Below are 112539 nucleotides of genomic sequence, written 5' to 3'. Positions count from 1 at the left end.
CGCGCCCTGGAGAATACGCATCAGTAGCAGCAATAACGGGGCGATAATGCCCATCGAGTCATAGGTAGGCAAAAGGCCAATCGCCAGCGTCGGCACGGCCATCAGCAGGATGCTGAGGGTAAACATCTTCTTGCGCCCAACCAGATCGCCAAAGTGCGCCATAACAATGCCGCCCAGCGGACGCGCCAGATACCCGGCAGCGAAAATGCCGAAGGTTTGCACCTGACGCAGCCATTCAGGAATATCCGCCGGGAAAAACAGCGCCCCCACGACGGCGGCGAAGAAGACAAAGATGATGAAGTCGTAAAACTCCAGCGCGCCGCCCAGAGCAGCGAGCGTGAGGGTTTTGTAGTCCTGTCGATTCAGAGGTCGGGTGTTATGTGACATAGCGAACCATTGTGCATGTGTTGTGGATTATTTTTTACAGCAATCGTAAAGAAAAAATTACTATATCGTAAATCCATTTACACGCTACTGCGGCTGGCGCTAATGTCACATTTAAAGCATTTTCAGGAGATTGTTTCGCGGCGAGCGCTTTTAGGGCGAAATGCTGCTACCACATTGCCGTCAGTTTCCACGTACGGACCGTCAAGCAGTTGTATACAATACGGTACACTTGCAAAGATACCGTGGACGATAACGCTCCCGTCTTCGGCTTTTACTCCTTCCAGCGTTTCTTTTATCGACTTCGGCTGCCCCGGCAGGTTCAGGATCAGCGCCTGTTTGCGGATCACCCCGACCTGACGGGAAAGAATGGCCGTCGGGACAAAGTGTAGACTGATCTGGCGCATCTGTTCACCGAAGCCCGGCATTTCACGATCGGCGATAGCCAGCGTCGCGTCCGGCGTTACATCGCGGCGCGCGGGGCCGGTTCCGCCCGTCGTCAGCACAAGGTGGCAGCTCATCTCATCCACCAGCTCACACAGGGTCTGCTCGATGATCGGCTGCTCGTCCGGGATCAGGCGAGTCTGGATCTCAAACGGGGTAGTGAGCGCGCTGCCCAGCCACGCTTCCAGAGCAGGGATGCCTTTATCCTGATAAACACCGCTGGAGGCGCGGTCAGAAATCGACACTAAGCCGATGCGTAAGGTATTCATATCCATTCCATTCAAAAAGTACTGATTAAAGGGAATGATACACGCAGAGAGAAAATTCAGACAGAGGCGGGGGAAAGAGGCGTGACCGGGAACCCGGTCACGCAGAATGATTACAGCAGGTCGCCGATCATTTTTTCCAGTTTTTCCTGGTCGATAGCAAACTTACGGATACCGTCCGCCAGTTTATCTACGGCCATTGGATCCTGGTTGTGCTGCCACAGGAACTCGGACTCGGTGATGCGCTCTGGGCGCGCTTTCACTTCACCGGTGTAGGACAGTTTACGCTCGATAGCTCCTTCGCTTTCTGCCAGCTCTTTCAGCAGCGCAGGGGCGATGGTCAGGCGGTCACAGCCAGCCAGCTCAATGATTTCACCGACGTTACGGAAGCTTGCGCCCATAACAACGGTCTCATAGCCGTGCTGTTTGTAGTATTCGTAGATTTCCGTCACGGAAATCACGCCTGGATCTTCAGACGCCGCATACTCTTTCTTGTCGGTGTTGGCTTTGTACCAGTCCAGAATACGGCCCACAAACGGAGAAATCAGGTATACGCCAGCTTCGGCACATGCACGCGCCTGTGCGAAGGAGAACAGCAGAGTCAGGTTACAGTTGATCCCTTCTTTTTCCAGCTGTTCAGCGGCGCGAATGCCCTGCCAGGTAGAGGCCAGTTTGATCAGGATACGGTCGTTGCTGATGCCCGCATCGTTGTACAGTTTGATCAGGCGTTTTGCTTTGGCAATAGACGCTTCGGTGTCGTAGGACAGGCGAGCATCAACTTCAGTAGAGATACGGCCAGGAACGAGCTTCAGGATTTCCAGACCGATGTTTACTGCCAGTTTGTCAGTCGCATCTACAACCTGCTGCGCGCGGTCATTGCTCTGTGCTTTTGCCCAGGTCACCGCCTCGTCGATCAGTTTGCGATACTCAGGGATCTGCGCGGCGTTAAGGATCAGAGAAGGGTTGGTTGTAGCATCCTGCGGCTGGTACAGCTTCATTGCCGCAATATCTCCGGTGTCAGCGACGACAGTGGTGAACTGACGAAGGGAGGTCAATTTATCCGTCATGATAGTGTTTCTCTTTTAACGTTCCCTGGATAATTCACACTACCGACAGCCTGCCAGCAGCGGAAAAATGACAGGTTTACTTGTTAGGGGGATGTAACCGGTCTGCCCTGATGATAACACGAGTGAGAGGCAGCGCAACCGCAGACAGTGCGCTTAGGCAGAGTATGATAAACTCAGAATATTAACAGGCTGCTAAGTAACAGCATGCACAATCAGTGGTAGCGCTTACATATTCACGTTGGCATCAACAAGAGGGACGTTAGTGCCTGATTTCTTTTTCTTTATTAACGAAGTTCTCTGGGGTTCAATCATGATATACCTGCTTTCAGGAGCAGGTATCTGGTTTACGTGGCGCAGCGGACTGATTCAGTTTCGCTATATTCGCAAATTTGGCAGAAGTCTGAAAAACAGCGTCACGCCACAGCCGGGCGGCCTGACCTCATTTCAGGCGCTCTGTACCAGCCTGGCCGCGCGCGTCGGCAGCGGTAACCTGGCCGGTGTCGCGCTGGCAATCGGCGCGGGCGGTCCGGGCGCGGTATTCTGGATGTGGGTGACGGCGATTATCGGTATGGCCACCTCCTTTGCTGAATGCTCGCTTGCGCAGCTCTACAAAGAAAAAGACGGCAACGGTCAGTTTCGCGGCGGCCCCGCCTGGTATATGGCTCGCGGACTGGGAATGCGCTGGATGGGCGTCCTGTTCTCTATTTTTTTACTGATGGCCTATGGTCTTATTTTCAATACCGTTCAGGCAAATTCCGTCGCCCACGCGCTGCGCTTCGCCTTTAATTGTCCGGAGTGGCTGACGGGCGGCGCGCTTGCCCTTCTCACCCTGCTGACCATTGTGACCGGGCTCAGAGGGGTTGCCCGCCTGATGCAGTGGCTGGTTCCGCTGATGGCGCTGCTGTGGGTGTCAACCAGCCTGTTGGTATGCGCGATACATATCGACGAAGTGCCGAACGTCATCGTCACTATTTTCCAAAGCGCGTTCGGCTGGCGCGAAGCGGCTTCCGGCGCGCTGGGTTACACCCTTAGCCAGGCTCTCACTGCGGGTTTTCAGCGAGGCATGTTCTCCAACGAGGCGGGAATGGGCTCCACGCCGAATGCCGCCGCAGCGGCCGCATCCTGGCCCCCGCATCCCGCCGCGCAGGGCATTGTACAGATGATTGGCGTCTTCACAGACACCATTGTTATCTGCTCCGCCAGTGCGATGATAATGTTGCTGTCCGGCGCCGTTGAACATCCATCCGGCAGTACAGCAGGCATTCACTGGGTACAACAGGCGCTGGTCTCCCTCGTCGGCGGTTGGGGCGCAGGCCTTGTCGCCCTTGTCGTGGGACTTTTTGCCTTCAGTTCTATTGTGGTGAACTATATCTATGCCGAGAACAACCTTATTTTCCTGAAAGTTGACTCGCGTCTGGCCCGCAACATCCTTCGCGCGGGTGTGCTGGCGATGGTATTTGTCGGTTGCCTGCTCAGCATGCCGATGATCTGGCAACTGGCGGATGTCATTATGGCGCTGATGGCCATCACCAATTTGACGGCAATTTTGCTTCTTTCACCGGTTGTGGCGCTGATCGCGCGCGATTATCTGCGTCAGCGCAAGCTCGGCGTACAGCCCGTCTTTGACGCCTCACGCTATCCCGAAATCGAGTCACAAATTGCTCCTGGCACCTGGGATGATTTGCCGCGGCAATAACAGCTATCGATCAATTCAGGGCGATTTTTTGTTAAAGTCGCTCTAAATTTCCTGCAAGGACTGGATATGCTGATTCTGATTTCACCTGCCAAAACGCTCGACTACCAGAGCCCGCTCGCCACTGAGCGTTATACCCAGCCGGAATTGCTGGACTACTCGCAACAGCTGATCCACGAGGCGCGTAAGCTTTCGGCTCCGCAAATCGCTTCGCTGATGAGCATCAGTGATAAACTCGCCGACCTGAACGCCACCCGTTTTCACGAGTGGCAGCCTGACTTCACGCCCGCTAACGCCCGCCAGGCGCTGTTGGCCTTCAAAGGTGACGTCTACACTGGCCTGCAAGCAGAAACGTTTAGCGAAGCCGATTTCGATTTTGCCCAGCAGCATCTGCGCATGTTATCCGGCCTGTACGGGGTGCTGCGCCCGCTGGATCTGATGCAGCCATATCGTCTGGAGATGGGTATCCGCCTGGAAAACGCCAAAGGCAAAGATTTGTACCAGTTCTGGGGCGATGTCATTACCGATAAGCTTAACGCGGCGCTGCAAGCCCAGGGGGACAACGTGGTGATCAACCTGGCCTCCGATGAGTACTTCAAATCGGTGAAGCCGAAAAAGCTGAATGCGGACATTATCAAGCCGGTGTTCCTCGACGAGAAAAACGGCAAATTTAAAGTGATCAGCTTCTACGCCAAAAAAGCGCGCGGTCTGATGAGCCGCTTCATCATTCAAAACCGCCTGACGAAGCCAGAGCAGCTCACTGGCTTTAACAGTGAAGGGTATTTCTTCGACGAGGCATCGTCAGGAAAAAACGAGCTGGTGTTTAAGCGTCACGAGCAATAAAAGACAACCCCGCCAGCTGGCGGGGTTTGTGTTAATGGTGCTTCCGGTCCGGCCCCGGGCGATGATCGTCATGACGGTGATGATCGTGACGATCGCGATGTTCATCGTGCGGACGCCAGTGGTTATCGCGCCAGTCATAGTGCGCTTTCCACCAGTCATGGTCGCGCCAGCGGCCGCCATCCCAGTAGTGTCCGTTATTATCCCGATCGCCAATTTGCAGTTTTACCGCAGGGACGAGGGTGATCTCAGCTGCCTGCACCGCCATGGGAGCGACCAGCATCAGTGAAAGTGCGATAAGTGCAGGTTTCAGTGTAGACATAGGTGACTCCTTATTCTTCTTGCCCAACGTGGGCCGATGTAAGGAGAGTACGTGATGGGAACGGTGGATGTTATTCTCTGCAATCCTAAACCCTAAGTGACCGCATTTATTGGGAATTTCTGCTTTTTTTCTGCTGTTTTTCTCCTTATTTTCTCCATAAAAAAGCCGGATGGCGGCTTCGCCTTACCCGGCCTACTTTCTGAAATGTTCCAGGCCCGGTAAGGCGTAGCCGCCACCGGGCAATAAACTCACGCTCGGGTCATCATCAGCTTACGCAGTGCGGCAAAGTCTGCGGGCAGCTCATGGGACAGCAACGGCAGGTCGGCGCGCTCGGCCAGCTCTTTTGGCAGCGGCAGCGTTTCACCCAGGATCGCTTCCACGCTCTCTTTGAACTTGGCCGGATGGGCGGTACCGAGGAACAGGCCATACTCACCCGGTTGAAGCTGATCGCGCAGGGCACGATAGGCAATCGCCGCGTGCGGCTCAGAGGTATAGCCCACCGCTTTCAGCTCGCGCATGGTGGCTTTCGTGGTTTCGTCCGTCACCGCTGCGTAGCCCAGGTCGCCCAGACGCCAGACCTTACGGCGGAACAGCTCTTCCACACGCGGCCAGTTGTTAGGCTGTGACACATCCATCGCATTGGAGAGCGTGGCCTGCGTCGCGTTCGGCGCCCATTTTCCGTCCTTCAGGAAACGCGGCACGGTGTCGTTGGCGTTGGTAGCGGCGATAAAGCGCTTCACCGGCAGGCCGAGTGATTTCGCCAGCAGGCCCGCCGTCAGATCGCCGAAGTTCCCGCTTGGCACGGAAACTACCAGCTGATTGCGCGCGTCCTGCGGCAGCTGGGCCACCGCTTCGAAGTAGTAGCAGATCTGCGCCAGCAGACGGCTGATGTTGATGGAGTTGGCAGAGTTCAGCCCCAGCGCCGCCTTCAGCTCTTCGTCATCAAAGGCCTGCTTCACCAGCGCCTGGCAGGCATCGAAATCGCCGTCGATCGCCACGGTTTCAATGTTGCCCCCAAGAGTGCAGAACAGTTTTTCCTGAAGCGGGCTGATTTTGCCTTTCGGATAGAGGATCACCACGCGGACGTTTTTCAGGCCGTAGAACGCATGAGCCACCGCCGCACCGGTATCACCTGAGGTCGCGGTCAGGATGGTCACCGGTTTGTCGCCGCTGATGTGGGTCAGCATCTGCGCCATAAAGCGACCGCCGAAATCTTTGAACGCCAGCGTCGGGCCGTGGAACAGCTCCAGACAGCCAACGTCAGGCTCCACCTGCTTCACCGGGGCCGGGAAAGCAAACGCCGCGCGCACGCGCTCTTCGAGCAGCTCCTGCGGGATTTCGTCGCCAATAAACGCAGACAGAATTTTGGTGCTGCGGGTGACAAAGTCCTGCTTAAGCAGTTCATCGATTTCAGTCAGTTGAAATTCCGGCAGGTCGTGGGGGAAAAATAGCCCCTGATTTTTGCCCAAACCCTGCGTTACCGCCTGCGAAAAGCTGACCTGCTCGTTATGATCTTTAAGGTTGTAGAGTTTCATTCGTTATCCCAGTACTCGTGCGCCAGCCGTGTCCAGACGGCAAATATGAACAAAGCCTTCCTGATTTTGCAGGTAGTGTTTAGAGAGCCAGTCCGCCACACGCTGCGCGGTGTCTGGCTTGTCGCATAAGGCGAACAGCGTCGGGCCGGAGCCGGAGATACCGCACGCCTGTGCGCCGATATCCATGGATGCCTGTCGCGCTTCGTTAAAGCCCGGCAGCAGCTTCGTGCGATACGGCTCGGCAATAACGTCTTTCATCAGTTTCGCCGCCAGCTGCGGCTGTCGGGTATAGCAGGCATGAATAAAGCCCGCCAGATGACGCCCGTGGGCGATACAGTCCTGACGACGATACTGCGCCGGCAGGATCGCACGCGCTTCGGCGGTAGAAACCTTAATGCCCGGATAGGCAAGCACCCACAGCCACTCATCAAACCCTGGCACCTGCTGGCTGATGATGCCATTTTCTTCAATCATCAGCTGCATGCCGCCAAGGAAGCACGGCGCCACGTTATCATAATGAATGCTGCCGGAGATGCGCCCTTCCAGCTCGCCCATCAGCGCCAGCAAGCGGCTGTTGTTCAGCGGCTTGCCGCAGTGCTCATTCATCGCCACCAGCGCGGCGACCACCGAGCAGGCGCTGGAGCCGAGTCCCGAACCAATCGGCATGCTCTTTTCCAGCGTCATGGCGACCGGCACGTTTTTACCGATCTCCTGACAGAAGCGTTCCCAGCACTGATAAACGATATTCTCACGCGGTTCAGGGGGCAGCTTGCTGGCAAAACGGCCGACGTTATTCAGGCTGAAGCGCTCTGCCGCCTCAATCGTTACCGTATCGCCCAGCAGCGAACCATCCACCGGCGTAACCGCCGCGCCCAGCACGTCAAATCCGACGCTCATATTGGCGCTGGAAGCCGGGGCATATACTTTAATCATCTTAAACTCCTAACTTCCATGACAGGGTACGCAGCAGATCGGCAAACACGCCCGCCGCCGTCACATCATTCCCTGCGCCATAGCCGCGAAGTACCAGCGGCAGTGGCTGATAATAATGGCTGTAGAACGCCAGGGCGTTCTCGCCGTTTTTCACCTTGTACAGCGGATCGTTGCCATCCACTTCGGCAATCTTCACGCGGCAGACGCCGTCTTCTTCAATATTGCCAACATAGCGCAATACCTTACCTTCATCACGGGCTTTCGCAACGCGGGCGGCAAAGGCGTCGTCAAGCTGCGGCAACCTGGCCATAAAAGCGCTGACGTCGCCGCTGTCATCAAATTCTGCTGGCAGCACCGGCTCAATCACGATATCCGAAAGCTCCAGCTCGCGGCCGGTTTCGCGCACCAGGATCAGCAGCTTACGCGCCACATCCATACCGGAGAGGTCGTCGCGCGGATCCGGCTCGGTGTAGCCCAGCTCGCGCGCGGCGCGGGTGGCTTCCGACAGGCTCATCCCTTCGTCCAGCTTGCCGAAGATAAACGACAGGGAGCCGGAGAGGATGCCGGAGAAACGCTGTAGTTCGTCGCCCGCGTTCAGCAGGTTTTGCAGGTTCTCGATGACCGGCAGGCCTGCGCCCACGTTGGTGTCATACAGAAACTTGCGGCGCGACTTGCTCGCCGCCAGACGCAGCTGGTGATAGTAATCCATCGACGAGGTGTTGGCCTTTTTGTTCGGCGTCACCACATGGAAACCTTCGCGCAGGAAATCCGCGTACTGATCGGCCACAGCCTGGCTGGAGGTACAGTCGACGATCACCGGGTTAAGCAGGTGATACTCTTTCACCAGACGGATCAGACGACCCAGGTTGAACGGCTCTTTCGCCTCTTCCAGTTCCGCCTGCCAGTTTTCCAGGTTCAGACCGTGGACGTTAGTCAGCAACGCTTTCGAGTTCGCAATTCCGCAGACGCGCAGATCGATATGTTTCTTCTTAAGCCACTCCTGCTGGCGCTTTACCTGCTCCAGCAGCGCGCCGCCGACGCCGCCGACGCCCACCAGGAACAGCTCAATCACCTGGTCGGTGTTGAACAGCATCTGATGCACCACGCGCACGCCGGTAGTGGCGTCATCGTTATCCACGACAACGGAAATTGAACGCTCTGATGAGCCCTGGGCAATCGCCACGATATTGATATTGGCCCGCGCCAGGGCGGCAAAGAATTTGGCGGAGATTCCGCGCAGGGTGCGCATGCCGTCGCCTACCACGGAGATCACGGCCAGACGCTCCTGAATCGAGAGCGGCTCCAGCAGCTCTTCTTTCAGCTCCAGGTAGAACTCTTCTTCCAGCGCGCGACGGGCGCGCAGGCAATCGCCCTGCGGGACGCAGAAGCTGATGCTGTATTCGGAAGAAGACTGCGTGATCAGCACCACGGAGATCCCGTTACGGGACATGGCCGCAAATACGCGTGCCGCCATGCCAACCATACCTTTCATACCCGGGCCAGAGACGCTGAACATCGCCATGTTATTAAGGTTCGAAATGCCTTTTACCGGCAGGTCATCTTCATCAGCGCTGGCGCCAATCAGCGTACCCGGCGCCTGCGGATTACCGGTATTTTTAATCAGGCAAGGGATCTGGAACTGGGCAATCGGGGAGATGGTACGTGGGTGAAGCACTTTGGCGCCGAAGTAGGAAAGCTCCATCGCTTCCTGGTACGACATCGACTTCAACAGCCTGGCGTCCGGCACCTGGCGCGGGTCACAGGTATATACACCATCAACGTCAGTCCAGATCTCACAACAGTCTGCACGTAAACAGGCCGCCAGCACGGCAGCGGAGTAGTCAGAGCCGTTACGCCCCAGCACCACCAGTTCGCCCTTCTCGTTACCGGCGGTGAAGCCTGCCATCAGGATCATGTGGTCAGACGGGATTTTGCTCGCCGCAATGCGGCGTGTCGACTCGGCAATGTCGACGGTGGATTCAAGGTAGTGCCCCACAGCCAGCAGTTTTTCAACCGGATCGATGACCGTCACGTGGTGACCGCGCGCTTCCAGCACGCCTGCCATGATGGCGATAGAGAGTTTTTCACCCCGGCAAATCAGCGCCGCGTTGATGCTGTCCGGGCATTGACCCAGCAGGCTGATACCGTGAAGGACGTGTTTAATCTGGGCAAATTCGAGTTCCACGGTGCTTTTCAGCTGCGCCAGCGGGAAGCCAGGCTGGGCGTCTGCCAGCCCCTGAAGCAGTTCAGCGAAGATACGTTCGGCGTCGCTGATGTTCGGAAGTGCATCCTGGCCACCGATGGTTTTTTCAATCATCGCCACCAGGTGGTTCGTGATTTTTGCCGGGGCAGAGAGCACGGTAGCAACCTGCCCCTGCCTGGCGTTACTTTCCAGGATATCGGCAACACGCAGAAAACGCTCTGCATTTGCCACTGATGTACCGCCGAACTTCAACACTCGCATGGTTCTACCTCATTTCCTTTAGCCGAAAAAAAAGCCCGCACTGTTCAGGTGCGGGCTTTTTTCTGTTTTTCCTGTACGCGTCAGCCCGCATCGTTACCTGTGGTAATGATGATGGTTGTAGTAATGGTGGTGATGCTGATGCGTTTCATGGATGTTGTGTACTCTGTCATTATTATCTGTCTGTGCTCTATTCTTTTAGGGTTAAAGGATCGGACACCTTAAGTCAATGAATTTTTAATTTGATCACAATTCGGGACATTCTCACGTCCCGCTGCGTGCAGATTTATTTTCATCGGAATACCCCAGATGCAACCCCAGACATCAGCAGGATCGGCCATAATAAAAACCTATGACACTATTTTACTCGGCTAATTTTTTTTCAATATCATGAAGCAATCGGTGCAGCATTGCCGTGTCGCGCTGTTCAAGACGCCCCAGGCGCTGCTGTAACCAGTCCACCATTTTTTGATCGTCAGCGACGCCCAGTTGCTCGAGAAGCTTATCTGCACGAATACGCAGCGCCGCCAGCTGGTTTTCATCCGTTACTGACGCTGGCGGCTGAGAAATTTGTATTAAGGATGCTAATTGATAGCAGTACACCATCACCGCCTGCCCCAGATTGAGTGACGGATAATCCGCCACCATCGGCGCGCCCGTCAGGACGTCAGCCAGTTCCAGTTCTTCGTTAGTCAGCCCGGAATCTTCTCGCCCAAACACCAGCGCGGCTTTCTCCAGCCACTGGCTTTTTTCTTCCAGTATTGGCACCAGTTCAGCAGGCGTGGCGTAATAATGAAACTTCGCCCGGCTGCGCGCGGTCGTCGCGACGGTAAACGAAATATCGTGCAGCGCCTCAGCGAGCGTAGCGTAAGTGGTTATATTATCGAGAATATCACCCGAACCGTGCGCCACCCATCGCGCAGCAGGCTCCAGATGCGCCGTGCTGTCTACGATACGCAAATCGGTAAAACCCATGGTCTTCATGGCACGCGCCGCAGCGCCAATATTTTCAGCTCTTGCTGGTGCCACCAGCACAATCGACAGATGCATTTATGCTCTCTTTTTAATCAGTTAGCAGGTAAAAATGTGATTCACTTCAACATATTACGCAGCACGAATTTACAATTTTGCAACACAAATCACCGAAATAGCGTTTCATAACAATTAAAAAAAGCTAAACTATTTTGTGGCTGAACAATCAGTTAGAATGTTAACAGAAGTCCATTATCCTTATGTTTTGTAATGATAATGACCTTATGAATACTCTTTTCCGATTGGATTCGTACCGTTTATCAATCAATGTCCGCAACTAGTTGGTTTATTGAAAAATTGTGACAAAGGCTAGCATTCAGCTACGATGATTTCATCAAACTGTTAACGTGCTACAATTGAACTTGATATATGTCAACGAAGCGTAGTTTTATTGGGTGTCCGGTGTCACTTAGCCTGTTATGTTGCTGTTAAAATGGTTAGGATGACAGCCGTTTTTGACACTGTCGGGTCCAAAGGGAAAGTACCCACGACCAAGCTAATGATGTTGTTGACGTTGATGGAAAGTGCATCAAGAACGCAATTACGTACTTTAGTCACGTTAAGCCGATCATGTTAATTTGCGACATGCATCAGGCAGGTCAGGGACTTTTGTACTTCCTGTTTCGATTTAGTTGGCAATTTAGGTAGCAAACATGCAGACCCCGCACATTCTTATCGTTGAAGACGAGTTGGTAACACGCAACACGTTAAAGAGCATTTTCGAAGCAGAAGGCTACGATGTCTTTGAAGCGACCGATGGCGCAGAGATGCATCAGATCCTTTCTGAAAATGATATCAACCTGGTGATTATGGATATCAATCTGCCGGGCAAAAACGGGCTTCTTCTGGCGCGCGAACTGCGTGAACAGGCGAACGTCGCGTTGATGTTCCTGACAGGCCGTGACAACGAGGTTGATAAAATTCTTGGTCTGGAAATCGGCGCGGATGACTACATCACCAAGCCGTTCAACCCTCGCGAGTTAACCATTCGTGCACGCAACCTGCTGTCCCGCACCATGAATCTGGGTACGGTCAGTGAAGAGCGTCGTAGCGTCGACAGCTACAAATTCAACGGCTGGGAACTTGATATCAATAGCCGTTCGCTGATTAGCCCGAACGGTGAGCAGTACAAACTGCCGCGCAGTGAATTCCGCGCGATGCTGCACTTCTGCGAAAACCCGGGCAAGATCCAGTCCCGTGCAGAACTGCTGAAGAAAATGACCGGTCGTGAGTTGAAGCCACACGATCGTACCGTTGACGTAACCATCCGTCGTATTCGTAAACATTTCGAATCTACGCCTGATACGCCGGAAATCATCGCCACGATCCATGGTGAAGGCTATCGTTTCTGCGGTGACCTCCAGGAGTAATCCTCCCGTCACGCAGTAAAAAACGGCGCTTTTGCGCCGTTTTTTTTATCAATGCCACGGCATAATCGGCACCGCGCTAATCGCGTTTTTCGGTGAGCCTTCCACGACTTTGTCGGAATAAGCCAGATAAGCCAGTGTGTTGCGCTTCGCGTCATAAAAACGGACCACCTGTAGCTTTTTGAACACCAGCGAGGTCCGTTTCTGGAATACAACGTCGCCCTGCGCTTTGCCGTTTTTAATTTTGTCACTCAATTCCACCGGACCAACCTGCTGGCAGGAGATGGCCGCGTCAGACGTGTCTTCAGCCAGCCCCAGGCCGCCTTTAATCCCGCCGGTCTTCGCCCGGCTGACATAGCAGGTGACGTTTTTAACGTCCGGATCGTCAAAGGCCTCCACCACAATTTTGTGGTCCGGCCCAAACATTTTAAACACGGTGTCCACGGAGCCAATTTGCTCCGCCTGTGCCACGCGCCCTGCCATCAGCGCCATTGCTGCAAAGACTAAAACCTTGTATTTCATATTGTTACCATTCATAAAAATTACGCTGAGCGATTATTCAACAGGTTAGATAAAAATGTAGCAAGATCACAGGATTAGAATATATCCGCATTTAAATCACCACAAAAAGCATTTATGCGCAAAAAAAACACTGAATGCTAAAACGTCAAAAAATGCTATTATCCGCTAACCTGTAAACAGGCACCTGCGGCAGTTTTAAGGATGAGGATAGTATATGGATCAGGCTGGAATTATTCGCGACCTGCTCACCTGGCTGGAAGGTCATCTCGACCAGCCTTTGTCACTGGATAATGTGGCGGCAAAAGCAGGCTATTCCAAGTGGCATCTGCAAAGGATGTTCAAGGATGTCACCGGTCATGCTATCGGTGCCTATATTCGCGCACGTCGTTTATCAAAGTCTGCTGTCGCGTTGCGCCTGACCGCGCGACCAATCCTGGATATTGCCCTGCAATATCGCTTCGATTCACAGCAAACCTTCACTCGCGCCTTTAAAAAACAGTTCTCGTTAACGCCAGCGCTTTATCGCCGCTCGCCGGACTGGAGCTCCTTTGGTATGCGTCCGCCGCTGCGTCTGGGCGAGTTTGCGATGCCAAAATATGAAATCATCACCTTGCCGGAAACGCACCTGGTCGGCACCACGCAGAGCTACTCCTGTTCCCTGGAGCAGATCTCCGAGTTCCGCCATCAGATGCGCGTTCAGTTCTGGCGCGAATTTTTAAGCCACGCTCCGGCGATCCCGCCGATTCTGTATGGCCTGAACGAAACGTATCCAAGCCAGGAAAAAGACGACGAGCAGGAAGTGTTCTATACCACGGCGCTGACGCCTGACATGGCGAACGGTTACATTCATGGCTCGAAGCCTGTCGTGCTGGAAGGCGGCGAGTATGTGATGTTCTCATACGAAGGGTTAGGAACGGGCGTTCAGGAGTTCATCCTGACCGTTTACGGGACCTGCATGCCGATGCTGAATCTGAATCGCCGTAAAGGTCAGGACATTGAGCGCTACTATCCGGCGCAAGATGCAAAACCGGAAGAAGGCCCTATCAATCTGCGTATGGAATTCCTGATTCCGGTACGTCGTTAACGCTGCAACTCATCCAGTGCAGGGGCATCAAGATGCGAAATGTCCCCTGCCATCTCAACCACCCACCCCGATGCCAGCCAGGCACTTTCCTGATAGTCGATACGGGAAATGGAACAGTTGCGCAGACGCAAACGGCGTTCGGCGTAAGCCGGCAGTCCCAGAATGGTGCTCACCAGACAACCCAGCGCGATACCGTGGCTTACCAGCAGCGGTCGGCTACCTGCCGGGAGTTTCAGGCACTCGGCCAGCGCGGCATGCATGCGCACGCTCAGCTCCTGCATGGATTCCCCCTCAGGGATGCGACCATCTTCAGTGCCGTTCACCAGCGTGCGACGCCAGCCTTCTTCGGTTTCCGTCAGCGTATCGATAGGGCGTTTTTCCAGCACGCCCATATCCAGCTCGCGCAGGCGCGGTTCAAGGGTCACGTCGCAGCCACAGGCATCGGCGATGATGCGTGCCGTCTGCTGCGTGCGGCCTAAATCACTGGAGATGACGTGAGTGATACCCAGCGTTCTGGCGCGCTCCGCCACCTGCCACGCTTGCTGCACACCTTTGTCGGTGAGAGGACTGTCTGACTGGCCTTGAATACGTCGCTCGGCGTTCCACTGCGTTTCACCGTGGCGAACAAGGTATACCTGTAACATGCTTTTTTTCCGTTATACTGCGATGAATTTTTTAAATCGAGCTTAATTATGCACCATGTTGTCTCTGCTACCACCAATCCTGCCAAAATTCAGGCAATTCTAAGGGCATTTGAAGAGATCTTCGGCGAAGGATCCTGCCATATTGACGCCGTCGGCGTCGAGAGCGGTGTGCCGGAACAGCCGTTTGGCAGCGAGGAAACACGCGCTGGCGCACGAAATCGCGTGGCGAATGCAAAAGCCGCCGCGCCAGATGCTGACTTCTGGGTCGCGATTGAAGCAGGTATCGACGAAGGGGCGACCTTCAGCTGGGTTGTCATCGAAAGCCGCGAGCAGCGCGGCGAAGCGCGTTCAGCCACGCTGCCGCTGCCGGAGGTCATACTGGAGAAAGTCCGCGCGGGTGAGGCGCTGGGGCCGGTAATGTCGCACTACACCGGCATTGATGAGATTGGTCGTAAAGAGGGGGCGATTGGCGTCTTTACCGCGGGCAAGCTCACCCGTTCGAGCGTTTACCACCAGGCCGTTATTCTGGCGTTAAGTCCGTTCCATAACGCGATTTATCGTTAAGTTTGTAGGCCGGATTAGGCGAAGCCGTCATCCGGCGTTTTTCAGCAATACCGCTTCCAGCCACTGACGCAGTTCAACCGGCGCCGACTTCAGGCTGTTTGAACCCCGGGTAATCGTCGCGATGCCCGCGCCCAGCTCGTTTTTCAGCTCGCGCTGGCTCATTTCGCCGCGCAGCAGTTCCTCAATAATGCGTACCCGTGTACCCAGCGCTTCACGCTCGTCTGGCGTCAGCATCAGCTGTAGCAAGGGTAAATGCAGATCTTTGTCGTAAGACTGGCGGAGCAACTCCACAAAACGAAGCCACTCCTGATGACGCTGTTCGGCCATGGCCGAGGAATACGGGGAATGCTGGGTCATGTTATGCTGCCTCTTGTACTCATTAACGAGTACAGCATAACACAACCCGCGCCGATCAGTAACGTCTCTGCCACTCGGCATCGCTCATCAGGGCATCTTTCTCCCCCATGAAGTGCCGATAGTAGGCGTCATACGCCAGCACGTTCTTCACATATCCGCGTGTTTCCGAGAACGGAATGCTCTCGACGAACGCCACGGCGTCGAGTCGCCCTGCGCTGTTACCAAGCCATGTCCGCACGCGGCCTGGCCCGGCGTTGTACGCGGCTGACGCGAAGATGCGGTTATTACCGAACTGCTGATAGACGTACTGCAAGTAGCTGGTACCGATGTTGATGTTGGTCTCCGGATCCAGCAGCTGGGACGGGCTGCTGTAGCCTGGGATATTAAACATCTTCACCGTGTGCGTCGCGGTGCCCGGCATAATTTGCATCAGGCCGCTGGCCCCCACCGGCGAACGCACTTTCGGGTTCCAGGCGCTTTCCTGACGGGCAATGGCCATCGCGTAGCTTTGCGGAATATCTTTGCCGCTGGTGTAGCGATCGAACAGATCCTTATAAGCCAGCGGGAAACGCTCTTCGAGATGATCCCACAGCTTGCCGGCGATCGTCGCCTGCACGCTCAGATCCCACCAGCGATTATCAAACGCATAGCGGGCAAGCTGCGCCTTCTCGTCGGTGGTACGGCTGGTGACCAGGTTGGCCCATTCGCTGCGCGCGGTATTATCCAGATTCCAGTACATCAGCTCGCGCACGCGCGCCATTTCCGGACCCTGCGTCAGCGCCGGGTTCGCGTTGGCTGGCGCTTTGTCGATCTTCAGGGTGTACTCCTCGCCCAAACGCTGCGCCGCCGCCATCGGGTAGAAGCCGCGCTGCTGCATCAGGGAGTGGAGGATCGCTTTGGCTTCGTCTTCACGACCACGCTCCAGCAGCAGGTCCGCCTGCCAGTAACGCCATTCATCTTTCTCTTTAGCATCCATCGGCAGGCGCGCCAGCCAGGTATTGAGGCCACGACGATCGCCCGTTCCCAGCGCCATGCGCACGCGACGCTCCACCAGCGAGACAGAGTTTGAACGCATTACCGCGTCGTCACGCCAGCGCGCCTGTTCGTCGGTGACATCTGTTCCCATCAGTCGCCATGCCACAATATCGCGCAGTTCCTGGGTTTGATCGTCATTAAGCTGCTGGGCCTGCACCAGCTGCGGGATCATCAGCCGGGCGTTTTCCACATCCTCACGCGCCACGCTGGCAAAGGCCACCGCCGCCATCTGGCGGGTAAAATCGGTCGCGCCGGTGGTACGCGCAAACGTCAGCACGGTATTGGGATCGTTTGCCAGACTGATAACGGCAGAGGCAATGGTCTGATAATCCGCGGGCATCTGGCCCGCCAGCACGGTAACCAGCCGGGTGTTTCCGGCCTTCATCGCCAGGCGAATACGTTCCAGGTAAGAGAGCGGATCCTGCTTGCCCGAGGCGCGCCAGGCGCTGAACAGCGGGTCACAGGCGTTTGGCTGGCTTTTGCCCGTCAACCACAGCTCTTTCGCGCCGGTCCAGGCTTCCTCCTGCTGACCGGTCGCCCATTTCGCATAATAGTAATTACACTGCGCTTCCGTCGCGCCCGGTTTATCCGGGCTGAAAGCCAGCAGGCCGCGCCAGTCTTCGCGACGGGCCAGCTCGTTCACAAACCGGGACTTCAGGCTACGCGCAGGCGGCAGTGTCGGGTTCGCCTGAATGAAGTTATTTACGGTGACGGTCGGTTGATTCATGAGATCATCAGTGATCTGACGATACTCCAGATACGGATACAGCGGATAATCCTTCAGCGTCGGCATCAGCGCCTGCACGGTATCCATCTGCTTGTTGTCCCATGCCTGCTTAATCTGGGCATAGCGGTTACGTTGTTCATCCAGTGAATCGGCATGCACCGCCTGGCTTACCGCCATTACGCATACGCTGGCAGCCAGCAGACGCCAGACCACCCGTTTGGCTTTTTCCACAAGCTCTTCCTCATTGTTTTTCGTCAGTTGCAGCGTCTTGCCACGTTAAAGTTACCTCAACTTATGCTAACCAGGCATCCCACAACGCGCCACGTCATGGACACTTTTTTACCTTTCTTGCGCGTTTTAACACTCCCGACGTTCCTGGCTGGGATTAGGGCGTGAAAAAGGCTACACTTCGAGGCTGAAATTCATTCTCATCACGATAAAAGAGGCGAAGTCCAACGTGGCTCAATTCGTTTATACCATGCATCGTGTCGGCAAAGTTGTCCCGCCGAAACGTCATATTCTTAAAAATATCTCGCTGAGCTTTTTCCCGGGCGCAAAAATCGGTGTTCTGGGTCTCAACGGTGCCGGTAAGTCCACCCTGCTGCGCATCATGGCCGGCATCGATACAGACATCGAAGGTGAAGCCCGTCCGCAGCCTGGCATCAAGATCGGCTACCTGCCGCAGGAACCTCAGCTGAACCCGGAACACACCGTGCGTGAATCCGTTGAAGAAGCGGTATCCGAAGTGGTTAACGCCCTGAAAGGTCTGGATGAAGTGTATGCCAAATACGCCGAGCCGGATGCGGACTTCGACAAACTGGCCGCTCAGCAAGGCAAATTTGAAGAGATTATCCAGGCGCACGACGGTCACAACCTGAACGTGCAGCTGGAGCGCGCGGCAGATGCCCTGCGTCTGCCGGACTGGGATGCGAAAATCGCGAATCTCTCCGGTGGTGAACGCCGCCGCGTGGCGCTGTGCCGCCTGCTGCTGGAAAAACCAGACATGCTGCTGCTCGACGAACCGACCAACCACCTGGATGCGGAATCCGTGGCGTGGCTGGAACGCTTCCTGCACGACTTCGAAGGCACCGTGGTGGCAATTACCCACGACCGCTACTTCCTCGACAACGTGGCGGGCTGGATCCTGGAGCTGGACCGCGGCGAAGGTATTCCGTGGGAAGGTAACTACTCCTCCTGGCTGGAACAGAAAGATCAGCGTCTGGCGCAGGAAGCGTCTCAGGAAGCGGCGCGCCGTAAATCTATTGAGAAAGAGCTGGAGTGGGTGCGTCAGGGCGCGAAAGGCCGTCAGTCCAAGGGCAAAGCCCGTCTGGCACGCTTCGAAGAGCTGAACAACACCGAATACCAGAAGCGTAACGAAACCAACGAACTGTTTATCCCGCCTGGAGCACGTCTGGGGGATAAAGTGGTTGAAGTGACCAACCTGCGTAAGTCATACGGCGACCGCCTGCTGATCGACGATCTGACCTTCTCCGTACCGAAAGGCGCTATCGTCGGCATCATCGGTCCGAACGGCGCGGGTAAATCCACCCTGTTCCGCATGATGTCCGGTCAGGAACAGCCTGACAGCGGCTCTATCACCCTGGGTGAGACCGTGAAGCTGGCCTCCGTTGACCAGTTCCGTGACGCGATGGACAACAGCAAAACCGTGTGGGAAGAAGTCTCCGGCGGTCTGGATATCATGCGTATCGGCAACACCGAGATGCCAAGCCGCGCCTATGTTGGCCGCTTTAACTTCAAGGGCACCGACCAGGGCAAACGCGTGGGCGAGCTGTCTGGCGGTGAGCGTGGTCGTCTGCACCTGGCGAAGCTGCTTCAGGTTGGCGGCAACGTTCTGCTGCTCGACGAACCTACCAACGACCTGGACATCGAAACCCTGCGCGCGCTGGAAAACGCCCTGCTGGAATTCCCGGGCTGCGCCATGGTTATCTCGCACGACCGCTGGTTCCTTGACCGTATCGCGACCCACATTCTGGACTACCAGGACGAAGGTAAAGTGGAGTTCTTCGAAGGTAACTTCACCGAATACGAAGAGTACAAGAAACGCACGCTGGGCGCAGACGCGCTGGAGCCGAAGCGTATTAAGTACAAGCGTATTGCGAAATAAAAGCAAAACGGCAACTTCGGTTGCCGTTTTTTATGTTTGTTCCCTCTCCGCGTGGGAGAGGGCCTGGGTGAGGGCATCAGGCCGCACAGTGTGTAGGCCGGGTAAGGCGAAGCCGCCACCCGGCTTTTTTATTTGCCCACGTAATACCGCTTCACCTCATCAAACTGCATCGCAAAGTCGATATAGCTCATCAGCGCAGGCGAATTGAGCTTACGGCTCGGATAGGCCAGCCAGAGATCGTTCCCCTCAACGCGCCACTCCGGTAGCACCTTTACCAGCGCGCCCTTTTCAATTTTATCTTCCAGCAGGAATGCGGGTAACAGCGTGATCCCCGCCCCGGCAATGGCGCATTCTCGGGCGTACACCAGGTTATCCGTCATGTGGGCGTTATCCGGCAGGTAGCGGTAATCCTCACTCTCGCTTCGCAGAAGCCACTCCGACCATGCCCGGTGCGTAATGCAGCGGTGATCCACCAGCTGTCGGGGATGGATTAACGGCGCCCGACGCGCCAGATAGTCAGGCGAGGCCAGCATGTAGCGCGGACAGTGCCCAATCATGCGACCAATCAGGGAAGAATCCTGCGGTTTGCCGGTGCGCAGCGCCACGTCAAAGCCCGACTCGACCAGATCCACCACATCGTCTGAGATTGATACATCCAGCGACACGTCAGGGTAGCGAAGCTGGAACTCGGCATTCATATGCGCCAGCAGCGTCGCGCCAATCCCTGCCGGACAGGTGATCCTCAGCCGTCCGCTGGGGTTTTCTCGCAGGCGCTGAATGGCATACTCCGCGCGCTCGCTGGCCGCCAGCATCTCGCGGCAGTGCACCAGATAGTGCTCGCCCGCAAACGTCAGGCTTATTCTGCGCGTCGTGCGGTTAAGCAGGCGGATCCCCACCTGCTGCTCCAGCTGGCTAATGCGCTGGCTGACGCTGGATTTCGGCAGTTCAGCCTTCTGGGCCGCCGCAGTAAAGCTGCCCATCTCAGCCACCAGCGCAAACAGCGCCATATCCTGTAGCTGTTTAAACATGATTGTTCACCCTGTACGAACGCTGAGTTCTTGATTGTCCATCTTATCATGCAACTGACCACTTAATAGACTAGCCTCAACACAACGCATTCATTGAGGAGAACATCATGTCTGTTAAAGCCATTGCCGTTAACCCAGAAAATCCCTCCACCTTCGTTGAAATTACCCCGCCGATGCCGCAGCCCGGCGAGTACGATCTGCTGGTGGAGGTGAAAGCCGTCTCCGTAAACCCGGTGGACACAAAGGTACATGCAGGCATTGCTAAAAGCGGGCTGAAGGAGCCGCGCATTCTCGGGTGGGATGCCAGCGGGATCGTCAAAGCCGTCGGGGCTGGCGTCACCGGATTTAAACCGGGTGACGAAGTATGGTACGCGGGGGATATCACCCGACCGGGCAGCAATACCACGCACCAGCTTATCGATGCGCGCATTGTCGGGCACAAGCCTGCAAACCTTGGCTGGGCCTCTGCGGCAGCACTGCCGCTGACGGCGCTCACCGCGTGGGAAGGCCTGTTTGAACGGCTGAAGATTCAGGATGCCGACGCAGATAAAACGCTGCTGATAATTGGCGGCGCGGGTGGAGTCGGATCGCTGGCGATCCCGTTTGCGAAGCACAACAGTAAGGTGAAGATCGTCGCAACCGCCTCACGAGAAGATTCCGCCCGATGGTGTCGCGATCGCGGGGCTGACGTTGTCGTAGATTACCGCGACCTGAAGGGTGAACTGGCGAAACAGGGGCTCACCTTTGTGGATTACATTTTTATCCTCAACGACACCGACGGGCACTGGGATGCGGTCAGCGATCTGATTGCCCCTCAGGGACACATTTGTTCCATCGTTGAAAATGCGCATCCGCTAAACCAGGACAAGCTGAAGTCCAAATCTGCCGCCCTGCACTGGGAATTTATGTACACCCGCAGCATGTACCAGACCGCGGATATGGCGCGCCAGGGCGAGATTTTAAATGAGGTGGCGAAGCTGGTGGATAACGGCGTGGTGGAAAGCTCGCTCAGCGAAACGCTGCACGGGCTGAGCGTGGAAAGCATTACCGAAGCGCACCGCATGGTGCTGGAGGGGCATATGCGTGGGAAAGTGGTGGTTGAGTATTGAGTGGTTTGTTCCCCCTCACCCTGCCCTCTCCCCACGGGGGAGAGGGTAAAGACAGCTCCGTGCGATCCCCTCTCCCCTTTGGGGAGAGGGTTAGGGTGAGGGGTAAATCTTTTACCCCTGCTCACCCATCATCTCTTTCACCAGCTCGACGCAGCGCAGGAAACGGGTGTCGTAATCCGACTCTTCCACATGCACAAACTCAACGTTGTTCTCGTTAAGCATCTCCACCAGCATGGTCTGGAACTCACGCCTGTCTACCGAGCTGCCCAGGCTGCGCATGCCGTCGGCTACCCATGGGGTGTTGTTTTCCAGCAGGATAACCAGATCAAAGCGGTATTCATCAATCAGCGCCTGCACAAACGGGTGCTCACGTCCTTCGTACTTTTTACAGAACGCCTGCGTGGTGACGAAATCGGTATCAATAAAGGCGACTTTATTGGCGTATTTCACCGCGAAATCAATGTATTGGGCATGACCGAGCGCGATTTTATCGTAGTCGGAATACTGTAATGCCATCTCGTCACCACCGAGGTGTGAGAAGACGTAATCGCGGCCATACTCCCACGCACTGGTGGTATTGAAGATATTCGCCAGCTTATTCACCAGCGTCGATTTCCCGCTCGACTCGCCGCCGAGGATCGCCACCGTACGCACGAAGAACGGCTTCACCTCGGTCGGAATGTAGTCCCAGTAGCGGAACGGGTTCTCGCGGATCTGCGCCCCGCTGATGTTCATAAAGGTGCGTTTAGGATCGATCAGCACGGTTTCGATGCCCAGATGCTCGCGGAACTGCGGCGCGTCGGACTCTTCAGAGGTGTAGATCCAGTTAGGCGCAATGCCCTTCTCTTCCATAAACGCTTTGATGCCGTTACTCCACACGTCCCAGCCGTGCGGGTACGGCTCCATGCCCTCTTCGTTAAAGGCATGAATACGAATATTTTTCTGATACTTAAAGGTCTGAAGCAGCCAGCGCAGGCGGTCCGGCACGGTGGGCTGCTGCGACATGGCGCTGTCTTCAAACAGCTGGCGATCGCGGGTTTCATCATAACCCATGATGATATGCAGCTCGTCGACCTGGCTACAGGCGCGCTGGATCAGATAGATGTGGCCGGTATGCAGCGGGTAGAACTTACCGAACACCACGCCAATGTTCTTTTGCATCCGCGGAAATTCAAGCCCCAGAAAACGGTGCAGCGCTTCCAGCTTCTGCGCGCTGGGGCTTTTGATTTTGGCGTTCAGCAGTTGGCTCAGGTAGCCCTTGGTCATGCCGCTGGCGTCCGCTACCTGCTGTAATGTGCAACCCTTCTGGCGGATAGCGGTCTTGATGTAGTCAAATGATGACATAAATTACGGTGCCTCCTGCAAAATCGAATACGTAATTATAAGTCGTCAAAGACATTTAACGCATCTGCGAGTTTTTTAACGCCAAAAACCTGCATCCCTTCCGGGATTTTTTTCGGCACGTTGGCGGCCGGAACAATTGCGCGGCGGAAGCCATGTTTTGCCGCTTCGGAGATACGCTCCTGACCGCTCGGCACCGGGCGAATTTCGCCCGCCAGCCCTACTTCGCCAAATACCACCAGATCCTGCGGCAACGGTCTGTCACGCAGGCTGGAGACCATCGCCAGCAACAGCGCCAGATCCGCGCTGGTTTCCGTAACCTTCACCCCACCAACCACGTTGACGAACACGTCCTGATCCGCCATTTGCAGGCCGCCGTGACGGTGCAACACCGCCAGCAGGATCGCCAGGCGGTTCTGTTCCAGACCGACCGCCACGCGCCGCGGATTACCCATCATCGAGTGATCCACCAGCGCCTGAATTTCAACCAGCAGCGGACGCGTCCCCTCCCACAGCACCATCACCGAACTACCGGACGTAATTTCGTCGCCACGGCTCAGGAAGATGGCCGACGGGTTGCTGACTTCGCGTAGCCCCTGCTCGGTCATGGCAAACACGCCCAGTTCATTCACCGCGCCGAAGCGGTTTTTATGGCTGCGCAGGGTACGAAAACGGGAATCCGCATCGCCGTCGAGCATCACCGAGCAGTCGATACAGTGCTCAAGCACTTTCGGGCCGGCCAGCGAGCCGTCTTTGGTGACGTGGCCCACCATCACTATCGCTACGCCGCGCGTTTTGGCAAAGCGCGTTAAGTACGCAGCCGTTTCACGCACCTGCGCCACGCTCCCCGGTGACGACTGAATGTCCGCCATGTGCATCACCTGGATGGAGTCGATCACCATGAGCTTCGGCTGCTCTTCTTCGGCGATCATGCAGATCTGCTCGATGCTGGTTTCCGAGAGCATATTCAGATTGCCGGTCGGCAGACCGAGGCGGTGCGCGCGCATCGCCACCTGCTGGAGTGACTCTTCGCCCGTGACGTACAGGGTTTTCATCTGTTCGGCGAGCTTGCAGAGCGTTTGCAGCAGCAGGGTCGATTTACCCGCGCCCGGGTTACCGCCGATCAGAATGGCGCTGCCCGGCACTACGCCACCGCCGAGTACGCGGTCAAATTCTTTGAATCCGGTTGAGAAGCGCGGCAGCGCCTCAAGGCTGATATCCGAAAGTTTTTGTACCTTCGACACGCCTGCATTGCCCGCATAGCCGCTCAGCCGTTCATTGCGGGCCACGCTCGGCGAAGCCGCCACACCACGCACTTCGGTGATGGTGTTCCAGGCATGACAGGCGCTGCATTGCCCCTGCCAGCGCGGATAATCCGCACCACATTCATTACAGACAAATGCGCGTTTTGGAGCTTTCGCCACGGTTTACCTCGTTATTTCTGTGCGGTCTGCGCGCCGGATAGCGCTGACGCTTACCCGGCCTACAAAAGCAGGCCGCTATTTTTGATTAATGCTGCCGGAGAGAATGCAGAACACGCCCATCAGGTCAGCATGACGGATAGTGACTTCCGTCTTTTCATTCACTTTCGGCTTGGCGTGGTAGGCAATACCCAGTCCGGCAACTTTGATCATCGGCAGATCGTTCGCGCCATCGCCGATGGCTACGGTCTGCTCGACCGGAATGGCATATTTCTCCGCCAGACGCGTCAGCGTATTGGCTTTGTACTGCGCATCCACGATGTCGCCAATCACTTGTCCGGTGAGTTTGCCGTCCATGATCTCCAGCTCGTTTGCCACCACGGTGGTCAGACGCAGCTTGTCACGCAGGTAATCGGCAAAGAAGGTGAACCCACCGGAGGCAATCGCCACTTTCCAGCCGAGCGTCTCCAGCTTGAGCACCAGCTGCGTCAGTCCTGGCATCAGGGGCAGTTCATCGCGCACCTGACGCAAAATGTTAGCATCGGCCCCCTTCAGGGTCGCCACGCGCTGTCTCAGGCTGGCGGTGAAATCCAGCTCGCCGCGCATCGCGCGCTCGGTGACTTCCGCCACCAGCTCGCCGCTGCCCGCCAGTTTAGCAATCTCGTCAATACACTCGATCTGAATGGCGGTGGAGTCCATGTCCATCACCAGCAGGCCAGGCGTTTTCAGGTGCGGAATTTTGCCGAGCGGGGCTACGTCCAGCCCGGCATCGTGCGCCAGACGCGTGGCGCGCTGCGTCAGGGAACCCGCCAGGCGAATAACCTGATAATCTTCCACGCACCAGGCCGCAACGATGACCATCGCTGCGCCCAGTTTAGTTTGATACTGGGTGAGGCGTTGCTTATCCAGGCCGCGTCCGTACAGCAGCCAGCCGCTACGGCCAGCGTGGTAATCGAGAGGCATCACCTCATCGCCACTTAAAGAGAGCGGCAATCCTGGCCATAAAGAGACATCCGTTGGCAGGTCGCACCAGGTAATGTTCGGCATTGAAGCTCCTGTAATTTCGTTCGCGCCGGAAGGTTCCAGAGGGAAAATAACGCATGAGGCTACCCTGTAACCATCACTTCTGGCAACATTAAGCCGTAAATTTTAAGCAGGTGGAATATGGCTCGCGCAAAACTGAAATTCCGGCTTCATCGCGCCGTGATTGTCCTGATCTGTCTCGCACTATTAGTGGCGCTTATGCAGGGGGCATCCTGGTTTAGCCAGAATCACCAACGACAGCGTAACCCGCAGTTTGAAGAACTGGCCCGTACGCTGGCGCGCCAGGTGACGCTCAACGTTGCGCCGTCTATGCGCACCGAAACACCGGATGACAAGCGGATAGCGCAGGTATTGCGCCAGCTTACGGAAAACAGCCGCATTCTGGATGCGGGCGTGTACGATGAACAGGGCGACCTGATTGCCCGCGCGGGTGAGCATGTCGACGTGCGCGACAGGCTGGCGCTGGACGGCAAAAAAGCTGGCGGTTATTTCAATCAACAAATCGTTGAACCCATTCAGGGCAAGAATGGCCCACTCGGCTATTTACGTCTGACACTCGACACCCACACCCTGCCAACCGAAGCCAAACAGGTGGATAACACCACCAATATTTTGCGCCTGATGCTGCTGCTCTCGCTGGCGATTGGCGTGGTACTGGCGCGCACGCTGCTGCAAGGCAAGCGCACCCGCTGGCAGCAGTCGCCGTTCCTGTTAACCGCCAGCAAGTCAGTTCCCGAAGAGGAAGAGAGCGAGAAGAAAGAATAGTGATAAAGTAGGCGGATGATTCGGAAAAGGAACTCTGCCATGTCGACGTTACGCCTGCTTATCTCTGACTCTTACGATCCCTGGTTTAATCTCGCGGTGGAAGAGTGCATCTTCCGCCAGATGCCCGCCACCCAGCGCGTCCTGTTTCTCTGGCGCAACGCTGATACGGTCGTTATTGGCCGCGCGCAAAATCCGTGGAAAGAGTGTAACACCCGCCGTATGGAAGAGGACAACGTCCGCCTGGCGCGCCGCAGCAGCGGCGGCGGTGCGGTGTTCCACGATCTCGGCAACACCTGCTTTACCTTTATGGCGGGCAAGCCGGAATACGACAAAACCATCTCGACCTCCATTGTGCTCAACGCGCTCAATTCGCTCGGCGTGACGGCTGAAGCCTCGGGTCGTAACGATCTGGTAGTGAAAACACCTGAAGGCGACCGGAAAGTGTCAGGCTCAGCCTACCGCGAAACGATGGATCGCGGATTCCACCACGGCACATTATTGCTGAATGCCGATCTGAGCCGTCTGGCAAACTATCTGAACCCGGACAAGAAAAAGCTCCAGGCGAAAGGCATTACCTCCGTGCGCGGTCGCGTGGCGAATCTGGTGGATCTGCTGCCGGGGATTACTCATGAACGCATTTGCGATGCGATCCGTGAAGCCTTCTTCGAACATTACGGTGAGCGGGTAGAAGCTGAAGTGATCTCCCCTGACAAAACACCGGACCTGCCCAACTTCGCGGAAACCTTTGCGCGCCAGAGCAGCTGGGAGTGGAACTTCGGTCAGGCACCGGCGTTTTCACACCTGCTGGATGAGCGATTTACATGGGGCGGCGTTGAGCTGCACTTTGACGTGGAGAAGGGCCATATTACCCGCACGCAGGTCTTTACGGATAGTCTCAATCCTGCACCGCTGGAGGCGCTGGCCGCACGTTTACAGGGCTGTCTGTATCGGGCGGATATGTTGCAGCAGGAGTGTGATGCATTGATTGGGGATTTTCCGGAGCAGGAAAAAGAGCTGCGGGATGTATCGGCGTGGATTGCTCAGGCCGTGCGCTAGTAAAAAAGCCCGCTGGCGCTGCGCTTAGCGGGCCTACAAAACCGTAGGCCGGGTCAGGCGAGGCCGCCACCCGGCACAACAGCTCTTACTCTTTATCGCCCAGCAGAACGGATTCCAGCGCGATTTTGATCATGTCGTTGAAGGTGGTCTGACGCTCGGCAGCGGTGGTCTGCTCGTGAGTACGGATATGGTCAGACACGGTGCAGATGGTCAGCGCTTTCGCACCGAATTCAGCCGCCACGCCGTAGATACCGGCCGCTTCCATTTCCACGCCCAGAATGCCGTATTTTTCCATCACGTCGAACATGTCGCCTTCTGGCGAGTAGAACAGATCGGCAGAGAACAGGTTGCCCACGCGCGCGTCAACGCCCAGCGCTTTTGCTGCGTCAACCGCGTTACGCACCATGTCAAAATCAGCGATGGCCGCAAAGTCATGATCTTTAAAGCGAATGCGGTTGACTTTAGAGTCGGTGCACGCGCCCATGCCGATCACCACGTCACGCAGCTTAACGTCCATGCGCACCGCGCCGCAGGAGCCGACACGGATGATTTTCTTCACACCGAAATCGGTGATCAGCTCTTTGGTGTAGATGGAGCAGGATGGGATACCCATGCCGTGACCCATCACGGAGATTTTGCGGCCTTTATAGGTACCGGTGAAGCCCAGCATGCCACGCACGTTGTTCACTTCACGCACGTCTTCCAGGAAGGTTTCTGCAATGTGTTTCGCGCGCAGCGGGTCGCCCGGCATCAATACGACGTCAGCGAAATCACCCATTTCTGCATTAATGTGAGGAGTTGCCATCTTCAGTTCCTTTTACATTGTTGTTTTTGCCGGGTGGCGGCTGCGCCTTACCCGGCCTACATTCTGTTCTCCCTCTCCCTGTGGGAGAGGGTCGGGGTGAGGGCATCAGACCTCACCCAATCCGTTTAGAACATAGCCTTGCCATATTCCATGTCAGACGTACCAAAGTATTTCGCAATCGTCTGGCCGATGTCCGCGAAGGTTTCACGGTGACCCAGCGAGCCCGGTTTGACTTTCGGGCCGTACACCAGCACCGGAATGTGCTCACGGGTGTGGTCGGTACCGGTCCAGGTCGGGTCACAGCCATGGTCAGCGGTCAGGATCAGAATGTCATCTTCCCCCACCAGCTCCATCAGCTCTGGCAGACGGCGGTCAAACAGCTCCAGACCCGCGGCATAACCGGCAACGTCGCGACGGTGACCCCAGGAGGAGTCGAAGTCCACGAAGTTGGTGAAGACAATGGTCTTGTCGCCCGCTTCTTTCATCTCTTTGATGGTGGCGTCGAACAGCGCATCCAGACCGGTCGCTTTGACCTTTTTGGTGATGCCGCAGTTAGCGTAGATGTCCGCGATTTTACCTACGGAAACGACCTGGCCGTCTTTCTCGTCGACGAGTTTTTGCAGCACGGTCGGCGCCGGTGGCTCCACGGCCAGATCGTGACGGTTGCCGGTACGCTGGAAGTTACCCGCTTTGTCGCCGATAAACGGACGCGCGATAACACGGCCAATGTTGTAGCCGCCTTCGGTCAGCTCTTCACGGGCGATCTCGCACAGCTCGTACAGTTTATCCAGGCCAAACGTCTCTTCGTGGCAGGCGATCTGGAACACAGAGTCAGCAGAGGTATAGAAAATCGGTTTGCCGGTTTTCATGTGCTCTTCGCCGAGCTGATCCAGAATCACGGTACCGGAAGAGTGGCAGTTGCCGAGGTAGCCCGGCAGGTTGGCGCGCTTCACCAGCTTATCAAGCAGCTCCTGCGGGAAGCTGTTCTCATGATCGGAGAAGTAACCCCAGTCAAACAGCACCGGCACGCCAGCGATTTCCCAGTGACCGGACGGCGTATCTTTACCGGAAGAGAGCTCGTGCGCCCACGCGTAGGCGCCCACCACTTCCGCGTTTCCGTCCATACCGGCTGCGATTTTACCGGTAGAACCTTCATGCGCTTTTACCAGCCCGAGGCGGGTCAGGTTTGGCAGGTTCAGAGGGCCTTTACGACCGTTGTCCGCTTCGCCTTTTGCACAGGCTTCCGCGATGTGACCCAGGGTATCGGAACCCACGTCACCAAAACGTTCTGCATCTTCGGTTGCGCCGATGCCGAATGAGTCCAGCACCATAATAAATGCACGTTTCATAATTGTTCTCCGTACTTAGTGCTTCATAAAAATGCGATCAGATCAGTATACCGCTATTCAGTGATACGACGATAGACCGTCGGTGTGGTTTCCGGTGCTTTATCGTCAAGAGTTATTGCCGCCTTCACCGCTTTCGCCGCGTCCTGCCAGCTGGCTTCGTCTTTCGCGTGGATCACCGCCAGCGGACGTTGGCCGTCAACGCTGTCGCCCAGACGGGCCATATCGGTAAAGCCGACGCTGTAATCAATGGTGTCCGATGCCTGACGACGACCGCCGCCCATAGACACGACCGCCATGCCGAGCGCGCGGGTATCCATAGCCGAGACAAAGCCTTCGCTGTCCGCATAGACCGCTTTGCTGAGCATCGCGGTGGGCAGGTATTTCGCGTAGTTTTCCACGAAGTCGGTCGGGCCTTTCTGCGCCGCCACCATCCGACCAAAGATCTCCGCCGCTTTGCCGTTGTCCAGCACCGCCTGAAGCTTCGCGCGGGCTTCCGCGTCGTCTTTGGCCAGATTGCCGGAGATGAGCATCTCAACGCACAGCGCCATGGTGACATCGAACAGGCGCGGGTTACGGTATTCGCCTGTGAGGAACTGCACGGCCTCGCGGACTTCAACGGCGTTACCGGCGCTGGACGCCAGCACCTGGTTCATGTCCGTCAGCAGTGCGGTGGTGCGCACTCCCGCGCCGTTGGAAACGCCAACGATCGCTTCAGCCAGCGCCTCAGAGAGTTCATAGGTCGGCATAAACGCGCCGCTGCCCACTTTCACATCCATCACCAGTGCGTCCAGCCCTTCCGCCAGCTTTTTGGCGAGGATAGAGGCGGTGATCAGCGGGATGGAGTCTACGGTCGCGGTAATGTCACGCGTCGCGTAGAAACGCTTGTCTGCTGGCGCAAGAGAGCTGGTCTGGCCGATAATCGCCACGCCAACGTCTTTAATAATGTCGCGGAAGCGGTTGTCATCCGGGAAGATATCGAAGCCCGGAATGGCTTCCAGTTTGTCGAGCGTACCGCCGGTATGACCCAGGCCGCGCCCGGAAATCATCGGGATGTAACCGCCGCAGGCTGCCACCATCGGGCCAAGCATCAGGGAGGTCACGTCGCCCACGCCGCCGGTGGAGTGTTTGTCCACAATCGGGCCGTTGAGGTTAAGGCTTTTCCAGTCCAGAACGGTTCCTGAATCTCGCATCGCCATGGTCAGGGACACGCGCTCAGGCATCGACATATCGTGGAAGAAAATGGTCATCGCCAGAGCCGCAATCTGCCCTTCAGAGATGGTGTTATCACGAATGCCGTTGATAAAGAAGCGGATCTCTTCGTCGCTTAATGCATGACCATCACGTTTTTTACGAATAATTTCTTGTGCGAGAAACACGGTAACCTCCATGCGGAATCGGGTGAATGGCGGCGGGTATGTTGACCCGCCCTACGATCCTGTAGGCCGGGTTAGCGTAGGCCACCCGGCAATTCAAACTTAGTAGCTGCTTGCGCTCTTACCGTCACCGTGACCCAGCGCTTTCAGCAGGCTGGCCAGCAGGCTGGACGCGCCGAAGCGGTAGTGGCGGGAGTCCGCCCAGTCGGCGCCGAACAGCTCGTCGGCAATCGCCAGGAACTGCTGCGCGTCTTCTGCGGTACGCACGCCGCCTGCCGGTTTGAAGCCAACGGTTTTGGACACGCCCATATCACGGATAACTTCCATCATGATGCGCGCGCTTTCCGGAGTCGCGTTGACCGGCACTTTACCGGTAGAGGTTTTAATGAAATCCGCGCCCGCTTTGATAGAGATTTCAGACGCTTTACGAATCAGCGCCTCTTCTTTCAGCTCGCCGGTTTCGATGATCACTTTAAGCAGCACGTTTGCCGCCGCACATGCGTCTTTACAGGCTTTCACCAGGTCAAAACCGACCTGCTCGTTGCCGGCGATCAGCGCGCGGTACGGGAAAACCACGTCAACTTCGTCTGCGCCGTACGCAATCGCCGCGCGGGTTTCCGCCAGCGCGATCTCGATGTCGTCATTACCGTGCGGGAAGTTAGTCACGGTCGCAATGCGCACGTCCGGCGTGCCCTGTTCTTTCAGCGTTTTGCGGGCAATCGGGATAAAGCGCGGGTAGATACAGACGGCGGCGGTATTACCCACTGGCGTTTTTGCCTGATGGCACAGGGCGATGACTTTTTCATTGGTGTCGTCATCATTCAGGGTGGTCAGGTCCATCAGTTTCAACGCGCGCAGGCTGCTTGCAGTTAAATCGGTCATAACATTCTCCAACGGCAGTGCCGTATAAATTTTACCTTGCGGGTCTGTGAGTATTCTAACATTCACCCGCATCCACACTTCGACATTCATCACAGTTAATGAAAACTGTGTGCAAATTTGCATTACTGTAATGAGATCTTCTTCAAACTTTCATGCGTCAACCGCCGACAAAAGCAGCGATACCCCCTGTCGGATCAAAAGCCCCGGCAGGCTGGCTTCTTACAATTCGTTCACCATCCGCAGAACCCTCAAGGAAGTTGAACATGCCCGACGCCCTGCAACAACGTTGCCTGCACATTGTGACCAGCCCGGTGTTAACCCCGGAACAAAAACGTCATTTTCTGGCGCTGGAAGCGGAGAACAATCTGCTCTATCCCGCTCTGCCAGAGGCGGCCCGCGCCGCGCTGGACGAGGGATACATCTGCGACATGTTCGAAGGCCATGCGCCTTACAAACCGCGCTACGTGCTGCCGGACTACGCTAAATTTCTGGCTAACGGCTCAGAATGGCTGGAGCTGGAAGGGGCGAAAGATCTGGATGATGCCCTCTCACTGCTCACTATCCTTTATCACCATGTTCCGTCCGTCACATCGATGCCAGTCTATCTGGGTCAGCTCGATGAGATACTCAACCCATATGTTAAAATTCTAACACAGGATGAAATCGATAGCCGAATAAAACGTTTCTGGCGTTACCTGGACAGAACCCTGCCCGATGCCTTTATGCATGCCAATATCGGCCCGGCGGATACGCCCGTCACGCGTGCCATTTTGCGAGCGGACGCAGAGCTGAAGCAGGTCGCGCCGAACCTGACCTTTATTTACGACCCGGACGTCACCCCTGACGATCTGCTGATGAGCGTGGCGAAAAACATTTGTGAGTGTAGTAAGCCGCATATTTCCAATGGCCCGGTAAATGATAAAATTTTCACAAAAGGTCGCTATGGCGTGGTGAGCTGTTACAACTCCCTGCCGCTGGCGGGCGGCGGCAGCACGCTGGTGCGCCTTAACCTGAAAGCGATTGCGGAGCACAGCCGCTCACCGGAAGACTTTTTCACCCGTACCCTTCCCCACTACTGCCAGCAACAAATCGCGATCATCAATGCGCGCTGCGATTTTTTATATGAACAATCCGGCTTCTTTGAGAATAGCTTCCTGGTGAAAGAGGGGCTGATTGATGCCGATCGTTTTGTACCGATGTTTGGCATGTACGGTCTGGCCGAAGCGGTAAACGTGCTGTGCGAGAAAGCAGGCATTACGGGACGGTACGGTAAAAACGAGCAGGCCAATGCGCTGGGTTACCGCATCAGTGAACAGCTGGCGGCGTTCGTTGAAAACACGCCGGTGAAACACGGCTGGCAGCACCGCGCGATGCTGCACGCACAGTCAGGGATCAGTTCGGATTCAGGCACCACGCCGGGGGCGCGTCTGCCGTACGGTGACGAGCCAGATCCCATCAGCCACCTGCTGGCCGTAGCCCCGCACCATAAACACTATCATTCGGGGATCAGCGATATTCTCACCCTGGATGAGACGGTTAAACGCAATCCTCAGGCGGTGGTGCAGCTGTGCCTGGGAGCGTTCAACGCCGGTATGCGTGAGTTCACCGCGAATGTGGCCGGAAACGACCTGGTGCGCGTCACCGGGTATATGGTGCGGCTCTCCGACCTGGAGAAATATCGGGAGGCCGGCTCGCGCACCAACACCACCTGGCTCGGCGAGGAGGCCGCGCGCAATACCCGTATTCTGGAACGTCAGCCACGCGTGATAAGCCATGAACAGCAGATGCGCTTTAGTTAGTCAGGTTATTCCCTTCTCCTGCGTGGACGGGCCGGGCAGCCGCCTGGCGCTGTTCCTCCAGGGCTGTAACCTGCGCTGCAAAACCTGCCACAACCCATGGACCATCGGGCGCTGCAACGACTGCGGCGACTGTGTTCCCCACTGTCCTCATGATGCGCTGACGATTCAGGCCGGGCGCGTCTGGTGGCAGGAGAGTCACTGTCAGCAGTGCGACACCTGCCTGCACCTGTGTCAGCAGCAGGCGACGCCGATGGCGCAGCGATACAGCGTCGAGGAGATCCTCTCACGGATCCGCACGTCCGCGCCGTTTATTGAGGGCGTGACCGTCAGCGGGGGTGAGGCCACCACGCAGCTGCCGTTTGTGGTTGCGCTGTTCACCGCGATCAAAGCCGATCCGTCCCTGCGCCATCTGACGTGCCTGGTGGACAGCAACGGCCTGTTAAGCGAAACCGGCTGGCAAAAGCTGTTACCGGTGTTTGACGGCGCGATGGTGGATCTGAAAGCCTGGGGCAATGAACATCACCGTTTTCTGACCGGGCGCGAAAACACGCTGATCAAGCAGAGCATCCGCTGGCTGGCCGATCGTCATCGCCTGACGGAGCTGCGCCTGCTGGTGATCCCCGATCGGTGTGATTATCTGCAACATCTGTCATCGCTGACCTCTTTTATCCACGCGTTGGGGAACGTTCCGGTGCGGATCAACGCGTTTCATGCCCATGGGGTTTACGGGGAGGCGGCGCGATGGCGGAGCGCCACGCCGGAGGACATCGAGCCGCTGGCGCAGGCCCTGGAACGACAGCAGATCACGGTGATCCGCCCGGCCCTTTATCTATAGCGTGATGCCGAAGACCGCGCGGGTATTTTCCAGCAGCGCGCTGGCAATCACATCTTCAGGCTCCTGACGCAGCTCGCACAGCACATCAAAAACGCGCGCCGCCTGCTCCGGGCGGTTGGGCTGGCCCTGAAAACCATTCAGCGGCATGTCAGGGGCATCCGTTTCCAGCAGGAGCGAAGACAGGGGGAGTTGCGCCATCACATCCCGGGTTTTGCTGGCTCGCGGATAGGTGATGGTGCCGCCGACGCCAATTTTATAGCCCAGCTCGATAAAACGCTGCGCCTGCTGAAGGCTTCCAGCGAAACCATGGACCACGCCCCTGCGCGGCACGTCGATGCGCTTCAGGTGCATCGCCAGTTTGTCATGGGTACGCCTGGAGTGGAGGATCACCGGCAGATCGTGGCGCTTTGCCAGCCGGAGCTGCGCATCCAGGATCGTCTGCTGGCGCTCAAACTGCGGATCTTCACGATAGAGATCGAGGCCGATCTCACCGATGGCAACCAGCTTCGTATCCGCGTTTTGCAGCGTGGCATCCAGCCTGTCGAGATGGTCATCAAGATGGTGCTCAATCACGATCGGATGCAGACCCAGCGCGGCATACAGCGCATCGTGACCCCGGGCAAGCGCCAGGACTTTCTCGAATCTCGCCGCTTCAATAGCGGGCACAATAATGGCTCTCACACCGGCCTCAGCCGCACGCGCAATACTTGATGTTTCCTCCCCGCTAAACGGCGGGAAATCAAAGTGGCAATGGGTATCGATAAAAGAGTGCGTCACGCCAGGTCCTCGTTATCGAGTATGCCGTCGTTGGCCTGCGGCGCGTCCACCAGCGGCATCGCCACCGCGTCATTGGCCACACTAGCGGGTGGCAATATGATGCTTTTATGCCGATGAAGAGGCGGTTGCTCGGCCAGCATTTTCCCGACGGTCGCCAGGAAGTAACGCCCGCATAGCCGCCCCGTTTTGTAATCCATACGCAACGCAGGCAGCCGACTGCCCAGCGCCATGCTCAGCAGCGGCTTCGGCGGATAAATTTCAAAGATGCGCAGCTTGCCCGGTGGTTTTTCAATAAAACGCTGCATCGCGCCGTAGGTGGTTTCATGCTGCTTCGCGATATTCACCAGCGGTTGCAGGCTGCTGTCGCCCAGCCAGCGTTCCATCCGCTTAAACCACTGTGGGGTGTAATACATCTGAGAAGGCACCGTGCGGATCACCACAATGGTTTTCGCCCCGCGCCGTGCGGCCTCCTGTACCGGCACCGCGTCGCTGATACCGCCGTCGAGATAGTTTATCCCCTCCAGCAGCGCGCCGGTACGGTAGAAACCCGGGATCGCGCTGGAAGCGCGAATGATATCCAGCCAGTTCTCTTTCTGCGGCGAAAAGTAACCCGGTGAATAGTCATCGCCACGGCTGGCGCACATCCAGAACGCTTTGCCGGTATCGAACAGTCGTGACGCGGTATCCATGGCCAGCGGCATCTGGCTGGAAGTGGCATCCAGTAACCAGTCGAGATCGATCAGGTTCCCGCCGCGCACGAAGCGTACCGGATTGAAGAATTCTTTGGAGGTGGTGTAGCGCATAATCACTTTGCGCGCATAGCCGGGCTGGTTGCAGACATAGGCGGAGAGGTTCTGCGCCCCGGCAGAGGTACCGAAGTAGAGATCGAACGGGTTGAATTGCGCGCGCATAAATTCGTCGAGCACGCCGGCGGTAAAAATACCGCGCTGCCCGCCCCCTTCACAGACCAGCGCAAGCTGGCCTGCATGAAACGGTTTTAACGTCAGCGGCGCAATATTGCCGAGCGTCACGGGAATTCGTTGCCCCACCTCTGCCTTCCTGTTTTGATTATTTTGATGAGACACAGTAACGCACATTCCCGATGGTTCTCAAACGAGAAAAAGCCAGTCACGAGGACTGGCTTGAGTTTGTTTAATAACTATTGCGTTTGCTACGGGCGACGTCGACCCGTAAACAGGCTGACCAGGAACAGAATAATACCGACGACGAAAACAATTTTCGCTGCCCATGCCGCGGTACCCGCCAGTCCACCAAAGCCCAATGCGGCGGCAATTAACGCGATAACCAGAAATATAATGCCCCAACGAAACATAAGCCTCTCCTTTACCATAGTTAATGTCGGCCGCTAAACGTGAGCGCTCAGGTCACTCACCGGCTTTTCCAGAGTCGTTTTTATTTCGCCCGCGGTTTTCAGCCAGACAGGCGAGTGGTACTGCTTTACTTCGTTTTCAGATCGTTTTTGACGCTTTTCACACCATCAATAGCTTTCGCAATTGACTCGGCACGATCGCTTTGTGCCTGATTCTCAACCGTACCGGACAACTGGACCACACCATCGGTGGTTTCAACTTTCACCATACGGGATGGCACGATGTCGTCAGCTAACAGTTTAGCTTTGATTTCGCTGGTAGTTGCTGCATCTCCGGCATAGCCCTTCACCGACGATTCTTTGCTGTCACGTACGTGCAGTTTGTCGCTTACAGAGCTTACGCCCTCAACGCCTTTCGCTACTTTAACGGCCTCTTCAGCCTGAGTCTGGCTTTCAACGAAACCGCTCAGAGTGACAACCTTGTTGTCGGTTTTAACAGAAATATCGGTGCTCTTAATGGATTCATGATCCACCAGTGCGGCTTTCACTTTTGCTGTGATAGAGCTGTCATCCATGAAATTACCGACTTTATTCATAGAGCTATCGATTTTTTCCCCTGCGGTATTAGCGGTATTTTGCGCTTTATCCATGGTGCTGGATTCCGCCAGAGCAGAACCGCTTACCAGGACACTACCCAACGTTACAGCCAGCAGAGTTTTAGAAATCTTCAGTCTTGTCATATTCATCGATTTATTCCTGTGTTTTGCCCGTTATTTGGGCGCCATACTTCCCTAAATCTTGGTTTTATATATTGCGAATTAACACACGGGCGAAATGGAGAACCAGTGGACATGCATTGAACAGTTAATTCATCCACGCCCGGTGCTAAACACTGAGTTAAATATAGATCACAATCAGAGGGGTGCATTCAGAATTGGGGAAAAAACGAACGAATAGCGAAAAATTACGTTGAATTAAGAACATTCCGCAAGGGTTTAATAACACTGGAATTAAAGAAGAGCACGGCGGCTGCCGTGCTCTGTGAGGGAATTAATGCTCGCGCGTTTTGCGGAACTGAACGTCGGGATAACGTTCCTGCGTCAGGTTCAGGTTAACCATAGTCGGGGCGATATAGGTCAGATTATCGCCACCGTCCAGCGCCAGCTGAACTTCGTTCTTACGCTTAAACTCTTCGAATTTCTTCACGTCTGAACATTCAACCCAGCGCGCGGTCGCCACGTTCACCGATTCGTAAATCGCTTCCACGTTGTACTCGCTCTTAAGACGGGCAACTACCACGTCAAACTGGAGCACCCCCACCGCGCCCACGATCAGATCGTTGTTGGCGATAGGGCGGAACACCTGTACAGCCCCCTCTTCCGAAAGCTGGACCAGGCCTTTCAGCAGCTGCTTCTGCTTAAGCGGATCGCGCAGGCGAATGCGGCGGAACAGTTCCGGCGCGAAGTTCGGGATACCGGTGAACTTCATCATTTCGCCCTGCGTGAAGGTATCGCCGATCTGAATGGTACCGTGGTTGTGTAAACCAATGATGTCACCCGGATAGGCTTCTTCCACGTGCGAACGGTCGCCCGCCATGAAGGTCAGCGCGTCGGAGATCACTACGTCTTTACCAATACGCACCTGACGCAGCTTCATGCCCTTTTCGTACTTACCGGAAACCACGCGCATAAAGGCGACGCGGTCGCGGTGTTTCGGGTCCATGTTGGCCTGAATTTTAAAGACGAAGCCGGAGAACTTCTCTTCCTTCGCTTCTACTTCGCGGGTGTCGGTTTTACGCGGCATCGGCTGCGGGGCCCACTCAACCAGACCGTCGAGCATATGGTCAACGCCGAAGTTGCCGAGTGCGGTACCGAAGAAGACCGGGGTAATGTCACCGCTCAGGAACAGTTCTCTGTCGAACTCGTGAGAAGCGCCTTTGACCAGCTCAAGCTCATCGCGCAGTTGCGCGGCCAGCTCTTCACCGACAGCGGCGTCCAGCTCCGGGTTGTCCAGCCCTTTCACGATGCGGACTTCCTGAATAGTGTGGCCCTTACCGGTCTGATACAGGTAGGTTTCGTCTTTATAGAGGTGGTAAACCCCTTTGAACAGCTTGCCGCAGCCAATCGGCCAGGTGATTGGCGCGCAGGCGATTTTCAGCTCGTTTTCCACTTCATCCATCAGCTCCATCGGATCACGGATGTCACGGTCGAGTTTGTTCATAAAGGTAAGGATCGGCGTATCGCGCAGACGAGTGACTTCCATCAGCTTGCGGGTACGATCTTCAACACCTTTCGCGGCGTCGATCACCATCAGGCAGCAGTCCACCGCCGTCAGGGTACGGTAGGTATCTTCGGAGAAGTCTTCGTGCCCCGGGGTGTCCAGCAGGTTCACCAGGCAGTCATGATACGGGAACTGCATCACGGAGGTGGTAATCGAAATACCACGCTGCTTTTCCATCTCCATCCAGTCGGATTTAGCATGCTGGCTGGAGCCACGGCCTTTAACGGTACCCGCGGTCTGGATCGCCTGTCCGAACAGCAACACCTTCTCGGTGATGGTCGTTTTACCGGCATCCGGGTGCGAGATAATGGCAAAAGTGCGGCGTTTGGCCACCTCTTGCAGATAAGGAGACAACGTCATAATCAATTCTTCTTAGGTAAGCGCGGCAGCAGGCCGCGCATCATGGAATACGAAAAATGCGGCTATTTTACCCATCAACAGGGGGCAGGCAATCATTGTTTACACAGGAGCTGCTCCAGTTCGTTCAATGACGTTACGGTCCAGGTCGGCTCGATGCCTTCCGGCAACGTGCGGCCATGCGCATTCAGCCAGACGGTCGACAGGCCCGATCTCATACCTCCCAGAATATCAGATTCTGCCGTATCCCCCACCATCAGCACGCGATCGCGGTCAGGATTGCCCGCTTGCGCCAGCGCATAATCGAAAATACGCGGATCCGGCTTCGGCACGCCTACCTCTTCAGAGATCACCAGCGCGTCGAAATGATCGCGCAGGCCGGTGCGTTCAAGGCGGATCTGCTGAAGCGCGGTAAAGCCGTTGGTGATGATCCCAAGCTTCACCTTCCCTTTCAGCGAATCCAGCAGAGAAATGGCGCCGGGCAACGGCGCGCAGATATCTGCCATTGCATTCAGGAAGGCCTCGTTCAGCACCCCAGGACTGATGTTTAACCGTTCAGCCCAGACGTCAAAACGCTGATGCTGAAGCTGTAACGCGGTGATGGCTCCGTTCTGGTAATCCACCCACAGCGGCTTGTTCACCGCCTGATAGTCCTGAAAATCTTCAGCGGTGAACGTCACGCTATAGTCGAGAAACATCCGCTGTAGGCCGCCGAACGAGTCAAACGTAAACAGCGTTTCGTCGGCATCAAAGAAAATCCAGTCCCATTTCATCGTTACAACCTTATTTTCGTTATCCAATCGGCAGAGCCATGATAATGGCGTCTTCACGTCCCTCTGCGGTGGGGTAGTAGTTACGGCGGATAGTCGCCTCGTTGAAGCCTAAGCTTTCATAGAGCGCGATGGCGGCGACATTGGACGCGCGCACCTCAAGCCACAGGGTGAAAACGTCACGGGTTTCCAGCTCACGAATGAGGTGCTCAAGCAGATCCCTGCCCAGCCCGCGGCGCTGGTAAGCGGGATCGACCGCGATATTAAACAGCGTCGCCTCGTCCAGAACGACCTGCGTGATGGCGAACGCGGCCATCACACCGTCAACGTCCAGGCGGAGATTTAAATAGCGTTCGCCCTGATTGCTGGCAAACGTCTTTTCGCTCCACGGAAAGGCATGGGCGCGTGTTTCAATCGCGAACGCGGTGGCCAGGTCAGCCGTCGTGAGGGAAGAAATCGTGTTCATATTCGCAAATTTGTTGCCATAGCGCGCTACGCGCTTTTGGGTTGGCTTTCAGTTCGTCCAGCGCTGGCGAGCTGATCTGGCTTCCTTCAAGAGGTAGCTCATCCACCGCCCCGATTCGCCAGCTGTTACAGCGGCTGTCAGGGGGAAGCATCGCGACGCTTTCGGGCGCCAGCTGTAATACCTGATCGTTTGTCACCTTCAGGGTGCGAAGGACATCCTCAATCAGGGGTTCGTTCAGGGCAGGCGGCGCTTCTGCCACCATCACCAGGCGGACATGCGCAGGGATGGAGATGGCTATTTCGCCCCGCAACGCCGTCGGGCGACGCAAAGCCCACTGGGTGATGCCCAGCTGCTGCAACTGCCAGTCTCGTCGGGATGTCATAGCGAAAACTCCTGTCTCTCAGGCGCGCAAATATAGCAAATGTGTCGAAACTGCGCCATCTACCTACTATAATCCCCGCCTGAGTTTATTGAGGAACAATTCATGTCTGCATTTACCCCGGCAAGTGAAGTCTTGCTGCGTCACAGTGATGATTTCGAAGAAAGCCGTATTCTGTTTGCCGGAGATATGCAGGATGACCTGCCCGCACGTTTCGACTGTGCTGAAAGCCGTGCCCACACCCAATACTACCACCACTGGCAGGTGCTGAGCCGCCAAATGGGCGAGCGCGCACGCTTTAGCCTGGTGGCGGAGCAGAGCGATATTGCTGACTGCGATACGCTCATTTACTACTGGCCGAAGAACAAACCGGAAGCCCAGTTCCAGCTGATGAACCTGCTTTCTCTGCTGCCGGTCGGCTGCGATATTTTTGTCGTCGGTGAGAACCGCAGCGGGGTGCGAAGCGCAGAGCAGATGCTCGAAGGCTACGCGCCGTTGACGAAAATCGACAGCGCCCGACGCTGCGGCCTGTATCATGGCCGTCTGGAAAAACAGACCACTTTTGATGCCAACACCTTCTGGGACGAGTACCAGCTTGACGGCCTGACCATTAAAACCCTGCCGGGTGTGTTTAGCCGTGACGCGCTTGATACGGGCAGCAAGCTGCTGCTGTCCACCCTGACGCCGCACACCAAGGGCAAGGTGCTGGACGTCGGCTGTGGCGCGGGCGTGCTGTCAACGGTTCTCGCCAGCCACTCACCAAAAGTGCGTTTAACCCTGTGTGACGTGAGCGCCCCGGCGGTAGAAGCCAGCCGCGCCACGCTTGCTGCGAACGGCATTGAAGGCGAAGTGATCGCCAGCAACGTCTTCTCCGACGTGACCGGTCGCTTTGACATGATCATCTCTAACCCGCCGTTCCACGACGGGATGGAAACCAGCCTTGAAGCGGCGCAAACGCTGATCCGTGGCGCAACCCGTCACCTTAACAGCGGCGGTGAGCTACGTATTGTGGCGAATGCCTTCCTGGCGTATCCGAAAGTGCTGGATGAAACCTTCGGCTTCCACGAAGTGATCGCCCAGACAGGCCGCTTTAAGGTGTATCGCACCGTGATGACGCGCCAGGCGAAAAAGTAATTCCCCTGCCCGGCGATGGCTGACGCTGCCATCGCCCATTTTTGCAGCAATCAAAACAACGTGCGCAATTTTCTGTTGACGTAAAGCTGAAAACATCTAGAATGCGCCTCCGTGGTTACGATACTTTTACAGTGTTGATGGTATGCGAAGGTGGCGGAATTGGTAGACGCGCTAGCTTCAGGTGTTAGTGTCCTTACGGACGTGGGGGTTCAAGTCCCCCCCCTCGCACCATAAATCACGTTGATATTGCTCGCACTGGGCGAAGGTGGCGGAATTGGTAGACGCGCTAGCTTCAGGTGTTAGTGTCCTTAGGATGTGGGGGTTCGAGTCCCCCCCCTCGCACCAACGAGGCGATATCAAACCAGTAAGATGACTGTGCGAAGGTGGCGGAATTGGTAGACGCGCTAGCTTCAGGTGTTAGTGTCCTTACGGACGTGGGGGTTCAAGTCCCCCCCCTCGCACCAATTATCTTACATCCCTTCAGCAGTACCTCTTGTTTTTCCCTTTTATTTCAAACTCATCAGAATCACCAGCAGTCCACTGATTAGCGCAACGCATGATGGCAACAGCACGTAATGCCGTAACTGTTTGTGCCAGATCATCGCGGATGTCACCAGCAAGCCCGAAACAATCATTGCTTTCCAGACATCAATGGGAAGATCGGCAAACATCAGCCCACAGATAATGGAACCAGGCAGCAATATTCCCCACCCACTTCCCAGCGCTTTGCTCAACATGGTTTCACCTCTCGCACTGATAATGATAACCAGTATCATATGATAGTAATTATCACTTGTCAGCATGCGACGTAAGAAATTGCGCCAGCAATTGCTTTCCCATAATGACAGAGAATGTGTAAGGTGATAAATTGCCCACCTGTTAACTTCCGATAACGTTTTTCTGATAATAAAAATTCAATTTTGTAGCGACCAATAATACATAACAACACCTTGCTCATTGTTTTAATTGAGTTTTAATAAAAACGCACGCATATGACATCACAATCCTGGCTGTCCTTAGTCAACAAGAAATATCAGCTTTCTTTACGTTTATTTTTATTTCTGAACGCTGCATCAGCATTGTTCTCGGTAACAAACCCTCTCTATTCCGTTCGTGTGTTATCAGTCCCCCTGTTTGCCGTATTGACTGCCAGCACTGGCTTACTTATCTGGCACTGGAAAAATAGCACGCGAAAAATAAATATCCCTGCTGTTTCAGCTATTTTTGGGTTTTTATGGGCATGGCAGATCGTCTCAAAATTTCTGTTAATAACGCACGATCACGCAACCTATTTAATGATGGCGCTATTAACAGTGCTTTTTATAGGGTCTCTGGCTTTCGCCAGTAATATTAAAGCCTTTACGTTACATTCATTTCCCGCTTTTATATCCTGCCTGTGGCTTAGCCCGTCCGAAAACTGGCTGAGAATGGCCTATTTTTTCGCGCTGCCGGTGGTCGCCATTGGTATCCATCATGTTCTTCAGCGGCGTAATGACCGTTTCGCCCAGGAGCTGCTTTCCGAACTGCTCGAAGAGCGTGAAACCCTGACCGATCTCAGCATGATGGACCCGCTCACCGGCCTATATAACCGTCGCGGGCTGCAAAGCCGGCTTGAGAACCTCCCCAGGCCTGACGCTGGCGAGCACTTTGTGCTGCTGATGGATATCGACCATTTCAAAGCCTACAACGATCATTACGGCCATATGATGGGCGATCAGGCCTTGATCAGGGTCTCGGCTGCGATCCGCGACGCCGTGCGCTCACGCGATGTTGTCGCCCGGTTTGGCGGGGAAGAATTTATGGTGCTGTTAAGTAACATCCCACTGGAGCAAGCGCGCCAGACAGCTGAACGCATACGTCAGAAGGTTTACGATCTCAAAATCCCCCACATGTTTAACGAAAGCGTCGCCACTAACGTGACCATCAGCATTGGCATAGCCATGTTCGAAGGTGAAGACGTTGATGGCGCACTGGCGAAAGCCGATAAAGCCCTCTATGAAGCCAAGCATATGGGACGCAACAGCATTCTGCTGAGCGACGAGCTTCATATCGCCTGAAACCGCCTTCACAGCGCCAGGATAAAACGCTTGCGCTCGGTTTTATCTATAGTTAGGATTGGCAATCATTATCATTTAGATTTGTAATCCACACTATGGCGACTCGTACCGCACACATCGTTGAGCCACTGCTCTGGCGAGCTCCACTCTCCGCCGGAGAAACGACGCTTGCGGATGCCATTCGGGAAAAAATCGCCGTAACACGCGCCCATCTGCTGGATTTCATCAAACTGGATGAAGCACCGCCGCATCATGCTCTGACGCTGACTCAGTGGCAACGACCTGCCGAGCTGCGGTCACTGCTGGCAACCTATTCCGACCATATTTATCGTAACCAACCGACGCTGGCGCGGGAAAATAAACCGCTGCTTTCCCTCTGGGCACAATGGTATATCGGGCTGATGGTGCCGCCTGTCATGCTGGCCCTGTTGACCCAGGAAACGATGCTCGATCTCTCGTCGGAACATTTCCACGTCGAATTCCATGAGACCGGACGCGCCGCCTGTTTCTGGATTGATGTACACGAAGATCCGAGCGCGAGTCACCTGTCAGCGCAGGCGCGTATGGAACGGTTGATTACAAGAGCGCTGGTTCCGGTCATTGATGCGCTGGAAGCGACGGGGGAGATCAACGGCAAACTGATCTGGAGTAATACCGGGTATCTTATCCACTGGTATTTAACGGAGATGAAGCCGCTGCTCGGCGACGAGAAAGTCGATGCGCTGCGTCAGAGCTGTTTCTTTGCCAGACAGCTGTCGGATGGGCGGGATAACCCTCTTTACCGCACCGTGGTTCCGCGTGAGGGACTTCTGGTGCGTCGTACCTGCTGTCAGCGCTACCGTCTGCCGGATGTCCAGCAGTGCGGCGATTGCACGCTTAAGTAGTCTGGCCCTGCCTGAAACCCGCAGAGAGAGGGAACAAACACTAAAAACGGCAACCTGCGTTGCCGTTTTGCTTTTACCTAAGCGACCTGCTGATTTTCCTCTTCCCCATTACGCTGTGCTTCTTCCGCTTCCTGCTGAAGCAACTGTTTCTCGTACACCTTGAAGAACGGGAAATAGATAATGGCGGAAACGCAGGCCAAAACCAGCACCAGAATGGCTGCACGGAAATCCCAGCCCAGCGCCCAGGCGGCACCAACCGGAGCCGGTGCCGTCCACGGCACAACGGAAATCACGCGGCCAATCAGATCAAACTTCATCGCTGCCCATGCCAGTACGGCATTGACCATCGGCGCCAGCAGGAAAGGAATAAAGAACACCGGGTTCATCACAATCGGCGTACCAAAAATCACCGGTTCATTGATATTGAAAATGCTTGGCACCACGCTCAGGCGTCCAATGGAGCGCAGGTGCGCGGAGCGGCTACGCAGGTAACAGAACACCAGCCCCATCGTCGCTCCTGACCCACCGATCACAATAAAGAACGTCCAGAAGGCTTCCATAAAGATGTGTGGTAAAGGCAGGCTCGCCGCCAGCGCGGTCTGGTTCGCCCCCAGGTTCGTCAGCCAGAACATTTGCAGCATACCCGAGACAATCGCTGCGCCGTGGATCCCGGCAAACCACAGCAGGTGGCCAATCAGCACCGCCAGCAGGATCGCTGGCAGCGAGTCCGCCGCAGAGACCAGCGGTTTGAATATCGACATGATGGCCTGTGGGATCAGCATACCGAACTGCGACTGGATCAACAGACTCAGCGGATAAAGCGTCAGCACCACCACCAGCACCGGGATCAGCAGGTCAAATGAGTTTTTGATCATCGGCGGAACCTGGTCTGGCAGGCGGATCCCGATATTGTGTGCTTTCAGGAAACGCATCATCTCAACGCAGTAAATCGCCACCAGGATCGCGGTGAAAATCCCGGTGCCTCCAAGGCTATCAACCGGTAAGGCGCCTTTGGTTTTAGGGGCGGCGACCAGCAGGAACGCCATCAGCGACAGCATCGCGCACATGAACGGATCCAACTGATGGGTTTTAACGTAATGTTTGCCCAGGTTGTAGGCGATAGCCGCACAGATATAGAGGGACATCACCCCCATCGTCATATCAAACGGCGTCAGAATTTGACCTTCAAACTGCTTCGCCATATCCAGCCAGGCGCGGGCAAAGCCCCAGGTGGTATCTGGCGAAAAAGGTGGGTAAGCGAACACTAATAAAAACGACCCGACAATCATAAACGGCATTGCCGAGATGAACCCGTCACGAATCGCCATAACGTGACGCTGGGAAGAGATGCGCCCGGCAATAGGGCTGACATAATTTTCAACGAAGCGGAAAATCAGATTAAATGCAGCATGGTTGGCAGACATAGCAGATCTCCTGTCAGACGTTCGTTTCGGACGTTCTCACGTCACACGTTGTTCCATACATCAGCGTCACAACCTTGCCGGATCGTGTACCTGCGGTACTGCTCAAACGGAATGGTTTCATAATTAGCTCTTATTATTAGATACAGGGGGAAGTTACACACTCAGTATTAATCTCTGCATCACGCTCTGCAACCGGTTACTGTAACCGGTTTCTGTGAATGTGAAGGCGATCCAGAAATCGCCCCTGACGGATATTTGTTACTTAAGGGATATTTACAGCGACTAAATTCTTATGACAGATTACGGAAGATATTTGTCAGGAGGAATCAATGAGTTTGCAGTCTGTACAGCAGTTTTTCGCCGAACACGCTCCGGATATAGAAATCATCGAGCTTAACCAAAGCACAGCGACTGTTGCCCTTGCTGCTGCCGCGCACAACGTTGAACCCGGCCAAATTGCCAAAACGCTGTCACTGAAAATTAAAAATGATGTGATTCTGGTGGTTGCAAAAGGCGATGCGCGTCTGGATAACAAAAAGCTCAAAGAGACATTCGGCGCAAAAGCCCGCATGCTCAGCTGCGATGAAGTAGTAACCCTGACGGGTCATCCTGTTGGCGGCGTCTGCCCTTTTGGACTGGAAAATCCGCTCTCTGTTTACTGTGACATCACTTTAAAACAGTACGCCGAAGTGTTACCCGCAGCGGGCGCCATCCACAGTGCGGTGCGTATATCGCCCGACAGAATGGCGGAACTGACCGCAGCAAAATGGGTTGATGTCTGTATTTGAACGTTGCGCCAGAAAAATTCTGGCGCATCACTTAACACTACGAGAAAGAAGGAACGGTGAGAGCGGAACGGCGAATTTCCCTGACCGGGAGATGCGCCAGGATATCTGCCGCATCCAGTAATCCCACATCAGAATTGACGCCCAGCTTTACCATTGCGTTAAACTTATGCGCACGGATGGTTTTGATATTGCGTTCAAGCTGTGCCGCAATTTCAGGGATCGAAAAACCCGATGACATATATCGCAGAATCGCCCTTTCAGTTGGGCTTAGCATACGATGCTGGCTCACACACCAGTGATTGTACACGTTGTCGTTCACGTGATGCGTTTCGCTGAGTAATGTCTCCAGCCCCTCCATTAACTGCTTCAGCGGAACCGATTTACTGATAATTCCATGTAAGCGAGAAGGCGAAAGATGGCTGACCAGTCTCGCCTCCATTTCATCAGAGGCCAGCACAATACGCTTGACGTCGCTGTGGGTGAAGGTGAGATCCCGCAAACAGGCCAGACAGTTTCGCCGCTCCTCACGCTCATCGGACAATGAATAAATTACGGCAAAGAATGAGATTTCCGAGAGCGCCGCTTTGAAGTTGTCAAATCTGGCAAACAGGTGCACCTGGTAATGGCTCAGGGCGGGCATCGCAAAAAGATGCTTCAGCCCCATAGCGCTCATTGAGCAGCTTTCGATGACGGCGATATGTTTTGTTGCAGTGGTCTTTTCCATTCCTCAAACTCTCCATAAGCCGACATTAAACTGAGTTCTCGCATTCCCTGGGTACTGCTTATCCACGCGTACATATCGGCATTACTGCGAAGTGATAAGCGACGCATTGCACTGTTTTTCTGTGCACTGATCGTTTTATTACTTTTATTAAGTAGCGTGGCTATTTGGTTGATTCCCCAACCTTTACCTAACAAACGCAACACCTTGCGTTCAGAGTGGGTAAGCGCAATCATTTGCTCACTCTCCTCTTCAATATCAGGATTTTCCGGTATCAATAACGTCTGGCTTATTCGCTCGGCACGTTCACTCCCCGCGCGAATAGCGTTAATTACGCCTTCAATGGGTTCCATATCCGAAAGCAGCGTGCTTTCCGGACGCATAAGAAGCTCTACTGCAAGTGGATAAAGGGGGCGCGAAACGAGGAATATCCAGTGAATATCCCGGTACTGATTCATTAACCCATAATATTGCTCAAGCGTGCCGCGTGGATTACGATACTCACCCGAAATATCGGCAATAACGACCCCAGCGCGACGCAATTGTAATAACGTCAACTCCTGCATCGAACGGCAGTACGTTATCTCAAAATCGGGAAAATGACGCGACATGACGCCACCTAACCCATTTTGCATAACCGGTACTCTGCTGATCACCACTCCGTGTTTACCATTCAATGGCAACATAGACCCTCCCTGTCATGAATTCTTTATTTAAGAACGAACTAACCCTGCAAGGTTAAACACGTTTGCATTCCGAAGTACAAACGGGTTGATACTCGCAAAATAGAACAAATATCACATGGGTTAAGAAACGCCCAATACAGGCCTAATATCGCATAAAGACCATTTAAATTTAATTCAAATTGCGTGAAAAGATCGAAAATATGAAATTAGAAATACTTAATATATTGTTTTTATAAATCCTAATTTCACATTCATTAAATAAATAACAATGCTGTCTTTCCTCCGCCCCCATCGCGCCACTGATCGCACAAATGTTGATCTGGCCCAGCGCAAAGGGCCCTGCACTTTGTGTTAAAAGTAAGCAATCTCTCTTCTCTTCAGGGCGTTTCATGCAGGCAGATCGGTCTACGCAACGTGCCACCACGCGGCTATGTATTCAGTGCGGGCTTTTTCTCTTACAGCACGGCGCAGAAAGCGCCCTCGTCGAAGAGCTCTCCACACGCCTTGGGCTGGCGCTGGGGATGGACAGCGTTGAGAGTTCCATCTCGTCAAATGCCATTGTGCTGACCACCATTAAAGACGGACAGTGCCTGACCTCCACCCGTAAAAATCATGACCGCGGCATTAACATGCACGTCGTGACGGAAGTGCAGCACATCGTGATCCTTGCTGAACACAAGCTGCTCGATCTCCGGGAGATAGAAAAACGTTTCAATCAAATCAAACCCCTCCGGTATCCGCGCTGGCTGGTTGTGCTGATGGTGGGACTGTCCTGCGCCTGCTTCTGCAAGCTCAACGCGGGCGGCTGGGACGGCGCTGTCGTGACCTTCTTTGCCAGCAGCATCGCAATGTATGTCCGCCAGCTGTTGACGCACAGACAGCTACATCCGCAAATTAACTTCTGCATCACGGCATTTGTGGCGACAACCGTATCCGGCCTGCTTTTGCGCCAGCCCTACTTCGCCAGCACGCCTACTGTTGCGATGGCCGCCAGCGTATTGCTGCTGGTGCCAGGTTTTCCCTTAATTAATGCCGTCGCTGATATGTTCAAAGGCCATATCAACACCGGTCTGGCGCGCTGGGCGATAGCCAGCCTGCTGACGCTGGCGACCTGTATCGGGGTGGTAATGGCCATGACACTCTGGGGGTTACGCGGATGGGCGTGATGGATTTTATGCTCGCACTGGCACAGGACATGCTCTTGTCTGCCCTTCCCGCCGTTGGTTTTGCGATGGTGTTTAACGTCCCACAGCGTGCATTACCCTGGTGTGCGCTGCTGGGTGCCATTGGCCACGGCTCTCGTATGATCATGATGACAGCGGGCTTTAATATTGAATGGTCGACGTTTATCGCCTCCATGCTGGTTGGCAGCATCGGTATTCAGTGGTCCCGCTGGTATCTGGCGCACCCGAAGGTATTCACCGTGGCGGCAGTGATTCCTATGTTCCCGGGCATTTCAGCCTATACGGCGATGATCTCCGCCGTCAAAATCAGCCACTTTGGCTACAGCGAACCCCAGATGATCCTGCTCCTGAGCAACTTCCTTAAAGCCTCGTCGATCGTGGGTGCGCTCTCCATCGGCCTGTCGATCCCCGGCTTATGGCTTTACCGCAAACGTCCACGCGTATAATAAAATCGCTTGCAATTGTATCGCGCACTATCTATATTCATTTCATGGACGCAAAAACGAACGACACCACCAACGCGCTTCTGCTGGATAACCAGCTCTGTTTTGCCCTCTATTCGGCAAATCTGGCGCTTAACAAGCTGTACCGGCAACTGCTGGCGCCGCTTAATCTGACCTACCCGCAATACCTGGTGATGCTGGTGCTCTGGGAACAGGATGATATTAGGGTGTCAGACATTGGCGAGCGGCTGTTCCTGGATTCCGCCACGCTGACTCCCCTGCTGAAACGCCTGGAAAGCGCAGGATTGATCCTCCGCCAGCGTTCCCGTCAGGATGAGCGTCAGGTCGCCGTCACCCTGAGCGACGCGGGTCGGGCGCTGCAACAGCAGGCCGTGACGATACCCCACGCCGTGGGCTGTGCAGCGCAGTGTGATACCGACACCATGCTGGCGCTCAAGCAACAGCTCGAAAGTTTGCGCCAACAGCTGCATCGCGCGTAAGGCTGTACTTTACGCGTCTAATTTTAACTTAAAACATCGCGCGCTATTTAATAGCGCATATAAACGTAAGATGAGGAACCTGCCATGTCTTTAGAAAAAGTTGTCTACACTGCCAAAGCCAAAGCAACCGGAGGCCGTGATGGCCGCGCCACGTCTTCCGATGGCGTTCTGGATGTCAAACTGGGTGTGCCAAAAGAGATGGGCGGCATGGGGGGTGAAGTAACCAACCCTGAACAGCTGTTCGCTGCGGGCTACTCCGCCTGCTTCCTGGGCGCAATGAAGTTCGTTGCGGCACGCGATAAATTCGCTCTGCCAAAAGACGCCTTTATTGAAGGCGAAGTAGGGATCGGCCCGCTGCCAACCGGTTTTGGTATCGAAGCGAAGCTGAACATCCACGTTGAAGGGATGGACGCAGCGGAAGCCAAAAAACTGGTGGATGCGGCGCACATCGTCTGTCCGTACTCTAACGCGACGCGCGGCAATATCGACGTGACGCTGAACATCATCGCGTAACCAGCCCCTGTGATTTTAGCCCCGGTAAGCGTAACGCCACCGGGGAAATCCTCTCCTTTCCTCCCCTCTCTCTGTGCTACCATAACCCTCAATCACGCCCGTAGTAATCAGTTGAGAAAGTGTTATGTCCTCCAGAATTCTGACCACCAGCATTGCTGGCATTGATGCCTTTATGCGCGATCCTCGCGGTGTGTTGACGCACGCCGAAGGCGGCACGCTCGCGGTATTTGCCGACAACGCCCCGGCGTTTTATGCGGTCACGCCGGAACGTCTGGCGCAGCTTCTGGAAATTGAAGAGAAGCTGTCGCGCCCGGCGAGCGATGTCATGCTGGATAATCAGTTTTTTGACGAACCCGCCAGCGCCCCGGTGGCCGTTCCAATGGGGAAATTTCCCATGTACGCCGGTTGGCAGCCGGACGCCGATTTTCAGCGGCAGGCGGCCTTATGGGGAATAGCCCTCTCGCAGCCCGCGACACCGGAAGAGCTGGCAGCCTTTACCGCATACTGGCAAGCTGAAGGAAAAGTCTTCCACCATGTTCAGTGGCAGCAAAAATTCGCGCGCAGTCTGCAAATCAACCGCGCCAGCAACAACGGCCAGCCAAAACGTGATATCAATGCTTTTTCAGAACCGGACAAAAAAATCCCTGATGGATTCCGAGGTGCGAAATGAAAAACGTCGGCGACCTGATGAAACGTTTGCAGAAGATGATGCCTGCCAACGTGAAGCCCGCCTTCACCACCGGTGAAGAGCTGCTGGCATGGCAAAAAGAGCAGGGTAAAATTCGCGCGGCTGCCCTCGCCCGCGAAAACCGCGCGATGAAAATGCAGCGCACCTTTAACCGCTCGGGCATTCGCCCTCTGCACCAGAACTGCTCCTTCGAGAATTATAAGGTCGAGTCTCAGGGGCAGATGAATGCCCTTAACCAGGCGCGCCAGTACGTGGATGAATTTGACGGCAACATCGCCAGCTTCATCTTTAGCGGAAAACCCGGCACCGGGAAAAATCACCTCGCCGCCGCTATCTGCAACGAGCTGCTGCTGCGCGGGAAGTCAGTGCTGATTATCACCGTGGCCGATATTATGTCCGCCATGAAAGACACCTTCAGTAATCGCGAAACCAGCGAAGAACAGTTGCTGAATGATTTAAGTAACGTGGATTTGCTGGTCATCGACGAGATCGGTGTCCAGACGGAGTCCCGCTACGAAAAAGTGATCATCAACCAGATTGTCGATCGCCGTTCGTCGTCAAAACGCCCAACCGGTATGTTGACGAACCACAATATCGACGAGATGACCCGACTTCTTGGCGAGCGGGTGATGGATCGCATGAAGCTGGGTAACAGCCTGTACGTCATCTTCGACTGGGACAGCTACCGCAGCCGCGTCACCGGCAAAGAGTATTAAGATATTTCCAGGGAGCGCCGGAAGAGCAGAGGTATATACTGAACCCACTTCTGGCCCAAAACGGACCTTGTTGAGTAAATCATTATGAAAAAACAATTTCTTATCAGCATCCTTACTGGCGCCCTGCTGGTGACTGGCGCAGCGCAGGCCGCATCATGGCAGGAGTCGCTCTCCAGCGCAGCAAGTGAGTTAACCAAAGAGAGCGGCACGTCCCAGGGCGGGCTGTCAGCCTCGTCCCTCACCGGCCTGCTGGGCAACAGCTCCCAAAGCCTGAGTGCCGGAACGATGAACAACGCCGCGGGTATTCTGGAATACTGCGCGAAGCAGAAACTGGCTTCCGTCACCGATACCGAAAACATCAAAAACCAGGTGTTGGGTAAACTGGGTCTGGACACCCAGGAGCAGAAAGCGGACACCAACTATATGGACGGTATTCAGGGCCTGCTGAACGCGCAAAATGGTCAGCAGTTGAACCTCAGCACCCTTGGAAATTCATCTCTGGCGAAACAGGTGAAAACGAAAGCCTGCGATCTGGTGCTGAAACAAGGCGTTAATTTCCTCTCCTGATCGTCCCCCTTTTTCTGCCACAACACGCCGCGTTTATTACATTAGTCTTATACCGCGGCGTGAAGTGCGTTTTTTTACCCCCTGCCACCACCTCAGCCTCCGTATGCCACGATGCGACTGTATTCAAAAATCCGATTTTATAAACCAAATCCTAACAACAGCACACTTTCGTGACACTAAAATTGCAGCTAAGCGACATCGCAATTACATTGTATTACCCAAAAAATAAGCAATTAGCCGGCTAAGCGTCCGGCATGATGAGGATCTGCTGTTGTCAGAGTTAATGTCCCTTGTCCTTTTCCTGGCTTCCATCGGCGTTTATGCCTGGAAAGCCGGTCGTCACACCTGGTGGTTTGTAGCCACCCTGGTGGTGCTCGGTATTTTTATTGTTTTAAACATTACGTTATATGCCAGCGATTACTTTACCGGCGACGGTATTAACGACGCGGTGCTCTACACATTGACCAACAGTCTGACCGGCGCAGGTGTGGGTAAGTACATCCTTCCGGGTCTGGGGCTGGTGGTCGCCCTGGTGGGCATCTTCGCCGCGCTGGCCTGGGTTCTGCGCCGTCGCCGTCACCGTCCGCATCATCATGGCTACAGCCTGCTGGCGCTGTGCCTGGCGCTGGCCTCCGTGGATGCCAGCCCGGCATTCCATCAAATTACCGAGCTGGTAAAATCCCAGTCGCGCGATGGCGATCCGGACTTTGCGGCCTATTACAAAGAACCCTCGAAGAAAATCGATAACCCTAAACTCAACCTGGTCTATATCTACGGCGAAAGTCTGGAACGCACCTGGTTTGACAACGATGCTTTCCCGAACCTGACGCCAGAGCTCGGCGCGCTGAAAAACCAGGGCCTCGACTTCAGCCACACCATGCAACTGCCTGGCACGGATTACACCATCGCCGGGATGGTGGCATCCCAGTGCGGCATTCCCCTGTTCGCCCCGTTTGAAGGTAACGCCTCCGCCTCGATGTCGAGCTTCTTCCCGCAGAACATTTGCCTCGGCGATATCCTGAAAAACTCGGGCTATGAAAACTACTTTATGCAGGGCGCTAACCTGCGCTTTGCCGGGAAAGATGTGTTCCTGAGCTCCCACGGTTTCGATCACTTATATGGTTCCGAAGAGCTGAAAACCACGGTCGCCGATCCGGCCTACCGCAACGACTGGGGCTTTTACGACGATACCGTTCTGGATGAAACCTGGAAGAAATTCGAGGAGCTTTCCCGCGCCGGTAAACGCTTCTCGCTGTTTGCGTTGACCGTCGACACGCATCATCCGGATGGTTTCGTCTCACGCACCTGTAAACGTCAGGGCTACGACATTGACGGTAAAAACAACAAGTCGTTCAGCGCTGTGACCTGTAGCCAGGAACATATCGCGGCGTTAATCGAGAAAATCAAAGCGTCGCCGTATTTCAAAAATACGGTCATCGTCGTTTCATCTGACCATCTGGCGATGAAAAACAGCGCCTGGGATGAGCTGAATAAGCTGGATCGCAGCAACCTGTTCTTTGTGCTGCGCGGCGATAAACCGCAGCAGGAGCTCATTGCCGCTAAACGTAACTCGATGGATAACGGCGCTACCGTGCTGGATATTCTGGGTGGCGATAACTTCATTGGCCTGGGCCGCAGTACGTTGTCGGGCCAGTCCCTGTCGGAAATCTTCCTCAACATGAAGGAAAAAATCCTCGCCTGGAAGCCGGATATCATTCGCCTGTGGAACTTCCCGAAAGAGATAAACGACTTCACCATCGATCAGGATAAAAAAATGATCGCGTTCTCCGGCAGCCATTTCCGCCTGCCTCTGCTGCTGCGCGTGTCGGATAACCGCGTCGAGCCGCTGCCGGAAAGCGAATACTCCGCGCCACTGCGCTTCCAGCTGGCGGAATTCGCCCCGCGCGATAATTTCGTCTGGGTCGATAAATGCTACAAAATGGGCCAGCTCTGGTCACAAGAGCTGTCACTGTCCACCGGCTGGTGCGTCTCACAGGGGCAACTCGGCGGCGAGCAGACCGTGCAACACGTTGATAAACCACAGTGGCAGGGGAAAACCGCGTTTAAAGATACGGTCATTGATACCGCACGCTATCAGCGCAACGTTGACCTGCTGAAAATCGTCGACAACGACATTCGTTATAAAGCTGACAGCTTTATCTTTAACGTTGCCGGCGCGCCTGAAGAGGTGAAGCAGTTCAGCGGTATTTCACGTCCCGAATCCTGGGGGCGCTGGTCTAACGCGCAGTTAGGTGATGAGGTGAAAATTGAGTATACCCATCCGCTGCCGGAGAAATTCGATCTGGTGATCACCGCCAGGGCATTTGGTCCCAACGCAAACCGTCCTGTGCCGGTGCGCGTCGGCGATAAAGAACAGATGCTGACGCTGAGCAATGATGTCACCACCAGCACGCTGCATTTCGATAACCCCACGCGCAGCAATACGCTGGTCATTGTGCCGCCCGAGCCGCAGTCCACTAACGAAGGGAATATTCTCGGTCACGCTCCGCGCAAGCTGGGGATCGGCATGGTGGAGATTAAAATTGTGAGCAGCGCTGGCTGATGACGGCGTTCACCCTCCGCCCGACGCGCATCGACGACGTCGCTGCCCTGCCCGCCATTGAACGCGCGGCGGGGCAGCGATTTCGCGACGTTCCTGAGCTGGCCTGGCTGGCAGACAGCGAGGTTATTTCCGTTGAAGATCACCTCGGTTACGCCGGACGCGGATTAAGCTGGCTGGCGCTGGCTGACGACAGGCCCGTGGGCTTTATTCTCGCCGAAGCCCAGCCATCTTCGCTGTTTATTGTGGAACTTTCGGTTCATCTGGACTGGCAGGGACGAGGTCTCGGACGCCGGTTGATTAACCGTGTCGCAGAGCATGCCCGCACGCTGGGGCTAACCTCGCTGACGTTAACGACGTTTCGTGATGTCCCGTGGAACGCGCCCTACTACAGGCGATTAGGGTTTGAAATGATGACGACGCTGACGCCGGAAATGCGCCAGAAACGTGAAGAAGAGACGGCGCACGGTTTAGCGTATGGTTCCCGCTGCGCCATGCGCCTGCCTCTGTAAAATCGCCCGGTGGCGCTGCGCTTACCGGGCCTACAAAACCCAATTCCGCAGCCGCCACCCGGCAAAACCCACAATCCGTAGGCCGGGTAAGGCGCAGCCGCCACCCGGCAAAATGCACATCCCGTAGGCCGGGTAAGGCGCAGCCGCCACCCGGCAAAACGCACATCCCGTAGGACGGGTAAGGCGTAGCCGCCACCCGGCAAAACGCACATCCCGTAGGCCGGGTAAGGCGTAGCCGCCACCCGGCGAAACGCACATCCCGTAGGCCGGGTAAGGCGTAGCCGCCACCCGGCGAAACGCACAACGTCAGAACGTTTCCCAGTTATCGCCCGCATCTGCGGTCGCCGGTTTACGCGCCACTACCGGTGCGGCAACGCTTTTCGCGGAGGCGAACTCGCGCGCCTTCATCTGTTCCTGCTGAATACGGAACACCGCAACGGCCTGCGTCAGACGGCTCGCCTGCTCTTCCAGTGCCGCCGCGGCCGCCGCAGACTCTTCCACCAGCGAGGCGTTCTGCTGGGTCACGCGATCCATCTCAGCCACCGCCAGCCCCACCTGGTCGATACCGCGGCTCTGCTCATCAGACGCAGACGCGATTTCGCCCATGATGTCCGTCACGCGCGTTACCGCATTCACGATCTCACCCATGGTTTCACCGGCGCTTTCTACCAGCGTTGAACCCAACTCCACGCGCCCCACGGAGTCTTCAATCAGGCTCTTGATCTCGCGAGCCGCCTGGGCGCTGCGCTGCGCCAGGTTTCGTACTTCACCTGCAACCACCGCAAAGCCGCGGCCCTGCTCGCCCGCACGTGCCGCTTCTACCGCCGCGTTCAGCGCCAGAATATTGGTCTGGAAAGCAATCCCGTCGATCACGCTGATAATATCGGCGATTTTCTGCGAACTGCCGGCGATGTCGCGCATGGTCTGCACCACGTTATCCACCACTTTCCCGCCTTTCTGCGCGGTTTCGGATGCGCTCAGGGCCAGGTTGCTCGCCTGACGGGCATTCTCGGCGTTCTGCTTCACGGTGGCGGTCAGCTGTTCCATACTGGCGGCGGTCTCTTCCAGAGAGGCAGCCTGCTGCTCGGTACGGGATGAGAGATCGTTATTGCCCATCGAGATTTCGCTCGCACCGCTGTAAATGGCGTTTGCGCCGTTACGCACGTCACCCACGGTACGCACCAGCTCGCCCTGCATATGGCGCAGGGAGTCAGCCAGTTCACCCATCTCGTTGGAGCCTTCCACGTCGATGCGCTTCACCAGGTCGCCGCTGGCGATATGACGAATGCTGTCAATCAGACGGTTCAGCGGCGAAATCAGCGCCTGACGAATACCCAGCCAGACGGCAACAATCACCACCAGCACCGCAGCCAGCACGCTAATCAGCACCCAGATAGCCTGGCGGTAAGAGCTGTTGCTGTCTTCAACCGCGGTCTGATAGAGCGCGTCGTTTTGTTGCAGATAGCTGACGTACTGCTTCTCAAAGCCATCCTGATAGCTCTGGGTCGGCTGGTCGAAGAACTCGTTGATCTTGCCCGCCCCCAGCAGCTGGATCAGCTCGGCCAGCGCGCCGTGGTAGATATCGTAATTACGTTTGATTTCCAGTGCCGCAGCGTCGCTCTGACGCGGGTCGCGCGGAAGTGCTTCGTAATCCGCCCAGTTTTTTTCCGCCTGTTTCAGAGACGCAGAGGCAATCTGCATCAGCTCGGCGACGGTTGAGCCGCTGCCGATATTGTTCTGATCCATCATGTAGCGGATACCCGCACGGTTCAGGGTGTTACGGGTTTGCAGCAGCGCCACCCAGCTACCGTTCAGGGTGGATTGTTGCTGGCGAATGGTTTGCAGGATGGTGAAATTCTCTTTGTCATGCTTCAGGGCATTGAAGAAAAGACCACCGGATGTGAGTTGTAAAAGGCCAAATATCGCTAAAACCAGCAGTAAGCTGGTGACAATCTTGATACGATTTAACATGTTTTCTCTTTCCTCAGACAGATACAGAATTTTCGGCCTGGAAAGGGAAAACTTTACGAAAATCATCCTGGATTTTAGGGTTTTTACTCTTCGTTCCGCGCGGCAATATGTCGGTTTCCGAGTTCAATAAACTCTTCCAGCAGCGCCGTGAGCTGCTTCATCTTCTCCGGGGTATATTCCGCCTCAATCTGCTGGTACGCCTCTTCCACCTGAGCCTGAGCACGCTGGTACAGCGCGTTGCCTTCTTTCGTCAGCGATACGTACAGCTTGCGCTGGTCATTCACCGGCTTTAAGCGCAGCACCAGACCGTCGCGCTCCATCCGCGTCAGAATGCCGGTCAGGCTTGGGCGCAAAATGCAGGTGCGGAACGCCAGATCATGAAAATCCATGGAGGGATGCTCGGCCAGCACGCGGACGATACGCCATTGCTGCTCGGTCAGATTATGCCGTTTCACTATCGGGCGGAAGTAGCCCATCGCCGCTTCACGCGCCTGCAACAGCGCGATGGTTAATGAATCATGCATCACCTTCCCCTTACATCATTAACAAGTAAACAATTTAAAACAGATGCTTTTATAGACAATACGTTGTAACCCAAAAAGTCTAACAGAAACAACGTCATTTTTTTAATGCATTGATTTAAATGATAATTAACCCATTGGTGTAAATTTATTGTTATTCATATCACAAATTATTCACTTCTGATTGCGAAACGAACAGCAAAAGCATAAAACCAGATCATTAACATATTAATGAAATCAAAACCGGACAGCCGGTTTGAGGAGTATGGGAATGAAAGGTACTGTTTTTGCCGTAGCGCTAAACCACCAAAGCCAGCGTGCGGCCTGGGCTGAGGCGTTTGAAAAAGCCCCCTATAACGCGCCGCCAAAAACGGCGGTGTGGTTTATCAAGCCACATAACACCGTTATTCGCGCAGGCGAGCCGATTCCCTTCCCGCAGGGAGAAACCGTGTTAAGCGGCGCAACGGTGGCGCTGGTGGTGGGCAAAACCGCCAGCAAAGTACGCGTTGAAGAGGCGGCGGCGTACATCGCTGGCTACGCGCTGGCCAACGAAATCAGCCTGCCGGAAGAGAGCTTCTACCGCCCGGCTATTAAAGCCAAATGCCAGGATGGATTTTGCCCGCTCGGCGAACCTGTCGCCGTTGATAACGTGGACAACCTGACCATCATCACCGAGATCAACGGTCGCGAAGCGGACCACTGGAACACGGCCGATCTGCACCGCAACGCCGCCGAACTGCTGAGCGCCCTGAGCGAATTTGCCACCCTGAACCCCGGCGATGCGATATTGCTCGGTACCCCGCAAAGCCGCGTCGAAATTCGCCCGGGCGATCGGGTACGCATTCTGGCAGAGGGATTTCCGCCGCTGGAAAACCCGGTGGTGGAGGAACGCGACGTTACCATCGCTTCGCGCACGCCGCCGCACGCCACGCTGTTCGCCCTCGGCCTGAACTACGCCGATCACGCCAGCGAGCTGGACTTCAAACCGCCCACCGAGCCGCTGGTGTTTATCAAAGCGCCGAACACCTTTAACGGCGACAACCAGACCTCGGTGCGCCCAAACAACATTGAATACATGCATTACGAAGCCGAGCTGGTGGTGGTCATCGGTAAAACCGCGCGTAAGGTCAGCGAAGCCGAGGCGATGGACTATGTTGCGGGCTACACGGTGTGCAACGACTACGCCATCCGCGATTATCTCGAAAACTACTATCGCCCGAACCTGCGGGTGAAAAGCCGCGACGGGCTGACCCCCATCAGCCCGAACGTAGTGCCAAAAGAAGCCATCCCTGACCCGCACAACCTTCGTCTTCGCACCTACGTCAACGGTGAACTGCGTCAGGAAGGCACCACCGCCGATCTCATTTTCAGCATCCCATTCCTGATTGCGTATCTGAGCGATTTCATGACCCTGCAACCGGGCGACATGATTGCCACCGGCACGCCGAAGGGGCTGTCCGACGTGGTACCGGGCGATGAGGTGGTAGTGGAAGTGGAAGGCGTAGGCCGTCTGGTAAACCGAATTGTCAGTGAGGAGACTGCAAAATGAAAAAGATTAACCACTGGATCAACGGGAAAAACGTCGCCGGAAGTGAGTACTTCCAAACCACTAATCCGGCCTCCGGCGAGGTGCTGGCAGAAGTGGCCTCTGGCGGCGAAGCCGAAATCCATCAGGCCGTTGCCGCCGCCAAAGAGGCGTTCCCGAAATGGGCCAACCTGCCGATGAAGGAGCGTGCGCGCCTGATGCGTCGCCTGGGGGATCTGATTGACCAGAACGTGCCGGACATTGCCGCGATGGAGACCGCCGACACCGGCCTGCCGATCCACCAGACCAAAAACGTGCTCATTCCACGCGCCTCGCACAACTTTGAGTTCTTCGCCGAGGTGTGCCAGCAGATGAACGGCAAAACCTACCCGGTCGATGACAAGATGCTCAACTACACCCTCGTGCAGCCGGTAGGCGTTTGTGCGCTGGTGTCGCCGTGGAACGTGCCGTTTATGACCGCCACCTGGAAGGTCGCGCCGTGCCTGGCGCTGGGTAACACCGCGGTGCTGAAGATGTCCGAGCTCTCCCCGCTGACCGCCGACCGTCTGGGCGAGCTGGCGCTGGAGGCGGGCATTCCGGCGGGCGTGCTGAACGTAGTGCAGGGCTATGGCGCCACGGCGGGCGACGCGCTGGTGCGTCATCATGACGTGCGCGCCGTCTCCTTCACCGGCGGCACCGCCACCGGGCGTAACATCATGAAAAACGCCGGGCTGAAGAAGTATTCCATGGAGCTGGGCGGCAAATCTCCGGTGCTGATTTTTGAAGACGCGGACATCGAGCGCGCGCTGGACGCCGCCCTGTTCACCATCTTCTCCATCAACGGCGAACGCTGCACCGCCGGCTCGCGCATCTTCATCCAGCAGAGCATCTACCCGGAGTTCGTCAAACGCTTTGCCGAGCGCGCCAGCCGCCTGCGCGTGGGCGACCCGACCGATCCGAACACCCAGATTGGCGCGCTGATCAGCAAGCAGCACTGGGAGAAGGTCTCCGGCTACATCCGCCTCGGCATTGAAGAGGGGGCAACCCTGCTGGCGGGCGGCCCGGACAAACCGACCGATCTGCCTGCGCACCTGAAAGGCGGCAATTTCCTGCGCCCGACCGTGCTGGCGGATGTCGATAACCGCATGCGCGTGGCGCAGGAGGAGATCTTCGGGCCGGTGGCCTGCCTGCTGCCGTTTAAGGACGAAGCGGAAGGCCTGCGCCTGGCAAACGACGTGGAGTATGGCCTGGCGTCGTACATCTGGACGCAGGACGTCAGCAAAGTGCTGCGTCTGGCGCGCAACATCGAAGCGGGCATGGTGTTCGTTAACACCCAGAACGTGCGCGACCTGCGCCAGCCGTTTGGCGGCGTGAAGGCCTCCGGCACCGGGCGTGAGGGCGGCGAGTACAGCTTCGAGGTCTTCGCGGAGATGAAAAACGTCTGTATCTCCATGGGCGACCATCCGATTCCAAAGTGGGGGATCTGATCATGGGAAAATTAGCCTTAGCAGCAAAAATCACCCACGTGCCGTCAATGTATCTCTCTGAACTGCCGGGCAAAAACCACGGCTGCCGCCAGTCAGCCATCGACGGGCATAAAGAGATCAGCAAGCGCTGCCGCGAGCTGGGCGTCGATACCATTATCGTCTTCGACACCCACTGGCTGGTGAACAGCGCGTATCACATCAACTGTGCGAACCATTTTTCAGGCATCTACACCAGCAACGAGCTGCCGCATTTTATTCGCGACATGACCTACGACTACGACGGCAACCCGGAACTCGGCCAGCTGATCGCCGACGAAGCGGTGAAGCTTGGCGTGCGCGCCAAGGCGCACAACATCCCGAGCCTCAAGCTGGAGTACGGCACGCTGGTGCCGATGCGCTACATGAACGCGGATAAGCACTTCAAAGTGATCTCCATCTCGGCGTTCTGCACGGTACACGACTTCGCCGACAGCCGCAGGCTGGGCGAGGCCATCGTCAGCGCCATCGAAAAATACGACGGCACCGTGGCGGTGCTCGCCAGCGGCTCGCTGTCGCACCGCTTTATCGACGACCAGCGCGCGGAGGAAGGGATGAACAGCTATACCCGCGAGTTTGACCGCCAGATGGATGAGCGGGTAGTGAAGCTATGGCGCGAGGGGCAGTTCAAAGAGTTTTGCAGCATGCTGCCGGAGTACGCCGACTACTGCTACGGCGAGGGCAACATGCACGACACGGTGATGCTGCTGGGGATGCTCGGCTGGGACAACTACGACGGTAAGGTGGAGTTTCTCACCGAGCTGTTCGCCAGCTCCGGCACCGGCCAGGTCAACGCCGTTTTCCCGCTGCCCGCGTAAGGAGCCACCATGCCGCACTTTATTGCTGAATGTACCGACAACATCCGCGCGCAGGTCGACCTGCCGGGGCTGTTTGCCAAAGTGAACGAGGCGCTCGCCGCCACGGGTATTTTCCCGCTCGGCGGTATCCGCAGCCGCGCCCACTGGCTGGACACCTGGCAGATGGCCGACGGCAAGCACGATTACGCCTTTGTGCATATGACGCTCAAAATCGGCGCCGGGCGCAGTCTGGAGAGCCGGGAAGAGGTCGGTGAAATGCTGTTTGCGCTGATCAAAACGCATTTTGCAGAGCTAATGGCGGGCCGTTATCTGGCGCTCTCTTTCGCCATGGAAGAACTCGATCCGACGCTGAACTACAAACAAAACAACGTGCACGCGTTGTTTAAGTAGACATCTTTTTCGCCCGGTGGCGCTTCGCTTACCGGGCCTACAACGGCTCGAACGTAGGCCGGGTAAGCGAAGCGCCACCCGGCAACAGCCGCACAAAGGATATCGCCATGCTCGACAAACACACCCATACCCTGATCGCCCACCGCCTGCATCAGGCGGAACAATCCCGGGAGCAGATCCGCGCGATCTCGCTTGAGTATCCGGAGATCACCATTGAAGACGCCTACGCCGTCCAGCGCGAATGGGTGAGCCTGAAAATTGCCGAAGGCCGCGTGCTGAAAGGCCACAAGATCGGCCTCACCTCCAAAGCGATGCAGGCCAGCTCGCAGATCAGCGAGCCAGACTACGGCGCGCTGCTGGACGATATGTTCTTCCACGACGGCAGCGACATTCCCGTGGATCGCTTTATCGTCCCGCGCATCGAAGTGGAGCTGGCCTTCGTGCTGGCAAAACCGCTGCGCGGCCCGAACTGCACGATCTTCGACGTTTACAACGCCACGGATTACGTCATCCCTGCCCTGGAGCTGATCGACGCCCGCTGCCACAACGTTGACCCGGAAACCCAGCGCCCGCGCAAGGTATTCGACACTATCTCCGATAACGCCGCCAACGCGGGCGTGATCCTCGGCGGCCGCCCGATTAAACCCGACGAGCTGGATCTGCGCTGGATCTCCGCCCTGCTCTACCGCAACGGCGTGATCGAAGAGACCGGCGTGGCCGCAGGCGTCCTTAATCATCCGGCGAACGGCGTGGCGTGGCTGGCGAACAAACTCGCGCCATACGACGTGCAGCTTGAGCCAGGCCAGATCATTCTCGGCGGCTCGTTTACCCGCCCGGTTGCCGCCAGCAGAGGCGACACCTTCCACGTCGACTACGGCAACATGGGCTCCATCAGCTGCCGCTTTGTGTAAGGAGATGATCATGCAAAACGCATTCAAAGCGGCGCTGAAAGCGGGCCGACCGCAAATCGGGTTATGGCTGGGGCTAACCAGCAGCTACAGCGCTGAGCTATTGGCCGGGGCCGGTTTTGACTGGCTTCTGATCGACGGGGAGCACGCGCCGAACAGCGTACAGACCGTTCTCACTCAGCTACAGGCCATCGCCCCTTATCCCAGCCAGCCGGTGGTGCGCCCGTCGTGGAACGATCCGGTGCAGATCAAGCAGCTGCTGGACGTGGGGGTGCAAACCCTGCTGGTGCCGATGGTGCAAAACGCCGACGAAGCGCGGCTGGCGGTCAGCGCCACCCGCTATCCGCCCGCGGGCATTCGCGGCGTCGGCAGCGCGCTGGCGCGGGCGTCGCGCTGGAACCGTATCCCGGACTATCTGCATCAGGCTAACGACGCCATGTGCGTGCTGGTGCAGATCGAAACCCTAAGAGCGCTGAAAAACCTGCCGCAGATCCTGGACGTGGACGGCGTCGACGGCGTGTTTATCGGCCCGGCGGATCTGAGCGCCGACATGGGCTTTGCCGGTAATCCGCAGCACCCGGAGGTGCAGGCCGCCATTGAGCAGGCGATCGCGCAGATACGCGCCGCCGGTAAAGCCCCCGGCATCCTGATGACCAACGAGGCGCTGGCAAAACGCTATCTCGACCTCGGCGCGCTGTTTGTCGCCGTCGGCGTCGACACCACCCTGCTCGCCCGCGGCGCGGAAGCGCTGGCGGCACGCTTTATCGAACAACCAGTTACGTCAGTTAATAACAATAAATCCGTCTACTAAACGTAAGATCTGGAGCGCAGCATGACGACCTCTACCCTGCAAGATAAGAAAGCTATAGAACATCGCATTATCAACAAGCTGTTCCGTCGTTTGATCGTGTTTCTCTTTATCCTGTTTGTCTTTTCGTTTCTCGATCGCATCAACATCGGCTTTGCCGGGCTAACGATGGGCAAAGATCTGGGCCTCACGTCGACCATGTTTGGCCTGGCCGCGACGCTGTTTTACGTCACCTACGTGCTGTGCGGGATCCCCAGCAACATCATGCTGGCGAAAATCGGCGCGCGGCGCTGGATCGCCGGGATCATGGTGGTGTGGGGCATCGCCTCTACCTGCACCATGTTCGCCACCAGCCCGGAAACGCTCTACGTCCTGCGCATGCTGGTGGGCATTGCCGAAGCCGGTTTCCTGCCGGGGATCCTGGTCTATCTCACCTGGTGGTTCCCGGCGTATCACCGCGCCCGCGCCAACGCGTTGTTTATGATCGCCATGCCGGTGACCATGATGCTCGGCTCGATCCTCTCCGGGTACATTCTGGCGATGGACGGGCTGTGGAACCTGAAGGGCTGGCAGTGGCTGTTCCTGCTGGAGGGGCTGCCGTCGGTGGTGCTCGGCGTGGTGACCTGGTTCTACCTTAACGACACCCCGGATCAGGCCACCTGGCTGGATGATGATGAAAAGCAGGCACTCAAAACGATGATCGCCCGCGAGCAGGAACTGGCCATTGCGCACGTCGCCACGCCGCGATCGACGCTGCGCGAGGTGCTGACGCCCGCCGTACTGCTCTACACGCTGGCCTACTTCTGCCTGACGAATACGCTGAGCGCGATCAACATCTGGACGCCGCAGATCCTGCAAAGCTTCAACACCGGCAGCAGCAATATCGTGATTGGCCTGCTGGCGGCGATCCCGCAGTTTTGCACCATCCTCGGGATGATCTGGTGGAGCCGCCGCTCCGACAGGCTGAAAGAGCGAAAAAAGCACACCATCCTGCCGTATCTGTTTGCGGCGGCGGGATGGATGCTGGCCTCGGCGACCGATCACAGCCTGATCCAGCTGCTTGGCATCATCATGGCCTCAACCGGATCGTTTACCGCCATGGCGATATTCTGGACCACGCCGGACCAGGTGATTAGCCTGCAATCCCGCGCGGTGGCGCTGGCGGTGATCAACGCCATCGGCAACGTCGGGTCTGCCGTCAGCCCATTGCTGATTGGTATTCTGCGCGACGCGACCGGCAGCTTCAGCTCGGGGCTGTGGTTCGTGGCGGGTCTGCTGGTAGTGGGCGCGCTGGTGCTGACGCGCATTCCGATGACGCAGCGGGTTCAAAAGAGGAACGATCATGTGCCAGAGCCCTATCGCCAACATTGATATCAGCAAGGAGTACGACGAAAGTCTGGGCACCGACGATGTGCACTACCAGTCGTTCGCCCGCATGGCGGCCTTTTTTGGCCGCGACATGCAGGCGCACCGCCACGACCAGTATTTTCAGATGCATTTTCTCGACACCGGGCAGATTGAGCTGCAGCTCGACGACCACCGCTACTCGGTGCAGGCGCCGCTGTTCGTTCTGACGCCGCCGTCGGTGCCGCACGCGTTTATCACTGAATCCGACAGCGACGGCCACGTGCTGACGGTGCGCGAGGATCTTATCTGGCCGTTGTTAGAAGTGCTCTACCCCGGCACGCGGGAGGCGTTCGGCCTGCCGGGGATCTGCCTGTCGCTTGCCGACAGGCCTGACGAGCTGGCGGCGCTGAAGCATTACTGGCAGCTCATTGCCCGGGAATCCACGGAACAGCTGCCGGGCCGTGAGCATACGCTGGTCCTGCTGGCGCAGGCTGTATTTACCCTGCTGCTGCGCAACGCGAAGCTCGACGACCACGCTTCAGGCGGCATGCGCGGCGAGCTGAAGCTGTTTCAGCGCTTTAACCAGCTGACAGATGCGCATTACCACGAGCACTGGACGGTGCCGGAATACGCCAGCGAACTGCATCTTACCGAATCCCGCCTGACCGATATCTGCCGCCGCTTTGCCAACCGCTCGCCGAAACGGCTGATCTTCGACCGCCAGCTGCGGGAAGCCAGGCGCTTGCTGCTGTTTTCCGACAGCACAGTGAGCGAAATTGCCTGGCAACTGGGGTTTAAAGATCCGGCCTATTTCGCCCGTTTTTTCAACCGACTGACGGGGTGCTCACCCAGCGCATACCGGGCGCAGAAAGTACCGGTTTCCTGAACGCATCACGGTTCGTAGGGCGGGTACGCGCAGCGCCACCCGCCGAAAAGCCGCACAGATCACAAAACAACATCCCACCCGAAAAGTACCTGCCGTTGTCCCAATCGTCCCTTCACGTTCCGCCCCTCTCACGCTTCAATTAAACAACAAAAACAAAACATAAATTTAACAACCATCTTCCGATACGAGGTCCCTATGAAGCCTGAAGATTTCCGCGCTAATGCCAAACGTCCGTTAACCGGTGAAGAGTATTTAAAAAGCCTGCAAGATGGCCGTGAGATTTATATCTACGGCGAGTGCGTTAAGGACGTCACTACCCACCCGGCATTTCGCAATGCGGCGGCGTCCATCGCCCAGATGTACGATGCCCTGCACAAGCCAGACATGCAGGATACCCTCTGCTGGGGCACCGACACCGGCAGCGGCGGCTACACCCATAAATTCTTCCGTGTGGCGAAAAGCGCCGACGATCTGCGCCAGCAGCGCGACGCCATCGCCGAGTGGTCGCGCCTGAGCTACGGCTGGATGGGCCGCACACCAGACTACAAAGCCGCGTTCGGCTGCGCGCTGGGGGCGAACCCTGCCTTCTACGGTCAGTTCGAGCAGAACGCCCGCAACTGGTACACCCGTATTCAGGAAACCGGCCTGTACTTTAACCACGCCATCGTCAACCCGCCTATCGACCGCCATAAACCGGCGGACGAGGTGAAAGACGTTTACATCAAGCTGGAGAAAGAGACCGATGCCGGGATCATCGTCAGCGGCGCGAAAGTGGTAGCCACCAACTCGGCGCTGACCCACTACAACATGATTGGTTTTGGCTCTGCGCAGGTGATGGGCGAAAACCCGGACTTCGCGCTAATGTTCGTCGCGCCGATGGATGCCGAAGGGGTGAAGCTGATCTCCCGCGCCTCTTACGAGATGGTGGCAGGGGCGACCGGCTCCCCGTACGACTACCCGCTCTCCAGCCGCTTTGACGAGAACGACGCCATTCTGGTGATGGATCATGTGCTGATCCCGTGGGAAAACGTGCTGATCTACCGCGATTTCGACCGCTGCCGTCGCTGGACGATGGAAGGTGGCTTCGCCCGCATGTACCCGCTTCAGGCCTGCGTGCGTCTGGCAGTGAAGCTCGACTTCATCACCGCTCTGCTGAAGAAGTCACTGGAGTGTACCGGCACCCTCGAGTTCCGCGGCGTGCAGGCGGATCTCGGCGAAGTGGTGGCGTGGCGCAACATGTTCTGGGCGCTGAGCGACTCCATGTGCTCCGAAGCCACGCCTTGGGTAAACGGCGCGTACCTGCCTGACCACGCGGCGTTACAGACCTACCGCGTGATGGCGCCAATGGCCTACGCGAAAATCAAGAACATTATCGAACGCAACGTGACCTCCGGGCTGATCTACCTGCCGTCCAGCGCGCGGGACCTGAACAACCCGCAGATCGACCAGTATCTGGCGAAGTATGTGCGCGGCTCCAACGGGATGGATCACGTCGAACGCATCAAGATTCTGAAACTGATGTGGGATGCCATCGGTAGCGAGTTTGGCGGACGTCACGAGCTGTACGAAATCAACTACTCCGGTAGCCAGGATGAGATCCGCCTGCAATGCCTGCGTCAGGCGCAAAGCTCCGGCAACATGGACAAGATGATGGCGATGGTTGACCGCTGCATGTCCGAGTACGATCAGCACGGCTGGACCGTACCGCACCTGCACAACAACACTGATATCAACATGCTGGATAAGCTGCTGAAATAACGCAGCGGGAGGTTTCAATGCAATCTGAAGAACGCCTGCGTTTTCGCGACGCGATGGCCAGCCTGTCGGCGGCGGTGAATGTGGTCACCACCGAGGGCGATGCGGGCCGCTGCGGCATTACCGCCACCGCCGTCTGTTCGGTCACGGATACCCCGCCCTCGGTCATGGTCTGCATCAACGCCAACAGCGCCATGAACCCGGTCTTCCAGGGCAACGGTAAACTGTGCGTCAACGTGCTGAACCACGAGCAGGAGATCATGGCCCGCCACTTTGCCGGGATGACCGGCATGGCCATGGAGGAGCGCTTTGCTCTCTCCTGCTGGCAGAAAGGACCGCTGGCGCAGCCGGTGCTGAAAGGCGCCCTGGCAAGCCTGGAAGGTGAGATAACCCAGGTGCAAACCATCGGTACCCATCTGGTCTACCTTGTGGAGATTAAGAACATCATCCTCAGCAGCGAGGGGCACGGCCTGATCTACTTCAAACGCCGTTTCCACCCGGTGATGATGGAGATGGAAGCCGCGGTTTGATCCCGTTGCACAAAAAAACGCTAAGGTTTCCGCAAAGGTGCGCCGTTAACTATCCATAAGATAAATTTTTCGGGGCGGCTGACGACGTCGTCAGCCGCCCCCTTAACGCTGGAAAGTCTTATGGCCCCTTCACCCCGAAGCCGCTCGGCTGAGCGTCTGGTTGACATCATTATTGCTCTGCACCGCAACGGAAGCGTTAATCGCCGCGATCTGATGCAAAAATTTGGCATTACCGAACGTACGGTGTACCGCGATCTACAGGCCCTTTCCCCAATTATCGAACACGACGGCAAAGGACGCTATCAGCTGCTGCCCGCATATCAGCCCTGCCGCTGCACGCAATGCCCTGATGCGAACGACGAAACCCCGCAGGGCTAGATTATTCTCAGTGATCTCAATCACATATTTTCTCCCGCCGGGGGTGAGCCTTAACCACTCACCCTCGCTTTTGACCGCTCACGCATCGCTTTCAACCACTCACCCATTTACCGTGCTTTACACGCGCGAGGATCTGGCACGATCGCTCCAGCATTAATCAATACCTCCTCACAACGAACCCTGACCCTTTTTTCTTTACATAAAAAACCAGGTCTTACTATGGATACTAAAAAACTACTTAAGCACGTGCCCTGGGCCATCCTCGGGATCATCGGCGCTTTCTGTCTGGCGGTTGTCGCATTACGCCGGGGCGAGCACGTCAGCGCCCTGTGGATCGTGGTCGCGTCGGTTTCCGTCTATCTTGTGGCTTATCGCTACTACAGCTTGTACATCGCGCAGAAGGTCATGAAGCTCGACCCGACGCGCGCCACCCCGGCGGTCATTAACAATGACGGCCTGAACTATGTGCCAACCAACCGTTACGTGCTGTTTGGTCACCACTTCGCCGCCATTGCAGGCGCGGGTCCGCTGGTCGGTCCGGTGCTGGCTGCGCAGATGGGCTACCTGCCGGGTACGCTCTGGCTGCTGGCGGGCGTAGTGCTGGCGGGAGCGGTGCAGGACTTTATGGTGCTGTTTATCTCCTCGCGCCGTAATGGTTCGTCGCTGGGCGAGATGATCAAAGAGGAGATGGGCCGCGTGCCGGGCACGATCGCCCTGTTCGGCTGCTTCCTGATCATGATCATCATCCTGGCAGTGCTGGCCCTGATCGTGGTGAAAGCGCTGGCCGAAAGTCCGTGGGGCGTCTTCACCGTCTGCTCTACCGTGCCGATTGCGCTGTTCATGGGCATTTACATGCGCTTCCTGCGCCCTGGCCGCGTTGGCGAGGTGTCGGTCATCGGTATCGTGCTGCTGGTCGCCTCCATCTACTTCGGCGGTGTGATTGCCCACGACCCGTACTGGGGCCCGGCGCTGACCTTTAAAGACACCACCATCACCTTCGCGCTGATCGGTTACGCGTTCATCTCAGCGCTGCTGCCGGTGTGGCTGATTCTGGCTCCGCGTGACTACCTGGCGACCTTCCTGAAAATCGGCGTGATCGTCGGGCTGGCAATCGGGATTGTGATCATCAACCCGGAGCTGAAAATGCCGGCGGTGACGCAGTACATTGACGGTACCGGTCCGCTGTGGAAAGGTGCCCTGTTCCCGTTCCTGTTTATCACCATTGCCTGCGGTGCCGTGTCTGGCTTCCACGCGCTGATCGCCTCCGGCACCACGCCGAAGCTGATGGCCAACGAAACCGACGCGCGCTTCATCGGTTACGGCGCGATGCTGATGGAATCCTTCGTGGCGATCATGGCGCTGGTTGCGGCGTCGATTATCGAGCCTGGGCTGTACTTCGCGATGAACACCCCACCAGCGGGTCTCGGCATCACCATGCCAAACCTGCATGAGATGGGCGGCGAAAATACCGCGCTGATCATGGCGCAGCTGAAAGACGCCAGCGCACACGCGGCGGCGACCGTCAGCTCCTGGGGCTTCGTGATTTCGCCTGAGCAGATTATGCAGACCGCGAAAGACATCGGCGAACCATCCGTGCTGAACCGCGCAGGTGGCGCACCGACGCTGGCGGTGGGTATCGCACACGTGTTCCACAAAGTGCTGCCGTGGGCGGACATGGGCTTCTGGTACCACTTCGGTATTCTGTTTGAAGCGCTGTTCATCCTCACCGCGCTGGATGCCGGTACGCGTGCAGGCCGCTTCATGTTGCAGGATCTGCTGGGTAACTTCGTGCCGTTCCTGAAGAAAACCGACTCTCTGGTAGCAGGTGTTCTGGGTACTGCGGGCTGCGTAGGCCTGTGGGGTTACCTGCTGTATCAGGGCGTTGTAGACCCGCTGGGCGGCGTGAAGAGCCTGTGGCCGCTGTTCGGCATCTCTAACCAGATGCTGGCGGCTGTGGCCCTGGTGCTGGGCACCGTTGTCCTGGTGAAGATGAAACGCACCAAATACATCTGGGTAACCGTGGTGCCTGCGCTGTGGCTGCTGCTCTGCACTACCTGGGCGCTGGGTCTGAAACTGTTCAGCACCAACCCGCAGCTGGAAGGCTTCTTCTTCATGGCTAACCAGTACAAAGAGAAGATTGCCGCAGGCGGCGCGGATCTGACTGCGCAGCAGATTGCCAACATGAACCATATCGTGGTGAACAACTACACCAACGCGGGTCTGAGCATTCTGTTCCTGGTGGTGGTGTACAGCATTATCTTCTACGGCATTAAAACCTGGATGAAAGTGCGTAATGCCGATGGCCGTACGGACAAAGAAACCCCGTACGTGCCGGTGCCGGAAGGCGGCGTGAAGACGTCTTCACACCATTAATAAAATGGCGGGTGGCGCTGCGCTGCCCCGCCCTACAACGTTACTGTAGGCCCGGTAAGCGTAGCGCCACCGGGCTTTTTCTTATCAGGACACGTTATGTTTGGTAACTTAGGCGAAGCAAAAAAATACCTCGGTCAGGCGGCGAAAATGCTGATTGGCATTCCGGACTATGACAACTACGTTGAGCATATGAAGACCAACCATCCGGATAAGCCGTACATGACCTACACTGAATTCTTCCGCGAGCGTCAGGAAGCGCGCTACGGCGGAAGTGGAGAAGGCGGCGTCCGCTGCTGCTAAAGGAGAAACCATGACCCCGATTGCCGTTACCCTGCTGACCGGTTTTCTCGGCGCCGGTAAAACCACCCTGCTGCGCCACATCCTGAATGAACAGCACGGCTTCAAAATCGCCGTCATTGAAAACGAATTTGGCGAAGTCTCCGTTGACGATCAGCTGATTGGCGACCGCGCCACGCAGATCAAAACCCTGACCAACGGCTGCATCTGCTGCACCCGCTCCAGTGAATTAGAAGACGCCCTGCTGGACCTGCTCGACAGCCGCGATCGCGGTGACATCGTCTTCGACCGTCTGGTGATCGAGTGCACGGGCATGGCCGACCCCGGCCCGATTATTCAGACCTTTTTCTCCCACGACATTCTGTGCCAGCGCTACCTGCTGGACGGCGTCGTCGCGCTGGTGGATGCGGTACACGCCGACGAGCAGATGAACCAGTTCACCATCGCCCAGTCTCAGATTGGCTACGCCGACCGCATTCTGCTGACCAAAACCGACGTGGCGGGTGAAAGCGAAAAACTGCGTGAGCGCCTGACGCGCATCAACTCGCGCGCACCCATTTATACCGTGACGCACGGCGATATCGACCTGTCTCAGCTGTTCAACACCAACGGCTTTATGCTGGAGGAGAACGTCACCGCGAAACCGCGCTTCCACTTTATGGCAGACAAGCAAAACGACGTAGCGTCGATTGTGGTGGAGCTGGACTACCCGGTGGACATCAGCGAGGTCTCGCGCGTGATGGAGAACCTGCTGCTGTCGTTTGCCGACAATCTGCTGCGCTATAAAGGAATGCTGTGGATCGACGGCGAGCCGAACCGCCTGCTGTTCCAGGGCGTGCAGCGCCTGTACAGCGCCGACTGGGATCGTCCGTGGGGCGATGAACCGCCGCACAGCGTGATGGTGTTTATTGGAATACAGCTGCCGGAAGAGGAAATTCGGGCAGCGTTTGCGGGACTACAGAAATAACCGCCTTGCTTCCCCTCTCCCCTGTGGGGAGAGGGCCAGGGTGAGGGGTAAAGCCCAATATTATTTCAACGCCTCCGGCAGCGTCACAATCCACAGCTCGCTGTCGGACTCCGGCTTCTTCAGCGGCTTGACGCTGAGGGTAGTTTCAACCGCTTTGTCATCCAGCGTCAGCTTGCCTTCCGCGTTCACCCGATAATCCTTGAGCTTCTTGCCCTCGGCCGGGTTGTGCATCGCCACCTTCACGCCAAAGTCATTATCGTTCGCCACCGCCAGCGTTTTGTCGTCAATCAGCGCCAGCCCTTCGGCCTTTTCCTGCTGCCAGCCCAGCGCACGCAGATCGACCACCTGCGTTTTTTCCGCAAGTGTAATGCCGCGCTGCGCCAGCGTTTTCTCATCGTCAAATTCCGGGTATTCGCCCGGCTTGTCGAAGGCGGCCAGATCGCTCGCCTTGCTCAGATCCACCCTGTAGATGAGGTTACGCATTGCGTCGTTTTTATCTTCGCCCTGTTCAATCAGCAGGATAGTGTGGTTATCCAGCGCCACGATATCGCCGATTTTGGCGTCGCTGTTTTTGCTGTAGGCCGCGCTGTCGACAGGGTAGCCGTACATCGCGGTTTTTCCGGTCGCCGGATCGAAGCTGACCAGTCGCGTAAACAGCGCCTGCTTTTTGCTCTTCCCGTCGATATCCAACGTACTCTGGACAGCGGCGATAATACGTCCGTCCGGCATGCGGGTCAGGCCTTCAAATCCCCGGTTTGCCTGGCGCCATTTGATAACATTTGGCAGACCGCCCGCGATGGATTTCTCCCCTTCCGCCGCCTGTGGGCCGTGGATCGCGAGGATTTTCCCTTTACTGTCAATATTAATCAGGAACGGGCCATACTCATCGCACAGCCAGTAGCCGCCCTTCCCGTCCGGCGTGATGCCTTCCGTATCCAGCCCGCGGTTATCGCCTTTCAGCACTTTTAAAGTGTCGCTTAGCGCGATTTCATTGGTGGAACCAATCACGCCACTTTGCAGCGGCAGACCGTTGATTTCGCCTTTATCGTCATGCAAAGGACGCGCGTCCACGGCCTCCGCTTTACCGTTTTGCACGCGGATCGTCATTAGCAGCGGGGCGAAATCCGGGGTAACAAAGATTTTAGCGTCATTTTTCCCCATTTTTGGCGAATCCGCGTTAGGACCGCGATCGGTCACGGTCGTAAACGTCAAGGCATCGCCCTGCTTGCCCGTAAACAGCAGGCCAGAGCCAATCCCCACAGGCAGCCCGTTCGGAAACGCGCTGGCAAACGCACCGCTGTATTTGACATGCGCGCCTTCGGGAAAACTGACGACGTAACGCTCCGCGGTTGGCTGTGCCGCCAGGCCAGAGAAAGAAAGCGCACAACCAATTAGCACAGGAATGATTTTTCTTTTCATAGTGTTAGCACCCAGTAAGTGAAGCCAACAACGTAATGAAGAAACGTGTCAGAAAAATGACATGGTGAAAGCGGTTCGGCACGACGGGGCGTATAGCCACCTCCAGAAATGTAAACCTGTGTCTTTATCTGTGACAACTGAAACACTTTTAGAAATTATTAGAAATTCAATTAATTCATCCTGAACTAATTTTTCCGACCCGTTCAGCGTACGTTTAATGAGAATCCTGAACCCTTCCTAAACGCGAATGCATTACGTATTGACTCCTTGCCGGGTCAACATTCGAACAACATTTAAAATTCAAAAACAAAACAAAAACAGCATAAAAACGTGACAAGCATCGTATTTGCAGAGATAAACAGCTCTTGTTAAGGTGCCCTCAGATTAATTTGATGACGAGGAAAAACTCATGAAAAAGCTCAACGTTCTCCTTCTTTCCGCTCTGACTGCCGTATCGGGCTCCGCACTGGCCATGGGCGGCAGCATTGAGCAGGGTAAAAACTTTACCAACCTGAATGTGGAAATGGGGAAATCAACCTCCGGTCTGTACACCGAAGGTAGCTGGCTGAAAAACACAGATGACGGCACCACAACCGGTGGCGTAGGAGCAGGCTACAACTTTGAAGTCGGCCCGGTGATGCTGAACGCAGGCGCTAAGGCCCTCTACGTTGGCCCGAAAAAAGGCGATAACGGCGTGGCGTTCCCGGTCGGCGGCGGTGTGAACGTTGCCCTGACCGACAGCATCAGGGTATTCGGTGAAGGCTACGTTGCGCCAGACGGCCTGAACAACAGCGTGAAAAACTACGTTGAAGCGAATGGTGGCGTAAGCTGGACGCCAGTGAAGCCGGTGACGCTGAAGGTGGGTTATCGTCACGTGAGCGTTGATGGTAAAGACGGTCGTCCTAACCACACGCTGATTGACGGCGCATATGTTGGCGGTGGCGTGTCCTTCTAAGCCTGTTTGCCCGTTTCGCCCGGCGGCGCTACGCTTGCACGGGCCTACAATGAAGGGTGCAATTTATGAATATTATTGCACCTTGTAGGCCGGGTAAGCGCAGCGCCACCAGGCAAAAAAGGCGATGAGACTGTTAATAAAAAAACCTGCCGGATGGCAGGTTTTTTTATGTCCGACATTACTTGCGAACGACCACCAGCTTCTGGTTCACAAACTCTTTGATCCCCAGGTCCGACAGCTCGCGTCCGTAACCCGAACGTTTTACGCCGCCGAACGGCAGTTCTGCCGCCGTATCGGTGAGCCAGTTGATGTACACCATCCCGGTCTCAATACGCGATGCCATCTTCTTCGCGCGCTCAATATCCTGGCTGAACACCGCTCCGCCCAGGCCGTAGTGGGAGTCGTTCGCCAGCGCGACCGCCTCGTCGTCGTTTTTCACCACGTAAATCTGCGCTACCGGGCCAAAGAACTCTTCGAAGTACGCCGGGTTGTCGCGTGAGATGTTGGTCAGGATGGTCGGCTCAAAGAAGCTCCCGTCTCGCTGCACAGGTTTGCCGCCATAGTGCAGCGTAGCGCCGTTTTTCACCGCCTCGTTAACCTGTTTGGTCAACGTGTCGAGCGCGTCTTTAGAGGACAGCGGCCCCAGCGTGGTGCTTTCGTCCAGCGGATCGCCAATCTTCACCTGCTTAAATGCCTCGGTGAATTTGCTCAGGAAGGCATCGGCAATCTTTTCATGCAGGATAAAGCGCTTCGCCGCGGTACAGACCTGCCCGGCGTTGTTGAGCCGCGCGTTAACGCCGATCTTCACCGCTTTATCCAGGTCCGCATCGTCGAGCACCACGAATACGTCGTTACCGCCAAGCTCCAGCGTGGATTTCTTAATATGCTTCGCCGCCTGGGCCGCTACCACGCTGCCCGCTTTTTCTGAACCGGTTAGCGCCGCGCCCTGTACGCGATCGTCAGCGATGATGTTCGCCACCTGATCGGACGAGATAAACAGGTTGGTCCACGCCCCTTCCGGCGCGCCCGCCTCACGCACCAGATGGGCGAAGGTTTCCGCACAGTGCGGCACAATGCTGGCGTGTTTAGCGATGACAGGGTTACCCGCCGCCAGGTTTGGCGCCAGAACGCGCATCAGCTGATAGTACGGGAAGTTCCATGGTTCGACGGCCATCAGCACGCCGATGGGGTGATGTTCAACCCATGCTTCCCCGAGTTCAGAGTCATACTTCACCGGGGCCAGGAACTGCTTCGCGTTGTCCGCATAGTAGCGGGCGATTTGCGCGCACAGCTTCACCTCGCCGCGGCTCTGTTCGATGAGCTTACCCATCTCCTGGCTGGCGATTTTCGCCAGCTCCTCCACGCGTTCGTCGATCAGGTCCGCCAGCTTATGCAGCACCGGCAGGCGCTGGCTTATGTCGCCTTTCGCCCAGTCGGAGTGATAGAGCGCATCGGCTGCCTTCAGCGCCGCTTCAACATCTGCGTCAGTGTGGGAGGGATATTCTTTGATGAGCTGGTTAGTGGCAGGATTTACTGTCTGATAAGCCATATCGAATCTCCATGTTTTACCGCTTAGGGTATTAAGGGTAGTCAACATGACTGGCTATGGACGTAAAGTTGGGTATATCCGGAAGGTTCTGAGTAAAGCGATGCCATACCGTGGCTGGCGTGGTATAAAAAACCTTCATAAGGAGTTGCTATGACCGATACCCGCCACATCCGTCAGACCTTTCACCGCGCCTCGGGCCTTGAACTACGCAGCACGTGGCAGAGCATGCAGGCGTACAAACGCCATTGCCACCCTCAGCTCTCCATCGGCGCAATTGTGGAAGGCCAGACATGCTGCGTGTGTAATGGCAGAGAATACATCCTCCAGCCCGGGGACCTGATTGTGATCCCGGCTTATGTCCCACACAGCTGCAACCCTGTTGCCGGGCAGCCGCGTAGTTATCATATGCTTTATATCGATACGGACCTTCCCCTTGCGGTTCAGGTGATTCGCAACGCTACGCTGTTTATGTATTACCGGGAAGTTGTTGAGAGGATGTCCCCTGCGTCCGTGGACAGGCTGCTTGCTGCCCTTCCCCATTGCATGGATGAGGCAGAAAAGCCTGGATCAACCAGCCAGCAGGTTCAGCAGGCATTTCTTTCCAGTCTTTCCAGCCCGCCTTCCCTCGACGCACTTGCGCAACGTTTCTCGCTGCGAAAGGAGACGCTGATCCGTACCTTCAAGAAGGACACGGGCCTGACGCCTGGCAGCTTCCTCAATATCTTCCGCGTAGAGTACGCCAAAGCGCGGCTGCGTGCCGGGGATGATATCGCCGATGTCGGCTACCAGAGCGGGTTTGCCGACCAGAGCCATTTTCATAAGACCTTTGTGCGCTACACCGCCGCCACACCGCGCCAGTACGCTACGGGCCGATCAATATCAGACAATAAATAGGTTCTGTGTTTTCGTAGTCTGGCCCCAGTTTTGCTTTCAGAGGTCGCTATGGAACTGTTCTTCCCTTCCGCTTTTCTCGCCCTGGCGCTGGCGCATTTTGTTGCCCTGTTAAGCCCGGGCCCGGATTTCTTCCTGCTGATGGGCTACGCCGCCCGCTACCGACTGCGCGGCAGCGCCGGATTGTGCATCGGGATAGCGGCAGGAAACGGGCTTTACATTTTGCTGGTCATTATGGGATGGAGCGCGCTGCGTCAGTTCGCGTGGCTGTTCACGTTGATTGAATTATCCGGCGCACTGTATTTGCTCTGGATCGGCTCGCATCTTGTACGCAGCCGACCGCAGACGCTGGCGCTAAATGAAACACATGAGCGCTGCCCCTCGCTGCGTAAGCAGATCCTGCTGGGGCTGGGTTCGGCGCTGTTGAATCCCAAAAACGCGTTGTTCTACCTGGCGCTGATGACGGCGTTACTCGGGCCGGACGTCACGCTACTTCAGCAGGCGACCTGCGGCGTCTGGATGGTGATGGTAGTACTGGTATGGGATTTTGCGCTGGTGTCGCTGATGGGGTTACCGGCGGTTCAGCGAAAGCTCAGCCGTTCGCTCTGGCTGATAGAGCGCACGGCGGGGGTGGTATTGATGGGGTTTGGTGGGTGGGTGCTGTGGCGGTTTTTGCACTTTTCCCCCGTATCCCTCTATCCTTAACCCATGGAAAAACATACCGAACTCAAACGCGCCAAGCTTCTCGCGCTGTCGCTGCTGCTGATTGCCGCTGCGGCCTTTATCACTACCCTGTTCCTGCCGCAAACCTTCTGGGTACGCGGCGCAAAAGCTATTGCCGAGGCGGCGATGGTCGGCGCGCTGGCGGACTGGTTTGCCGTTGTCGCGCTGTTCCGCCGGGTGCCAATTCCCTTTATCTCGCGCCATACGGCGATTATCCCGCGCAATAAGGACCGCATCGGCGACAATCTTGGCCAGTTCGTGCAGGAAAAGTTTCTGGATACCCAGTCGCTGGTCGCATTAATTCGCCGCTACGAGCCGGCCCAGATGATTGGTGCCTGGTTCAGCAAGCCCGACAACGCCCAGCGCGTCGGGCTGCATTTGATGCAGGTGATGAGCGGTTTTCTTGAGCTGACTGACGACGGGCGCATTCAGCGCCTGCTCAAACGCGCGGTGCATAAGGCTATCGACAAGGTCGATTTAACCGAGACCAGCGCCGTCATGCTGGAAAGCATGACCAAAAACAACCGTCACCAGGTGCTGCTGGACGCCATCATCAACCGCCTGATTACCCTGATTCAGCGGGAAAGCACGCGGGAATTTATTGCCGACCAGATCGTCCACTGGCTTAAGACCGAGCATCCGCGCAAGGCGATGGTGCTGCCCACCGAGTGGCTGGGCGATCAAAGCGCGGAGATGGTGTCGAACGCGGTGAACACGCTGCTGGACGATATCAGCCACGACCGCACGCACCAGATCCGTCAGGCGTTTGACCGCGCCACGATCAAGTTCATCGACAATCTGAAAAACGATCCGGAGATGACGGCAAAAGCCGAGAATATCAAACACTACCTGAAGAATGACGAAGCCTTTAACCGCTATCTGGGGGAAATGTGGGCTGACCTGCGCCAGTGGCTGAAAAATGACATGCAGAGCGATGATTCCCGCGTGAAGCAGCGTATCGCCAACGCCGGGCTGTGGTTTGGCGAAACGCTGACCAACGACGCCAGCCTGCGTGCGTCGCTGAACGAGCATCTGGAGCAGGCCGCGCACCGCGTCGCGCCGGATTTTGCGGCATTCCTGACGCGCCATATCAGCGACACGGTGAAAAGCTGGGACGCCAAAGATATGTCACGCCAGATAGAACTCAATATCGGTAAAGATCTTCAGTTCATTCGCGTAAACGGTACCCTGGTAGGCGGAACGATTGGCCTGATCCTGTTTTTACTTTCTCAGTTGCCCGCCGTGCTGGGGCATTAATCCGCTTTTGGCGGCGCGATAACGTAGCGCGTCGCCTCGAAGCGGTTCAGGATCAGGTGCACCAGAAAGACCATCGTCAGCGTGACCACCAGCGCGAAGGTAACGGAGGTGATGCGGTACAGATCGCTGAACACCAGATCGCTGTCCGGATGCATGTTTTGCCCGAACATAATGCCGATGGTGGTAATGCTGGAAAATCCCACCCCGGCCCCGACCTTCTCCATCACGTGCAGGCGCGCGCCAAATGCCAGCCCGAGGCCGATCAGCGGCATCATCAGCAGCATATGGCTGCTGTGATCGTACAGGATAAGCTGAACGACGAGGATATAGAGACAGCCCAGCACCACGCCGACCACGCGCCAGATGGAGCTCATGACCGCGCCGCGGTAGTGCATCGGGAACAGGATCAGAATGCCCGCCATCAGTGCCGAGAGCGAATCGCTTAAGTCGCTCATCTGAAATACCACGAAAATCAGCGTCGCCACGGTGCCGGAGAGCAGCGACTCGTGGCGCACGCGGGCATCGTCTTTCTCTATCAGCGGCGGCGGCTTACGTGGCTCCACGTCCGGCAGCAGGTAATTCATCAGCGCGCTCAGACACACCGCCATCACACTCGCTTCAATGTTGGAGAACAAAAGCGTGTGCCAGTTGGTGGTGGGGTAGCTCATAAAGTTGAGCATTACGCTCTGGCACACCACGCCCATCGAACCGAACAGAAACAGCGGCCCCTTGCTCATAAAACGAAAGCGCATCACGTACAGGGCAAAGACCACCAGCGTCATAATGACCGGCCATTGCGACAGAAAGCCGATGATGATCACCATTTCGACGCAGTTGAGCGATGCGCTGAAGATAAACTGCTTCGCCACGTGGCGGTTAAACACCGGCACCAGCGACAGCAGCATGATCGGGTAGACCACAAAAAACACGCCGTAGCTGGTGTTGTAGAAGCTCGAAATACTGAGCGCAATCATCCCGGCAAAGACAATGCGCAGAGTCTGGCGGAAGTCGTTTGCCGTGTAGACGATGTTGCCGTGCGGGGTAAATACCCGCGCCAGGGTGCTAATAGACATAGTGAAGCAGGCTCACCAGATGGATTTGCATCCCGGAGAAGAAGCGCGCAAAGGGCCCTTCGCTGTTGTAGAGCTGCACGGTGGCGCGCGCGCCGGTCGGCAGCGACTTCGGTAAGGCTTCGTCCAGCGCCACGTGAATGCGCATTCGCTGGGCATCGCGCACCCAGCGGTTAGAGGTTTCCGGTTCAGAAAGTTGACCGTTAACGGCTTCCTGACCGGCGAGGATCCCCGCGTCACTGCTGGTCACGTGGGCGCGGAAAACCCGTCCCGGAAAGGCGTCAAACACCACGGCGGCGTCGGTCCCCTGGTGGGTATGACGCAGGCTCTTCTCGCGGAAATCCGCCACAATATCCGTCTGCGTATTCACCAGCGCCAGCGCTGCCGAACCGGACGAGGCGTAAAAACCGGGGCTTAATTGCAGATTACTCACCGTGCCGTCCGCCTCGGCGTAGACCTTCGTCCAGCCAAGATTCAGCTCCGCTTCATCCAGCGCGTTACGGTATTTTTGCAGCGTCACGTTACGGTGTTCATTCCGCTCGCCGCGCTGAATGCGCAGGTTATGAATATTCGCCTGAATCGAGCTGACGGACTGCTCGCTGCTCTGCCAGGTAGTGCGGACCTTATCCAGATCCGCCTGCGACACGTTCTGCAGGGTGCTCAGTTTCTGGTAGCGGTCGAAAGTCACTTTGTCGTTACGCGCGGTCAGCACGGCGGTCTTCAGGCTGGCCTGCGCGGCGGCGATCTGCGCGTCCAGTTGTTCGTTGGAAAGGCGAGCCTGCTCGAGCGCGATCTGCGCCGCTTCCACTTTATTGCGAAACGGGGTGTCGTCGAGCTCAAACAGCAGATCGCCTTTCTTCACCTGGCTATTGTTGTGGACATGGACCGCCGCCACATAGCCGGAGACACGGGCAGACACCGGCGTCACCACGCGCATCACGGTGGAATCCGGCGTCAGCGGGATCCAGATATCCGCGACGATAAAGTAGACAAACATCAGCAGGAAAGAGGCAATACTTATCCTTACCCAGCGGGCAAACTTTTGTTCAGGAGTCATTATTTTTCGGTCTTGTTATCTTCTTCGCGGATTGTCCGCAAATTGCAGGCGATTTGATTCAGGGTGGCGCTGAAAATGTCGAGATGTTCAGGCGCGATGTTTTGCGATACGCGCGTCTGAAGCGTCTCAATTACCTGGGTGAGCCTGTTAAGTACAGCTTTTCCCTCAGGCGTCAGCGTCAGAAGCCGGATGCGCTTGTCATACGGCGAGACGGTGCGCAGCAGGTAACCCTGTTTTTCCAGCTGTGTCAGGGTGCGCATTAGCGGCGGCAGTTCAATGCCCTGCACCTCCGCCAGCTCACTCACCGAGACGTTATCCCCGAGCTGATGCAGCTGCATCATCACCGTCCAGCTCGACTGTGTTAACCCGGTATCGAGAATGGCGTCGTCAATGACGGCACGCCACTGGCGCACGATCATCGCCATCCGCATGCCCATCGGCCTGCGGCTAAACAGTTCTTCTTCACTCATGGGGAAACCTCTCGTCACACGCGGTCACGATAATAGTTATCAGGGTAAGTATCAAGAAACGAGAAGTTAAAGCGCAGGAATTGCGAAATGAGATTCCCCCTCTCCCTGTGGGCTGAGGGTTCCCCACAAATTAATGCGAGCACTGAGCAATCCCCTCGCCCCTCCGGGGAGAGGGTTAGGGTGAGGGGAACATACGGCGGTGGTGGTCATTCCGTTCACTTTATGTTCCTTGCTACTCTGTAACGACATGACCGGTGAACGTGCCAGGGTGGCTCAGTCGCCACCACCCTGGCGACCCGGGCTCCCGGCGGTAAATCGCCGCTTCGCGGTGCCCTCGGCTTATTCCTTCCGGCTTATCGGGTACGGGCGGAGGCAACGTCCCTGTAAAGCCGCCCTCTCGGCGCATCCCTGCGCCTCGCCCCGGCCGGAAGGCAAACGCCTCAGCGATTTACAGCCGGACCAGGGCATCGCTGACAGCCCTCAGTCATTTAGAAAGCAACTTTATAGCTTCTGCATAAAAAAATTACTGGGGAACCCTCAGCCCTGTGGGAGAGGGGCAGAGTGAGGGCACAGCCCGCAGCGGAGTTTAGCGGCTAAAATGTCTGGAGATGGCGCCCTGTCCTGAAGCCGTCACAACCACCTCCCTGTACCCCGCCACCCGCTGGATCCACCCTTTGCTTTCCAGATAAAGAAGCAGCGCTGCGCCGGCTTCGCCTCCGAGATGAAACCGCCGCTCGCTCCAGTCCAGGCAGGCGCAGCACGCTTTTCGGCGCGAATGAGCGCTTAACGAAACGCCGAGCTTCAGAAACTGCTCCCGACCATACGGCGTGAGCGCTGAACCGTCTACCTCCAGCCAGCCTGCTGCCTGCATGAAATCGTAGATCTGCACCGCCACCGCGCCCGCCAGATGGTCATAGCAGGTCCGCGCCTCCCGCATGGCTTTCGGCGCGGTAGTTTCCGGCGGGGTAATGCGGCGCCAGGAGAGCCCCATCATCTGCTCGACTAACTCCGCCACGTCATGCCCCGCCAGACGATAGTAGCGATGCCGCCCCTGAGACAGGCAGGTAATCAGTTTGCCGTCCATCAGCCGGGCGAGATGCCCGCTGGCGGTCGACGGCGCAACGTCTGCCGCCGCACTCAGTTCGGTGGCCGTCCACGCCCGCCCGTCCATTAGCGCACAGAGCATCTTCACGCGCGACGGATCGGCCATTGCAGCCGCTACAGCGGCAATGGCCTTTTCCAGCATCGCGCTGTTATCAGAGGGTAAGCTCGTCTTTAACATTTGTCGCCCAGGGTGTGGTGATCTCAGCGGCCAGCTTATCATCATCCGTCAGCAGAATAAGGTGATTCGCGTGGTCGCTGTACTGAGTCAGGATAGACACGCCCTTTGCGGCCAGCGCCGCCGCTATCTCGCCCAGCTCGCCAGGACGCTCCTGCTTAAGCTTTCTGATCACCGGCTTTCGCAGCGCCTGCACGGTAAACCCGGCGTCGAGCAGCACAAGGCGGGCTTTTTCCCCGTCCTCCACCAGGAAATGGGCATCCGTACCGAAAACGCCGCCCCCCTCCAGCCCCACGCCGTTGCGGCCTAACAGCTGTCCAAAGCGCGCCAGCTCGCCGGGCCTGTCGCTAAAAATCACGTGAACGTCATACATCCGCGTGCCCTCCCGTTTCGGAGCTGTACTCCCGCACCAGCTGCGCCACGCGAATACGGTAGAAAGAAAAAATCGACTCCCGGCCTTCGGCCTGCGCGGCCTGATGGAAGACATTCTGCTTCCAGCGGCGGACGGCCTCTTCATCCCGCCACCAGGAAAGGGACAGGATTTTGCCGTCGATGCTCAGGCTCTGAAAACGTTCTATATCAATAAAGCCGTCGATGTCCGCCAGCAAAGGCTTGAGTTCAGCGGCAAGCTGCAGATAGCGCGCCTGATGATGAGGCTCCGCTTTGGCTTCAAAAAGGACTGCGATCATGGGTGTCTCTCCGTTGTGAGGGTGTGGAGAGAATGCAGGAGGAAAAACCACAATGCTTCGGTATGGAGCGAAGTGTTTGCCGGATGGCGCTGCGCTTATCCGGCCTACGGGCTCATGTAGGCCCGGTAAGCGTAGCGCCACCGGGCAGGGTTTAACCCACCATCGACTTCGACTCCATAAACGCCCCAATCCCCCACTCGCCTGGATTACGGGCGCTGGTGGCGATGATCCGCGAGCGCGGAATTATTCCAGGTTAGCCTTGTTCAGACCGTAAGCCGCATCCAGCGCGCCCGGCTCCATGCGGGAGGTAATGCCCAGGCGGTTCCAGGCGTTGATCGCTACGATGGCGAAGTTCAGCTCTGAAATCTCGACATCCGAGAAGTGCTCCGCCACGCTGCGGTACAGCGCATCGCTCACGCCATGTACGCCAATCTGGGTCAGCGCTTCGGTGAAGGCCAGCGCCGCTTTTTCACGGGCGCTAAACAGCGGGGACTCGCGCCAGGCCGCCAGATGGTACAGGCGCAGCTCGCGCTCACCGGCGATTTTAGCCTCTTTCGAGTGCATATCCAGACAGAAGGTGCAGCCGTTCAGCTGCGATACGCGAATGTCGATAAGGTGCTTAAGCGCCGGGTCGATGGAGGTTTTCGCCACCTCCATGCTCAGGGCAGAAAGCGCGTTGGCAAGTGCAGGTGTGGCTTTGTGGTGGTTTACGCGGGTGCTCATTGTCTTTCCTCTTTTTGTGCCGTTTTTTTCATGCGATAAGGCAAATCTACGCCGTTAATGACATAGTAAAAAGACACAAAAAGCGTGAAATGAGGTAGGACATGAAGCCGGGCTATCATGAGATTTATTCCCGCTATCGCGACAACATCACGCGCGGCGTGCTGAAGCCGGGCGATAAAGTGCCTGCCATCCGCGTGCTGGCCGAAGAGCTGAAGGTGGCGCGTAAAACCGTCGAGACGGCGTATGCCATTCTGACGGGCGAAGGGTATCTGGTAAGCCAGGGCGCGCGCGGGACGCGGGTGAACCCGGATCTTCTGCTGCCCGCGCAACACGCCCCCACAGAACAAGCGACCGGCACGCTGCCGGCGTCGTTGATTAGCCAGCGCGAACGGGCCGGTTTTCTGCGCCCCGGCATTCCCGCGCTTGACAGCTTCCCCTATAAAAAATGGCTGCTGCTGGCGGGCCAGGCGACGCGCGCCATGCGTCAGGATGAAATGCTCAACCCGCCGGTGCTGGGCTGGTATCCGCTGCGCGAGGCGATTGCCCGCTATCTCAATATCTCGCGCGGGTTATCCTGCACCGCCGAACAGGTACTGATCACCAGCGGCTACAGCGGCAGCCTGCGCCTGATCCTCGACACGCTTGCCAGCCGCAGCGACAAAGTGGTGTTTGAGGATCCGGGCTATTTTATGGGCCAGCAGCTGCTCAAGCGGATCGTGCCCCGCCTGCACACCGTGCCGGTTGATCGCTGCGGCATCGATACGGACTACCTGCTCCGTCATCATCGCGACGCCCGTTTTGCCATCGTGACCCCGTCGCATCAGAGTCCGCTGGCGGTGACGCTCTCCCTGCCGCGCAAGCAGCAGCTGCTCGACTGGGCGTCACAAAACGAGGCGTGGATTATCGAAGACGATTACGACGGGGAATTTCACTACACCCGCAAAGTGCTGCCGTCGCTGAAAAGCCTCGATCGGCATGACAGGGTGATCTTTATGGGCACCTTCAGCAAAACCATTATGCCTTCACTGCGCATGGGCTACGTGGTGATGCCCGCCAGCACCGTCGGCGCGTTTACCGACAGCGCGGACATCCTCACCAGCGGCCAGCCGGTGCTGACGCAAAAGATCCTCACCGCGTTTCTCAACGAAGGGCATTTTTTCCGTCATCTGAAAAAGATGCGCGCGCTCTATCAGACCCGCCGCGACTGGATGATTGCCGCCCTGCGTGAGGTCTATGGCGATCTGTTTTTCACCGAGCAAAACGACGGCGGGATGCATATTGTCGCGTTCCTCGCAAAGGGAAGCGCTGACCGGGAGATCGCCCGCTGCTGGCAGGAACAGCAACTACAGGTTAATGCGCTTTCGGTGTGGTATCGCGGATCAGGAAAACGCTACGGGCTGGTGATGGGCTATAACAACGTGCGGTCATATCAGGAGGCGGTTGAGCTGCTGGAAAGGCCGAAACGGCAGACGCTTGCGCTGTTGAGTTGAAAACCGCCGGGTGGCGGCTGCGCCTTACCCGGCCTACGGTCTCCTGTAGGCCCGGTAAGCGTAGCGCCACCGGGCAACCCTATGCTTACACATCATATCGCGATAACCCAACGTCCTTGAGCTGCTCGTCGCTCATCTGGCTCAGAATGCGGCGGGTACGGTTGATGCGATACCAGTTACGCAGCGTTTTCGCTACCCAGACAAACGCGATAAACGGACGTTTTGAACGATTCTCGTAGAATTCCATGATGCTCTCCTCGCTGTGCCAGTGGGGTTATCATCATGGAAAACGGCCAGTACAATACAGATTCAAAAACTGCTTTTGTTTACCATACAGATCCGCTAAAACGGTATCTGCATGGCGTTTTACCCACCAATCTGTACTGGTTTATTAATCTGTATGGTGAAAACAAAGGATACAGCATGACGCGCTATCAACATCTGGCCAACCTACTGGCGGAACGTATCGAACAAGGGCTGTATCGCAGCGGCGAACGTCTGCCGTCGGTACGCACGCTGAGCCAGGAACACGGCGTGAGTATCAGCACCATACAGCAGGCCTACCAGATCCTCGAAAATCTCCAGCTGATCACGCCCCAGCCGCGCTCCGGTTATTTTGTCTCGAAACGCAAAGCGCAACCGCCCGTACCGGCGATGACGCGCCCGGTGCAGCGCCCCGTGGACGTCACCCAGTGGGATGAGGTGATGATGCTGCTGGACGCCCGCGCCGACAAAGAGATGATCTCCTTTGGTGGCGGCTCGCCGGACATCAACCAGCCGAGCCTGAAGCCGCTGTGGCGCGAGATGAGCCGCATTGCGCAGCATAACCCTGGCGAAATGCTGAGCTATGACGTGCTCGATGGTCGTCTGGAGCTGCGCGAGCAGATCGCCCGCCTGATGCTGGACGGCGGCTCCACCGTGGCGGCAAACGAGATTGTGATCACCAACGGCTGCCACGGCGCGCTGTCGATCGCCCTGCTCTCGGTGTGCAAGCCTGGGGACATCGTGGCGGTCGAGTCGCCGTCGTTTCACGGCACCATGCAGATGCTGCGCGGATTCGACATCAAGGCGATTGAAATACCTACCGATCCCGAGACCGGGATCAGCATCGAGGCGTTAGAGCTGGCGCTGGAGCAGTGGCCGATCAAAGCGGTGATCCTGGTCCCCAACTGCAATAACCCGCTCGGGTTTATCATGCCGGAAGCGCGTAAAAAGCAGGTGCTGGCGCTCGCCCAGCGGCACGATATTGTGATTGTGGAGGATGATATCTACGGCGAGCTGGCCGCAGAGTACCCGCGCCCGCGCACCATTCACTCGATGGACATTGATGGCCGCGTGATCCTCTGCAGCTCCTTTACCAAAACCGTGGCGCCCGGGCTGCGCGTCGGCTGGATTGTGCCGGGGCGCTATTACGACCGGGTGATGCACATGAAATACGCCGCGGGCGGGTTTAACGTGCCGGGCACGCAGATGGCGGTGGCGGCGTTTATTCGCGACGGTCATTACCATCGCCACGTGCGGCGCATGCGCCAGATTTATCAGCAGAATATGGAGACCTACACCTGCTGGGTGCGGCAGTATTTTCCGGCAGAAATATGCGTTACCCGCCCGCAGGGCAGCTTCCTGCTGTGGGTCGAGCTGCCGGAGACGGTCGACATGGTGTGCGTCAGCAAGCAGCTGTGCCGTCTCAAAATCCAGGCTGCGGCGGGGTCGCTGTTTTCCGCCTCCGGTAAGTACCGCAACTGTCTGCGGATCAACGTGGCGCTGCCGCCGACGGATAAACATCGCGAGGCGTTGAAAAAGATGGGTGAGGCGATTGTGATTGCGATGGAGGGGTAGTGCGGCATTTTGCCCTCACCCCGGCCCTCTCCCGCAGGGAGAGGGTGAAAACCGATCCCGTAGCCCCGGTAAGCGCAGCGCCACCGGGCATTGGCTAACGACTCAGAACGTCCACGAAACGCTGCCGACAATGCTGCGCTCTGCACCGAAGTAGCAGTAAGAGAGCGAGTTACACGCCGCAACGTAGCTTTTGTCCGTCAGGTTATTGACGTTCAACTGCGCGCTCACGCCCGTGAGCCCCACTTTCGACAGGTCATACCCCACGACCATATCCACCAGGGTGTATGACGGTAGCGTATGGGTGTTCTGACGATCGCTGGCGATCCCGTTGACATAGCGCACGCCGGAGCCGACGGTCAGGCCGTCCAGCGGGCCGCTTTTGACGTCGTAGCTCAGCCAGGCGCTGGCCATGTTACGCGGGGCATAGACGGCGCGCTTGCCCTCCTCTTCCGGGCTGCTCTTCTTGTAGCGAATATCCGTATAGGTGTAGGCCGCCTGCATGCGCAGGCTGTCGGTCAGCTGTCCAATCGCCTCCAGCTCAACGCCTTCGGATTCGATTTCACCGATGGAACGGTACGGATCGGTCGGCTCCTCTTTAGTGGCAATGTTCTTCTGGTTGATGCGGAACACCGAGGCGCTGAACTGGCTGTTCATCCCCTCCGGCTCATACTTCACGCCCGCTTCCCACTGCTTGCCCTTCATCGGATCCAGGATATTCCCCTGCTCGTCGGCAAAGCTGGTCGGCGTAAAGGCGGTGGAGTAACTGACGTACGGCGCGACGCCGTTATCAAACAGATACAGCAGCGCCGCGCGGCTGCTGAAGTTGTTTTTATCCAGATCGCTGCGGGTATGGTTGAAGTTGTCGACGTTCGACACGCTCACCTGGTCGTAACGCCCACCCAGCGTGAGGCGCCAGCGGTCAATGGACATCTGATCCTGCAGGTAGTAGCCGGTCTGGCGCAGCTTATGCTTTTCCCTGCTGTACTGGGTGATGTAGTCCGGCTTCGCGCCATAAGCAGGATGGAAAGCGTCAATCGGCGGGAAGCCGCCGTAGTAGCCGGTGACGTTGTTGGTGCGGTCCTGGTAGTCCATGCCGATCAGCACGCGGTGGTTCACCTCGCCGGTATCGAAGCTGCCGTCGACCTGGTTATCCAGGGTGATGGCGTTCATCTTCTCGTCGGAGCCGGAATAGCCGCGGTTCAGCTCGGTGTCGTTCAGCCAGCCTGCGGCATACACCTGGTTCAGCTCGACTTTGGTGTGCAGGTAGCGCAGCTTCTGACGCACGGCCCAGCCGCTGTCAAACAGGTGCTCAATGTTATAGCCGACCATGTTTTCCCGACGATCGTACTTGTCGTAATCGTCCTCGCCCTCGAAGAAGGTGTTGGAGATTTTCTTACCGCTGTGCGGTACAACGGTGCCCTCATATGGCAGGCCGGAGTGGCTGCCGCCTTCCGGATCGCGGTGCAGGTAGGCCATCAGATCCAGACGGGTATTATCGGTGATACGCCAGGTCAGGCTCGGCATCAGCGCGTAACGCTCTTCTTTGAGCGGATCGAACTGGGAATCAGCATAGCGGGTCATCCCGCTGAGGCGCACCGCCACGCGGTCGTTATCATCAACCGGGCCGGTCACGTCGAACATCGCCCCGCGCTGGTTATTGTTACCGGCGAAGAGCTTGATCTCCCCGCCCGGATCGAACGATGGCTTACGGGAGGTGAGCGCCACGATGCCGCCCGGCGATGAGCGACCGTACAGCACGGAGGCCGGGCCGCGCACGACTTCGATACTGTCCAGGAACCACGGATCAACCACCAGCGAGCTGTGGGAATTGGTGTCGCCCATCATCTTCAGTCCGTCGAGGTAGACGTTGTCCAGGCTGCCGTCCGAGAAGCCGCGCAGCACCATGTAGTCGAAGCGGTTTGATGCCCCAATCTGGTTGCTGTAGACCCCCGGCGTGTAGCTCACGGCCTGACGCACGCTGGTTGCGCCCTGCTCTTCGAACTGCTCGCGGGTGACGATAGAGACCGATTGCGGGGTTTCAATATCCGGCGTTTCAAGCTTGGTGGCCGCAGACTGCATCTGCGAGGTCACCACCACGGTGTCAGTTTTTTGGGCATCCTGCGCCAGTAAAGGAAAAGCGACGCTACCGGTAACCCATCCCACCAGCAGTGCCAGACGCGATTTAGCAAACATAACCCTCTCCAGAGATATTTCTTATTGTTAATAAGAATTATTACCTTTTTGAGGGTGCAAACAGCTATGCGCGCCGCCAGGTTATGTATGCGCGATGCTAAACCGCACGGGATACGTTCGCGCGATGGACAAAATTACGTTAGCGGAGTTTGCGCACGTCACCCGGTGAAATCCCGTAATGACGACGAAACGCGGTGGCGAAGTTGGTGGCATGCTGATACCCGCACATCCACGCCGCCTGCTGTACGCTGTGGCCTTCCAGCAGATAGCGACGCGCCAGCGCAAGGCGACAGTCGCGGAGATAATCGAAGAGTGTGCAGCCGTAGCGTTGACGGAACTTGCTGCGCAGGCTGCTTGGGCTCATGGCAGCAAGGGCTGCCAGCTGCGCGAGTGTATGGTCACGTTCAGGAGACTGTTCCAGCAGGCACCGGACGCGTTCCAGACGCGCATGCTCAGGGCGGCTCGGGCAGGGCAGCTGGCACTGGTTCAGGCCGTGGCCGAGCAGCTGGTACATGAGCCCCTCCAGCAACAGCTTACGCGAGAGCACGCTTCCCCCCTGCCGCTGTGCATGCTGAATGCCTGACATCACAAACTCGGGAACGTGCCAGACAAACGCGGGGGTATTCAGGCTTTGCCATTCCAGCAGCAGCGACTCAAGCAGGGCTTCACGTCCGGCATCGTGCGGGTACACGCCAAACGAGAGCGTTTTCAGCGTGCTGTCAGCATCGTGACGCGCGCTCATCACCTGATCTTCACTCAGACGCGAGCTGAACGCCATGCCCGGGCGGACGGGATAATCGATACCATTGAGCGTGAGCGTCACGCACCCTTCCAGCACCACCAGCATATAAAGCGGGCTGCTGTGGCGAGAGGTGGTTTCATAGGGCTGTAATACACGTACGTCGGAATGGGTCAGTGAAATGCCGGACGAGAGCGTCATCTCTTCAACATTCCCCTGCAACACGGGGCTGCCGCTGACCTGCTCATCTTTTAGCTGCGGGAAACGGTAGTCGATGCCGTAGCGCTCGCCGAATATTTGAAAATCCTCAACAAAAAATATGCGCTTCGCTGATGTATTTTCACTCTGGAGCATAATTCGGAGCCTGCATCGGGGAAAGGACAGGCAAAACAGTACCATTCATTTGCCATGGCAGCAATCACCGGGCGCAGACACTATTACGCTCCGGACGAAGCCGGAGCGAAGGCGTATATTTCTTTACGAGAAATATATTTATGCTTCCTGCCACTCAGCAAAAACCTCTTTATGGTTTTTGGTCAGGACAACTTTATTATCTTCGACCTTATCGACCCAGCCGAGAGGAATAAAGTGGTGCTTGCCGCCTGATTCCGGGTCGCTCTTCGCAAGCTTGATACGCTCACCATCAAGATGGTCCACAACCCCGACATGCGTTCCGCAGCTGGCGACAACCTGAGTGTGATCCTTAATTGCGCTTTTATCTACCATATTCATTCTCCTGTTTCGGTTATTTGCCTGTTGCACGAAATTAACTGTAGCGCATAAATTCGGACCTGAAATGCGTATTAGCATTTTGAAACATCATTGACAGAACCGAATATTATGTCTATTTAGCGCCGAATTGAAAAAAATAAGAATGAGATGAATTATTAGCGACTGATTATTTCCCGTTCATAATTAAAGTATCGCAACCAACGAGGAGGTATTTATGACGATTCGCAACAATCGGACAGAAATTTCGCTGGCTCTTGGTGAAGCGGTCTTAGACATCGTGCAAAAAGGCCATGAGGTATCGCGAGAAAATCTCGCCCAGGCGATGAAAATTAAAGCGGAAAAAGAGCGCGACGATGAGCGGCTTCTGAACTACTGGAAGGCCTGTAATATGCTGGTTTGAACGTAGCGGCGTTTAGTCTGACTAAACGCCGCTGTCTGTTACTCGTCGAAGTACCAGTATCCCTGGTTAATCAATCCGGTCAACTCTTCCACAAACGCCGGATTATTCAGCGCTACACCCAGCTCGGCCTGGCCGAGCTGGGTGTAGCGGGACAGCGCGTCCGCCCCGTTCACATCCGCCGTCTCCAGCTGTTCGCTGTTGATAAAGAAGCTGCCGTTGACGTTCAGCACGCGCAGCCCGCTCAGGCGTGAAAGCGTTTCGCCCCCTTGCAGCGCGTCGAGCACCTCGTCTGCGGAATACGGCGGCTCGGCGGCGGCAATATCCAGCTCGTGACGCGGCGTGGAGACGAAGCTGCCGAACCATTTTGTAAAATCATCCGGCTTGCTAATCATGTCGATCATCATCTGGCGAATGCGATCGAGCTCGTACTGCTCCACGCGGCCCGGGTGTTCGCGGCAGGTCAGATCCGGATCGCTGTAGTGCTCGCCACCCAGATCGTTTTCCAGCGCGTAATCGGCAAAGCTGCTAATCAGATCGCGACCGTTCGGCCCGCGGAAACCGACAGAGTAGTTGAGCGCGGTTTCATGGGTGAAGCCGTAATGCGGGAATCCAGGCGGAATATAGAGGATATCGCCCGGGGCCAGATCTTCGTCAATGATTGGCTCAAACGGATCGACGTGCAGCAGGGCCGGATGCGGACAGAACTGACGCATCGGCAGCTTGTCACCCACGCGCCAGCGACGGCTACCCATCCCCTGAATAATAAACACATCGTACTGATCGATATGCGGCCCAACGCCGCCGCCCGGGACGGAGAAGGAGATCATCAGGTCATCGAGACGCCAGTCCGGCAGGACGCGGAACGGACGCACCAGCTCTGCGGCGGGCATATGCCAGTGGTTCACCGCCTGAGCCAGCAGAGACCAGCCGGTTTCACCGAGGTTATCGAAATGCTCAAACGGGCCATTGCTCGCCTGCCACTTGCCGTTAGCATGGCTTACCAGGCGGCTGTCGACTTCCGGCTCCATCGCCAGACCCGCCAGTTCATCAGGGGTAATGGGGTCGACAAAATTCGGGAAGGCATTTTTCAGCACAACGGGTTGTTTTTGCCAGTATTTCTCAAGAAATTCCGGCCAGTCGAGGTTCAGTTGATACGCCATGGTTAGCACCAGTGAGAGGGGAGACAGGCGCGATTATAGAAGAGACAGCCAGGGGGGAACTTGTCGTGGGTCAATCGAGCGCGCGTAGGTCGGGTAAGGCGAAGCCGTCACCCGACGCACGCGCGGGCTAAAACTTAATCCAGGTTCAGCTCGTCATAATGGGTGATCAGTTTGCCCACGATGCCGTAGTCCAGCGCTTCCGCCGGTGACATCCAGAAGTTACGGTCGGTGTCCTTCTTCACTTTCTCCAGCGGCTGGCCGGTGGCGTCAGCAATCAGTTTGTTCACGCGTTCCAGCATGCGGATAATCTCGCGCGCTTCGATTTCGATATCCGTTGCCTGACCGCGCACGCCGCCCAGCGGCTGGTGGATCATAAAGCGGGTATTCGGCAGCGAGTAGCGGTGCTCTTTTTTCGCCGCCAGGAAGATGGTGATCCCGGCGCTTGCCACCCAGCCGGTGCCAATGACGTGCACTTCCGGTCGGATAAACTTAATGAAGTCGTGGATGGTGTCGCCCGCTTCCACGTGGCCGCCCTGGCTGTTGATGTACAGCTTGATCGGATCGTTGCTGACGCTTTGCAGCAGGATCATCTGAGTGATGACTTTCTGGGCCAGCTCCTGGTTGATCTCACCGGAGATGACAATCGAACGGGATTCCAGCAGTTTTTGCTGTAGAGCGCCCGCGCCGCTTGTTCCTTCCGCTTTTTCTTTATCGTCACTGCTTTTCAGTGTGTAGTGCATCGTTATGTCCTCAGCTTGTCGCGCTCAAAATCAGAGTGTAGCCTGTTTTACCCGTCGGCGTCCTCACACAAAACATCGTGGCTCAGGATGAATATCGCCTGTGTCACGCTCTGGCTTCGCAGCAGGAAAGGTCTCTAAAAACAGCGTTCCGATCCTAACCAATTCGCCACATTTTTATTACACTTTCATATCATCTTCATATTGCCGAATGATAATAATTATTAATGTGTTAGTATGAATGAGGATAGCAAACAGTCGCTTACGTTCAAAAAGGCGCATTTTATTCTCGATGGTTTACTGATCACACCGGGGCGGTGAATGGAACACATTGTTTATGTGGTTGATGACGATGACGCAGTCAGGCAGTCCGTTGTTGGGCTGCTGGAATCAGCGGATATACACGCCCTTGGCTTTTCCTCAGCAGAAGCCTTTCTCAGCCATCCCTTTGAGGATCTGCCCTCCTGCGTGATCCTCGATATGCAAATGCCCACGATCACCGGGTTTGATGTCGCAGATGCGCTGAAAGCCAACGGGCGAGAAATACCGATCATTTTTCTCACCGGTCACGGCACCATCCCTATGTCCGTCCGGGCGATCAAAGGCGGGGCCTACGAATTTCTCACTAAACCCGTTGAATCCAGCGCCCTCATTGGCTCTATCGAATCCGCGCTCAGGCTGGCACAGCACAACGCCGCCCGCGTCAAAGAGCACTACGCCCTGAAACAGCGCCACATGTCCCTCACGCCGCGCGAACATGAAGTGCTTGAGCTTGCCATCAGCGGCAAGCTCAACAAGCAGATCGCCGCCGAGCTGGGCGTCAGTGAGATTACGGTGAAAGTACACCGCCGCCGGGTGATGGAGAAAATGCAGGTCCGCTCCGTGGCCGAGCTGGTCAGGGCCGTCGAGCGCCTGACAAAACATCAGCCAGCGGAATAACCGTTACGCCTCCTGTCCGGCAAGCGGCAACGCGAAGGTAAACACCGTGCCGTACGGCTCTCTGCGGCGCGCGCTCAGTTTTCCCCGATGCCGTTCAATGATGCTGGCGCTGATGGTCAGCCCCATCCCCATTCCCTGCGCTTTGGTCGAATAGAACGAGTCAAAGATCCGCTCGGTGAGCTCCGGCTCAATGCCGCTGCCGGTATCGGCGATCTCAAAGATCACCTTCCCTTCGGCGCAGTTCGCGGTGGCGATCGTGATGCAGCACGGGCGATCCGTCACTTCCGCCATCGCTTCCATCGCATTCATCACCAGGTTAAGCAGCACCTGCTGGATCTGCACGCTGTCGCCGATGATAAAGCTGTCGTCAGCGTTCAGGAGATAATCAACGCTTATGTGTCGCAGCTCAAGTTCGCTGCGGGAGAGCATAATGATGTGGTGGATCAGGAAGTGCAGATCGATTCGCGTAAACGTGGGGTCCTGTTTGCGCGTCAGAGATTGAATGCTGCGGATGATCTCCCCTGCCCGCTCGCCCTCGGCGGCGATCTCCTCCAGCCCCTCTCGCACTTTGTCCAGCCGCGCCGGATCGCGGTTGAGCCAGCGCAGGCTCGCGCCGGCGTTCGAGACAATCGACATCAGCGGCTGGTTGATCTCGTGCGCGATCGAGGAGGTGAGTTGCCCGACGGTGGTGGCCCGTGAGACTCGCGCCAGATCCGCCTGCGCCACCCGCATCGCATCCTCCGCCGCCCGCTGGCTGGTGATGTCGGTAATGATGCCGTAATACTCATTCACTTCGCTGCCCACGCCCACCGGATCGCCAATCCCGAGAATGTAGCGAACGGAGCCGTCGGTGCGGATAATGCGAAACTCCGCGCGCATCGACAGCCCGTCACGCACGCTCTGATTAACGAGGTTACCAATCCGGCCATAATCATCCTCATGCACGAAGGTCAAAAACTCCGCCATTGAGATCATCTTTTGCTGCTCCGGCAGGCCAAGAATACGGGCGTACTCTTCGGACATAAACATCAGATCCTGCACCAGCTCCCAGCGCCAGCTGCCGGTATGGCTGATCTGCTCACCCAGCATCAGCGAGGTCTGGCTGGCGCGCAGCTCTTTCTCCACCCGTCGGCGGTGGATGTTTTCCGCCAGCAGCTCGGCGTAGAGCCGTGCCGTCTCCAGCGAAACCGCCGCCTGCGCGCCCAGCAGGCTGACCACGCGCGAATGTTCGGCGGTAAACACTTCCGGCATCAGGCGGTTTTCCAGATACAGCACCCCCACCAGTCGCGCCTGTTTGAACATCGGGACACACATCACGGCGGCGCCGGACGTCACCAGATAAGGATCCTGGCTGAACGGGTGAAATTCCTCCGGTTTGCCGGTGCGGATCTCCTGCCCGGTGCGGATCACCGCGGCCAGCACCGACAGCGGCATGTCCGTCGCCATCGGTGTCTCTTTCAGGATGCGAACCCGCACCCCGTCGGTGCTGGTCCAGGCGCTGGCTTCGATCTCCGGGATGTGATTATCGCTGACGCGAAGCAGCAGGCCACGCTGCGCCCCGGCCCGTTCAAGCAGCAGCGTCATCAGGTTTTCAATTAAACGCTCGAGGTTGATTTCTTCGGACAAGGCGCGTGAGGCTTTGATGACGCTCTGTAAATCGCGGATCACCTCGTTCTGGGCAAATGCCACGGTGTCGTACGCGCGGCTCTGCCCGGAGGCCAGCAGATGCGGGAAATCCTGCTCCAGCTGACGCACCTTGGCCTGCGCCCCGGCACGGCCCCAGGCGGCAATCGAACCGCGGAAATGGGCGTCGGAGGCGGTCGGGTAGCCGCAGGCCAGCGAGAAACGCCCTGCCAGCTCGTGGGCCAGGGCATTGATCGGGTTAAACCCGCCCTCCCGCGAGAGCCGCACCGCCTTTTCATACTGCTCCAGCGCGATGCTGTTCATGCCGTCCAGACGGACGATTTCGGCATAAATCAGCGCCTCTTTATCGGCAAACGTGCCCGGATTGATCCGCGCCCAGAGGGCAATTTTATCGTAATGGTGATGAATACTGCGGCGATAATCCGCCGAGAAGGTCTCCGGCGTAAGCTGGCGGGAGAGCGCCAGCGCGCTGTAAAAATGGTAATCCAGCAGATGGATATGGCCCGGCGCGGACCACGCATACCAGCCCGCCCTCTCTAAATCCGCCTGCGCGTCGGCGTATTCGCCGCAGGTAAAGTGCGCCATCCCGCGATAGAGCCAGTACCAGAACAGCATGGTCGAGGTCTGCTCGGGCGCCTGCTCCGGCGGTGCGGGCAGCAGATCGTCAGGCAGCGCCTGGGCGGCGCTCCATGTGCCCGTCACCGGCGTGCGTAAAAACTCCACGTAGCGGCGCTGAATGTGCAGAACGGTTTCAATGTCCTGATAATCCGTTTTACGCACAAAAGCCAGACCGCGATCGATGCTGGTCAACACGCCGTCCAGATGATCGCCCCGGGAGAGGAAGTTAATGATCTGGTGACAGGCCGCGAAGCAGGCCATCGTCATGTCGCCGTGGGTCACCGCCGAGGTAAAGCAGGCCTTGGCGCACTCGATAGTGTACGACAGCGGCTGGGTCCAGACGCTGAGCTGGTCGAGCGGCAGCAGAGTTTTAGCTTCATAGGCATCATAGCCGTGGCGGTTCACCAGCTCGCGAGCCAGCGTGCCGTACTCAAACCCGAGACGGTATTCGGCGTAGCGGTGGCCAATCAGCACGCCAAACCAGGCCATCGCCGTGGTGGATGCGCCGGTTATGCCGCGATCGAGCGTGAGGTGCATCATCCGGCACAGGAGTAAAAAGTGCAGGCGCGGGCAGGTAAAGCTGGCGAAAATACTGGCGCTGTAAAGCAGGTTCATTACCGCTTCGGTCTCCGCGCTCTCCATCAGCTTAAGCTGAGTAAACGGGTTCTGCGGCGCGTCGGCGGTGCGTTGACAGAACTGCTGCCAGGCCTCGTCACATTCGGCATTTTCCGGGTAGCGGCTGATCTGGATCCCGAACACGCCCAGCCAGCATAACGACGCCTCCAGCGCCAGGCGGATCTCCGACTGGCGCATATAGACTTCCGCCAGCAGGTTAGCGGCCAGCGCTTTCTCCGTCAGCCCGCCCGGTGAGCCGAGGATTGTATCGCACAGCGCGCGCGTGCGCTCCAGGTGCCCGAGCGCGAACTCACAGCCCGCCTCTTCGATATCCAGCATAAAGTCCGAGACCGGACCCGCGTTCCCCAGCGCTCTGGCTGTCTGGATGTAACTTAAGGCGGAAAGGTAATCGCCGGTACGCTTCGCACGCCGCGCGGCCTGGAGGCTCAGCTCACGGAATCTCTGGCGCTGCGGCGCAGGCTGGATGCAGTCCAGCGCAGCGCTGACGTGGTGAACCGCGCGGAACAGCAGTTCGTTACCCGCCGTCTGCCGCGCGGCATCCGCCAGCAGGCTGGCGGTGGTCAGGTGCAGATGGCTTTTCTCGCCCTCATCCAGCAGGGCAAAGGCGGCTTCCTGCACCCGATCGTGGGTAAAAGCGTACTCTTTCTCCGTCAGCACAATCAGCTGAGCGGTAACCGCCGGATGAAGGGCGTAGCGGATTTCCGCCGCCGACTGCCCCACCACGCGGCACAGCATCTCCAGCTCGCCCGTGCAGCCGAGGCAGGCGATGCTGCCCAGCAGGCGGCGCGTCTCGTCGGGCATCTCCTTGAGCTGTTCAAGCACCAGCGTCACCACGTTCTCGGTGTAATGCCGGGCGCGGATGGCCTGGAGATCGTAATGCCATTTCCCCTGATATTTGTTGTGCACCACCAGTCCGTCATCGACGATGCGGCGGAAAAATTCCTGAACGAACAGCGGGTTGCCGCCGGTTTTTTCATGGATCAGCGTGGCAAGATCGGAGGTGCCGGTACTGCGGGCATGAAAAATCCCCCCGAGCCAGCGTGCCACGGCCTTCACCGACAGCGGCTGCGGCACGATCGTCATGGCATGCTGCGCCGCCTCCGGCAGGCTCGCCAGCGCGGCCTGCAAGCTGGGATCAGAAAGCGAACTGAGATCGCGGTGCGCCACCACCACCAGCAGCGGGATGGCGCCGCAGGCGCGCAGCAGGTAATCGAGCGTTTGCAGGCTGGCGGCGTCGATCCACTGCACATCATCCAGCAGCAGCACCAGCGGCGCGCCCTGGGTGGCGAAGGTTTTCACCAGCGCCAGCACCATATGGCTGAAGCGCGCCCGCGCGTCGATGGAAAATGTATCCGCAGAGAAACGCGGTTTGTTCTCAAGAAATAAATTCAGCTCCGGCACCAGGCTGACAGCCAGCTCCTCGAAGCCTTCCAGCGCGCGCGACAGGCGGATTTTCCACGTCGCCACCTCCCCGGCTGGCAGCCCGAGCAGGTGCAGCGTGAGCGTCCGAAACGCCGAACTCAGCACGCCGTAGGGCAGCGTGGGAGAGTATTGATCGACCTTGCCCACCGCCAGCAGCACCTTGCGCTGTTGCAGCGATTTCAGCGTGGTGGCGATCACGGAAGATTTGCCGATCCCCGACGGACCGCCAATCGTCACCAGTTCCGGCGCACCGCTCTGGCTGACCCGCTCAAACGCGGCGATGACGTCGCTGGCCTGCGGATGCGCAGAGAAAAGCGAATCGGCAAGATGGATCGCCGGAGAGCGATCCTGCTGGCCGGGAATAAAGTCGACGATCTCACCTTCGGCGGTCAGCGTCGCCTGGCAGCGCCTGAGGTCGGCAATCAGCCCGTCGACGGTCTGATAGCGATTCTCCGGATTCTTCTCCAGCAACTTAAGGATAATGGTCGAGAGCATGCCGGGTACGTCCGGACGCACCCGGCCCGGCGCAAGCGGCTCAGAGGCAATGTGGTAATGCGCCCAGTTAGTCTGGTCATCAGCGCTCAGTTCAAACGGCAATCGCCCGGTCAGAAGTTCATAAAGCACGATACCCAGACTGTAGAGATCGCTCCGGCTGTCGACGGCGCGCCGGGTACGCGTGGTGTGTTCCGGTGACATGTAGGCGGGCGTGCCGCCAGACGCGGCAAGCCGGGACTGGGAGAATGCGTCGGAAGTGGCGCAGGAAAGACCAAAGCTGCACAGACGGCTGGTGGCGTCGTGATGAACGAAGATCGACCCGGGTTTGATATCGCCGTGGATCAGGTTGTGCAGATGCATCTGGCGCAGGGGACCGCAGATGCGGATCGCCATCTCGATAAAGCGGGCGATCCCGGAAATCGCCTTACCTGCCCGGCACGCCAGCAGTTCAAAGCAGAACGGCGCGTAGACCAGCGCAAAACGTCCGCGGTACTGGGTTGAAGCGACGGGCCGGATAGCCCAGCCGTCATGAAGTCGATCGCGCAGGGCAAACTCGTTTTTAAGCAGCCGCGTTGCCCGCTCCTCTTCTTCATCGCTGACCGCGGTGGCAATAATAAACGAACCGCCGGACTGGGGATGCCGCCCGTTCATCCAGGAGATGCCGCCCTCCTGCGCCAGCACGGTAAAAATAACATCCTCTTTCAGAACAAAAGCCCGCCCTTCATGGAGACTTCCCCGGGCGGGCCAAAATGCAGGCGACGTTTGTTCGTTCATCCGCGATCCTTATTGTCGGCGGGTCAGCTCCCGCTGAATATGATCCAGCAGAATATCGATGTTAATCGGCTTACGCAAAAATGCAGCGGCACCCAGGCTGAGTGCATACCGCTGCATATTTTCATCCGCATGGCCGGAGATAAACAGTATTGGCGGCGGCGGCGTGGACAGCAACCGCAGCTTCTCAAACAGCTCGATCCCGTTCATGCCGCGCAGCTTGATGTCGGTGATCACCAGCGACGCGCCGGACAGGGCGAGAGGGTGGCTCAAAAACACCTCTGCCGAATCGAAGGTATCGGTAGCATACCCTTCCGATTGCAGCAGGTTACTGAGCCCGCTGCGAACAGAGCGTTCGTCATCAATGATGGCAATGCGCCACGGCAGCGTCATGCTGTCTTTCCTCAAACAATTCGTTACGCGTCGCGGCTTTCCTTCGCGGGCGCTGGGGGCGCGGTACCGCTGATTTTCGGTACGCATTCATGACGAAACCAGGCCAGGGTCAACGGTTCGCGGCTCACCAGACGCCGTCCGATGGGGATCAGCTGTTCACCCACCAGCATGCCGAACAGGCCAAGCAGCGCGACGACCGGCGGCGCCGGGGAATGCACGTCGAGCAGGGCGTAAATTACCCCAGCCGCGACCCCGCACACCAGCGAAATAATCCAGGCCTTCATGATGACGCTCCGGTCAGGTGCTGAACGTGGGGAACCGTCACCTGCACGCCAGCGGGATTATCGCGGGATAAAAGATGACGCATCGCCTGTTCCCCTGCCAGCATACCCAGCAGGCCAATCAGCGCCAGCGCGGGCGGCGCGGGGGAACGCACCTTCAGCACGGCATACATCAGGCCAATCAGCACGCCTGCCGCGAGGGATATCAACCCTGTACTCATTGTGAACTCCAGAGAAAAAGGCAGTGACGAGCCGGATGAGGGACCAGCCCGCCGCCGGGATTTAGCGTGCCGGAACCGGCGCTAAGGTACGGTGCTCGCTCTTCTGGCGAGACGGCGCTTTGTGCACCATGGTGTAGGCATAATCCACGCCCATGCCGTAGGCGCCGGAGTGCTCGCGCACGATATCCATCACCGCGGTATAGGTCTCTTTATGTGCCCAGTCACGCTGCCACTCCAGCATCACCTGCTGCCAGGTCACCGGGATCACGCCCGCCTGGATCATGCGCTGCATCGCGAAGTCGTGGGCTTCTTTGGAGGTGCCGCCGGACGCGTCCGCCACCATATAAATTTCGTAGTCCCCTTCCAGCATCGCGCACAGGGCAAAGCTGTTGTTGCACACTTCGGTCCACAGGCCCGCGACAACCACCTTCTTCTTGCCGTTAGCCTTCAGCGCGTCACGCACCTTCTGGTCGTCCCAGGAATTCATGGAGGTACGCTCCAGAATGTCTTGGCCCGGGAACACATCCAGCAGCTCCGGATAGGTGTTACCGGAGAAGCTTTCGGTCTCTACGGTGGTGATGATGGTCGGGATGTTGAACACTTTTGCCGCTTTCGCCAGCGCCACGGTGTTGTTTTTCAGCACCTGGCGGTCAATAGACTGCACGCCAAACGCCATCTGCGGCTGGTGGTCGATGAAGATGATCTGACAGTTGGCTGGGGTTAAGACTTCGAGCTTTGTAGTGGTCATAAGATTATCCAGTGAGGTTAAAGGTTAAAATCGCCGCGAACAGCACGCCGATAAAATCGCATTCATCCTATGACCCACGCCGCTGGCGCGTAATTATCTCTTCGTATAGTTAACCTAAGGTATAGTTATACTTTGGTATACCTATCCTATTGTATAACTGGATCTTTCCCGAAACCGGTTCCCATAATCCTGACCATTCCCCTCTCAGTCTGGAGCAGTTATGGTTACCCTCGGTAAAGCCGATCTCATTCTGGTTAACGGCCAGTTTCACACCGTCGATCGCGAGAACCCTCTCGCGGAAGCCGTTGCCGTGCGCGACGGGAAATTCCTGGAAGTGGGCACCGTCGCCGAGGTGATGCAACACCACTGCGACGGCACTAAGATGGTCGACTTAAAAGGCCACACCGCCATCCCCGGCCTGAACGACTCGCACCTGCACCTGATCCGCGGCGGGCTGAACTACAACCTCGAGCTGCGCTGGGAAGGCGTACCGTCCCTGGCAGATGCCCTGCGCATGCTGAAAGAGCAGGCCCTGCGCACGCCGTCGCCCCAGTGGGTGCGCGTGGTGGGGGGCTGGAGCGAGTTCCAGTTTGCCGAGCGCCGTATGCCGACGCTGGATGAAATTAACGACGCCGCGCCGGATACGCCGGTGTTTATCCTTCACCTGTACGACCGCGCCCTGCTCAACCGCGCCGCGCTGAAGGTGATCGGCTACACCAGGGACACGCCGAACCCGCCGGGCGGCGAGATCCAGCGCGACGCCAACGGCAACCCGACCGGGATGCTGATCGCCCGTCCTAACGCCATGATCCTGTACTCAACCCTCGCCAAAGGGCCGAAGCTGCCGCTGGAGCAGCAGGTCAACTCCACGCGCCAGTTCATGCGCGAGCTGAACCGCCTGGGGCTGACCAGTGCCATCGACGCGGGCGGCGGCTTCCAGAACTACCCGGAAGATTACGAGGTAATTGCCGAGCTGCACGAGAAAAAGCAGATGACCATCCGCATCGCCTACAACCTGTTTACCCAGCGTCCGGGCCACGAGCTGGAAGACTTTGAAAAATGGACCGACATGCTCACGCCGGGCCAGGGCAGCGACTTCTTCCGCCACAACGGCGCGGGCGAGATGCTGGTCTTCTCCGCCGCCGATTTTGAAGACTTCCTCGAGCCGCGCCCGGATCTCGCGCCGGGCATGGAGGACGAGCTGGAGCGCGTGGTGCGCCATCTGGTCGAACACCGCTGGCCGTTCCGCCTGCACGCCACCTATAACGAATCCATCAGCCGCATGCTGGACGTGTTCGAGAAGGTGAACCGCGACATTCCGTTCAACGGGCTACACTGGTTCTTCGACCACGCCGAAACCGTGTCACAGGCCAACATCGACCGCATCAAAGAACTGGGCGGCGGCATTGCCGTGCAGCACCGCATGGCCTTCCAGGGGGAATACTTCGCCGAGCGTTACGGCATCGAAGCCACCCGCCACACGCCGCCGGTGGCGAAAATGCTGGAGACCGGCGTGCCGGTGGGCTTAGGCACCGACGCCACCCGCGTGGCAAGCTATAACCCGTGGACCGCGCTCTACTGGCTGGTCTCCGGCCGCACCGTTGGCGGGATGCAGATGTACGATCACAGCGCCCGTCTGGATCGCGATACCGCCCTGATGCTCTGGACCCAGGGCAGCGCGTGGTTCTCCAGCGAGCAGAACCAGAAGGGGCAGATCAAAACGGGCCAGCTCGCGGATCTGGCGGTGCTCAGCAAAGATTACTTCCGCGTGCCGGAAGAGGAGATCAAGGGCATCGAGTCCGTCCTCACCGTGGTGAACGGCGATATCGTCTACGCCGCTGGCAGCTTTGGCCCGCTCGCGCCGCCCGCCATTCCGGTCCTGCCCGAGTGGTCCCCGGTGGTGAAGGTGCCGGGCCACTACCGCAGCGCGCCGCCGCAGGCCGCACGCGTCGGCATGAGCGCCGTCCACCACTGCAGCGGCCCGTGCGGGGTTCATAGCCACCAGCATGATTTCGCCCGCACGTCAGAGATGCCGGTGTCCGACGATAACGCTTTCTGGGGGGCGCTGGGCTGCAGCTGCTTTGCATTCTGATGAAACAAAATGACGCTTCACCCCGGATCGATCCGGGGCTGTTCTTCCTGCGCCTGACCGGCAGCCTGCTGCTGCTTTACGTGCACGGCCTGCCGAAGGTGCTCCACTTCAGCGAAGAGCTGACGCGCATCGAAGATCCGTTTGGTTTCGGACCTTACGCGAGCCTGATCCCGGCGATCGTCGCCGAGGTCATCTGCCCGCTGTTTATCATTGCAGGGGTTTACACCCGCCTGGCGTGCCTGCCGATTATCGCCGTGCTGCTGGTGGCGATGCTGGCGGTGCACCCGGACTGGTCGATTGCCGAAGGGCAGTTTGGCTGGCTGCTGCTGATTATCTTCACCACCCTCGCCCTCACCGGACCGGGCCAGTGGCGGCTGCAGCGTAAGACGACGGAGAGGTTCGCATGACCCAGGTTAACGACGTTCGCGACGCACACGTCGAGACGACGCCCGCATCGGCGGCTTCGCCCTGGCAGCCGCTGAGCCAGCCGGTGTTCCGCATGCTGTGGATCGCCACGGTGGTCTCTAACGTCGGCTCATGGATGAGCGACGTCGGCATCAACTGGAGCATGCTGACTCTGAGCGCCGACCCGCTGGACATCGCGCTGGTGCAGGCAGCCAGCAGCCTGCCGATGTTCCTCTTCGCCCTGCCGTCCGGGGTGATGGCGGACATCGTTGACCGACGTAAATACCTGCTCTTCTCCCAGCTGTGGGTGTTCATCGCCGCCGCCGGGCTGACGGTGCTCTCCTTCACCGGACACGTCACCCCCACCGTTCTGCTGGTGGCGACGTTTCTGCTGAGCGTGGGCGCGGCGATGAGCTCGCCGCCGTTCCAGGCCGTGGTGCCCGATCTGGTGAGCAAGCCGGAGCTGGGTGCCGCCGTGGCGCTGAACTCGCTCGGGGTGAACATCAGCCGGGCGATTGGCCCGGCGCTGGGCGGTTTTCTGCTGTCGCTCGCCGGCCCGTGGATGGTGTTTGCCCTGAACGCACTGTCCGTTGTGGGCGTGGCGTGGGTGCTGTGGCGCTGGCGTCCGGCGCCTTCCGTGCAGCGGCTGCCGCCGGAGCACTTCTTCTCGGCGGTGCGGTCCGGCATTCGCTACGTGCACGCCGCCCCGGTGCTGCGTAACGTGCTGGTGCGTACCGTGGCGTTCTTCGTTTTCGGCAGCGCGGGCTGGGCGTTACTGCCGCTGGTGGCGCGCCGCGAGCTGGGCTTAGGCCCGGCGGGCTACGGCGTGATGCTGGCGTGTATCGGCCTGGGGGCGATTGCCGGGGCGATCCTGCTGCCGCGCCTGCGCCAGCGGCTGAATGCCGACCGCCTGATGGTGGCCGCCAGCCTGACGTTTGCCCTCACCATGCTGGCGCTGGCGTTCGTGCGCCACGTCTGGCTGCTGAACCTGTTTGAGTTCTTTACCGGCTTCGCGTGGATTGCGGTGCTCTCCACCCTCAACCTTGGCGCACAGCGCAGCGCCGCCCGCTGGGTAAAAGCCCGGGCGCTGGCTGTGTATCTGACGGTGTTCTTCGGCTCGATGACCGCAGGCAGCGCCGTCTGGGGCCAGCTCGCCTCGCAGTTTGGCACCCCGACCTCGCTGGTTGTCGCCACGCTGGGCATGGTGCTGGCGAGCGCGACGGTGTTCCGCTGGAAGCTGGAGAAAGATCCGAATTTAAATCTCGACCTCAGCGGCCAGCCGCTGGACGGCGTGGAGATTGAACTCCCGAACGAGCGCGGCCCGGTGCTGGTGTCGCACGAGTACATCATCGACCCACAGGACGCGAAAGCGTTTTTGCAGGCCGTGCACGAGCTACGCCGGGTGCGCCGCCGCGCCGGAGCGATGAGCTGGGCGGTGTACGAGGATATCGAACGTCCAGGGCTGTTTATCGAGACCTTCCTGATGGGTTCCTGGATTGAGCATTTGCGCCAGCAGGAACGCCACACCATGAATGACCTCCTGTTGCAGAGCCGCGTTCTGGCTTTTCATCAGGGCACAACATCACCGGCAATTCGCTATCTGGTCGCGCCGGTATAACCATAACAATCACCTGCACAGGAACACACTATGGCACTGTTTAAGGCAAAAGACGGCACGCAGATTTACTACAAAGACTGCGGCGCGGGCAAACCGATCCTCTTCAGCCACGGCTGGCCGCTGGACGGCGACATGTGGGACAGCCAGCTGAACTACCTGGCCGAGCGCGGCTTCCGCGCCATCGCCTTTGACCGTCGCGGCTTTGGGCGTTCGGATCAGCCGTGGAACGGCTATGACTACGACACCTTTGCGTCCGACATTAACGACCTGATTACTACCCTGGATCTGCGCGACGTAACGCTGGTGGGCTTCTCCATGGGCGGCGGCGACGTGACCCGCTACATCAACAACTACGGCAGCGAACGCGTGGCTGGTCTGGCGCTGCTGGGCGCGGTGACGCCAATCTTCGGCAAATCCGACTCCTTCCCGCAGGGTGTGGATCAGAGCGTGTTCGACGGCATCCGTGACGGACTGCGTAAAGACCGCGCCCAGTTCATCAGCGACTTCGCCACCCCGTTCTACGGCACCAACGCCGGGCAGACCGTTTCCGCGGGTGCCCTGACGCAGACGCTGAACATCGCCCTGCTGGCGTCCCTGAAGGGCACCATCGATTGCGTGACCGCCTTCGCCGAAACCGACTTCCGCCCGGATATGGCGAAAATCGACGTGCCAACGCTGGTGATCCACGGCAGCAACGACCAGATCGTGCCGTTTGAAAGCACCGGCAAGCTGGCGGCGGAGATGATCAAAAACGCCACGCTGAAGGTGTACGACAACGCGCCGCACGGCTTCGCGCTGACCCACCAGGATCAGCTCAACGAAGATCTGCTGGCGTTTGTGAAGTCGCTGTAAGTCATTACGCGAAGCCTGATGGCGCTTCGCTTATCAGGCCTACAAGGGCTGGTCCTGTAGGCCGGGTAAGGCGCAGCCACCACCCGGCGCTTTCGCAGACGCATTCCGCTCCGCCAGCAGCCGACAAATCTCCGCATGCTTCTCCTCGGTAAAGGTAAAGCGCGACATAAAGCCCATGCGGATCAGCGACCCAATCGCCGGCAACAAACAAATGCCAAAGAACAGCCCCGACAGCACGCTGTCGCTCTGTGACTGCGCCTGCGGCACATAGTCGATCATCGTCAGAAACACGCCGATTAACCCACCGCCCACCGCCACCGACATCTTGCCGGTAAAGGTCTGCCCGGAGAAGGTGATCGCTGCGCAGCGCTTGTTAGTGTGGTACTCCGCGTACTCGATGGTGTCGGCAATCATCGACGAGGTGAGGATGTTGGTCATCATCACGAACAGCGTGCTCAGGCCGAGCAGGATAAACAGCAGCGCCGTGTGCTGATAGCCCGTGAACCACATCACCACGCGCACCGCCACGTCCAGCCCGCAGAGGATCATAAACAGCTTCCGCTTCTGCATCCGGCGCGTCAGCAGCGGGGCGACCAGGCACAGCACCGCCGCCACTATCCCCATCACGCCAATTGCCATTTGCAGGCTGCCGTCGCCCATGTTGTTGATAAAGAAGTAGATATAGAGTCCGCCCGCCACGTTATGGAACACGCAGAAAAAGAACGACAGCAGGACGATAAACAGCGGCTTGTTCTGGCGCAGGTTGTGGAAGGTGTCGCGCATCGTCACCTTTTCCGGGCTGGGCGGGACGCGCTCTTTGATCTGCATAAAGCCGTTGAGCATCAGCGGCAGGCCCACCAGCATCATCACCAGCGCCGCCATAAAGTAGCCTTTATCGTTGCTGTACTGGGCAAAGAACGCCGCCAGCTTCGGGAAGAAGATATTGGCGCAGGCAATCCCGGCGTTCACCCCGAGCATCGCCGCCGTTACCGCGCGGGTGCGCTGGCCGGAGTCGTTGGTCATCACCGACGACATCGACCAGAACGGGATATCGGAGATGGCGTACAGCGTCCCCCACAGGATATACGTCACCCCGGCGTAGAGGATTTTGGTGGTCATGTCCGCTTCGATTTTATAGAACGCCAGCAGAGTGACGCCGGTAATCAGCAGCGGCGCAATCAGTAAAAAGTGGCGAAACTTGCCAAACCGGCTGTTAATGGTGTCCATAATGCTGGCAAACAGCGGATCGTGAACCGCGTCCCACGCGCGGGCAATCAGGAAGATGGTACTTGCCGCCAGCGCCGAGATCCCCAGCACGTCGGTGTAAAAATAGTTTATAAACGAACCCACTAAACCAAAGCTAAAACACTGACCTAAACCATAGCCAAAGTAGGACCATAACTCGCGAGACGGTATTTTCATTGTCATTGCCATAGTGTGTACCTGGTTGCCCGGCGACAGCGCGCCGGGTCGTTATTATTAGCCCTGCGGATCCGGGGCGATATTGCGCAGCTTCTTCATCAGCGCGATTTCAGCGCGTGAAAACGGGATACCGTTCTCCTCGAACACGTCGTGGAACCACAGGCGGCAGTAGTCCGTGGACTCCTTCATCACCACCGGCCACGGCAGCCAGGTCTGGGTTTTACCGCGCACCAGCCCCCACTGATACGGCGCGACCTTTGCCATGTACATCAGCGGGAGCTGCTCTTCGATGGTGCCGCCCACGTGACGCGCCAGCCATTCGGTGCAGAAGATTGGGCGGCCCAGCGCCTGAAGTTGCTGGATAATCGCCGTCATGCGCCCGGTATTGGTGTAGGCGTGATAGCTCACCACGTCCGACAGTTCCAGCGCGGTCTGGTCCAGCGGGTGCTGATAAAACGTCTCGCCCTCCTCTTCCGCCGGCAGACGCCAGGCGCAGACGGTAAGCGGCTGGGTCGGGTCTTCCTCACGCACCCAGCGGAACGCCAGCTTCATCAACTCGTGCGCGCAGGTCTCCAGCTTCTCGTCGTACAGCACCTCTTCCGTGCCCGTCGCGAAAATGCCGCGGTTTCCCGGCTCGTTATACAGATCCCAGAGCAATACGCGCTTATCCTCGCGGAACTGGCGCACAACGTCGCGGATATAGCGCTCAATCTGTGGCCAGCAGTCTCGATCGCACACCTTGTCGCGCCCCGGGCTCGCCGCCGCCTGGCTGTTGTGTTTGCCCGGTACGGGCGGCTTTTGCGGGCCGAGGTACGGCTCGTCGCCGGAGAAACCGCAGTCGTCCATCAGGGTCAGCATGGTGCTGAACCCGTTGTCGTCGGCAATCGTCAAAAAGCGGTCGATGCGCGCCATCAGCCCGTCGCGGTCGTGCTCCCAGACGATGAACGGCAGGTTGATGCGCAGGGTGTTATAGCCCGCGTCCGCCGCCCAGCCCAGCTCGCGGTCGATAGTGGCGGGATCGAAGGTCTCTTCCTGCCAGATATCGGTCCAGTTCACCGCTGTCGACGGCAGATAGTTGAACCCGCACAGCCAGCCTTTTTGCTGATACCACGCCTGTGCCTGTTCTTTACTCCACTGCTCTTTCATTACGCATCCTCTTGCTGATAATGTTTAGCTAATAAATATTAGTCGCGGGATAAATGCGCAAATCGCGGTGCAAAGAAAAGCGACGCCTCTCACAAAGTTCACGCTTCGATGAATGAGAAACGTGATCGACGGCGCTAAAGTGTGCGGTTAGGGTATGATGCAAATTCGCGAAAGGGAGAGGACGGATGAAGCGAAAAACGAAAGTGACGATGAACGATATTGCGCGGGCGGCGGGCGTGTCGCAGGCGACGGTATCGCTGGTGCTTAACCAGTCCCGCAACATCAAGCTCAGCGACGACACCCGCCAGCGGGTGATTAGCGTCGCTACCGAGCTCGGCTACGACCGTCTTCCTGCCATTCACGCTCCGCGCAACCAGGAGGAGATCGCCCTTCTGGTCAGCTCGTTGCAGAGCTTCGACCCGTTTATCGACGCCATCAGCCAGGCGCGGGAAGCGGCGTGGCGCAACGAGACGCTGCTCACCGTCTACGACTACGGCGACGACGTGGAGCTGGCCCTGAACATCATCCGCCAGCTGGACAAGCGCAACTGCATCGGGATTATCCTTGCCTCTCCGGTCACGAACGTCGTCGATATGACGCCATTTCAGGACTGTACCCGCATCCCGCTGTTGCTGCTCAACCAGCGCGACCCTGGCTCGCCGCTGCTGCCGTCGTTTATCCCGGACGACTACGCCAATGCCTTCCAGGTGACTAAACACCTCATCGCCTGCGGCGCCACGCGCATCGCCCACATCACCGGCGAGAGCTGGATGGAGGCCTCGCGCCAGCGTCTGGCGGGCTACCAGGCGGCATTGAAGCAGGCCGGTTTAACGTGTGACGAGAGCCTGGTGCGCCAGACCAACTGGCAGTTCAGCGAGTCCTATACCTCGACAGCTTCGCTGCTGGAACTGACCGAGCGCCCGGACGCCATTTTCTGTGCCAGCGACTGGCTGGCGATTGGCTGCTACCAGGCGCTGGCGGTGAATGGCGTGCGTATCCCGCAGGACATGCTGCTGGCGGGCTACGACGACCAGAAGATCTCCGAGCAGCTCACCCCACCGCTGACCAGTATCCAGCTGCCCTACAGCGAGCTGGGACGGCTGGCGGTGGAGTACCTGTGCAATCAGGAAGATGCCGCCACACACGTGACGCTGGCGGGCAGGCTGAAGGTGCGCGCCTCAAGCCCCGTCTGAAGTAAATACCATGCCCGCATAGGGCTTCTCGCGACACGCCGCCAGCCGCGCGGCGAGGCTGCCCACGTGCAGCTCCAGCTTGTGCCCGTCCGGGTCGAGGAAATAGAACGACGCCCCCTCGCTTTTGTTCTGCTTCCAGACGGTGACGCCCGCCTGCTCCAGCCTGTGCGAGAACGGTTCAAAATCCTCTTCCGCCACGGTAAACGCGTAGTGGGTGTAGTCGCTCTCCTGCGGCGGCACGTACTGGCGCGCCTCGTCGTAGGACAGGCAGACCCACAGATCGCCGCAGGTGAGATAGGCCCCGGTATTCCAGCGGGCGTGCAGCGTCAGCCCCAGCAGCTCGTGCCAGAAGCTGACGCTTTTTTGCAGGTCGCTGACCGCGAGGGTCAGATGATTGAGAGATTGCAGCATGACGTGCCCTTTTGTTTTTCGCGCCGGACGTGATACGGTAAAGAGATGAACATAAACCACGCCGTGCTCACCGTAAACCGCTGGTGGCTGCCTTCTTAAAGGCGGCACGGAGTAGTTTTCCCCATTTTCAGATAGCCGCCGAAAGGCGGCTTTCACATTTCTAAGACCCCTTTCGGCAATTGCACATTAAGGAGTCTTTATGAACGCACCAACCATCCTCACCGGCGACCGCCCAACCGGCCCGCTGCATCTCGGCCACTTCGTCGGATCGCTGCGCCAGCGCGTGGCGCTCCAGCAGACGCACAGCCAGTTTGTGCTGATTGCCGACCTGCAGGGTCTGACCGACAACGGCAGCAACCCGCAAAAAATTCGCGACAACATTCCCGAAGTGCTGGCCGACTACCTCGCCGCCGGCATCGACCCGAACCTGACCACGATCTGCCTGCAGTCCGCCCTGCCCGCCCTCGCCGAGCTGACGATGCTGTATATGAACATCGTCACCGTCGCCCGCGTGGAGCGTAACCCGACGGTGAAAAACGAGATTGCGCAGAAGGGCTTCGCCCGCTCGCTGCCGGTCGGGTTTATGGCCTACCCCATCAGCCAGGCGGCGGACATCACCGCGTTTAAGGCCGAGTGCGTGCCCGTCGGCGACGACCAGCTGCCGATGATTGAGCAGACCAACGAGATTGTGCACAAGATGAACAGCCTGCTGCCCGCCCCGGTGCTGCACCACTGTAAGGCGATGCTGAGCGACACCAGCCGCCTGCCCGGCATCGACGGCAGCGCCAAGATGTCGAAATCGCTCGGCAACACGCTGCACCTTTCGGCCAGCGAAGAGACCATTCACCGTGCGGTGAGCGCTATGTATACCGACCCGAACCACCTGAAGGTGAGCGACCCGGGGCAGATTAAGGGGAA

111 protein-coding genes, 3 tRNA genes and 1 other annotated feature (2 of these 115 only partly in view) are annotated in these 112539 nt (G+C 57.3%); of the genes, 55 read left to right on the top strand and 59 right to left on the bottom strand.

Annotation, left to right across the window (positions count from 1 at the left end):
* From ACQG0S_RS03320 to tal, 3 genes are all read right to left on the bottom strand, one after another.
* Nucleotides 1-387, bottom strand: partial view of an MFS transporter gene (locus ACQG0S_RS03320; RefSeq protein ID WP_048966496.1) — the beginning only. 936 nt of this gene lie to the left of the window's left edge; only the first 387 of its 1323 coding nucleotides appear in the window; it begins with the start codon at nt 385-387; its stop codon lies off the left edge, out of view.
* 122 nt (nt 388-509) lie between these two features.
* A complete protein-coding gene (mog, locus tag ACQG0S_RS03315; RefSeq protein ID WP_003856479.1) occupies nt 510-1097 on the bottom strand; it encodes a molybdopterin adenylyltransferase in 588 nt (195 codons plus the stop codon).
* A gap of 110 nt (nt 1098-1207) precedes the next feature.
* Nucleotides 1208-2161 carry a transaldolase gene (gene tal, locus ACQG0S_RS03310; RefSeq protein WP_003856481.1) on the bottom strand — a complete coding sequence of 318 codons (954 nt, stop codon included), beginning with the start codon at nt 2159-2161 and terminating at the stop codon, nt 1208-1210.
* A gap of 262 nt (nt 2162-2423) precedes the next feature.
* Between tal and ACQG0S_RS03305 the strand changes: the two genes are divergently transcribed.
* A complete protein-coding gene (locus tag ACQG0S_RS03305) occupies nt 2424-3857 on the top strand; it encodes an alanine/glycine:cation symporter family protein (protein WP_045621243.1) in 1434 nt (477 codons plus the stop codon).
* 66 nt (nt 3858-3923) lie between these two features.
* On the top strand, nt 3924-4697 hold the full coding sequence (gene yaaA, locus ACQG0S_RS03300) for a peroxide stress protein YaaA (protein WP_023299288.1): 774 nt from the start codon (nt 3924-3926) through the stop codon (nt 4695-4697).
* 31 nt (nt 4698-4728) lie between these two features.
* Here yaaA and ACQG0S_RS03295 read toward each other — a convergent pair whose 3' ends face one another.
* The 7 genes from ACQG0S_RS03295 to yjjY all read right to left on the bottom strand — a co-directional run bounded on the left by ACQG0S_RS03295 (nt 4729) and on the right by yjjY (nt 11535).
* Entirely contained in the window at nt 4729-5016 is a 288-nt protein-coding gene (locus ACQG0S_RS03295) for a DUF2502 domain-containing protein (RefSeq protein WP_022646999.1), read from the bottom strand.
* Between the two features lie 248 nt (nt 5017-5264).
* Entirely contained in the window at nt 5265-6551 is a 1287-nt protein-coding gene (gene thrC, locus ACQG0S_RS03290; protein ID WP_048966497.1) for a threonine synthase, read from the bottom strand.
* 3 nt (nt 6552-6554) lie between these two features.
* A complete protein-coding gene (thrB, locus tag ACQG0S_RS03285) occupies nt 6555-7484 on the bottom strand; it encodes a homoserine kinase (RefSeq protein ID WP_048966499.1) in 930 nt (309 codons plus the stop codon).
* A 1-nt stretch (nt 7485) separates the two neighbouring features.
* Nucleotides 7486-9948: a bifunctional aspartate kinase/homoserine dehydrogenase I gene (gene thrA / locus ACQG0S_RS03280; protein ID WP_023305415.1), complete on the bottom strand. Its 2463-nt coding sequence runs from the start codon at nt 9946-9948 to the stop codon at nt 7486-7488.
* A gap of 24 nt (nt 9949-9972) precedes the next feature.
* Nucleotides 9973-10090 (bottom strand) — a sequence feature (Thr leader region).
* A complete protein-coding gene (thrL, locus tag ACQG0S_RS03275; protein ID WP_015572623.1) occupies nt 10029-10097 on the bottom strand; it encodes a thr operon leader peptide in 69 nt (22 codons plus the stop codon). Its footprint overlaps the feature before it by 62 nt.
* Before the next feature lie 211 nt (nt 10098-10308).
* Complete coding sequence (locus tag ACQG0S_RS03270) at nt 10309-10995, bottom strand: tRNA/rRNA methyltransferase (RefSeq protein WP_022646996.1); 687 nt, start codon at nt 10993-10995, stop codon at nt 10309-10311.
* Between the two features lie 399 nt (nt 10996-11394).
* Nucleotides 11395-11535 (bottom strand): protein YjjY, encoded by a 141-nt coding sequence (yjjY, locus tag ACQG0S_RS03265; protein ID WP_001541509.1) that lies wholly within the window; start codon nt 11533-11535, stop codon nt 11395-11397.
* A 95-nt stretch (nt 11536-11630) separates the two neighbouring features.
* Between yjjY and arcA the strand changes: the two genes are divergently transcribed.
* Nucleotides 11631-12347 (top strand): two-component system response regulator ArcA, encoded by a 717-nt coding sequence (arcA, locus tag ACQG0S_RS03260; RefSeq protein ID WP_003856501.1) that lies wholly within the window; start codon nt 11631-11633, stop codon nt 12345-12347.
* 48 nt (nt 12348-12395) lie between these two features.
* Here the strand turns inward: arcA and creA are convergent, their stop codons facing one another.
* Nucleotides 12396-12866 (bottom strand): protein CreA, encoded by a 471-nt coding sequence (creA, locus tag ACQG0S_RS03255; protein WP_032625411.1) that lies wholly within the window; start codon nt 12864-12866, stop codon nt 12396-12398.
* Nucleotides 12867-13080: 214 nt separating this feature from the next.
* Here creA and robA point away from each other — a divergent pair, with 214 nt between their 5' ends.
* Nucleotides 13081-13950 (top strand): MDR efflux pump AcrAB transcriptional activator RobA, encoded by an 870-nt coding sequence (gene robA, locus ACQG0S_RS03250; protein WP_022646995.1) that lies wholly within the window; start codon nt 13081-13083, stop codon nt 13948-13950.
* On the opposite strand, the gene gpmB is transcribed toward robA, so the two are convergent.
* On the bottom strand, nt 13947-14594 hold the full coding sequence (gene gpmB / locus ACQG0S_RS03245) for a 2,3-diphosphoglycerate-dependent phosphoglycerate mutase GpmB (RefSeq protein WP_006810187.1): 648 nt from the start codon (nt 14592-14594) through the stop codon (nt 13947-13949). The two genes, robA and gpmB, sit on opposite strands and share 4 nt — an antisense overlap.
* Nucleotides 14595-14642: 48 nt before the next feature.
* On the opposite strand from gpmB, the gene yjjX reads away from it, so the two are divergent.
* Nucleotides 14643-15158 carry an inosine/xanthosine triphosphatase gene (gene yjjX, locus ACQG0S_RS03240; protein ID WP_022646994.1) on the top strand — a complete coding sequence of 172 codons (516 nt, stop codon included), beginning with the start codon at nt 14643-14645 and terminating at the stop codon, nt 15156-15158.
* 27 nt (nt 15159-15185) lie between these two features.
* Here yjjX and trpR read toward each other — a convergent pair whose 3' ends face one another.
* Nucleotides 15186-15515 carry a trp operon repressor gene (gene trpR, locus ACQG0S_RS03235; protein WP_003856511.1) on the bottom strand — a complete coding sequence of 110 codons (330 nt, stop codon included), beginning with the start codon at nt 15513-15515 and terminating at the stop codon, nt 15186-15188.
* A gap of 55 nt (nt 15516-15570) precedes the next feature.
* Nucleotides 15571-17508, bottom strand: coding sequence for a murein transglycosylase (gene sltY / locus ACQG0S_RS03230; RefSeq protein WP_063843839.1), 1938 nt, complete (start codon nt 17506-17508; stop codon nt 15571-15573).
* Between the two features lie 226 nt (nt 17509-17734).
* Between sltY and ettA the strand changes: the two genes are divergently transcribed.
* The gene (gene ettA / locus ACQG0S_RS03225; RefSeq protein ID WP_014882470.1) at nt 17735-19402 is read left to right on the top strand and encodes an energy-dependent translational throttle protein EttA; all 1668 of its coding nucleotides are present in this window, start codon (nt 17735-17737) and stop codon (nt 19400-19402) included.
* A 128-nt stretch (nt 19403-19530) separates the two neighbouring features.
* Here ettA and ACQG0S_RS03220 read toward each other — a convergent pair whose 3' ends face one another.
* On the bottom strand, nt 19531-20430 hold the full coding sequence (locus tag ACQG0S_RS03220; protein ID WP_022646992.1) for a LysR family transcriptional regulator: 900 nt from the start codon (nt 20428-20430) through the stop codon (nt 19531-19533).
* A 107-nt stretch (nt 20431-20537) separates the two neighbouring features.
* Between ACQG0S_RS03220 and ACQG0S_RS03215 the strand changes: the two genes are divergently transcribed.
* Complete coding sequence (locus tag ACQG0S_RS03215) at nt 20538-21539, top strand: zinc-binding alcohol dehydrogenase family protein (protein ID WP_045308048.1); 1002 nt, start codon at nt 20538-20540, stop codon at nt 21537-21539.
* A gap of 111 nt (nt 21540-21650) precedes the next feature.
* Here ACQG0S_RS03215 and nadR read toward each other — a convergent pair whose 3' ends face one another.
* The 3 genes from nadR to serB form a co-directional block, all read right to left on the bottom strand.
* A complete protein-coding gene (nadR, locus tag ACQG0S_RS03210) occupies nt 21651-22883 on the bottom strand; it encodes a multifunctional transcriptional regulator/nicotinamide-nucleotide adenylyltransferase/ribosylnicotinamide kinase NadR (protein ID WP_003856522.1) in 1233 nt (410 codons plus the stop codon).
* Between the two features lie 35 nt (nt 22884-22918).
* Nucleotides 22919-24304 (bottom strand): DNA repair protein RadA, encoded by a 1386-nt coding sequence (gene radA / locus ACQG0S_RS03205; protein WP_003856523.1) that lies wholly within the window; start codon nt 24302-24304, stop codon nt 22919-22921.
* 75 nt (nt 24305-24379) lie between these two features.
* Nucleotides 24380-25348 (bottom strand): phosphoserine phosphatase, encoded by a 969-nt coding sequence (serB, locus tag ACQG0S_RS03200; RefSeq protein WP_003856524.1) that lies wholly within the window; start codon nt 25346-25348, stop codon nt 24380-24382.
* A gap of 117 nt (nt 25349-25465) precedes the next feature.
* Between serB and ACQG0S_RS03195 the strand changes: the two genes are divergently transcribed.
* Together ACQG0S_RS03195 and lplA are read left to right on the top strand one after the other, a co-directional pair.
* Nucleotides 25466-26110: a YtjB family periplasmic protein gene (locus ACQG0S_RS03195; protein WP_015572615.1), complete on the top strand. Its 645-nt coding sequence runs from the start codon at nt 25466-25468 to the stop codon at nt 26108-26110.
* A gap of 39 nt (nt 26111-26149) precedes the next feature.
* Entirely contained in the window at nt 26150-27166 is a 1017-nt protein-coding gene (lplA, locus tag ACQG0S_RS03190) for a lipoate--protein ligase LplA (RefSeq protein ID WP_046619846.1), read from the top strand.
* Nucleotides 27167-27251: 85 nt separating this feature from the next.
* On the opposite strand, the gene deoD is transcribed toward lplA, so the two are convergent.
* The 4 genes from deoD to deoC form a co-directional block, all read right to left on the bottom strand.
* Nucleotides 27252-27971 carry a purine-nucleoside phosphorylase gene (deoD, locus tag ACQG0S_RS03185; protein WP_003856538.1) on the bottom strand — a complete coding sequence of 240 codons (720 nt, stop codon included), beginning with the start codon at nt 27969-27971 and terminating at the stop codon, nt 27252-27254.
* A 125-nt stretch (nt 27972-28096) separates the two neighbouring features.
* Nucleotides 28097-29320, bottom strand: a complete 1224-nt coding sequence (gene deoB / locus ACQG0S_RS03180; protein WP_022646989.1) for a phosphopentomutase — start codon at nt 29318-29320, stop codon at nt 28097-28099.
* Nucleotides 29321-29373: 53 nt separating this feature from the next.
* Nucleotides 29374-30696, bottom strand: coding sequence for a thymidine phosphorylase (gene deoA, locus ACQG0S_RS03175; protein ID WP_048965868.1), 1323 nt, complete (start codon nt 30694-30696; stop codon nt 29374-29376).
* Between the two features lie 99 nt (nt 30697-30795).
* Nucleotides 30796-31575 (bottom strand): deoxyribose-phosphate aldolase, encoded by a 780-nt coding sequence (gene deoC / locus ACQG0S_RS03170; protein WP_003856543.1) that lies wholly within the window; start codon nt 31573-31575, stop codon nt 30796-30798.
* 263 nt (nt 31576-31838) lie between these two features.
* On the opposite strand from deoC, the gene ACQG0S_RS03165 reads away from it, so the two are divergent.
* Both ACQG0S_RS03165 and ACQG0S_RS03160 read left to right on the top strand, forming a co-directional pair.
* Nucleotides 31839-33374 carry a YjjI family glycine radical enzyme gene (locus tag ACQG0S_RS03165; protein WP_155024488.1) on the top strand — a complete coding sequence of 512 codons (1536 nt, stop codon included), beginning with the start codon at nt 31839-31841 and terminating at the stop codon, nt 33372-33374.
* A complete protein-coding gene (locus ACQG0S_RS03160) occupies nt 33349-34209 on the top strand; it encodes a YjjW family glycine radical enzyme activase (protein ID WP_169440936.1) in 861 nt (286 codons plus the stop codon). The genes ACQG0S_RS03165 and ACQG0S_RS03160 overlap by 26 nt, the downstream gene beginning before the upstream one ends.
* Here the strand turns inward: ACQG0S_RS03160 and ACQG0S_RS03155 are convergent.
* From ACQG0S_RS03155 to ACQG0S_RS03120, 8 genes are all read right to left on the bottom strand, one after another.
* Nucleotides 34204-34986 (bottom strand): TatD family hydrolase, encoded by a 783-nt coding sequence (locus ACQG0S_RS03155; RefSeq protein ID WP_063148735.1) that lies wholly within the window; start codon nt 34984-34986, stop codon nt 34204-34206. The genes ACQG0S_RS03160 and ACQG0S_RS03155 overlap by 6 nt on opposite strands.
* A complete protein-coding gene (locus tag ACQG0S_RS03150) occupies nt 34983-36035 on the bottom strand; it encodes a patatin-like phospholipase family protein (RefSeq protein WP_023299272.1) in 1053 nt (350 codons plus the stop codon). The genes ACQG0S_RS03155 and ACQG0S_RS03150 overlap by 4 nt, the downstream gene beginning before the upstream one ends.
* Nucleotides 36036-36157: 122 nt before the next feature.
* Nucleotides 36158-36319 (bottom strand): DUF1328 domain-containing protein, encoded by a 162-nt coding sequence (locus ACQG0S_RS03145; RefSeq protein WP_003856556.1) that lies wholly within the window; start codon nt 36317-36319, stop codon nt 36158-36160.
* Nucleotides 36320-36444: 125 nt separating this feature from the next.
* On the bottom strand, nt 36445-37062 hold the full coding sequence (gene osmY, locus ACQG0S_RS03140) for a molecular chaperone OsmY (protein ID WP_022646982.1): 618 nt from the start codon (nt 37060-37062) through the stop codon (nt 36445-36447).
* A 304-nt stretch (nt 37063-37366) separates the two neighbouring features.
* The gene (gene prfC, locus ACQG0S_RS03135; protein ID WP_022646981.1) at nt 37367-38956 is read right to left on the bottom strand and encodes a peptide chain release factor 3; all 1590 of its coding nucleotides are present in this window, start codon (nt 38954-38956) and stop codon (nt 37367-37369) included.
* 92 nt (nt 38957-39048) lie between these two features.
* Complete coding sequence (yjjG, locus tag ACQG0S_RS03130) at nt 39049-39726, bottom strand: pyrimidine 5'-nucleotidase (protein WP_169440934.1); 678 nt, start codon at nt 39724-39726, stop codon at nt 39049-39051.
* 19 nt (nt 39727-39745) lie between these two features.
* A complete protein-coding gene (gene rimI, locus ACQG0S_RS03125; RefSeq protein WP_426750010.1) occupies nt 39746-40189 on the bottom strand; it encodes a ribosomal protein S18-alanine N-acetyltransferase in 444 nt (147 codons plus the stop codon).
* Nucleotides 40158-40571, bottom strand: coding sequence for a DNA polymerase III subunit psi (locus tag ACQG0S_RS03120; RefSeq protein WP_022646978.1), 414 nt, complete (start codon nt 40569-40571; stop codon nt 40158-40160). The genes rimI and ACQG0S_RS03120 overlap by 32 nt, the downstream gene beginning before the upstream one ends.
* Nucleotides 40572-40673: 102 nt before the next feature.
* Here ACQG0S_RS03120 and rsmC point away from each other — a divergent pair, with 102 nt between their 5' ends.
* From rsmC to ACQG0S_RS03100, 4 genes are all read left to right on the top strand, one after another.
* On the top strand, nt 40674-41702 hold the full coding sequence (gene rsmC / locus ACQG0S_RS03115; RefSeq protein ID WP_032625390.1) for a 16S rRNA (guanine(1207)-N(2))-methyltransferase RsmC: 1029 nt from the start codon (nt 40674-40676) through the stop codon (nt 41700-41702).
* Between the two features lie 144 nt (nt 41703-41846).
* Nucleotides 41847-41933, top strand: a tRNA-Leu gene (locus ACQG0S_RS03110).
* A gap of 28 nt (nt 41934-41961) precedes the next feature.
* Nucleotides 41962-42047: transfer RNA gene (locus ACQG0S_RS03105), tRNA-Leu, on the top strand.
* 32 nt (nt 42048-42079) lie between these two features.
* Nucleotides 42080-42166, top strand: a tRNA-Leu gene (locus ACQG0S_RS03100).
* Nucleotides 42167-42208: 42 nt separating this feature from the next.
* On the opposite strand, the gene ACQG0S_RS03095 is transcribed toward ACQG0S_RS03100, so the two are convergent.
* Nucleotides 42209-42478 (bottom strand): DUF1435 domain-containing protein, encoded by a 270-nt coding sequence (locus ACQG0S_RS03095; RefSeq protein ID WP_169440932.1) that lies wholly within the window; start codon nt 42476-42478, stop codon nt 42209-42211.
* Nucleotides 42479-42694: 216 nt separating this feature from the next.
* Between ACQG0S_RS03095 and ACQG0S_RS03090 the strand changes: the two genes are divergently transcribed.
* Both ACQG0S_RS03090 and fhuF read left to right on the top strand, forming a co-directional pair.
* Nucleotides 42695-43759 carry a GGDEF domain-containing protein gene (locus tag ACQG0S_RS03090; protein WP_023305406.1) on the top strand — a complete coding sequence of 355 codons (1065 nt, stop codon included), beginning with the start codon at nt 42695-42697 and terminating at the stop codon, nt 43757-43759.
* Between the two features lie 95 nt (nt 43760-43854).
* Nucleotides 43855-44643 carry a siderophore-iron reductase FhuF gene (gene fhuF / locus ACQG0S_RS03085; protein WP_022646974.1) on the top strand — a complete coding sequence of 263 codons (789 nt, stop codon included), beginning with the start codon at nt 43855-43857 and terminating at the stop codon, nt 44641-44643.
* A gap of 77 nt (nt 44644-44720) precedes the next feature.
* On the opposite strand, the gene ACQG0S_RS03080 is transcribed toward fhuF, so the two are convergent.
* On the bottom strand, nt 44721-46067 hold the full coding sequence (locus tag ACQG0S_RS03080) for a PTS cellobiose transporter subunit IIC (protein ID WP_006810218.1): 1347 nt from the start codon (nt 46065-46067) through the stop codon (nt 44721-44723).
* Between the two features lie 329 nt (nt 46068-46396).
* Between ACQG0S_RS03080 and ACQG0S_RS03075 the strand changes: the two genes are divergently transcribed.
* Nucleotides 46397-46855, top strand: coding sequence for a YbaK/EbsC family protein (locus ACQG0S_RS03075; protein ID WP_022646971.1), 459 nt, complete (start codon nt 46397-46399; stop codon nt 46853-46855).
* Nucleotides 46856-46892: 37 nt separating this feature from the next.
* On the opposite strand, the gene bglJ is transcribed toward ACQG0S_RS03075, so the two are convergent.
* Together bglJ and ACQG0S_RS03065 are read right to left on the bottom strand one after the other, a co-directional pair.
* Complete coding sequence (bglJ, locus tag ACQG0S_RS03070) at nt 46893-47528, bottom strand: DNA-binding transcriptional activator BglJ (RefSeq protein WP_032625381.1); 636 nt, start codon at nt 47526-47528, stop codon at nt 46893-46895.
* Nucleotides 47525-48262 (bottom strand): helix-turn-helix transcriptional regulator, encoded by a 738-nt coding sequence (locus ACQG0S_RS03065; RefSeq protein WP_022646969.1) that lies wholly within the window; start codon nt 48260-48262, stop codon nt 47525-47527. The genes bglJ and ACQG0S_RS03065 overlap by 4 nt, the downstream gene beginning before the upstream one ends.
* 389 nt (nt 48263-48651) lie before the next feature.
* On the opposite strand from ACQG0S_RS03065, the gene ACQG0S_RS03060 reads away from it, so the two are divergent.
* The 9 genes from ACQG0S_RS03060 (at nt 48652) to ACQG0S_RS03020 (ending at nt 55945) form a co-directional block, all read left to right on the top strand.
* Nucleotides 48652-49428, top strand: a complete 777-nt coding sequence (locus ACQG0S_RS03060; RefSeq protein WP_017383842.1) for a threonine/serine ThrE exporter family protein — start codon at nt 48652-48654, stop codon at nt 49426-49428.
* The gene (locus ACQG0S_RS03055) at nt 49419-49892 is read left to right on the top strand and encodes a threonine/serine exporter (RefSeq protein ID WP_032621429.1); all 474 of its coding nucleotides are present in this window, start codon (nt 49419-49421) and stop codon (nt 49890-49892) included. Before ACQG0S_RS03060 ends, ACQG0S_RS03055 begins: the two co-directional genes overlap by 10 nt.
* Before the next feature lie 44 nt (nt 49893-49936).
* Nucleotides 49937-50389 (top strand): MarR family winged helix-turn-helix transcriptional regulator, encoded by a 453-nt coding sequence (locus ACQG0S_RS03050; protein ID WP_426750008.1) that lies wholly within the window; start codon nt 49937-49939, stop codon nt 50387-50389.
* An 84-nt stretch (nt 50390-50473) separates the two neighbouring features.
* A complete protein-coding gene (locus ACQG0S_RS03045) occupies nt 50474-50902 on the top strand; it encodes an organic hydroperoxide resistance protein (protein WP_003856578.1) in 429 nt (142 codons plus the stop codon).
* 124 nt (nt 50903-51026) lie between these two features.
* Nucleotides 51027-51572: a primosomal protein DnaT gene (gene dnaT, locus ACQG0S_RS03040; RefSeq protein ID WP_023299265.1), complete on the top strand. Its 546-nt coding sequence runs from the start codon at nt 51027-51029 to the stop codon at nt 51570-51572.
* A complete protein-coding gene (gene dnaC, locus ACQG0S_RS03035; RefSeq protein ID WP_003856580.1) occupies nt 51569-52306 on the top strand; it encodes a DNA replication protein DnaC in 738 nt (245 codons plus the stop codon). The genes dnaT and dnaC overlap by 4 nt, the downstream gene beginning before the upstream one ends.
* A gap of 84 nt (nt 52307-52390) precedes the next feature.
* On the top strand, nt 52391-52873 hold the full coding sequence (locus ACQG0S_RS03030) for a DUF2501 domain-containing protein (protein WP_022646964.1): 483 nt from the start codon (nt 52391-52393) through the stop codon (nt 52871-52873).
* Nucleotides 52874-53144: 271 nt separating this feature from the next.
* Nucleotides 53145-55436, top strand: coding sequence for a phosphatidylglycerol--membrane-oligosaccharide glycerophosphotransferase (opgB, locus tag ACQG0S_RS03025; protein ID WP_169440928.1), 2292 nt, complete (start codon nt 53145-53147; stop codon nt 55434-55436).
* On the top strand, nt 55436-55945 hold the full coding sequence (locus ACQG0S_RS03020) for a GNAT family N-acetyltransferase (protein ID WP_023305400.1): 510 nt from the start codon (nt 55436-55438) through the stop codon (nt 55943-55945). The genes opgB and ACQG0S_RS03020 overlap by 1 nt, the downstream gene beginning before the upstream one ends.
* Before the next feature lie 306 nt (nt 55946-56251).
* Here the strand turns inward: ACQG0S_RS03020 and tsr are convergent, their stop codons facing one another.
* The gene (tsr, locus tag ACQG0S_RS03015) at nt 56252-57916 is read right to left on the bottom strand and encodes a methyl-accepting chemotaxis protein (protein ID WP_023305399.1); all 1665 of its coding nucleotides are present in this window, start codon (nt 57914-57916) and stop codon (nt 56252-56254) included.
* Between the two features lie 83 nt (nt 57917-57999).
* Nucleotides 58000-58440: a homoprotocatechuate degradation operon regulator HpaR gene (gene hpaR, locus ACQG0S_RS03010; RefSeq protein WP_169440926.1), complete on the bottom strand. Its 441-nt coding sequence runs from the start codon at nt 58438-58440 to the stop codon at nt 58000-58002.
* 268 nt (nt 58441-58708) lie between these two features.
* Here hpaR and hpaG point away from each other — a divergent pair, with 268 nt between their 5' ends.
* From hpaG to yjiA, 14 genes are all read left to right on the top strand, one after another.
* The gene (gene hpaG / locus ACQG0S_RS03005; RefSeq protein ID WP_169440924.1) at nt 58709-59986 is read left to right on the top strand and encodes a 4-hydroxyphenylacetate degradation bifunctional isomerase/decarboxylase; all 1278 of its coding nucleotides are present in this window, start codon (nt 58709-58711) and stop codon (nt 59984-59986) included.
* Nucleotides 59983-61449, top strand: coding sequence for a 5-carboxymethyl-2-hydroxymuconate semialdehyde dehydrogenase (gene hpaE / locus ACQG0S_RS03000; protein ID WP_022646959.1), 1467 nt, complete (start codon nt 59983-59985; stop codon nt 61447-61449). The genes hpaG and hpaE overlap by 4 nt, the downstream gene beginning before the upstream one ends.
* Nucleotides 61450-61451: 2 nt before the next feature.
* Nucleotides 61452-62303: a 3,4-dihydroxyphenylacetate 2,3-dioxygenase gene (gene hpaD / locus ACQG0S_RS02995; RefSeq protein WP_048965826.1), complete on the top strand. Its 852-nt coding sequence runs from the start codon at nt 61452-61454 to the stop codon at nt 62301-62303.
* Between the two features lie 9 nt (nt 62304-62312).
* The gene (locus ACQG0S_RS02990) at nt 62313-62693 is read left to right on the top strand and encodes a 5-carboxymethyl-2-hydroxymuconate Delta-isomerase (RefSeq protein ID WP_048965825.1); all 381 of its coding nucleotides are present in this window, start codon (nt 62313-62315) and stop codon (nt 62691-62693) included.
* A 107-nt stretch (nt 62694-62800) separates the two neighbouring features.
* Nucleotides 62801-63604: a 2-oxo-hept-4-ene-1,7-dioate hydratase gene (gene hpaH / locus ACQG0S_RS02985; RefSeq protein WP_015572593.1), complete on the top strand. Its 804-nt coding sequence runs from the start codon at nt 62801-62803 to the stop codon at nt 63602-63604.
* Nucleotides 63605-63614: 10 nt separating this feature from the next.
* Nucleotides 63615-64412: a 4-hydroxy-2-oxoheptanedioate aldolase gene (hpaI, locus tag ACQG0S_RS02980; protein WP_048965824.1), complete on the top strand. Its 798-nt coding sequence runs from the start codon at nt 63615-63617 to the stop codon at nt 64410-64412.
* A gap of 21 nt (nt 64413-64433) precedes the next feature.
* The gene (hpaX, locus tag ACQG0S_RS02975) at nt 64434-65780 is read left to right on the top strand and encodes a 4-hydroxyphenylacetate permease (RefSeq protein WP_048965823.1); all 1347 of its coding nucleotides are present in this window, start codon (nt 64434-64436) and stop codon (nt 65778-65780) included.
* Nucleotides 65752-66642 carry a 4-hydroxyphenylacetate catabolism regulatory protein HpaA gene (gene hpaA / locus ACQG0S_RS02970; RefSeq protein WP_022646953.1) on the top strand — a complete coding sequence of 297 codons (891 nt, stop codon included), beginning with the start codon at nt 65752-65754 and terminating at the stop codon, nt 66640-66642. The genes hpaX and hpaA overlap by 29 nt, the downstream gene beginning before the upstream one ends.
* A 195-nt stretch (nt 66643-66837) precedes the next feature.
* Nucleotides 66838-68400, top strand: a complete 1563-nt coding sequence (hpaB, locus tag ACQG0S_RS02965; protein WP_048965822.1) for a 4-hydroxyphenylacetate 3-monooxygenase, oxygenase component — start codon at nt 66838-66840, stop codon at nt 68398-68400.
* Between the two features lie 17 nt (nt 68401-68417).
* Complete coding sequence (locus tag ACQG0S_RS02960) at nt 68418-68927, top strand: 4-hydroxyphenylacetate 3-monooxygenase reductase subunit (RefSeq protein WP_003856606.1); 510 nt, start codon at nt 68418-68420, stop codon at nt 68925-68927.
* Nucleotides 68928-69047: 120 nt separating this feature from the next.
* Nucleotides 69048-69305: an HTH domain-containing protein gene (locus tag ACQG0S_RS02955; protein WP_022646951.1), complete on the top strand. Its 258-nt coding sequence runs from the start codon at nt 69048-69050 to the stop codon at nt 69303-69305.
* Between the two features lie 219 nt (nt 69306-69524).
* The gene (locus ACQG0S_RS02950) at nt 69525-71678 is read left to right on the top strand and encodes a carbon starvation CstA family protein (protein WP_022646950.1); all 2154 of its coding nucleotides are present in this window, start codon (nt 69525-69527) and stop codon (nt 71676-71678) included.
* Nucleotides 71679-71774: 96 nt separating this feature from the next.
* Nucleotides 71775-71978: a YbdD/YjiX family protein gene (locus tag ACQG0S_RS02945; protein ID WP_003856610.1), complete on the top strand. Its 204-nt coding sequence runs from the start codon at nt 71775-71777 to the stop codon at nt 71976-71978.
* Between the two features lie 10 nt (nt 71979-71988).
* Nucleotides 71989-72942 (top strand): GTPase, encoded by a 954-nt coding sequence (gene yjiA, locus ACQG0S_RS02940; protein WP_048965821.1) that lies wholly within the window; start codon nt 71989-71991, stop codon nt 72940-72942.
* A gap of 60 nt (nt 72943-73002) precedes the next feature.
* Here yjiA and ACQG0S_RS02935 read toward each other — a convergent pair whose 3' ends face one another.
* Nucleotides 73003-74361, bottom strand: coding sequence for an esterase-like activity of phytase family protein (locus ACQG0S_RS02935; protein ID WP_048965820.1), 1359 nt, complete (start codon nt 74359-74361; stop codon nt 73003-73005).
* A gap of 409 nt (nt 74362-74770) precedes the next feature.
* On the opposite strand from ACQG0S_RS02935, the gene ACQG0S_RS02930 reads away from it, so the two are divergent.
* A complete protein-coding gene (locus tag ACQG0S_RS02930) occupies nt 74771-75316 on the top strand; it encodes a YfaZ family outer membrane protein (protein ID WP_023299248.1) in 546 nt (181 codons plus the stop codon).
* A gap of 178 nt (nt 75317-75494) precedes the next feature.
* On the opposite strand, the gene ACQG0S_RS02925 is transcribed toward ACQG0S_RS02930, so the two are convergent.
* Nucleotides 75495-76865, bottom strand: a complete 1371-nt coding sequence (locus ACQG0S_RS02925; protein ID WP_023305391.1) for an NAD-dependent succinate-semialdehyde dehydrogenase — start codon at nt 76863-76865, stop codon at nt 75495-75497.
* Between the two features lie 150 nt (nt 76866-77015).
* Here ACQG0S_RS02925 and ACQG0S_RS02920 point away from each other — a divergent pair, with 150 nt between their 5' ends.
* The 3 genes from ACQG0S_RS02920 to ACQG0S_RS02910 are packed head-to-tail and all read left to right on the top strand — an operon-like array spanning nt 77016 to nt 79736.
* Nucleotides 77016-77759, top strand: a complete 744-nt coding sequence (locus ACQG0S_RS02920) for a helix-turn-helix domain-containing protein (protein WP_063137966.1) — start codon at nt 77016-77018, stop codon at nt 77757-77759.
* A 48-nt stretch (nt 77760-77807) separates the two neighbouring features.
* Complete coding sequence (locus ACQG0S_RS02915) at nt 77808-78461, top strand: LysE family translocator (protein ID WP_022646942.1); 654 nt, start codon at nt 77808-77810, stop codon at nt 78459-78461.
* A gap of 3 nt (nt 78462-78464) precedes the next feature.
* Complete coding sequence (locus tag ACQG0S_RS02910) at nt 78465-79736, top strand: DUF445 domain-containing protein (protein ID WP_169440922.1); 1272 nt, start codon at nt 78465-78467, stop codon at nt 79734-79736.
* Here the strand turns inward: ACQG0S_RS02910 and ACQG0S_RS02905 are convergent.
* From ACQG0S_RS02905 to ACQG0S_RS02875, 7 genes are all read right to left on the bottom strand, one after another.
* Nucleotides 79733-80809, bottom strand: coding sequence for a DUF2955 domain-containing protein (locus tag ACQG0S_RS02905; RefSeq protein ID WP_022646940.1), 1077 nt, complete (start codon nt 80807-80809; stop codon nt 79733-79735). The genes ACQG0S_RS02910 and ACQG0S_RS02905 overlap by 4 nt on opposite strands.
* Entirely contained in the window at nt 80799-81866 is a 1068-nt protein-coding gene (locus ACQG0S_RS02900; protein ID WP_155024500.1) for an HlyD family secretion protein, read from the bottom strand. Before ACQG0S_RS02900 ends, ACQG0S_RS02905 begins: the two co-directional genes overlap by 11 nt.
* The gene (locus ACQG0S_RS02895; RefSeq protein WP_022646938.1) at nt 81863-82333 is read right to left on the bottom strand and encodes a MarR family winged helix-turn-helix transcriptional regulator; all 471 of its coding nucleotides are present in this window, start codon (nt 82331-82333) and stop codon (nt 81863-81865) included. The genes ACQG0S_RS02900 and ACQG0S_RS02895 overlap by 4 nt, the downstream gene beginning before the upstream one ends.
* A gap of 586 nt (nt 82334-82919) precedes the next feature.
* Nucleotides 82920-83615 (bottom strand): ArsR/SmtB family transcription factor, encoded by a 696-nt coding sequence (locus ACQG0S_RS02890; protein ID WP_063138025.1) that lies wholly within the window; start codon nt 83613-83615, stop codon nt 82920-82922.
* On the bottom strand, nt 83590-83985 hold the full coding sequence (locus tag ACQG0S_RS02885) for an amino acid-binding protein (protein WP_048966087.1): 396 nt from the start codon (nt 83983-83985) through the stop codon (nt 83590-83592). Before ACQG0S_RS02885 ends, ACQG0S_RS02890 begins: the two co-directional genes overlap by 26 nt.
* A complete protein-coding gene (locus tag ACQG0S_RS02880) occupies nt 83978-84301 on the bottom strand; it encodes an antibiotic biosynthesis monooxygenase family protein (RefSeq protein WP_038415232.1) in 324 nt (107 codons plus the stop codon). Before ACQG0S_RS02880 ends, ACQG0S_RS02885 begins: the two co-directional genes overlap by 8 nt.
* Nucleotides 84302-84544: 243 nt before the next feature.
* Complete coding sequence (locus tag ACQG0S_RS02875) at nt 84545-85024, bottom strand: carboxymuconolactone decarboxylase family protein (protein WP_022646934.1); 480 nt, start codon at nt 85022-85024, stop codon at nt 84545-84547.
* A 101-nt stretch (nt 85025-85125) separates the two neighbouring features.
* On the opposite strand from ACQG0S_RS02875, the gene ACQG0S_RS02870 reads away from it, so the two are divergent.
* The gene (locus ACQG0S_RS02870; RefSeq protein WP_169440920.1) at nt 85126-86514 is read left to right on the top strand and encodes a PLP-dependent aminotransferase family protein; all 1389 of its coding nucleotides are present in this window, start codon (nt 85126-85128) and stop codon (nt 86512-86514) included.
* 85 nt (nt 86515-86599) lie between these two features.
* On the opposite strand, the gene ACQG0S_RS02865 is transcribed toward ACQG0S_RS02870, so the two are convergent.
* Entirely contained in the window at nt 86600-86761 is a 162-nt protein-coding gene (locus ACQG0S_RS02865) for a DUF1127 domain-containing protein (protein ID WP_003863073.1), read from the bottom strand.
* Between the two features lie 176 nt (nt 86762-86937).
* Here ACQG0S_RS02865 and ACQG0S_RS02860 point away from each other — a divergent pair, with 176 nt between their 5' ends.
* Complete coding sequence (locus ACQG0S_RS02860; RefSeq protein ID WP_022646932.1) at nt 86938-88353, top strand: PLP-dependent aminotransferase family protein; 1416 nt, start codon at nt 86938-86940, stop codon at nt 88351-88353.
* A gap of 102 nt (nt 88354-88455) precedes the next feature.
* Here the strand turns inward: ACQG0S_RS02860 and foxA are convergent, their stop codons facing one another.
* The 3 genes from foxA to ACQG0S_RS02845 all read right to left on the bottom strand — a co-directional run bounded on the left by foxA (nt 88456) and on the right by ACQG0S_RS02845 (nt 92011).
* Nucleotides 88456-90564: a ferrioxamine B receptor FoxA gene (gene foxA, locus ACQG0S_RS02855; protein WP_103891573.1), complete on the bottom strand. Its 2109-nt coding sequence runs from the start codon at nt 90562-90564 to the stop codon at nt 88456-88458.
* Nucleotides 90565-90685: 121 nt separating this feature from the next.
* Nucleotides 90686-91639 (bottom strand): helix-turn-helix domain-containing protein, encoded by a 954-nt coding sequence (locus tag ACQG0S_RS02850; RefSeq protein ID WP_022646930.1) that lies wholly within the window; start codon nt 91637-91639, stop codon nt 90686-90688.
* Between the two features lie 138 nt (nt 91640-91777).
* On the bottom strand, nt 91778-92011 hold the full coding sequence (locus ACQG0S_RS02845; RefSeq protein ID WP_003863067.1) for a DUF2171 domain-containing protein: 234 nt from the start codon (nt 92009-92011) through the stop codon (nt 91778-91780).
* Between the two features lie 220 nt (nt 92012-92231).
* On the opposite strand from ACQG0S_RS02845, the gene ACQG0S_RS02840 reads away from it, so the two are divergent.
* Entirely contained in the window at nt 92232-92417 is a 186-nt protein-coding gene (locus ACQG0S_RS02840; protein WP_010427252.1) for a hypothetical protein, read from the top strand.
* Nucleotides 92418-92455: 38 nt separating this feature from the next.
* Here the strand turns inward: ACQG0S_RS02840 and ACQG0S_RS02835 are convergent, their stop codons facing one another.
* Both ACQG0S_RS02835 and ACQG0S_RS02830 read right to left on the bottom strand, forming a co-directional pair.
* The gene (locus ACQG0S_RS02835) at nt 92456-93577 is read right to left on the bottom strand and encodes a cupin domain-containing protein (RefSeq protein WP_063138023.1); all 1122 of its coding nucleotides are present in this window, start codon (nt 93575-93577) and stop codon (nt 92456-92458) included.
* Between the two features lie 134 nt (nt 93578-93711).
* On the bottom strand, nt 93712-94317 hold the full coding sequence (locus tag ACQG0S_RS02830) for an ATP-dependent Clp protease proteolytic subunit (protein ID WP_022646928.1): 606 nt from the start codon (nt 94315-94317) through the stop codon (nt 93712-93714).
* A gap of 318 nt (nt 94318-94635) precedes the next feature.
* On the opposite strand from ACQG0S_RS02830, the gene ACQG0S_RS02825 reads away from it, so the two are divergent.
* Nucleotides 94636-95253, top strand: coding sequence for a response regulator transcription factor (locus tag ACQG0S_RS02825; RefSeq protein WP_022646926.1), 618 nt, complete (start codon nt 94636-94638; stop codon nt 95251-95253).
* Between the two features lie 3 nt (nt 95254-95256).
* On the opposite strand, the gene ACQG0S_RS02820 is transcribed toward ACQG0S_RS02825, so the two are convergent.
* The 5 genes from ACQG0S_RS02820 to ACQG0S_RS02800 all read right to left on the bottom strand — a co-directional run bounded on the left by ACQG0S_RS02820 (nt 95257) and on the right by ACQG0S_RS02800 (nt 102482).
* Nucleotides 95257-100842, bottom strand: coding sequence for a trifunctional serine/threonine-protein kinase/ATP-binding protein/sensor histidine kinase (locus ACQG0S_RS02820; RefSeq protein WP_063138022.1), 5586 nt, complete (start codon nt 100840-100842; stop codon nt 95257-95259).
* Between the two features lie 9 nt (nt 100843-100851).
* Complete coding sequence (locus ACQG0S_RS02815; protein ID WP_063138021.1) at nt 100852-101232, bottom strand: response regulator transcription factor; 381 nt, start codon at nt 101230-101232, stop codon at nt 100852-100854.
* A gap of 23 nt (nt 101233-101255) precedes the next feature.
* Nucleotides 101256-101516 carry a XapX domain-containing protein gene (locus ACQG0S_RS02810; RefSeq protein WP_006810276.1) on the bottom strand — a complete coding sequence of 87 codons (261 nt, stop codon included), beginning with the start codon at nt 101514-101516 and terminating at the stop codon, nt 101256-101258.
* A complete protein-coding gene (locus ACQG0S_RS02805) occupies nt 101513-101734 on the bottom strand; it encodes a DUF1427 family protein (protein WP_022646923.1) in 222 nt (73 codons plus the stop codon). Before ACQG0S_RS02805 ends, ACQG0S_RS02810 begins: the two co-directional genes overlap by 4 nt.
* Nucleotides 101735-101795: 61 nt before the next feature.
* Nucleotides 101796-102482: a hydrolase gene (locus ACQG0S_RS02800; RefSeq protein WP_022646922.1), complete on the bottom strand. Its 687-nt coding sequence runs from the start codon at nt 102480-102482 to the stop codon at nt 101796-101798.
* Nucleotides 102483-102702: 220 nt separating this feature from the next.
* On the opposite strand from ACQG0S_RS02800, the gene ACQG0S_RS02795 reads away from it, so the two are divergent.
* The 4 genes from ACQG0S_RS02795 to ACQG0S_RS02780 are packed head-to-tail and all read left to right on the top strand — an operon-like array spanning nt 102703 to nt 107449.
* The gene (locus ACQG0S_RS02795) at nt 102703-104574 is read left to right on the top strand and encodes an amidohydrolase (RefSeq protein WP_426749999.1); all 1872 of its coding nucleotides are present in this window, start codon (nt 102703-102705) and stop codon (nt 104572-104574) included.
* The gene (locus ACQG0S_RS02790; RefSeq protein ID WP_023299234.1) at nt 104574-104981 is read left to right on the top strand and encodes a DoxX family protein; all 408 of its coding nucleotides are present in this window, start codon (nt 104574-104576) and stop codon (nt 104979-104981) included. The genes ACQG0S_RS02795 and ACQG0S_RS02790 overlap by 1 nt, the downstream gene beginning before the upstream one ends.
* Nucleotides 104978-106597: an MFS transporter gene (locus ACQG0S_RS02785; protein ID WP_048965574.1), complete on the top strand. Its 1620-nt coding sequence runs from the start codon at nt 104978-104980 to the stop codon at nt 106595-106597. The genes ACQG0S_RS02790 and ACQG0S_RS02785 overlap by 4 nt, the downstream gene beginning before the upstream one ends.
* 30 nt (nt 106598-106627) lie before the next feature.
* Nucleotides 106628-107449 carry an alpha/beta fold hydrolase gene (locus ACQG0S_RS02780; protein ID WP_022646918.1) on the top strand — a complete coding sequence of 274 codons (822 nt, stop codon included), beginning with the start codon at nt 106628-106630 and terminating at the stop codon, nt 107447-107449.
* A 39-nt stretch (nt 107450-107488) separates the two neighbouring features.
* On the opposite strand, the gene ACQG0S_RS02775 is transcribed toward ACQG0S_RS02780, so the two are convergent.
* Both ACQG0S_RS02775 and ACQG0S_RS02770 read right to left on the bottom strand, forming a co-directional pair.
* Nucleotides 107489-108883, bottom strand: coding sequence for an MFS transporter (locus tag ACQG0S_RS02775; RefSeq protein WP_048965575.1), 1395 nt, complete (start codon nt 108881-108883; stop codon nt 107489-107491).
* Nucleotides 108884-108928: 45 nt separating this feature from the next.
* On the bottom strand, nt 108929-110017 hold the full coding sequence (locus tag ACQG0S_RS02770; RefSeq protein ID WP_048965576.1) for a cellulase family glycosylhydrolase: 1089 nt from the start codon (nt 110015-110017) through the stop codon (nt 108929-108931).
* A 185-nt stretch (nt 110018-110202) separates the two neighbouring features.
* Between ACQG0S_RS02770 and ACQG0S_RS02765 the strand changes: the two genes are divergently transcribed.
* Nucleotides 110203-111210: a LacI family DNA-binding transcriptional regulator gene (locus tag ACQG0S_RS02765; protein WP_048965577.1), complete on the top strand. Its 1008-nt coding sequence runs from the start codon at nt 110203-110205 to the stop codon at nt 111208-111210.
* On the opposite strand, the gene fosA is transcribed toward ACQG0S_RS02765, so the two are convergent.
* Nucleotides 111196-111621, bottom strand: a complete 426-nt coding sequence (gene fosA / locus ACQG0S_RS02760; RefSeq protein WP_048965578.1) for a FosA/FosA2 family fosfomycin resistance glutathione transferase — start codon at nt 111619-111621, stop codon at nt 111196-111198. The two genes, ACQG0S_RS02765 and fosA, sit on opposite strands and share 15 nt — an antisense overlap.
* A 199-nt stretch (nt 111622-111820) precedes the next feature.
* Between fosA and trpS the strand changes: the two genes are divergently transcribed.
* Nucleotides 111821-112539 carry the 5' portion of a tryptophan--tRNA ligase gene (trpS, locus tag ACQG0S_RS02755; RefSeq protein ID WP_048965579.1) on the top strand. It continues 286 nt past the right edge of the window, so the window shows 719 of its 1005 coding nt (coding positions 1-719); the start codon lies at nt 111821-111823; its stop codon lies off the right edge, out of view.

It is taken from the genome of Enterobacter cloacae complex sp. 418I7, from assembly GCF_050030705.1.
Lineage (GTDB): Bacteria > Pseudomonadota > Gammaproteobacteria > Enterobacterales > Enterobacteriaceae > Enterobacter > Enterobacter intestinihominis.
Note: the sequence above shows the minus strand (reverse complement) of the source record. Positions and strands in the feature narration are given on the sequence as shown.

What these genes read in the sequence shown, in the direction of transcription:
- mog (WP_003856479.1), bottom strand. Translation starts at nt 1,097, where the DNA reads ATGAATACCTTACGCATCGGCTTAGTGTCGATTTCTGACCGCGCCTCC.
- tal (WP_003856481.1), bottom strand. Translation starts at nt 2,161, where the DNA reads ATGACGGATAAATTGACCTCCCTTCGTCAGTTCACCACTGTCGTCGCT.
- yaaA (WP_023299288.1), top strand. Translation starts at nt 3,924, where the DNA reads ATGCTGATTCTGATTTCACCTGCCAAAACGCTCGACTACCAGAGCCCG.
- ACQG0S_RS03295 (WP_022646999.1), bottom strand. Translation starts at nt 5,016, where the DNA reads ATGTCTACACTGAAACCTGCACTTATCGCACTTTCACTGATGCTGGTC.
- thrC (WP_048966497.1), bottom strand. Translation starts at nt 6,551, where the DNA reads ATGAAACTCTACAACCTTAAAGATCATAACGAGCAGGTCAGCTTTTCG.
- thrB (WP_048966499.1), bottom strand. Translation starts at nt 7,484, where the DNA reads ATGATTAAAGTATATGCCCCGGCTTCCAGCGCCAATATGAGCGTCGGA.
- thrA (WP_023305415.1), bottom strand. Translation starts at nt 9,948, where the DNA reads ATGCGAGTGTTGAAGTTCGGCGGTACATCAGTGGCAAATGCAGAGCGT.
- ACQG0S_RS03270 (WP_022646996.1), bottom strand. Translation starts at nt 10,995, where the DNA reads ATGCATCTGTCGATTGTGCTGGTGGCACCAGCAAGAGCTGAAAATATT.
- arcA (WP_003856501.1), top strand. Translation starts at nt 11,631, where the DNA reads ATGCAGACCCCGCACATTCTTATCGTTGAAGACGAGTTGGTAACACGC.
- creA (WP_032625411.1), bottom strand. Translation starts at nt 12,866, where the DNA reads ATGAAATACAAGGTTTTAGTCTTTGCAGCAATGGCGCTGATGGCAGGG.
- robA (WP_022646995.1), top strand. Translation starts at nt 13,081, where the DNA reads ATGGATCAGGCTGGAATTATTCGCGACCTGCTCACCTGGCTGGAAGGT.
- gpmB (WP_006810187.1), bottom strand. Translation starts at nt 14,594, where the DNA reads ATGTTACAGGTATACCTTGTTCGCCACGGTGAAACGCAGTGGAACGCC.
- yjjX (WP_022646994.1), top strand. Translation starts at nt 14,643, where the DNA reads ATGCACCATGTTGTCTCTGCTACCACCAATCCTGCCAAAATTCAGGCA.
- trpR (WP_003856511.1), bottom strand. Translation starts at nt 15,515, where the DNA reads ATGACCCAGCATTCCCCGTATTCCTCGGCCATGGCCGAACAGCGTCAT.
- ACQG0S_RS03220 (WP_022646992.1), bottom strand. Translation starts at nt 20,430, where the DNA reads ATGTTTAAACAGCTACAGGATATGGCGCTGTTTGCGCTGGTGGCTGAG.
- ACQG0S_RS03215 (WP_045308048.1), top strand. Translation starts at nt 20,538, where the DNA reads ATGTCTGTTAAAGCCATTGCCGTTAACCCAGAAAATCCCTCCACCTTC.
- nadR (WP_003856522.1), bottom strand. Translation starts at nt 22,883, where the DNA reads ATGTCATCATTTGACTACATCAAGACCGCTATCCGCCAGAAGGGTTGC.
- serB (WP_003856524.1), bottom strand. Translation starts at nt 25,348, where the DNA reads ATGCCGAACATTACCTGGTGCGACCTGCCAACGGATGTCTCTTTATGG.
- ACQG0S_RS03195 (WP_015572615.1), top strand. Translation starts at nt 25,466, where the DNA reads ATGGCTCGCGCAAAACTGAAATTCCGGCTTCATCGCGCCGTGATTGTC.
- lplA (WP_046619846.1), top strand. Translation starts at nt 26,150, where the DNA reads ATGTCGACGTTACGCCTGCTTATCTCTGACTCTTACGATCCCTGGTTT.
- deoD (WP_003856538.1), bottom strand. Translation starts at nt 27,971, where the DNA reads ATGGCAACTCCTCACATTAATGCAGAAATGGGTGATTTCGCTGACGTC.
- deoB (WP_022646989.1), bottom strand. Translation starts at nt 29,320, where the DNA reads ATGAAACGTGCATTTATTATGGTGCTGGACTCATTCGGCATCGGCGCA.
- deoC (WP_003856543.1), bottom strand. Translation starts at nt 31,575, where the DNA reads ATGACCGATTTAACTGCAAGCAGCCTGCGCGCGTTGAAACTGATGGAC.
- ACQG0S_RS03165 (WP_155024488.1), top strand. Translation starts at nt 31,839, where the DNA reads ATGCCCGACGCCCTGCAACAACGTTGCCTGCACATTGTGACCAGCCCG.
- ACQG0S_RS03160 (WP_169440936.1), top strand. Translation starts at nt 33,349, where the DNA reads ATGAACAGCAGATGCGCTTTAGTTAGTCAGGTTATTCCCTTCTCCTGC.
- ACQG0S_RS03145 (WP_003856556.1), bottom strand. Translation starts at nt 36,319, where the DNA reads ATGTTTCGTTGGGGCATTATATTTCTGGTTATCGCGTTAATTGCCGCC.
- osmY (WP_022646982.1), bottom strand. Translation starts at nt 37,062, where the DNA reads ATGAATATGACAAGACTGAAGATTTCTAAAACTCTGCTGGCTGTAACG.
- prfC (WP_022646981.1), bottom strand. Translation starts at nt 38,956, where the DNA reads ATGACGTTGTCTCCTTATCTGCAAGAGGTGGCCAAACGCCGCACTTTT.
- yjjG (WP_169440934.1), bottom strand. Translation starts at nt 39,726, where the DNA reads ATGAAATGGGACTGGATTTTCTTTGATGCCGACGAAACGCTGTTTACG.
- rimI (WP_426750010.1), bottom strand. Translation starts at nt 40,189, where the DNA reads ATGAACACGATTTCTTCCCTCACGACGGCTGACCTGGCCACCGCGTTC.
- ACQG0S_RS03120 (WP_022646978.1), bottom strand. Translation starts at nt 40,571, where the DNA reads ATGACATCCCGACGAGACTGGCAGTTGCAGCAGCTGGGCATCACCCAG.
- rsmC (WP_032625390.1), top strand. Translation starts at nt 40,674, where the DNA reads ATGTCTGCATTTACCCCGGCAAGTGAAGTCTTGCTGCGTCACAGTGAT.
- ACQG0S_RS03095 (WP_169440932.1), bottom strand. Translation starts at nt 42,478, where the DNA reads ATGATACTGGTTATCATTATCAGTGCGAGAGGTGAAACCATGTTGAGC.
- ACQG0S_RS03090 (WP_023305406.1), top strand. Translation starts at nt 42,695, where the DNA reads ATGACATCACAATCCTGGCTGTCCTTAGTCAACAAGAAATATCAGCTT.
- fhuF (WP_022646974.1), top strand. Translation starts at nt 43,855, where the DNA reads ATGGCGACTCGTACCGCACACATCGTTGAGCCACTGCTCTGGCGAGCT.
- ACQG0S_RS03080 (WP_006810218.1), bottom strand. Translation starts at nt 46,067, where the DNA reads ATGTCTGCCAACCATGCTGCATTTAATCTGATTTTCCGCTTCGTTGAA.
- ACQG0S_RS03075 (WP_022646971.1), top strand. Translation starts at nt 46,397, where the DNA reads ATGAGTTTGCAGTCTGTACAGCAGTTTTTCGCCGAACACGCTCCGGAT.
- bglJ (WP_032625381.1), bottom strand. Translation starts at nt 47,528, where the DNA reads ATGAGCGCTATGGGGCTGAAGCATCTTTTTGCGATGCCCGCCCTGAGC.
- ACQG0S_RS03065 (WP_022646969.1), bottom strand. Translation starts at nt 48,262, where the DNA reads ATGTTGCCATTGAATGGTAAACACGGAGTGGTGATCAGCAGAGTACCG.
- ACQG0S_RS03060 (WP_017383842.1), top strand. Translation starts at nt 48,652, where the DNA reads ATGCAGGCAGATCGGTCTACGCAACGTGCCACCACGCGGCTATGTATT.
- ACQG0S_RS03055 (WP_032621429.1), top strand. Translation starts at nt 49,419, where the DNA reads ATGGGCGTGATGGATTTTATGCTCGCACTGGCACAGGACATGCTCTTG.
- ACQG0S_RS03050 (WP_426750008.1), top strand. Translation starts at nt 49,937, where the DNA reads ATGGACGCAAAAACGAACGACACCACCAACGCGCTTCTGCTGGATAAC.
- ACQG0S_RS03045 (WP_003856578.1), top strand. Translation starts at nt 50,474, where the DNA reads ATGTCTTTAGAAAAAGTTGTCTACACTGCCAAAGCCAAAGCAACCGGA.
- dnaT (WP_023299265.1), top strand. Translation starts at nt 51,027, where the DNA reads ATGTCCTCCAGAATTCTGACCACCAGCATTGCTGGCATTGATGCCTTT.
- dnaC (WP_003856580.1), top strand. Translation starts at nt 51,569, where the DNA reads ATGAAAAACGTCGGCGACCTGATGAAACGTTTGCAGAAGATGATGCCT.
- ACQG0S_RS03030 (WP_022646964.1), top strand. Translation starts at nt 52,391, where the DNA reads ATGAAAAAACAATTTCTTATCAGCATCCTTACTGGCGCCCTGCTGGTG.
- ACQG0S_RS03020 (WP_023305400.1), top strand. Translation starts at nt 55,436, where the DNA reads ATGACGGCGTTCACCCTCCGCCCGACGCGCATCGACGACGTCGCTGCC.
- tsr (WP_023305399.1), bottom strand. Translation starts at nt 57,916, where the DNA reads ATGTTAAATCGTATCAAGATTGTCACCAGCTTACTGCTGGTTTTAGCG.
- hpaR (WP_169440926.1), bottom strand. Translation starts at nt 58,440, where the DNA reads ATGCATGATTCATTAACCATCGCGCTGTTGCAGGCGCGTGAAGCGGCG.
- hpaG (WP_169440924.1), top strand. Translation starts at nt 58,709, where the DNA reads ATGAAAGGTACTGTTTTTGCCGTAGCGCTAAACCACCAAAGCCAGCGT.
- hpaE (WP_022646959.1), top strand. Translation starts at nt 59,983, where the DNA reads ATGAAAAAGATTAACCACTGGATCAACGGGAAAAACGTCGCCGGAAGT.
- hpaD (WP_048965826.1), top strand. Translation starts at nt 61,452, where the DNA reads ATGGGAAAATTAGCCTTAGCAGCAAAAATCACCCACGTGCCGTCAATG.
- ACQG0S_RS02990 (WP_048965825.1), top strand. Translation starts at nt 62,313, where the DNA reads ATGCCGCACTTTATTGCTGAATGTACCGACAACATCCGCGCGCAGGTC.
- hpaH (WP_015572593.1), top strand. Translation starts at nt 62,801, where the DNA reads ATGCTCGACAAACACACCCATACCCTGATCGCCCACCGCCTGCATCAG.
- hpaI (WP_048965824.1), top strand. Translation starts at nt 63,615, where the DNA reads ATGCAAAACGCATTCAAAGCGGCGCTGAAAGCGGGCCGACCGCAAATC.
- hpaX (WP_048965823.1), top strand. Translation starts at nt 64,434, where the DNA reads ATGACGACCTCTACCCTGCAAGATAAGAAAGCTATAGAACATCGCATT.
- hpaA (WP_022646953.1), top strand. Translation starts at nt 65,752, where the DNA reads ATGTGCCAGAGCCCTATCGCCAACATTGATATCAGCAAGGAGTACGAC.
- hpaB (WP_048965822.1), top strand. Translation starts at nt 66,838, where the DNA reads ATGAAGCCTGAAGATTTCCGCGCTAATGCCAAACGTCCGTTAACCGGT.
- ACQG0S_RS02960 (WP_003856606.1), top strand. Translation starts at nt 68,418, where the DNA reads ATGCAATCTGAAGAACGCCTGCGTTTTCGCGACGCGATGGCCAGCCTG.
- ACQG0S_RS02955 (WP_022646951.1), top strand. Translation starts at nt 69,048, where the DNA reads ATGGCCCCTTCACCCCGAAGCCGCTCGGCTGAGCGTCTGGTTGACATC.
- ACQG0S_RS02950 (WP_022646950.1), top strand. Translation starts at nt 69,525, where the DNA reads ATGGATACTAAAAAACTACTTAAGCACGTGCCCTGGGCCATCCTCGGG.
- ACQG0S_RS02945 (WP_003856610.1), top strand. Translation starts at nt 71,775, where the DNA reads ATGTTTGGTAACTTAGGCGAAGCAAAAAAATACCTCGGTCAGGCGGCG.
- yjiA (WP_048965821.1), top strand. Translation starts at nt 71,989, where the DNA reads ATGACCCCGATTGCCGTTACCCTGCTGACCGGTTTTCTCGGCGCCGGT.
- ACQG0S_RS02935 (WP_048965820.1), bottom strand. Translation starts at nt 74,361, where the DNA reads ATGAAAAGAAAAATCATTCCTGTGCTAATTGGTTGTGCGCTTTCTTTC.
- ACQG0S_RS02930 (WP_023299248.1), top strand. Translation starts at nt 74,771, where the DNA reads ATGAAAAAGCTCAACGTTCTCCTTCTTTCCGCTCTGACTGCCGTATCG.
- ACQG0S_RS02925 (WP_023305391.1), bottom strand. Translation starts at nt 76,865, where the DNA reads ATGGCTTATCAGACAGTAAATCCTGCCACTAACCAGCTCATCAAAGAA.
- ACQG0S_RS02920 (WP_063137966.1), top strand. Translation starts at nt 77,016, where the DNA reads ATGACCGATACCCGCCACATCCGTCAGACCTTTCACCGCGCCTCGGGC.
- ACQG0S_RS02915 (WP_022646942.1), top strand. Translation starts at nt 77,808, where the DNA reads ATGGAACTGTTCTTCCCTTCCGCTTTTCTCGCCCTGGCGCTGGCGCAT.
- ACQG0S_RS02910 (WP_169440922.1), top strand. Translation starts at nt 78,465, where the DNA reads ATGGAAAAACATACCGAACTCAAACGCGCCAAGCTTCTCGCGCTGTCG.
- ACQG0S_RS02905 (WP_022646940.1), bottom strand. Translation starts at nt 80,809, where the DNA reads ATGTCTATTAGCACCCTGGCGCGGGTATTTACCCCGCACGGCAACATC.
- ACQG0S_RS02895 (WP_022646938.1), bottom strand. Translation starts at nt 82,333, where the DNA reads ATGAGTGAAGAAGAACTGTTTAGCCGCAGGCCGATGGGCATGCGGATG.
- ACQG0S_RS02890 (WP_063138025.1), bottom strand. Translation starts at nt 83,615, where the DNA reads ATGTTAAAGACGAGCTTACCCTCTGATAACAGCGCGATGCTGGAAAAG.
- ACQG0S_RS02885 (WP_048966087.1), bottom strand. Translation starts at nt 83,985, where the DNA reads ATGTATGACGTTCACGTGATTTTTAGCGACAGGCCCGGCGAGCTGGCG.
- ACQG0S_RS02880 (WP_038415232.1), bottom strand. Translation starts at nt 84,301, where the DNA reads ATGATCGCAGTCCTTTTTGAAGCCAAAGCGGAGCCTCATCATCAGGCG.
- ACQG0S_RS02875 (WP_022646934.1), bottom strand. Translation starts at nt 85,024, where the DNA reads ATGAGCACCCGCGTAAACCACCACAAAGCCACACCTGCACTTGCCAAC.
- ACQG0S_RS02870 (WP_169440920.1), top strand. Translation starts at nt 85,126, where the DNA reads ATGAAGCCGGGCTATCATGAGATTTATTCCCGCTATCGCGACAACATC.
- ACQG0S_RS02865 (WP_003863073.1), bottom strand. Translation starts at nt 86,761, where the DNA reads ATGGAATTCTACGAGAATCGTTCAAAACGTCCGTTTATCGCGTTTGTC.
- ACQG0S_RS02860 (WP_022646932.1), top strand. Translation starts at nt 86,938, where the DNA reads ATGACGCGCTATCAACATCTGGCCAACCTACTGGCGGAACGTATCGAA.
- ACQG0S_RS02850 (WP_022646930.1), bottom strand. Translation starts at nt 91,639, where the DNA reads ATGCTCCAGAGTGAAAATACATCAGCGAAGCGCATATTTTTTGTTGAG.
- ACQG0S_RS02845 (WP_003863067.1), bottom strand. Translation starts at nt 92,011, where the DNA reads ATGGTAGATAAAAGCGCAATTAAGGATCACACTCAGGTTGTCGCCAGC.
- ACQG0S_RS02840 (WP_010427252.1), top strand. Translation starts at nt 92,232, where the DNA reads ATGACGATTCGCAACAATCGGACAGAAATTTCGCTGGCTCTTGGTGAA.
- ACQG0S_RS02835 (WP_063138023.1), bottom strand. Translation starts at nt 93,577, where the DNA reads ATGGCGTATCAACTGAACCTCGACTGGCCGGAATTTCTTGAGAAATAC.
- ACQG0S_RS02830 (WP_022646928.1), bottom strand. Translation starts at nt 94,317, where the DNA reads ATGCACTACACACTGAAAAGCAGTGACGATAAAGAAAAAGCGGAAGGA.
- ACQG0S_RS02825 (WP_022646926.1), top strand. Translation starts at nt 94,636, where the DNA reads ATGGAACACATTGTTTATGTGGTTGATGACGATGACGCAGTCAGGCAG.
- ACQG0S_RS02820 (WP_063138022.1), bottom strand. Translation starts at nt 100,842, where the DNA reads ATGAACGAACAAACGTCGCCTGCATTTTGGCCCGCCCGGGGAAGTCTC.
- ACQG0S_RS02815 (WP_063138021.1), bottom strand. Translation starts at nt 101,232, where the DNA reads ATGACGCTGCCGTGGCGCATTGCCATCATTGATGACGAACGCTCTGTT.
- ACQG0S_RS02810 (WP_006810276.1), bottom strand. Translation starts at nt 101,516, where the DNA reads ATGAAGGCCTGGATTATTTCGCTGGTGTGCGGGGTCGCGGCTGGGGTA.
- ACQG0S_RS02805 (WP_022646923.1), bottom strand. Translation starts at nt 101,734, where the DNA reads ATGAGTACAGGGTTGATATCCCTCGCGGCAGGCGTGCTGATTGGCCTG.
- ACQG0S_RS02800 (WP_022646922.1), bottom strand. Translation starts at nt 102,482, where the DNA reads ATGACCACTACAAAGCTCGAAGTCTTAACCCCAGCCAACTGTCAGATC.
- ACQG0S_RS02795 (WP_426749999.1), top strand. Translation starts at nt 102,703, where the DNA reads ATGGTTACCCTCGGTAAAGCCGATCTCATTCTGGTTAACGGCCAGTTT.
- ACQG0S_RS02790 (WP_023299234.1), top strand. Translation starts at nt 104,574, where the DNA reads ATGAAACAAAATGACGCTTCACCCCGGATCGATCCGGGGCTGTTCTTC.
- ACQG0S_RS02785 (WP_048965574.1), top strand. Translation starts at nt 104,978, where the DNA reads ATGACCCAGGTTAACGACGTTCGCGACGCACACGTCGAGACGACGCCC.
- ACQG0S_RS02780 (WP_022646918.1), top strand. Translation starts at nt 106,628, where the DNA reads ATGGCACTGTTTAAGGCAAAAGACGGCACGCAGATTTACTACAAAGAC.
- ACQG0S_RS02775 (WP_048965575.1), bottom strand. Translation starts at nt 108,883, where the DNA reads ATGGCAATGACAATGAAAATACCGTCTCGCGAGTTATGGTCCTACTTT.
- ACQG0S_RS02770 (WP_048965576.1), bottom strand. Translation starts at nt 110,017, where the DNA reads ATGAAAGAGCAGTGGAGTAAAGAACAGGCACAGGCGTGGTATCAGCAA.
- ACQG0S_RS02765 (WP_048965577.1), top strand. Translation starts at nt 110,203, where the DNA reads ATGAAGCGAAAAACGAAAGTGACGATGAACGATATTGCGCGGGCGGCG.
- fosA (WP_048965578.1), bottom strand. Translation starts at nt 111,621, where the DNA reads ATGCTGCAATCTCTCAATCATCTGACCCTCGCGGTCAGCGACCTGCAA.